The sequence below is a fragment of the Enterocloster sp. 210928-DFI.2.20 genome (assembly GCF_020554465.1).
Classification (GTDB): domain Bacteria; phylum Bacillota; class Clostridia; order Lachnospirales; family Lachnospiraceae; genus Enterocloster; species Enterocloster bolteae.
In genome coordinates this window covers 1-98904 of record NZ_JAJCHK010000020.1, presented here as the reverse complement: position 1 = coordinate 98904, position 98904 = coordinate 1, and the positions used below count along the sequence as shown (strand labels likewise).

The 98904-nt window shown below is 51.6% G+C and carries 89 protein-coding genes and 1 pseudogene; 11 read left to right on the top strand and 79 right to left on the bottom strand.

Annotated elements, in window-relative coordinates:
• Positions 1-123: 123 nt before the first annotated feature.
• From LI015_RS17720 to LI015_RS17630, 19 genes are all read right to left on the bottom strand, one after another.
• Positions 124-378, bottom strand: a complete 255-nt coding sequence (locus LI015_RS17720) for an HPr family phosphocarrier protein (RefSeq protein WP_002568252.1) — start codon at positions 376-378, stop codon at positions 124-126.
• Between the two features lie 241 nt (positions 379-619).
• Positions 620-1819 carry a TolC family protein gene (locus LI015_RS17715; RefSeq protein ID WP_227125867.1) on the bottom strand — a complete coding sequence of 400 codons (1200 nt, stop codon included), beginning with the start codon at positions 1817-1819 and terminating at the stop codon, positions 620-622.
• 32 nt (positions 1820-1851) lie between these two features.
• Positions 1852-3087 (bottom strand): TolC family protein, encoded by a 1236-nt coding sequence (locus tag LI015_RS17710; protein ID WP_227125865.1) that lies wholly within the window; start codon positions 3085-3087, stop codon positions 1852-1854.
• 35 nt (positions 3088-3122) lie between these two features.
• The gene (locus LI015_RS17705) at positions 3123-3755 is read right to left on the bottom strand and encodes a TetR/AcrR family transcriptional regulator (RefSeq protein ID WP_117625655.1); all 633 of its coding nucleotides are present in this window, start codon (positions 3753-3755) and stop codon (positions 3123-3125) included.
• Positions 3756-3979: 224 nt separating this feature from the next.
• Entirely contained in the window at positions 3980-4948 is a 969-nt protein-coding gene (locus LI015_RS17700) for a glycosyltransferase family 2 protein (RefSeq protein WP_227125862.1), read from the bottom strand.
• A gap of 101 nt (positions 4949-5049) precedes the next feature.
• Positions 5050-5892, bottom strand: coding sequence for a LicD family protein (locus LI015_RS17695; RefSeq protein WP_227125861.1), 843 nt, complete (start codon positions 5890-5892; stop codon positions 5050-5052).
• Between the two features lie 69 nt (positions 5893-5961).
• Entirely contained in the window at positions 5962-7320 is a 1359-nt protein-coding gene (gene rfbH / locus LI015_RS17690) for a lipopolysaccharide biosynthesis protein RfbH (RefSeq protein ID WP_117625657.1), read from the bottom strand.
• Between the two features lie 15 nt (positions 7321-7335).
• On the bottom strand, positions 7336-8394 hold the full coding sequence (gene rfbG / locus LI015_RS17685; RefSeq protein ID WP_002568273.1) for a CDP-glucose 4,6-dehydratase: 1059 nt from the start codon (positions 8392-8394) through the stop codon (positions 7336-7338).
• 339 nt (positions 8395-8733) lie between these two features.
• Entirely contained in the window at positions 8734-9504 is a 771-nt protein-coding gene (gene rfbF / locus LI015_RS17680; protein WP_002568274.1) for a glucose-1-phosphate cytidylyltransferase, read from the bottom strand.
• Positions 9505-9662: 158 nt separating this feature from the next.
• Positions 9663-11096, bottom strand: a complete 1434-nt coding sequence (locus LI015_RS17675; protein ID WP_002570269.1) for a hypothetical protein — start codon at positions 11094-11096, stop codon at positions 9663-9665.
• Positions 11097-11146: 50 nt separating this feature from the next.
• Entirely contained in the window at positions 11147-13009 is a 1863-nt protein-coding gene (locus tag LI015_RS17670) for a hypothetical protein (RefSeq protein WP_227125859.1), read from the bottom strand.
• Positions 13010-13031: 22 nt separating this feature from the next.
• Positions 13032-15371: a hypothetical protein gene (locus LI015_RS17665; RefSeq protein ID WP_227125857.1), complete on the bottom strand. Its 2340-nt coding sequence runs from the start codon at positions 15369-15371 to the stop codon at positions 13032-13034.
• Positions 15372-15436: 65 nt separating this feature from the next.
• On the bottom strand, positions 15437-16222 hold the full coding sequence (locus LI015_RS17660; RefSeq protein WP_002589444.1) for a glycosyltransferase: 786 nt from the start codon (positions 16220-16222) through the stop codon (positions 15437-15439).
• On the bottom strand, positions 16212-16853 hold the full coding sequence (locus tag LI015_RS17655; RefSeq protein WP_002570273.1) for a D-sedoheptulose-7-phosphate isomerase: 642 nt from the start codon (positions 16851-16853) through the stop codon (positions 16212-16214). Before LI015_RS17655 ends, LI015_RS17660 begins: the two co-directional genes overlap by 11 nt.
• Positions 16850-17437: a D-glycero-beta-D-manno-heptose 1,7-bisphosphate 7-phosphatase gene (gene gmhB, locus LI015_RS17650; RefSeq protein ID WP_227125855.1), complete on the bottom strand. Its 588-nt coding sequence runs from the start codon at positions 17435-17437 to the stop codon at positions 16850-16852. The genes LI015_RS17655 and gmhB overlap by 4 nt, the downstream gene beginning before the upstream one ends.
• A 57-nt stretch (positions 17438-17494) precedes the next feature.
• Positions 17495-18565 carry a GHMP family kinase ATP-binding protein gene (locus LI015_RS17645; protein WP_002568281.1) on the bottom strand — a complete coding sequence of 357 codons (1071 nt, stop codon included), beginning with the start codon at positions 18563-18565 and terminating at the stop codon, positions 17495-17497.
• Between the two features lie 34 nt (positions 18566-18599).
• A complete protein-coding gene (locus LI015_RS17640) occupies positions 18600-19307 on the bottom strand; it encodes a nucleotidyltransferase family protein (RefSeq protein ID WP_002568282.1) in 708 nt (235 codons plus the stop codon).
• An 86-nt stretch (positions 19308-19393) separates the two neighbouring features.
• Complete coding sequence (locus LI015_RS17635; RefSeq protein WP_227125853.1) at positions 19394-23338, bottom strand: glycosyltransferase; 3945 nt, start codon at positions 23336-23338, stop codon at positions 19394-19396.
• A 6-nt stretch (positions 23339-23344) separates the two neighbouring features.
• Entirely contained in the window at positions 23345-24841 is a 1497-nt protein-coding gene (locus LI015_RS17630) for an ABC transporter ATP-binding protein (RefSeq protein WP_227125851.1), read from the bottom strand.
• Positions 24842-25026: 185 nt separating this feature from the next.
• Between LI015_RS17630 and LI015_RS17625 the strand changes: the two genes are divergently transcribed.
• On the top strand, positions 25027-25485 hold the full coding sequence (locus tag LI015_RS17625; RefSeq protein ID WP_002568285.1) for a rhodanese-like domain-containing protein: 459 nt from the start codon (positions 25027-25029) through the stop codon (positions 25483-25485).
• A gap of 137 nt (positions 25486-25622) precedes the next feature.
• The gene (gene trxA / locus LI015_RS17620; protein WP_227125873.1) at positions 25623-25955 is read left to right on the top strand and encodes a thioredoxin; all 333 of its coding nucleotides are present in this window, start codon (positions 25623-25625) and stop codon (positions 25953-25955) included.
• A 75-nt stretch (positions 25956-26030) separates the two neighbouring features.
• Here trxA and LI015_RS17615 read toward each other — a convergent pair whose 3' ends face one another.
• Positions 26031-26630 (bottom strand): NUDIX hydrolase, encoded by a 600-nt coding sequence (locus LI015_RS17615; RefSeq protein ID WP_118017343.1) that lies wholly within the window; start codon positions 26628-26630, stop codon positions 26031-26033.
• Between the two features lie 116 nt (positions 26631-26746).
• On the opposite strand from LI015_RS17615, the gene LI015_RS17610 reads away from it, so the two are divergent.
• The 3 genes from LI015_RS17610 to LI015_RS17600 all read left to right on the top strand — a co-directional run bounded on the left by LI015_RS17610 (position 26747) and on the right by LI015_RS17600 (position 28522).
• On the top strand, positions 26747-26995 hold the full coding sequence (locus LI015_RS17610) for a 4Fe-4S binding protein (RefSeq protein ID WP_002568288.1): 249 nt from the start codon (positions 26747-26749) through the stop codon (positions 26993-26995).
• Positions 26988-27695 (top strand): 4Fe-4S binding protein, encoded by a 708-nt coding sequence (locus LI015_RS17605; RefSeq protein WP_227125849.1) that lies wholly within the window; start codon positions 26988-26990, stop codon positions 27693-27695. Before LI015_RS17610 ends, LI015_RS17605 begins: the two co-directional genes overlap by 8 nt.
• A gap of 143 nt (positions 27696-27838) precedes the next feature.
• On the top strand, positions 27839-28522 hold the full coding sequence (locus LI015_RS17600; protein ID WP_117625660.1) for a Crp/Fnr family transcriptional regulator: 684 nt from the start codon (positions 27839-27841) through the stop codon (positions 28520-28522).
• A gap of 8 nt (positions 28523-28530) precedes the next feature.
• On the opposite strand, the gene LI015_RS17595 is transcribed toward LI015_RS17600, so the two are convergent.
• Positions 28531-29421 (bottom strand): LysR family transcriptional regulator, encoded by an 891-nt coding sequence (locus tag LI015_RS17595; protein ID WP_002568291.1) that lies wholly within the window; start codon positions 29419-29421, stop codon positions 28531-28533.
• Positions 29422-29623: 202 nt separating this feature from the next.
• Between LI015_RS17595 and LI015_RS17590 the strand changes: the two genes are divergently transcribed.
• From LI015_RS17590 to LI015_RS17580, 3 genes are all read left to right on the top strand, one after another.
• On the top strand, positions 29624-30262 hold the full coding sequence (locus LI015_RS17590; protein WP_118017337.1) for a chromate transporter: 639 nt from the start codon (positions 29624-29626) through the stop codon (positions 30260-30262).
• A complete protein-coding gene (locus tag LI015_RS17585) occupies positions 30259-30831 on the top strand; it encodes a chromate transporter (RefSeq protein WP_002568293.1) in 573 nt (190 codons plus the stop codon). The genes LI015_RS17590 and LI015_RS17585 overlap by 4 nt, the downstream gene beginning before the upstream one ends.
• A gap of 79 nt (positions 30832-30910) precedes the next feature.
• Positions 30911-32245 carry a Na+/H+ antiporter NhaC family protein gene (locus LI015_RS17580; protein WP_227125847.1) on the top strand — a complete coding sequence of 445 codons (1335 nt, stop codon included), beginning with the start codon at positions 30911-30913 and terminating at the stop codon, positions 32243-32245.
• On the opposite strand, the gene gloA2 is transcribed toward LI015_RS17580, so the two are convergent.
• From gloA2 to LI015_RS17565, 3 genes are all read right to left on the bottom strand, one after another.
• A complete protein-coding gene (gene gloA2, locus LI015_RS17575; protein ID WP_002568297.1) occupies positions 32234-32614 on the bottom strand; it encodes an SMU1112c/YaeR family gloxylase I-like metalloprotein in 381 nt (126 codons plus the stop codon). The genes LI015_RS17580 and gloA2 overlap by 12 nt on opposite strands.
• Before the next feature lie 117 nt (positions 32615-32731).
• On the bottom strand, positions 32732-33682 hold the full coding sequence (locus LI015_RS17570; protein ID WP_227125845.1) for a DUF4846 domain-containing protein: 951 nt from the start codon (positions 33680-33682) through the stop codon (positions 32732-32734).
• An 18-nt stretch (positions 33683-33700) separates the two neighbouring features.
• Positions 33701-34087: a cupin domain-containing protein gene (locus LI015_RS17565; RefSeq protein WP_054354366.1), complete on the bottom strand. Its 387-nt coding sequence runs from the start codon at positions 34085-34087 to the stop codon at positions 33701-33703.
• Between the two features lie 160 nt (positions 34088-34247).
• On the opposite strand from LI015_RS17565, the gene LI015_RS17560 reads away from it, so the two are divergent.
• The gene (locus tag LI015_RS17560) at positions 34248-34697 is read left to right on the top strand and encodes a GNAT family N-acetyltransferase (RefSeq protein WP_002568300.1); all 450 of its coding nucleotides are present in this window, start codon (positions 34248-34250) and stop codon (positions 34695-34697) included.
• Positions 34698-34738: 41 nt separating this feature from the next.
• On the opposite strand, the gene LI015_RS17555 is transcribed toward LI015_RS17560, so the two are convergent.
• From LI015_RS17555 to LI015_RS17505, 11 genes are all read right to left on the bottom strand, one after another.
• Positions 34739-35338 carry a M48 family metallopeptidase gene (locus LI015_RS17555; protein ID WP_002568301.1) on the bottom strand — a complete coding sequence of 200 codons (600 nt, stop codon included), beginning with the start codon at positions 35336-35338 and terminating at the stop codon, positions 34739-34741.
• Between the two features lie 18 nt (positions 35339-35356).
• The gene (locus LI015_RS17550) at positions 35357-36169 is read right to left on the bottom strand and encodes an ABC transporter permease (protein WP_002568302.1); all 813 of its coding nucleotides are present in this window, start codon (positions 36167-36169) and stop codon (positions 35357-35359) included.
• 19 nt (positions 36170-36188) lie between these two features.
• On the bottom strand, positions 36189-36743 hold the full coding sequence (gene rfbC, locus LI015_RS17545; protein ID WP_002568303.1) for a dTDP-4-dehydrorhamnose 3,5-epimerase: 555 nt from the start codon (positions 36741-36743) through the stop codon (positions 36189-36191).
• A 153-nt stretch (positions 36744-36896) separates the two neighbouring features.
• Complete coding sequence (locus tag LI015_RS17540; RefSeq protein ID WP_227125843.1) at positions 36897-38579, bottom strand: DUF2142 domain-containing protein; 1683 nt, start codon at positions 38577-38579, stop codon at positions 36897-36899.
• Complete coding sequence (locus tag LI015_RS17535; protein WP_118017331.1) at positions 38569-39018, bottom strand: DUF2304 domain-containing protein; 450 nt, start codon at positions 39016-39018, stop codon at positions 38569-38571. The genes LI015_RS17540 and LI015_RS17535 overlap by 11 nt, the downstream gene beginning before the upstream one ends.
• A gap of 25 nt (positions 39019-39043) precedes the next feature.
• Positions 39044-40027, bottom strand: a complete 984-nt coding sequence (locus LI015_RS17530; protein WP_002568306.1) for a glycosyltransferase — start codon at positions 40025-40027, stop codon at positions 39044-39046.
• Complete coding sequence (locus LI015_RS17525; RefSeq protein ID WP_227125841.1) at positions 40008-41330, bottom strand: lipopolysaccharide biosynthesis protein; 1323 nt, start codon at positions 41328-41330, stop codon at positions 40008-40010. Before LI015_RS17525 ends, LI015_RS17530 begins: the two co-directional genes overlap by 20 nt.
• Positions 41331-41379: 49 nt before the next feature.
• Positions 41380-42066, bottom strand: coding sequence for a glycosyltransferase family 2 protein (locus LI015_RS17520; RefSeq protein ID WP_002568308.1), 687 nt, complete (start codon positions 42064-42066; stop codon positions 41380-41382).
• Positions 42067-42075: 9 nt separating this feature from the next.
• Positions 42076-43191, bottom strand: coding sequence for a DegT/DnrJ/EryC1/StrS family aminotransferase (locus LI015_RS17515; protein ID WP_227125839.1), 1116 nt, complete (start codon positions 43189-43191; stop codon positions 42076-42078).
• Positions 43192-43412: 221 nt separating this feature from the next.
• The gene (locus tag LI015_RS17510; RefSeq protein ID WP_118017821.1) at positions 43413-44309 is read right to left on the bottom strand and encodes a glycosyltransferase family 2 protein; all 897 of its coding nucleotides are present in this window, start codon (positions 44307-44309) and stop codon (positions 43413-43415) included.
• A 1-nt stretch (position 44310) separates the two neighbouring features.
• Positions 44311-45330, bottom strand: a complete 1020-nt coding sequence (locus tag LI015_RS17505; RefSeq protein WP_227125837.1) for a glycosyltransferase family 8 protein — start codon at positions 45328-45330, stop codon at positions 44311-44313.
• 165 nt (positions 45331-45495) lie between these two features.
• Between LI015_RS17505 and LI015_RS17500 the strand changes: the two genes are divergently transcribed.
• Positions 45496-47055: a L,D-transpeptidase gene (locus tag LI015_RS17500; protein ID WP_002568312.1), complete on the top strand. Its 1560-nt coding sequence runs from the start codon at positions 45496-45498 to the stop codon at positions 47053-47055.
• 76 nt (positions 47056-47131) lie between these two features.
• Here the strand turns inward: LI015_RS17500 and LI015_RS17495 are convergent, their stop codons facing one another.
• The 11 genes from LI015_RS17495 to LI015_RS17445 form a co-directional block, all read right to left on the bottom strand.
• Positions 47132-48139: a glycosyltransferase family 2 protein gene (locus LI015_RS17495; protein WP_117625670.1), complete on the bottom strand. Its 1008-nt coding sequence runs from the start codon at positions 48137-48139 to the stop codon at positions 47132-47134.
• 19 nt (positions 48140-48158) lie between these two features.
• A complete protein-coding gene (locus tag LI015_RS17490) occupies positions 48159-49124 on the bottom strand; it encodes an ATP-grasp domain-containing protein (RefSeq protein ID WP_227125835.1) in 966 nt (321 codons plus the stop codon).
• A 76-nt stretch (positions 49125-49200) separates the two neighbouring features.
• The gene (locus LI015_RS17485) at positions 49201-50652 is read right to left on the bottom strand and encodes a lipopolysaccharide biosynthesis protein (protein WP_227125833.1); all 1452 of its coding nucleotides are present in this window, start codon (positions 50650-50652) and stop codon (positions 49201-49203) included.
• Between the two features lie 78 nt (positions 50653-50730).
• Positions 50731-51768 carry a glycosyltransferase family 2 protein gene (locus LI015_RS17480; protein WP_227125871.1) on the bottom strand — a complete coding sequence of 346 codons (1038 nt, stop codon included), beginning with the start codon at positions 51766-51768 and terminating at the stop codon, positions 50731-50733.
• Positions 51765-52862 carry an acyltransferase family protein gene (locus LI015_RS17475; protein WP_002570297.1) on the bottom strand — a complete coding sequence of 366 codons (1098 nt, stop codon included), beginning with the start codon at positions 52860-52862 and terminating at the stop codon, positions 51765-51767. The genes LI015_RS17480 and LI015_RS17475 overlap by 4 nt, the downstream gene beginning before the upstream one ends.
• Positions 52863-52895: 33 nt before the next feature.
• Positions 52896-53996: a UDP-galactopyranose mutase gene (gene glf, locus LI015_RS17470; RefSeq protein ID WP_227125831.1), complete on the bottom strand. Its 1101-nt coding sequence runs from the start codon at positions 53994-53996 to the stop codon at positions 52896-52898.
• A 219-nt stretch (positions 53997-54215) separates the two neighbouring features.
• Positions 54216-57050 (bottom strand): ATP-binding protein, encoded by a 2835-nt coding sequence (locus LI015_RS17465; protein ID WP_227125829.1) that lies wholly within the window; start codon positions 57048-57050, stop codon positions 54216-54218.
• Between the two features lie 99 nt (positions 57051-57149).
• The gene (gene treC, locus LI015_RS17460; RefSeq protein WP_227125821.1) at positions 57150-58796 is read right to left on the bottom strand and encodes an alpha,alpha-phosphotrehalase; all 1647 of its coding nucleotides are present in this window, start codon (positions 58794-58796) and stop codon (positions 57150-57152) included.
• Between the two features lie 65 nt (positions 58797-58861).
• Positions 58862-60805, bottom strand: coding sequence for a PTS system trehalose-specific EIIBC component (treP, locus tag LI015_RS17455; RefSeq protein WP_117625675.1), 1944 nt, complete (start codon positions 60803-60805; stop codon positions 58862-58864).
• A gap of 196 nt (positions 60806-61001) precedes the next feature.
• Positions 61002-61727 (bottom strand): trehalose operon repressor, encoded by a 726-nt coding sequence (gene treR / locus LI015_RS17450; protein ID WP_002568322.1) that lies wholly within the window; start codon positions 61725-61727, stop codon positions 61002-61004.
• 98 nt (positions 61728-61825) lie between these two features.
• On the bottom strand, positions 61826-62614 hold the full coding sequence (locus tag LI015_RS17445) for a TraX family protein (protein WP_002568323.1): 789 nt from the start codon (positions 62612-62614) through the stop codon (positions 61826-61828).
• 185 nt (positions 62615-62799) lie between these two features.
• Between LI015_RS17445 and LI015_RS17440 the strand changes: the two genes are divergently transcribed.
• Positions 62800-64452: a hypothetical protein gene (locus LI015_RS17440; RefSeq protein WP_002568324.1), complete on the top strand. Its 1653-nt coding sequence runs from the start codon at positions 62800-62802 to the stop codon at positions 64450-64452.
• 151 nt (positions 64453-64603) lie between these two features.
• Here LI015_RS17440 and LI015_RS17435 read toward each other — a convergent pair whose 3' ends face one another.
• The 33 genes and pseudogenes from LI015_RS17435 to LI015_RS17275 all read right to left on the bottom strand — a co-directional run.
• Positions 64604-65290, bottom strand: coding sequence for an IclR family transcriptional regulator (locus LI015_RS17435; protein ID WP_002568325.1), 687 nt, complete (start codon positions 65288-65290; stop codon positions 64604-64606).
• 28 nt (positions 65291-65318) lie between these two features.
• Positions 65319-66593, bottom strand: a complete 1275-nt coding sequence (locus tag LI015_RS17430; RefSeq protein WP_002568326.1) for a TRAP transporter large permease — start codon at positions 66591-66593, stop codon at positions 65319-65321.
• A 29-nt stretch (positions 66594-66622) separates the two neighbouring features.
• On the bottom strand, positions 66623-67096 hold the full coding sequence (locus tag LI015_RS17425) for a TRAP transporter small permease (protein ID WP_002568327.1): 474 nt from the start codon (positions 67094-67096) through the stop codon (positions 66623-66625).
• Positions 67097-67112: 16 nt separating this feature from the next.
• The gene (locus LI015_RS17420) at positions 67113-68231 is read right to left on the bottom strand and encodes a TRAP transporter substrate-binding protein (RefSeq protein WP_227125819.1); all 1119 of its coding nucleotides are present in this window, start codon (positions 68229-68231) and stop codon (positions 67113-67115) included.
• Between the two features lie 17 nt (positions 68232-68248).
• Entirely contained in the window at positions 68249-69394 is a 1146-nt protein-coding gene (locus tag LI015_RS17415; protein ID WP_002568329.1) for a M24 family metallopeptidase, read from the bottom strand.
• A gap of 414 nt (positions 69395-69808) precedes the next feature.
• On the bottom strand, positions 69809-71476 hold the full coding sequence (leuA, locus tag LI015_RS17410; protein WP_002568330.1) for a 2-isopropylmalate synthase: 1668 nt from the start codon (positions 71474-71476) through the stop codon (positions 69809-69811).
• Between the two features lie 513 nt (positions 71477-71989).
• Positions 71990-73342 carry a phosphoglucosamine mutase gene (gene glmM, locus LI015_RS17405; RefSeq protein ID WP_002568331.1) on the bottom strand — a complete coding sequence of 451 codons (1353 nt, stop codon included), beginning with the start codon at positions 73340-73342 and terminating at the stop codon, positions 71990-71992.
• 74 nt (positions 73343-73416) lie between these two features.
• Positions 73417-74277, bottom strand: coding sequence for a dTDP-4-dehydrorhamnose reductase (rfbD, locus tag LI015_RS17400; RefSeq protein ID WP_007037641.1), 861 nt, complete (start codon positions 74275-74277; stop codon positions 73417-73419).
• A gap of 115 nt (positions 74278-74392) precedes the next feature.
• Entirely contained in the window at positions 74393-75415 is a 1023-nt protein-coding gene (gene rfbB / locus LI015_RS17395) for a dTDP-glucose 4,6-dehydratase (protein ID WP_002568333.1), read from the bottom strand.
• A 15-nt stretch (positions 75416-75430) separates the two neighbouring features.
• Entirely contained in the window at positions 75431-76330 is a 900-nt protein-coding gene (gene rfbA, locus LI015_RS17390) for a glucose-1-phosphate thymidylyltransferase RfbA (RefSeq protein ID WP_002568334.1), read from the bottom strand.
• A 152-nt stretch (positions 76331-76482) separates the two neighbouring features.
• Positions 76483-78462 (bottom strand): leucine-rich repeat domain-containing protein, encoded by a 1980-nt coding sequence (locus LI015_RS17385; RefSeq protein ID WP_118024101.1) that lies wholly within the window; start codon positions 78460-78462, stop codon positions 76483-76485.
• A 200-nt stretch (positions 78463-78662) separates the two neighbouring features.
• Positions 78663-79367 carry an N-acetylmannosamine-6-phosphate 2-epimerase gene (locus tag LI015_RS17380; RefSeq protein ID WP_002570306.1) on the bottom strand — a complete coding sequence of 235 codons (705 nt, stop codon included), beginning with the start codon at positions 79365-79367 and terminating at the stop codon, positions 78663-78665.
• Between the two features lie 27 nt (positions 79368-79394).
• Positions 79395-79859 carry a YhcH/YjgK/YiaL family protein gene (locus LI015_RS17375; RefSeq protein WP_002570307.1) on the bottom strand — a complete coding sequence of 155 codons (465 nt, stop codon included), beginning with the start codon at positions 79857-79859 and terminating at the stop codon, positions 79395-79397.
• Between the two features lies 1 nt (position 79860).
• Positions 79861-80784, bottom strand: a complete 924-nt coding sequence (locus LI015_RS17370; protein ID WP_002570308.1) for a dihydrodipicolinate synthase family protein — start codon at positions 80782-80784, stop codon at positions 79861-79863.
• A gap of 2 nt (positions 80785-80786) precedes the next feature.
• Positions 80787-81902, bottom strand: a complete 1116-nt coding sequence (locus LI015_RS17365; RefSeq protein WP_002568339.1) for a Gfo/Idh/MocA family protein — start codon at positions 81900-81902, stop codon at positions 80787-80789.
• Positions 81903-81930: 28 nt separating this feature from the next.
• Positions 81931-83052: a Gfo/Idh/MocA family protein gene (locus LI015_RS17360; RefSeq protein ID WP_227125815.1), complete on the bottom strand. Its 1122-nt coding sequence runs from the start codon at positions 83050-83052 to the stop codon at positions 81931-81933.
• 35 nt (positions 83053-83087) lie between these two features.
• Complete coding sequence (locus LI015_RS17355) at positions 83088-83918, bottom strand: carbohydrate ABC transporter permease (protein WP_002568341.1); 831 nt, start codon at positions 83916-83918, stop codon at positions 83088-83090.
• A complete protein-coding gene (locus LI015_RS17350) occupies positions 83915-84796 on the bottom strand; it encodes a carbohydrate ABC transporter permease (protein ID WP_002568342.1) in 882 nt (293 codons plus the stop codon). Before LI015_RS17350 ends, LI015_RS17355 begins: the two co-directional genes overlap by 4 nt.
• Positions 84797-84871: 75 nt before the next feature.
• A complete protein-coding gene (locus LI015_RS17345; RefSeq protein WP_002568343.1) occupies positions 84872-86272 on the bottom strand; it encodes an ABC transporter substrate-binding protein in 1401 nt (466 codons plus the stop codon).
• A gap of 274 nt (positions 86273-86546) precedes the next feature.
• Positions 86547-87137, bottom strand: coding sequence for a DUF3841 domain-containing protein (locus LI015_RS17340; RefSeq protein WP_227125813.1), 591 nt, complete (start codon positions 87135-87137; stop codon positions 86547-86549).
• The gene (locus tag LI015_RS17335; protein WP_002568345.1) at positions 87113-87670 is read right to left on the bottom strand and encodes a DUF3841 domain-containing protein; all 558 of its coding nucleotides are present in this window, start codon (positions 87668-87670) and stop codon (positions 87113-87115) included. Before LI015_RS17335 ends, LI015_RS17340 begins: the two co-directional genes overlap by 25 nt.
• A 36-nt stretch (positions 87671-87706) precedes the next feature.
• Positions 87707-88585: a helix-turn-helix domain-containing protein gene (locus LI015_RS17330; protein WP_002568346.1), complete on the bottom strand. Its 879-nt coding sequence runs from the start codon at positions 88583-88585 to the stop codon at positions 87707-87709.
• Between the two features lie 243 nt (positions 88586-88828).
• Positions 88829-89815, bottom strand: coding sequence for a DUF4825 domain-containing protein (locus tag LI015_RS17325; protein WP_195632143.1), 987 nt, complete (start codon positions 89813-89815; stop codon positions 88829-88831).
• Complete coding sequence (locus LI015_RS17320; RefSeq protein WP_002568348.1) at positions 89812-90291, bottom strand: RNA polymerase sigma factor; 480 nt, start codon at positions 90289-90291, stop codon at positions 89812-89814. The genes LI015_RS17325 and LI015_RS17320 overlap by 4 nt, the downstream gene beginning before the upstream one ends.
• A gap of 429 nt (positions 90292-90720) precedes the next feature.
• Positions 90721-91797 carry a peptide chain release factor 1 gene (prfA, locus tag LI015_RS17315; RefSeq protein WP_002570314.1) on the bottom strand — a complete coding sequence of 359 codons (1077 nt, stop codon included), beginning with the start codon at positions 91795-91797 and terminating at the stop codon, positions 90721-90723.
• A 142-nt stretch (positions 91798-91939) separates the two neighbouring features.
• Positions 91940-92803: a peptide chain release factor N(5)-glutamine methyltransferase gene (gene prmC, locus LI015_RS17310; protein WP_227125811.1), complete on the bottom strand. Its 864-nt coding sequence runs from the start codon at positions 92801-92803 to the stop codon at positions 91940-91942.
• Positions 92757-93926: a DUF1385 domain-containing protein gene (locus LI015_RS17305; protein ID WP_002568351.1), complete on the bottom strand. Its 1170-nt coding sequence runs from the start codon at positions 93924-93926 to the stop codon at positions 92757-92759. Before LI015_RS17305 ends, prmC begins: the two co-directional genes overlap by 47 nt.
• A gap of 24 nt (positions 93927-93950) precedes the next feature.
• Entirely contained in the window at positions 93951-94157 is a 207-nt protein-coding gene (rpmE, locus tag LI015_RS17300; protein ID WP_002568352.1) for a 50S ribosomal protein L31, read from the bottom strand.
• A 288-nt stretch (positions 94158-94445) separates the two neighbouring features.
• Complete coding sequence (locus LI015_RS17295; protein WP_227125809.1) at positions 94446-95018, bottom strand: peptidylprolyl isomerase; 573 nt, start codon at positions 95016-95018, stop codon at positions 94446-94448.
• 22 nt (positions 95019-95040) lie between these two features.
• A complete protein-coding gene (locus tag LI015_RS17290) occupies positions 95041-96132 on the bottom strand; it encodes a M24 family metallopeptidase (RefSeq protein ID WP_002568354.1) in 1092 nt (363 codons plus the stop codon).
• 17 nt (positions 96133-96149) lie between these two features.
• Positions 96150-96986 (bottom strand): ABC transporter permease, encoded by an 837-nt coding sequence (locus tag LI015_RS17285; protein WP_002568355.1) that lies wholly within the window; start codon positions 96984-96986, stop codon positions 96150-96152.
• Positions 96986-98005 (bottom strand): ABC transporter permease, encoded by a 1020-nt coding sequence (locus LI015_RS17280; RefSeq protein WP_002568356.1) that lies wholly within the window; start codon positions 98003-98005, stop codon positions 96986-96988. Before LI015_RS17280 ends, LI015_RS17285 begins: the two co-directional genes overlap by 1 nt.
• A 248-nt stretch (positions 98006-98253) precedes the next feature.
• Positions 98254-98850, bottom strand: a pseudogene (locus LI015_RS17275) (ABC transporter substrate-binding protein); the annotation flags it as partial.
• Positions 98851-98904: the final 54 nt, after the last annotated feature.

Genomic DNA, 98904 nt, shown 5'->3' with positions numbered 1-98904 from the left:
AGAATTGGGGCGGGATTTTAACAAATCCCACCCCAACTATTGACAAAGAGCCTAAAATCAATAAACGAGGACCGGTCTCCCTGTCCTCGTTTAATTTTGTACACACATAGTTATGTACGCTCCTTATCCTTCATTATCCTCCCACAGAATCTTCTGAATCCTGTCCTCGGCCTCCAGCTCGTCACTTCCCTTAAAGTAAAAAGTCAGAAAACCTGTCATTCTAAGATTCTTTACTTCGTCGTATTGCTTGACATTTGCTGTATACTTATCGCTGGTGACAAAAATATCGCAGTCAAATTGATTTGCCGTCTGAATCAAATAAGAAATAGGGATTGGCCTAAAGACTCTTTCCCTGCTGTCAACTTGTTTCGTTAACATAGAATCACCTCAATTCAAAACAAAACCGACTACTGGTTACCACCCTCCTCTGAATAATTATACATGCCCCTATGTACTTAGAATAACATTTTTTTCCACTAAATTCAAGGGATTGACGCATTAAATTTATATAGTTTTTGTAAATTTTAAACTAAAAGTCAGAGAAAAACCCTATTTTCACCTCCGTTTTGTTGCAAATGTAACAAAGCTGGTAAAAATAGGGTTTTACTGTAATTTACATTTAACCGGCGCTAACGCTGACGCCTTTTACAGCCCATTGATAATTGCGCAGTGCCTGCTGGAGATTCAGGTCAGCACACTTAAATCCGGACTGGGCCTGGAGATAGGCCAGCTCCTGCTGCATGAACTGAATCTGGCTCAGCGTTCCATTCTGCCTCTGAATCTGCGCTGCATTCCATGTGAGCTGGGCGCTCTGGTACGCAGTGGAGGCTGAATCATAGGCTGCTTTTTTCTCCAGTATGGTGTCATACAATGTCTGCATATCAGAACGGAGCTGGTCCTCTGAGTAGTCCACGGTACGCATCTTATTGGCCTTCTGCGTCATTTCTTTGGTGGTTCGGACCTGGAAGTCGCTCATCCCTGACCCTGAACCGCTCCGCATGCTGATCAGGCTGTAGTTGTTGTTTACCGCGGTTTCCTTGTCGGATGCCAAATCCAGGGTTCCGATAACCGATGGGTCTGCTGCCGGAACCGGGCCAATGACAGTATCCACGCCTTTCTCCCATCCGGTGTAGTAACAGAGGGTCTTATATATCTGGTCAATTCCCGCATCTATACTCTCCAGCTGGGATTTTGCCGAGGACAGCTGGGCTGCGGCCGAAAGCACGTCTGCATCCACCGCAAGCCCCTGGGCCTGCATGGTCTGCTGTATGGCCTGGGCTGTCTGGGCTATCTCCAATGCCTTGGCTACCACAGTCCTCTGTGCCAGGTAATACTCATACTGGTTCATCAGAGTCTCCGCACCGGACACAATCATGTTCACCTGGCGGTCCACGCTCCGGCTGGACTTGCTGCGCTCAATGGAACGGTCCATGGACCCTGCGCTGGAACGCAGCATCCTGGCACCTCCCACCACCTGCATGACCGCAGGATTACCGCTGCCCAGAACATCTGCCAGCTGGTCTGCCTGGGACATATAATCATCAGCCACCACTCGCATAGCCGTTGCAATGCTTCCCTGGTCCTCTTCCATGGTATCAATCATGGAGTACGCGCTTTTTATAGGGGCATAGCAGTTCTTAATAAGATCTGTCAATTCATCGTACTCCATGTGGCTGTCCTGGAGCCGGGCCATGGCCTCTGTGTACGTATCACCCGGCACCACTCCCGGCTCGTCTGCCAGCGCAGCGCCTGCACCGCCCACCGCCATCACGGCTGCCAGCGACAAAGCCATGAAGCCTTTTCGTCTGTTCATATTCATCTGTCCAACCTCCTTACCTTTCTTCAACCGGCCTAATTGGAGGTTGTGAGACCTTTTACATTCCAATCATAGGCTTCCATGGCCAGCAGAAGCTGAAGCTTATCTGTCTCCACACTGTTCTTGGCGGATATATAGCTGTTAAGCACATTCTTGTATTCCAGCTCTGTAATTTCGCCTACCGCTCTCTTGGCCGTTGCCGTGTTCAGGTTAACGGAGGCAACATCCAGGGCCATCACGGCCGCGTTCAGGGAATCACGTCCCGTAAGCACTGCATTGTACTGGTTTCTAAGGGATTTGGCCGCCTTATCCTTTGCATCCTGGATCTGTGCCTGGTTGGAGTCAATCAGGTACTGGCTGGTCAGGTTGCCGGCCTTCTTCTCAAAATATTTCACATCATAATTATTCGCGATGGCCGTCTCCATATCAGCGTCCGGATTCATAGATGCAATCCGGTTCAAATCAGGCTCGGGCACATCCCTAATCTCAGGCTGTCCGTCCACTGCCCATCCTAACATCAGACAGAGACTCCTGTGGACATTGTCAGCTGATTTCTGTGCAGTAAGGATAGCCGTATCCTGGTCCTGTACACTCTTTAATGCACTCAGCACATCTGCCTGGGTTGCCATGCCGGCTGCCTGGCGGGCTGCGGTTGCTTCATACTGGGCCTGCATCAGATTCCTGGCGCTCTGAAGATTTTCCATATTGTACCGTGACTGCTCATAAGTCACCATCAGCTGCTGGGCCTGATACACAAGTCCTGCCTCTGTCTGGTCATACTGAATCTTCTCCATGTCCGCGTCCTGATAGTTATTGTCGGCCTGCTGCTGGAGTACGCCCACCTGGAACCTGGCTGTGGCCCATGCCACGTCATCGTCGCTGTCTGCATTATTCCAGATGGCATCAATATCATCCATATAATCATCGTAGGCCGCATTCAGGTCCTTGCCCTTCTGATCCTTATAGGTAGACCGGTTGCTGCGGACCGTTGGGTTGTACTCATGCACCAAGTCCTTTAACTCCCCGAATTCCAGCACATTATCCCTGAGGGAGGCCCATTTATCCTCACTGTATGCGAATTCAGGACTTATATCCTTGTTGATATCAGGTGCAGGCGGCTCTGCAATCGTATGGGCGTCATCCGGCTTGCTTACATTGGGCCTTTTCCCGCTGGCCGCAAATGAGGTCAGGGGCATTGTCCCGGCCATGGTAATGGCTGCCAGGACAGCCGCTGCCCTGTATCCGTATTTCCTGTTCCTTAAATTCTTCATCTCTAATCTCCTCTTTTCTGTGTTTCCTTATCACGTCAGTTTCCGGTGTTCCGGCAGACACCGTATTCCAATATAAGCATTTCCTTCTTTGTCACTTCCAGAAGTTTTTCCCGGTCCACCACGTTCTTATAATACAGCGTTACAGCCCTGATGATGATAAGCATGGCCATGTCCACCAGATACGACAGAGTCTCTTCATCAACAGGATAACGTTCCCTGTCAATCCCTTCATAAAGCTTATGAACGAATTCACCATAGGACTCATCCTGAAGCAGAAAGCCCTTGATTCCAAATAAATGGTTCTGGTCCACCACACTTAAATCCGACAGCATATTCCTGTACATCTTATAGCCCAGGCCTCCATGGTCCTCATCCACCACTGCCTCCAGAAGCTTAAGGGCTGTGCCAAAGGGATTTCCCCCCTGTTCCTTCAGGGTTCTAAAGATCCTCTCCTGGCAGTTATCCCTGAAGCCTCTGAGCATATACCGCATCAGGTCGTCCTTATCTTCAAAATATGTATAAAAGCTCCCTCTGGATATGTCTGCCTCCTTGATAATCTGGTTGATGGATGCAGATGAATAAGGAACCCTTGAGAATTCGTGGACCGCCGCTTCCAGTATTGCCTGCTTCTTCTCTTCCTTTAGTTTCAAAAACCGTTGTGTAGGCATGAATCCAGCCTCCTAGCCCTCTTTTGTAAGATACAATCATATTCCTCTTGGTGACATAATGTCATTTGTGACAATATGTCACGAACCCAATTATAAACACATATGCCATGGATTGTCAAGAAAGGAAGAATTAAATTTCCATAAACAGAAACAGGGGCCGATGGTCCGGTCCCTGTTTCCACAGTTATAGTACACAATACCAAATTCAAAAATCAAAACTATCTTTACATATTCTTTGCAGCATATTCCTTGGGGAGTGATGATTCATCAATCATATTCTCCGTCCGATCCACAATATAAACCGGCCTGTCCTTCAGTTCCGTAAACAGAATCGCAATATACTCACCGATGATGCCGATAATCACAAACATCATGGCAAACATAAAGCAAATCAACACCACAATGGTGGCATAGCCGCTGGGAGCACCTTTTCTGGTGCAGAGCGTGTATATCATGACTGCCAAGCCCAGCAGGGCCGAGAATATGCCTGCGTAGATACCAAGCTTCAGGGGCATGTTGGAAAAGCACAGGATTGTATTGATGGAAAACACAAACAGCTTCTTGATGCTGTACTTGCTCTCCCCTGCCACCCGGGCCCTTGCTTCATACTCAATGGCGGTTTTCTTAAAGCCTACGTTCTGCACATAGCCTCTGAGGAAACGCACCTTCTCCCTGTAGCTGTTCTTCAGCACCTGGGCCACATGGCGCGAGACTGCAAAAAAGTCAGAGGCATTTGCCTCAAAGTGTACATCTGAAATCCGGTTGATAAGCCAGTAAAAGCCGGAGGAAGTGATGTTCTTCACCAGCCCTGCCGTTCTGTTTTTGGTGCGGACCATGTTGATAACCTGATATCCTTCCTCAAACTTAGCCAGAATATCCGGTATACATTCCGGGGGATGCTGCAGGTCCGCGTCCATACAGATGATGCCGTCTCCCCTACTGTAGTCCAGTCCCGCTATCATGGCCGCCTCATGTCCAAAATTCCTGGAAAAGCTTATCACCCTGACCCTTGAATCAGATGCGGCCATACGGTCCAGTATGTCCTGGCTTCCATCCCTGCTGCCGTCATTGACAAAAAGCAGCTCATAATCCCAGCTGATTTGTTCCAACACATGTGTGGTTTCCCTGTAAAATTCTTCCAATGCTTTTTCTTCGTTGTAGACCGATACCACAACTGATAACAACCTGTCCATCTCTTTTGTCTGTAATCCTTTCCTGGGGCATGTTTACATATGCTGCCAATCTCTCTGTCCTCATCCCCCCAGTGCGTGTCTGACCCCCGCTCCGGCACGCTCTAATCAAAAATACGGATTTGCTGGCTGGAGTGGGTGGGCACCCGTCTGTCCTCCGGCGGCATTTCCATGTAATTGCCATACACCTCTGTCAGTATCTGATGCCATCCCTTAGGTATCATCAGGCGGGTATCCTCAAAATCCGAGTCCTCCACCTGGTCGCAGCAGGATTTATCCACAGTCACATACAGATAATCCGGCTGATAGTTACTGTAATAGCGCAGACTCCCCTTGCTATGCCTGTCCTTCAGGGCAGCTGCCTTCTGCATGGCAAAGATAAGCTTCATGGGCACCAGGCGGCCTGCAGCAGCCAGCCCTCCCACGAAGATCTTGTGAATCAGGCTGTATTTGCCAAAATCCAGCTTATACCTGTGCCCCATGGCCATGCCATACACTGCCTTGTGCAGGAAACGGGTAAATTCCGCCCCTGCCCTGGAGGCAGGAAGTTTGTCCAGAATGAACAGATCCACCCATATATGATTCAGCTTTCCCTCATAGTACTGCATTTCCGGGCTGTCCTCATGGCATTTACTTTTTTTGTAAATGATTCTGGGAGTAAAATCATAAAATGCCTTTCCGCCCCTGTAACTGTCCGGCTCCAGCAGCTCCATGGTATCCGGCAGCTCCCTTGGAGCCACCTTCATAAATGCCTCATACTGGTTCCTGGTAAACGCCACATCCGCGTCATCATCCCAGGGGATGAACCCCTTATGGCGTACAGCGCCTATAAGGGTGCCCGCGTCCAGCATGTAGCGGATATTATACTTGCGGCAAATCCGGTCTATCTCTTTTAATATGGTCAAGTTAGCCTCATGGACCCGGCTCATATCATAGGTTTTCATCATAATCAGCGCTCCTGCCCTTTATTCCTGCCGTGTTTACGGCACGGTGCCTAATCGGTTCCCGCAGAGTCCCTATGCGCACTCCACTGCTTCCTTAATAGTCCTGGCCATATAGTCGATCATCTCATCTGTCATTCCCGGATACACACCCACCCAGAATGTGTCGGCCATAATGCGGTCCGTGTTGTCCAGGCTGCCCACAATACGGTATCCCTGGCCTGCTGCCCGCATTTCATCAAAACAGGGATGCTTTGTCAGATTGCCTGCAAACAGCATTCTGGTCTGCACGCCCTTTTTCTCCACATACTGGACAACCTTATTCCGCTCAACGCCTTCCCTGCACGTAATCAGGAAACCGAACCAGCTGGGCCTGGAATGCGGGCAGGCTTCCGGAAGAATCAGCTGTTTCTCTGTTCCCTCAAGTCCTGCCTTCAGGCGGTCGAAATTGTGACGGCGCCGCTCCACAAAGGATGGGAATTTATCCAGCTGGGCGCATCCAATGGCGGCCTGCATGTCCGTTGCCTTCAGGTTATACCCGAGATGGGAATACACGTATTTGTGGTCATACCCCAGGGGAAGCTCCCCGAACTGTCTGTCAAACCTGTGTCCGCACATATTGTCGCGGCCTGAGGGGCATACGCAGTCGCGGCCCCAGTCGCGGAAGGATCGGATGATTTTATTGAGAAGGGGATTGTCCGTATAGACAGCACCTCCCTCGCCCATGGTCATGTGGTGGGGCGGATAGAAGCTGGATGTGCCGATGTCACCGATAGTACCTGTAAACCGGGTCACTTCCTTTCCGTCCTCTTCCATGGTATACTGGGTACCCAAAGCGTCGCAGTTGTCCTCCACCAGCCACAGGCCATGCTTCTCGCAGAATGCCTTCACTGCCCTTAAATCGAAAGGATTTCCAAGGGTATGGGCAATCATCACTGCCTTGGTCTTTTCAGACAGGGCCTCTTCCAGCTTTTCCGCATCAATGTTATACTGGGGAATCGTCACATCCACAAACACCGGCACTGCGCCAAACTGGATAGCAGGGGCCACCGTGGTTGGAAACCCGCAGGCAACCGTGATGATTTCATCTCCCCTTTTTACCCTGCGCTCCCCCAGCAAAGGGGATGTCAGCGTCATGAAGGCCACCAGATTGGCGGAGGAACCGGAGTTCACCAAGGAGCAGAAACGCACGCCCAGATAGTCTGCCAGCTTCTTCTCAAATTCATCGGTGTATCTGCCGGAGGTAAGCCAGAATTCCAGTGAGCTGTCTACCAGGTTTACCATCTCCTTATGGTCATAGACCCTGGAAGCGTAGGGAATGCGGTCACCCTCCTGAAAAGGCCCCTTTTTATTGTGATAGGTGTCGCAGTATTCGGCCACCATGTCCAGAATCTGCTGCCTTGCTTCTGTCTCTGTCTTATGTTCAAATGCCATGTTCATTTCTCCTCTTTACGAAAAAAATTCTGTTATCTGCCGGTCCATAACCTCCAGCATATCCTCACCGTCCAGATAAGCCCTGGACCACTCTACTGTCTTTTCAACAGCTTCCTCTACCCCATATCTGGGACGCCAGCCAAATACCGACTTTATTCTGGAACAATCCAGCTTCAGAAAATTGGCCTCATGAGGGCCTCCGTCATACTGATTCACCCATTTTACATCCCCGCCCCAGAGCCGGCAGAACATATCCACCAGGCATCCTGTGGTCACGCAGTCCTTATCATCAGGCCCCACATTATAATACCCCTGGTATCGTCCATCCTCATACTGCCTCATGGCAATGGTAAGATACACGGCCAGCGGCTCCAGCACCAGCTGGTAGGGCCTGGTGGAATGGGGATTCCTTACAATGATATCTTTCCCTGTTGCAGCTGCCCTGATACAGTCAGGAATAATCCTGTCGTTGGCAAAATCGCCGCCCCCAATGACATTGCCTGCCCTTGAGGTGGAGACAGCACACCGCCCGTCACCAAAAAATGATTTCTGATAGCTGTGGGTTACCAGCTCGGAACAGGACTTACTGTTGGAATAGGGATCGTATCCATCCAGAGGATCGCATTCCCTGTACCCATACTCCCACTCCCGGTTCTCATACACCTTGTCCGTGGTCACATTGAGAAAAGAGCGCACACTGTCCGTCAGTCTGACGCACTCCATCACGTTCACGGTCCCCATGACATTTGTCTCATAGGTATACACCGGATCCTTATAAGAATCCCTGACAATGGGCTGGGCCGCCAGATGAAACACCACCTCCGGCCTCACCCGTTCAAACACATCCCTAAGCCCCTGTAGATTCCGGATATCTCCAATCACGCTGTCCATCACATCCTCCAGCCCGGCAATCTCAAACAGGCTGGGATCCGTAGGCGGTTCCAGGGAATACCCCGTCACCTGAGCCCCGGCAAGCGTCAGAATCCTGCAAAGCCAAGCCCCCTTAAACCCGGTATGCCCCGTCACAAGCACCCTTTTATCTCTATAAAAATCCATCAATTCCTTCATCTTCATAAAAAAATCCTCTCATCCAACTTCCAACCATCCACAAAAACCCTTCCGAACCACCTTACCGCACACCATCTGCTGCTCACCACTTACCGCCTGCCGCACACCGCCTGCCGCACACCGTCTGCCCTACACAACTCCCCTCAGCATCTTCTTCCTACGGCATTCGAGGAAGCCCAGCATGGTTCCAGGCGTGCTTCCTGCTGAAACCATTTTACACGCCGGCACTTAGGCGCGGTCTTTCACGCGTCTTAGTACCGCTGCGTGTAAACCGAGCGAGAGCGTGTTTCATCAGGGAGCACGCCTGGAACCATGCGGACCCCCGCGAATCCCCACGTCCCTCCTCTACCAAATCTTCCAGGGCGCCCTGCCCGACTGCCACAATCCCTCCAGCTTATTCATCTCACGCTGTGTATCCATGCACTGCCAGAATCCGCTGTGGTAGAAGGATTTAAGCTGTCCCTCCGCCGCCAGTTTCTGCATAGGTCCCTGCTCGAACACAGTGGAATCCCCTTCCAGATAATTAAATATCTCAGGATTCATCACCATGAATCCGCCGTTAATCAGGGCACCGTCATTATCCTCCTTTTCCCGGAAGGACAGAACCGTATCATTTTCGTCGATATCCAGAACGCCCTTCATCTGTCCGATGTTGACTGTTGTGATAGTAGCTGTCCTGCCATGGGATTTATGGAAACGCACCAGTTCATCCAAATCCACTGTTGACACGCCGTCCCCATAGGTCAGCATAAAAGGCTCATCCCCCACAAAAGGCTGGATACGCTTTACACGCCCGCCTGTCATGGTGTTGAGTCCGGTGTCCACCAACGTTACCTTCCACGGCTCGGAATAGTTATTGTGGACTTCCATCTTATTGTTAGCCAGATCAAATGTTACATCTGAGGTGTGAAGGAAATAGTCTGCGAAAAATTCCTTCACCACATACTGCTTATAACCCAGACAGATAATGAATTCATGGAATCCGAATTCCGAATAATACTTCATGATATGCCACAATATGGGTTTTCCCCCAATTTCTATCATAGGCTTTGGTTTCAGATGGCTCTCCTCGCTGATTCTGGTACCAAGTCCTCCTGCTAATATTACTACCTTCATCTCTGTCCTCCATTGTATTTCCGGCACATTGTATTCCAGCCGCATTCTATACTGCCTGTACTCTTTCCTGCCCGCATTCCATCCTGCCCGCACTCTTTCCTGCCTGCATTTCATCCTGCCTATATTCTTTCCCGCTCACATTCCATCCTGCCCGCATCCTACTCCCGGAACACATTCAGCTTGTTCTCTTCCAGTATCCGGAACGCGTTCTGTATCTTGTCCAGTCCTTTGCGGTATTCAAACTCTGTCTCCAGTTCTTCTCCCCTGTCCTTTAGCTCCTCACGGCTCATTCCGGGGACCTCCAGGGCCAGCCGGGCCTTTCTCTCAAAGCTTTCCTCCCTGCTGGGCGCTTTCTGGATCTCACGATAAGTAGTATAACCATTTCCCATAAGGATTGCAAGGCAGAATAGAGCCATGCCCCACCGGTATCCTCTGTCTGTCCTCTCCTTCATCTGCCACGCCAGGGCAAAGGTAAGTATAATTCCCAATATTCCCACCTGAAACTGCAGGGCATAGCGGGAACTTAACGCATAACTTTCTTTCTCAAATATATACCGGGAAATGAAAATGATTACATGGTTCATCCCTCCTCCCGCCAACAGCATCAGGGGCATAATGGTCCTCTCATACAGTCGGAACCGGAAATTAATCCATAAGGCCATCAGATAGCCGCAGACCACAAACAGGCCCAGAACATAACACATCCGGTTGCTGAGAAGGCCGTTTTCCATGAAACGTTCCAGTTCCTCCCCTCCCACCAGGACTCCCGCAAAGGACTTTAACAGAAAACGGATGGGGAATGTGGGATTTTCAGCCAGTATCGTGCCCAGGGAACGTCCTGTGGCTCCCGCGTGTTCCTCCACCGCCATGGAATTGCTCAGCATATACAGAAGAAGGGGCAGCAGGGCGCAGGCCATATAGGCCAGATACCGCATATCCCAGGAACCCTGCCCCCTTCTGCCCGGGCAGTCCTTACGCTTCCTCCGGTCCATCACCATGCAGAACCCATAGGATAGCAGCAGCGTGGCCGCATAGACCGCACAATACGGGCCGGCAGTACCCAGTATAATAAGCCAAGGCAGTACCAGCAGCTTTAACCGGTCCCGTCCTTTTTCCTCTCCTGCCCACACCCGGTCCAGGACCAGCTCATGGTAGTAGAAGCAGGCAAAGGCAAAGAAATGGGACCATCCGCTTCCATTGGTAAGCATTTCCCATTTATTCAGGCTGAACATCACTGCCATCAGCAGCGCAAACCAGAGGCATCCGATTTTCCTGCTCCTGCAGTAAGCGGCAAATACCCAGCCTGCCAGCCCCAGGCTCACCACGCCCAGAACACGTTCCAGGGTTATGGTAAAGCCAAATAACTCCACATTGACAATCCGGCAGAGATAATTGATCGGGATGCGTGTCAGGACATCCGGCACAAAAAACTTCTCCGGATTCCATACATCCGGCAGATAGCTGTTCACCAGCCGGATGTAGTCTGAGTACACCACATCGCAGGTGGCGCTTTTCACATACCAAAGGCAGAATAAGATGCCTGCAAGCGGAAGAAGCCAATATATGATTTTCCTGTTTCGTTCTGCTTTCATGGTTATCCTGCTCCTTTCTCATTCCCTATGTCTTTCCCGGAAACCGGTTCTTATCTGACCGTCAAATGCACTATCGCTGCCAGCCGGTCCTCTCCCCTCTGTTCCTGGGCATTCTGCATAAAGAAATTATATTCAAAGGTCAGGTGCACCGTCTGCCACGGCTCGGCCTGAATGGTTGTATTTACAACATTGGACCGCACCGGCAGATAACGCGGCTCCTCCTTATCCTTTGTAATCCTAACAGCCTCGCCGCCGCTCATGATTCCGGGATATACCACCTCCAGGTCAATCACGCCTGTCTCACCGGCCATGACCGTCAGGCTGGCATGTTCATCCATCCAGCCGTCGCTGTAGTAGCCGTAATCCACCTGGAGCTTCATTTCCCTTACAATCTCCGTGATATCCTGGAATCCCTCATGGTCCGGGTCTTCCCGCAAAACCAGCATCCTGTCATCCACCAGACCGATATCCCGGATATTTTCTATGAACTCCACCCTGGTTCCTTCTGCTGCCCGTTCCCTGTCAAACACCTTGAAAAAGGTTCTGGCCGTGAAATCGCTCATCTCATAGCTGTCACCTATGATGTAAATGGTTTTGCCGAATATGCCGTCCCCATATCTTCCGTAGGTCTCCTCGGCCAGCGAATTATACCGCAGCTGGTTGGGCCAGAGATACAGCTTGGGATAGTCCGCCCGGTAATACAGCTCCACCGGAAGCATGAATACCACATAGCAGGCAAAGGCCGCCCCCCAGGGCCAAAGCCGTTTCAGATACAGCTCCGGCTTTACTCCCTCTGTCAGTTCCCCGTACATATAAGCCAGGAATAAAAGGGCGGATACCAGGGATACATACACCCAGCGCATCTCCACCCGTATGGTGACGCTGGAGGACGCAATACACAGCCCGGTAAACAGGATGAACAGAGTGCTGTTCTTCAGCATCTGAACACGGTACTCCTTCCGCTTCTCCCTTACAAGCTTCACCAGAAATGCCAGAACAATAACCGCGATGCAGGCATCCGCCAGGAGCACCAGCCCCTTTATGGCCAGGGGACTCTGCCCCCATGGACAGCCATTGAGATGTTCCGGTCCCGCATTGATGCCGAACACATAGGCAATCTGGCTCAGGGCGTATTTGAAGGTGTCCGCCAGGCTGAAGGTATCTGCCACCTGGGTTCCTCCTGTGCCTGCCGGCAGAATACTTCCTATCGTAAAGGCGCGAATGATTTGGACCAGAAGGAAGGATAACAGACCGGCTCCCCATTCCCACAGCTTCCTGCTCCTCTTAAACAGCAGGACCAGAAGAAGCAGAGGAAACAGAGCCATATAGCGTTCATGTACAAAGCATACCCCAAAGTAGAGCACGCAGGAAAGGTAGAAGTATACATGGCTGTCCTTCTCATTGAGATACCGGAACAAATACCAGAGAATCATAACAGCCATCCACAGGGCCATGGTTTCCATAAGCCCCAGCACCTGTCCAATCTGGTAATAGGCCATGCGGCTGATTAAAAACATGGAGCCGCACAGGAAGCCGATTCCCTTTGCCCTGGACAGCCTTCGGCCGATGAAATATATGCTCCAGGACACGGCTGCGTTTAACAGGATGTTAAAGGGCACGAACCAACCCACATGATTCCTGACCACTGCCATCTCCAGCCAGGCGGCCAGATAATACAGAAAGCGGAACCGGGTGCTGCCCACCGGAAACACATACTGAAGGAAACTCTGCTCCCCGTAGCAGGACCAGAAGTACAGGTCATCCATATATAACCCCTTTATTTCGATTCCTCTGTTGACCCACACTGCCATGGCAAGCAGAATACCCATGAATATTACATGGTCCTTCCACTCATATTTCTTTTCCATCCTGGAGAACCCAATCCTGGTTCTCGTACTCTCTTTTGCCTCCAATGTAAGCGCCTCCTTCTGGCTGTCAATCAAGTTCCGTCATGCTGTAGTTTTCCCTGAACTCCTCAAGGGCCTGTTGGGAATCATCCGGCGGTCCGGCGTCAAGCGTAACCCTGGCCGTCATATTTCCCCATTCATAGTGAATATCAGAAAGGCTTCCCTCCGCAATCATATCCTCAATCATCTGCAGGGCCCTGTCCTGTCCTGCCAGGTATCCGGCTTCCACGAAGAAATACTCCGTACCGGCATATCTCAGAAACTCCTCAAAGTATGCCAGCCGCTTTACCAGGTATACATTTCCTCCGCTTCCGGTCACATCGTAGTAGCTCTGGACGCTGCACGGCAGATCCAGGACCCTGGGATGCCTCCCGAATGCAAGGACACGGCTCCTGGGTGTAAACATACAGGAAAGGGTAAGGCTGCCCTCTCCGGCCCTTCTGTCCAGCATTTCCCTGCGGTGGTCGTAATAGCCCATATGACGCAGGCTCACAGGCGTAAAGCCCGGCACTCCGGCCCAGCCAGTGGTACAGGTCACCGCTGTATTCACTGCAAAAAATAAAACCAGCACCAGAGACAGGGACCGCCTGACTGCGGGTCCCCAGTTCTGCCTCCATCCCATTCTCAGCGCGCTGATAACCAGAACAGCATAAAACAGGATGAAATAATTCCCGTCCACCTGATACAGAGTATAGATGCTTGCCAGGGAACCAAGGGCCAGAACCGGAATCAGGATACAGTCAAAGAGATTCAGGGGATGCCGGAGGCCCCGTCTCCCCGCCTTCCAGGAAACAGCAAGCCAGATGACAAGAAAAACCGTCACAATTCCGGTACCCCATGCAATGATTACATGGGCCATATCCTCTGTTACAGGGGCAAACAGGATTCCCCATACCCGCGACCACAGCCGCGAACATTTTTCTCCCGCAGTCAGGGCAGACGGATCTCCAATCACATGGTTAAAGGTGTAAGGATATTTCACCCTGCATCCCGCCTTCTCAAAAAATCCGGCAAATATGGATGTAACAGGCACGCCGGTAAGAAGCCATGTGCGGTACCACAATCCGGCCGCCGCTGCTCCCGGTATCAGAAGGAGGCAAAAGCCTCTCCTGTCTCCAACCCTTAAACGGCGGGTAAGAAACAGACACACAAGGGCCACTCCGCCCAGAGCCGTTGAAAACACCAGGGCCGTTGGCTTATACACCAGGGTCAGCAGGTAGGTGCTGACAGCCATGGAAAGCCAGGGTATATTTTTGGCAGAACTGCTTTTCTTCCCCTGTTCCCCATCCCAAAGTGCGAAGCAGATAAAGTCATAAATGATGAGCTGGTGCAGCAGCGTAATATTATCGCTTTTTGCAGTGGCCGCCATATTCATGATTCCCGGAATAGCGGCAAGGATGGCTACTGCCAGGATTCCTTTTACCTGCCCGCAGTATCTTCCCACTATATCTGCTGCCAGGAGGAGAATCCCCACGGTACACCACAGAGAAAAGGCCAGGACAAATCCATAGGTTGGAGTCCCGCTCAGAGGGAGAACCAGGACTTCCAGGCCTTTGCTGTAGGTATAAACCAGGTTAATCATGCCCAGATTCTCGTAAATTCCCTTTCCGTTATCCAGTACATAGGCGGAGCGCAGGCCGTAGTGGAGTGAATCATAGTCCAGTTCAATGTTCATGCGGCCCGCCTGAATCAGAACCATGGTAATGATGAAGGCAAGTAAGGCGGCCTGGGCCATGCTCTCACTTCTTCCCTTATCTGCACTGTTCTTCACAGCCTTCAGCCATGCCCCGGGTAAAACCTGTTTGTTTCTGCGTCCCCAAAGGATTTCCAGGACCACGGCCGTCAGGGCCATGACTGCGGCCAGTCCCCTCCACAGCATCAGCCCGCCATGTCCCGTAAGGGATACAAGGCATACCAAAACCATCCACAGGGCGCTTCCCAGCACAAGGCACATGGATGTACGCTGCAAAAAGGGAATGGGAGCGGAAAGCTGCCTTTCTTCTAAGAACAGCCGGAGAAGCTGTCTCCCTGCCAGTATGAGAACCGCCATATATATGCCGGATACCGCCAGGGGCAGGAAAATACGGTGGCACCAGGTAAACAGCACGATTCCCGCTGCCAGTCCCAGAGCCCTGACACCCCTGTGTGAACCTGTCCCTGGCTTTTTCCCTCTCCCGCCGGCCAGACAGAACAGGTTCCAGAAAAACACAAGGACCACCTCTGCCATCATAAGAAGGGTCCGAGTATTCCGAAGCACCGGCTCCAATGGGCCCCAGAGCAGCACCCCGAACACCGTCACAGCCAGGACAGCCAGCCCTGCCGCCCCTATGATGATTGCAAGTATCTTATCGTTTTTACCAGTTTCCATGCAACAAATCCTTATCCCTGCATTTTTCTTTCTGATTCGTACCAATTTCCCAGTCCCGGAAACCGCTACTCATACTCTCCGTAAGCCTTCTTATAAAAGCCCATGATAATGTCCGCCACCGGCTCCGGCCAGAAACGGCAGAACATTTCCCGCTCCTCCGCAAACCGGCGGTTATCCCTGATACATGCCTTTGTGGTGGCATCCTCATGGACCCGGTAATAGAGAAGAGGCCGCTCATCGCAGATAAAACGTCCCGGTTCCTCTGCCAGCCTCACAAGATTGTCCCAGTCCAGGGCAAAACTGTACTCTGAGCGTACAAAGGGTTCACCCAGCACCGCCTTGTGATAGGTGGTGGCCGGACAGCATATGGGGTTGCCCAGGACAAAGGCCAGCTTCTTTACCCAGGCCCTGTCGTTCATCTGCGGAAACCGCAGGGGCGTCCTCAGAATCCGCTTAATCCAGAGCATGGCATCACCGGTGATGAGCGCTCCCTGTTTCACAATCACATAGTCCGTTGTAAAAACAGTCATATCCGGATATCTCCTATGGGCTGCCAGAAGTCTCGCGCTGTAATCACGGTGGTACATGTCATCCTGGTGCGCAATGGTAACCAGCTCGCCCTCCGCCATGGAATATGCAAAATTCCAGTCATCCTTTATGCCGCTCTCCCCCTGCCGTACACAGACCTGCAGGCCGTATTTCCAGGCCAGCCGGTCAATATAGCTGCTGGGAGTGGACGTGCAGATAATGATATGGGACGGGACGGTCTGGGCCTTAAGAGAGCGGATGCACTGCTCCAGATAAGGCGAGTCCTTATAGGCGCATACGGCAAATACATGCTTATACCTCATAAAAATGTTCCTCCAGCATCAGGCACAGGGTATGATAGATGGGAAGGTGCAGCTCCTGGATTTTAAATGTCTCATCAGAAGGCACCACGATGGAGCAGTCGCAGGCTCCCGCCATCTTCCCCCCGTTTTTGCCGGTAAGGCCAATGGTTTTAATGCCGGACGCCTTTGCCACGGCAACGGCATACATCACATTCTCAGCATTGCCCGAGGTGGAAATACCCATAAATACATCTCCCTTTTTTCCATAGCCGTACAGCTGCTGCGCATAAATCATTTCACCGTTTACATCATTTAAGAACGCGGTGGCCAGTCCCGCGTGACCGGTAAGGGCAATTGCGGGAAGGCCTCCCTGTAGGCAGGATGCCAGCTCTTCCCCCCGCTTTTCGTCTGCTTCCTGAAGCGCAGCCGCGAATTCATTGGACACCGGGCGGCGTTTTACAAATCCCTTCATCAGCTCACCCACAATGTGCTCGCTGTCTGCGCAGCTTCCGCCATTTCCCGCTATCATCAACTTGCCGCCGCCTGCGTAACAATCCCGCAGGATTTCATATGCGGCCAGCACATCGCCCTTTACTGCCTCCAGAACCGGATACCGGCTGGTCAGTTCCTCCAGATACTCCATCTCTTTCATCTTACGTCCGCCTGTCCTTTCTCAATAATCCACTGAGCTGCCTTTACGAGATCCTCCGCGTAAAAATCATATACCGGAGGTATCCCTTCCTTCTCCTCCTGGCTGCGAATCCCGCTTCCATAACCGGTTCCCACCAAAATGGTGGTCAGGCCGTAGTTATTCCCGGCCTCCACATCCAGCAGTTTATCTCCTATCATAAAGGAATGAGCCTTATCCACTTCAAACCGCTGTGCGGCCTCCTCAAACATGCCGGTACCCGGCTTGCGGCAGCTGCACTCCTTCTTATATGGGCCGATTCCGTGCTCCGGATGATGGGGACAGTAATAAAATGCGTCAATGGACGCCCCCATGCACTCCAGGATATGGTTCATATAAACATGAAGGTTCTTCACGTCCTCCTCCCCATAATATCCCCTGGCCACTCCTGCCTGATTGGTAACCACCACCAGACGGTACCCTGCCTCCTTTAACATCCGCAGCGCTTCCGGCACTCCAGGAAGGAGCTTAAGGTCCGAAGACCTGTGCAGATAGTGCACTTCCTCATTCAGAGTCCCATCCCGGTCCAAAAAAACAACTCGATCCATTGCACATCCATCCTGTATGTTATATTCCTTGTGTGAATCCTGTCCGGTAATTTAACATTAAATGTTAAACCGGTACTCGCCATTAGGCATATGGACCTTCACCTGATCATACTGCCATCTGGACTCGTCTGCCACCCAGCTCTGGGCGCCCCGCAGTTCAAAATTCCAATCCGCCAGCTGTCCGCCTGCCTGCTCCATACGGGCAGCCACCTTGTGGCGCACATTGTATGGACAGTACATGAGTAAGTACCCGCCTCCGCCTGCTCCCAGAAGTTTGCCTCCCAGGGCGCCTGCCTTCAGGGCCTCATCATACAATTGGTCAATCTGGGGATTTGTTATCTTGCTGCTCATGCGCTTCTTGCTCTGCCAGCCATAGTCCAGAAGCTTGCCGAAACTGTGGAGATTTCCCTTTAACAGCTCATCCTTCAGGGCATAGGCCAGGGCCTTTACCTCACACATGGCCTCAAAGGCGTCCTTTTTCTCATAGTTTTGCACCTGGTCCTTGATAATATTGGCAGAGACATGGATTTTTCCGGTATAACAGAGAAGGAGATTATACTGGAGCTCATGTATGATGTCCTTTTTAATGCGCAGAGGGTTAACCACCACATTGTTGCGTCCGTGGAACTCAATAAAATTGAATCCTCCAAAGGTAGCCGCATACTGGTCCTGGTACCCGCCGTCAATCTTTAAATCCAGGCGCTCCACCTGATAAGCCAGGTCAGCCAGGGCATAGGCATCCATCATCACTCCCTTCCAGCGGGCCATGGCAGTGAGCATAGCCACCATAACCGTGGACGAAGTCCCAAGGCCGGATCCGGGAGGCGCATCGCACTGGAGATACACTTCACAGCCCTGGTCAATACCCATGGCATTAAGAGCCGCTGTTACCAAATCCAGTTTTCCGTCATACACATAATTTTCCCTGGTATTATATTTCACTGTCATATCAAAGTCCAGGGAATGAACCACAATCTGGTCGTCCTCCCTGGGCACAATGGAACAGTAGGCATATTTATTGATGGTGCTTCCGATGATGGCCCCTCCCTGCTCCTCGCAGAATGGTGCCACATCCGTACCGCCGCCTCCAAAGCTGACCCTTAAAGGCGCCCTTCCTCTGATTACCATATGTGTCTCCTCTCTCTGTCTTTCGTTTAGGTTGTCAAATGACCACTTTATTCCTCACATCCTCCTGAAACTGGAAATACGCCTCCGGAATGCCAATGTCAATAAAATATCCGTCATTGACAAAGCCTCCCAGGCGCCTTCCCTCTGACAGCCACTTAGGGATCATGTCATTTTCCAGCGACACCTTTCCCTCGGGTATCTCATCCAGCAGCTGCTGTTTCATAAGGTAAATGCCTCCGTTGATTGTCCCTTCCCTTGCATCCTCTGTCTTTTCATTAAACCCGGTCAGGAATCCGTCACGGTCCAAAATTGCCTGTCCGTACCGCGAAACATCAGGCACCCTGCGCAGTACCAGAGCCATATCCAGATTCTGGCTGTCCTGCTGTCTCAGGAGCCGGGTATAATCAATCTGGTAAAATGTATCCGCGTTCAGCACATAAAAACGATCCTCTGTAATAAACCTGCCTGCATTCTTAATGGCCCCGGCCGTTCCCAGAAGCGTCTCCTCATAAGCATACCCGGCATGGAACCCGAAAGCCGCCCCATCGCCGAAATGCTCCTCCACCATAGTTCCCTTATATCCCACGGCAAAGACAATATCCGTAATCCCGTGGCGGACCAGCTCACGGGTCACATATTCCATAAAAGGCTTCCCTTCAATCAACGCCATTGGCTTGGGCCGGTCGCTCACCACACTGCGAAGCCTGGTCCCCAGACCGCCGGCCAACAAAATAGCCTGCATTCAACATTCCCTCCTGTACTGTGGGCCTTAAACGCGGCTGCATTATCCAGACATGCCGGCTGTGCAGCCCACGCAGCCCTGAAGAATCAACGAAAGTCTCCCTCTACCACCTTCCAGGCCCCGTCCAGACTGTAGTGTTTCTTAATATAATCCTGGGTCCTGCGGCAAAGCTGGTTTAAACGTTCATTGTCCTGATATAATTTAACGGTCTTGCCGGCAAACAGCTCTGCCTGGTCCTCTATTTCCAGCACGGTGTCCGCAAAGGGAATCCCCTCTGCCCCTGTGGATGTGGTCACAATGGGCGCTCCGTTGTATATAGCTTCCACTACCTTACCCTTCACGCCGGCTCCGTATCTGAGCGGCACCACCACCACCCTGCAATGGCCATAAAGCTGCGCCAGCTCCTCCTCGCTTACAAAACCTTTGATAATGATTCCATTGCCCGGCTCCTCCAGGGCCTTGATTTCATCTGTCACCCTGGATCCTGCCACATAAAATTTCACATCCGGCAGTTCCCTGCGTATAAGCGGGAATATTTCTCTGGCAAACCACAGCACTGCATCCGCATTGGGCGGATGGGCGAAACCGCCTACAAACAGCAGTCCTTCCCTCTCTGCAAAGTCATCCTGTATGTTATCCAGAAAGGTGTCATAGACATACGCCGTAATGGCCTTTGCGGGAATGCTTCCGTCAATGGCGTGTATGGCATTGATTTCCACATAGGAAGGATAATAGGAAACAGCTGCCTTGTGCATCATGGTCAGCTCCACGGATTTCCAGTAATCCGCCTCCCTCTTGATGTTGATATCCCCGGTCAGCTCATATTCCCTTCCCAGACGCAGAAAGTGCAGGTCGTGTCCATAGTAAATCACCTTCATATTGGTGTAATCTTTTATAAAATCCACATATTTGGTGGCAATATGGGGACGGTTCAGGTACGCAAATGATATCTCGTCTCCATTTGTCTTTAACCAGTCCCATATGCCTGCTGCGTATGTGTCTCCGTAGAGTACCTCAATTCCCATTTGCAGAAGGGTGGTGGTATAGGGCTCCTCATGAAGGAAATTATCTCCCAGGAACTTTACCACATAGCCCTTTTTCAGAAACATCTTCAGGTACTGGTAGGTTGTCTTGGATCCCGCGTCCCTGTCAAAGGTGGGCACATAGTGGTCCACCACCAGGATAATTTTCTTTCCCTGGCTGCGCTCCCTGGCCCTGAACGGATTGGGATTTCCGGTGTTGACGCACTGCTTTTTGAATTCCTCAGCCCATTTCTCCTTCAGCTTTTCACTGTTTTCCACCTGGTAGCGTTTCAGGCCGGTTCCGTTTACATCTGTACCGTTGGAAACGCCCTCAAAGTGGATTACCTTGGAGAGAGGCTGGTATACAACCCTGTATCCGGCCTTTCTCACCTCAAAAGCCAGGTCCGAATCCTCGCAGTAAGCCGGGGCAAACCGCTGGTCAAATCCGCCGATCTGCTTCCACAGGGCCGTGCTCAGAAGGATGGCTGCCCCTGATATATAGTCTACATCCTTTACATAATTATATTCCGCCTTGTCCGGATCATCCAGACGGCCGTAGTTCCAGCCGGAACCATCGCTCCAGATAATGCCTCCTGCTTCCTGCAGGCGTCCGTCCGGGTACACCAGCTTGGAACCCACCATGCCAATGGTGGAATCGGACTCAATCAGGTTCACCAGGGAAGAGAGCCAGCCCTCTGTCACCTTGGTGTCATTGTTGAGGAACATGATGTATTTTCCCCTGGCAGCCTTTGCCGCCTGGTTGCAGTTGCGCAGGAACCCCTGATTTGTCTCATTTCTGCAGATTACAAGACCCTCTGCATACCGGCTCAGCTCTGCTGTTGCATCGGTGGACACATCATCGGCAATGATGACCTCGTAGGTGACATCCTTTGTAAACTCCAGGATGGACTGGAGACATGCATAGGTATAGTGGACCTGATTATAACAGGGAATCACGATGGAAACCATTGGGCCGTCCCACGTTTCGCCGCTGCCAGAGTCCATATATCCTCCCTTGCCCGGTACACTGGGGAATACCAGCCTGCCGTATTTGAGATAATCCTCGCCAATCTTAAAATCGCCTTCTATCTGGTTGCGTCCCTCTTTGGTGGCGTACAGCCTTCCGTAACGCACCGGGTGCTTCACTGTGTTAAAACAGTAGTTGAGTATCTTGCGCTTGCGGGTTCCCCTTGGAAATGCTCTGTTGACCTGGGCTCCCAGCTTGCGCCGGGCCTTGAACACAAGGGCTTCATGCCCGTTGAGATAGGTTGCCAGCTTGCCCAGCTCGTCGATTTCATGGCGCAGGTCCTTAATCATCACTTCCAGATTTGCCACATGGTTATTGGTCAGGCGCTGCACCTCCTGCTCTTTGCGGATCTGCAGGTTCTTTTCCTCCACCTCTGCCTGAAGCTGGCTGATGCGGTCCTTTGCCTGGGAGAGAGCCTGGTCCGTCTCCTTAAGCTCAGACAGGGTCGTCACTTTCTGCTGGTAATTCACCAGGTATCCCTGGACAGCGTCCCCGTGGACATAGGACTGGAATGCGTCCTCCATGGATGCGTACACAGACGCCATCTCGCTTCCTATGCCAAACTCCTGTAAAAATTCTTCCAGGCCGGCATATGACATCAATCCCTGGTATTTATAATAGAAATAAGCCAGATTGCGGTACTGTACAAAGCGGGCAGGAACCGGGAAATCAAAGACCCATTCATAGTCCAGGCAGTATAGTTTCTCATCCCCGTCCTTTTCTGTAATCATCAGATTCTCAAAGAGCCCGTCAATGTTGCTTACTTTATAAGAAACATCATCTATATCCGGAACCGGCCCAAAGGTCCGGGTAAACTCCGGCGTCAGGGCAAAGGGAACAATCTGATCCTCCGCCACATCGTAAAGAAACTGAAGCGCCGCCTTAATTTCCTCCACAGGCGCCCTTCCGTCTCTGATGCACCGGCCCAGACGTTCTGCCAGGGTAATGCCTTCCAGGAAAACAAACTCCACCTTGCTGCCGTCTGCGGATATCTCCGGCTCCAGGATTCTGACCCTGGGGTTGAGCTGCCTTAACTGCCGGCACTTATTTTTCAGGGAAAGGATGTGGTATCTTCCTGCGCTTTCAAGGGCAGCCTTCTCCACCCGGCGCTCTCCGTCCAGTTCCCCCATGGTGGTGCGGATGCGGAATTCCTCTTTTCTGGTACGGTTATACTTGGCGAAAATGGTTTTCTCCTGCCGGCCGTCCTTAGATGCAATAATCAGGAAGGAATTGGCAAACCGGCCAAAGTCATTTTCCTCAATCAGACGGTCATATACCTCCCCTTCATTGAGGCAGGCATACCGCGGACCGTCATAGGACACAGACGGGCTGGTGATGTCTCCCTTTCCCGGCAGATACCGGTCTGAGTAGAGTGATATGGGCATTCTGTGGTCGGGCACCGGATAATAGAAGTCCGCCCGGGCAAGTCCTGCTTCCCGGCAGGCTTCCTCCGCCTGTTTTCTGGTACAGAAGCCTTCCTCATGGTCTGCCCCTGCCAGGTACCTGAGCCCCAATGCATTTTCACACGCAATGACCAGACGGCCTTCCTGTTTCAGAAAGGAGGCGCCAAAGGCAGCTGCGTCCTGTATTTCCTGGCCTTTTCTGAGTCCGGCCATGACCACAAGGTCAAATGACGGCTCCGGCTGTCCTGTCTCAGCCCCTGCCTTATAGCCATATGTGATATTGGTGTAAGTCTTGTTGCGCTCCTGATTTACAGCCAGGTTTTCATCTGCTTCGTCCATCACTGCCACATGGGCGCACCTGGAGGCCAGCAGTCCTGTCAGAACGCCATAGCCTGAACCAATCTGAAGCACTTCCCCGCAGCCAGTATAATCCAGCCACTCCAGAAGATTCTCCCTTATATCAGACAGGGCGTGGAGCACCTCCGGCCCGTACTGGCTGTCCAGGGCCTTCCTGATGCCCTCAGGACTGCTTCCGTATTGTCTGAATAAATCTAATATTTCATAACTGATATCCTTCATGGAAAGTTATAATCCTCCGTTCACAGTTGGGCCCGCATTACCGGCCTCTATCTTCCCGGCCTCTATCTTCGCAGCCTTTACCTGGGACTCCATATCATACACCCCAACCGTATTTTTATTGGAAATAACCGTAATATTGGTCACGTTGTACAGGCGGTGGTACACCACATGCTCTCCCTGCTCAAAACCGGTGCAGCTCATGCTCAGCAGATACTCCCCGCCCTGAAGTGTCATTTTCTGGGTGAATTCCACCACATACTCATCCCCGCTCTTCACAGGCTGGATTTCGGCACCTTCAAACATGGTGTTGGTGCCGGTAAGCTCCGTACCCTTTTTATCCTTTATAGTATAGGTAAAAATAGGGGACTGTATCTCTGTATTAAAATGAATCCGTTCTTTTATGGTAAACATCTCACCTTTTAACAGAAGGTTGGTGATATTTCCCCTCTCGTCAAAAAGACCCAGGTCCACAATCTCGGCCCGGCCATCCCCGTATTCTGTACGGTCATAATTAATGGTCAGCTGGTCTTTCATGAGACGGCTTCCCTCTAATCCCATCCCGCCGGAAAAATCAGACATTTCCACACCGCCGGATTTTGTTCCTGCCCCAGCCCGGCTCCCGGCAGTTTCCGTTTCTTCTGTTCCTGCTCCGGTTAGTACCCCGCTGCCCGCATCTTCCTGCCCGATTTCCCCTGTCAGACTCTCCTTCTGCTGTCTTTCCCGCTCTAATTCCGCCTTTAAGGCGTCCAGCTGTCCGGCCAGGATCTTCTTATACATATCCACCACCCGGCCGGCAGGGCCTTCTGCGATGAATTCCCCCTTGTTCAGCAGCACCACCCGGTCACAGTATTTGATAATGCTTCCCATATCATGGGTCACCATAAGGATGGTTGTCCCCTTCTGGCGGATTTCCTCCATCCTGCGGTAGCATTTTGACTGGAAGAACACATCGCCGACGGAAAGGGCCTCGTCCACAATGAGGATTTCCGGGTCCACATTGATGGCCAACGCAAAAGCCAGCCGTACAAACATACCGCTGGAATAAGTCTTTACCGGCTGGTACACGAAATCCCCGATTTCCGCAAATTCCAGGATATCCTGAAGCTTGGCGTCCATCTCCTTTTTCGTATAGCCCATCATGGTGCCGTTCATATATATATTTTCAATCCCTGTATAATCCATGTTGAATCCGGCACCCAGCTCTAACAGAGCCGATATCTTGCCGTCCACCTTTACCTCCCCGGTGGTAGGGGTAAGGACCCCGGTAATGATTTTTAATATGGTGGATTTGCCGGAACCGTTGGTGCCGATGATTCCCACCGTCTCTCCCTTTCTTACCCTGAAGGACAGCTGGTTCAGCGCGTAAAAATCCCGGTGGTAATTCTTATGGGAAATACTCATGGATTCCTTCAGACGGTCAATGGGTTTCTCATATAATCTATATACCTTGGTCACTTCTGCAACGTCTATGGCATATTTATTGTCCTGTTCTTTCACTGACATAACATTCTCCATCTCTATGCATACTTCTCCACTTTAGGCATAAGTATAGCATAGAATGCAGGATTTTTATACCTCAAACAATATTTTTCAAAAAAAGTTAAGAATCCCCTTGACATATATAACTGTATATATTATAGTTACAGTATGAACTGTACGAGTTTTGATTACAGAATAGGAGGAAACACATGAAAGGTACGATTTTTACAGCTGTCCTTATATGCAGCGCCATCTTAGCTGCCTGCAGCCCCGCCGCCCCCAGGGAAGCCATGGCCTCAACACAGAGTCCGTCCCCGTCTCCTGCAGAAGAACCGGCTGATGAGACATCTGATGAGGCATATCATAAAATCACTGCCGAGGAGGCAAAGCAGATGATGGACGAGGGCAATGCCACGGTAGTGGATGTGCGCACGGCGGAAGAATATGCGGCCGGACATATTCCCGGCTCCATTCTGATACCGGTGGAGTCCATAGGTGATACTAAGCCCGTAGAACTTCCTGACACGGAAGCAGTGCTTTTGGTCCACTGCCGCACCGGTATCCGCAGCAAACGCGCTTCGGACCAGCTGGTGGAATTGGGCTACAAACATGTATATGATTTTGGCGGAATTGTGGACTGGCCCTATGAAACAGTAACAGAAAACTGATTTATATTAGAACAGCTTAATATTGCAAGCTTATATATAAGATTAAAGAATGAATGTTCGGTGACTTTTATCACATAACACAAGTACAAAATGTGGTATCCTATAATCAATAGAGCAAAACACAAAAAAGAGAAAACCTGGAGGTAATAACTATGGAATTGAAACATTTAAATAAGGATGAATTTGAGCAGGCTGTAAACGCCGGCGACGAGCTGGTGGTTGTGGATTTCTTTGCAACATGGTGCGGTCCCTGTAAGATGCTGGGTCCTGTCATAGAACGGGCGGCAGACAAATTTTCAGATGTACATTTTTATAAAGTAGATATTGATGAGGAGATGGACCTGGCGGCCCGTTTCCAGGTAATGAGTGTTCCCACCCTTATCTACTTCAAGCGCGGCGAGGTGTTATCCAAGTCAGTGGGTCTGGTTTCACCAGCTGATATTGATAAGGAAATCAGCAAGTTAAAATAATAAGCCATCACACATTTTTGCATTCCCTTTTTGGCAGGCCGGTTCCCGAGATGGACCCGGCCTGTGTTTTATCCCTTATCCCTGTTTCTTTAACTTCCCATTGAGCTTGGCATAAATCCGCTGGCGTATCCACGGCTCAGAGGATGCCTTAAGCGAGTCCTCCAGGCCGAACCAGGCTGCCCCGCTGTTTTCATCTGTCTTTGAAAACAGGGCATCGTTCTCGTCTGCCTCCAGAAGATAGGTGACATTCAGATGCAGGTGGGAACCCACATAGGCCCCCCGCTTCTCATGTCCGTCCACGGTCAGGACTTCCAGACTGTAGATATCCTCCGATACCGGCCGTACCCTGGCAAGCCCGCTTTCCTCCTTTACCTCCCTCACAGCCACCTGCAGCAGGTCCTGCTCATTGTCCGCGTGTCCCCCCAGCCATGACCAGGATTTATATATATTGTGATATACCATCAGTACCTTTGTCCGGCCGGGATTCACCACCCACGCCGAGGCTGTCATGTGAGCCAGGCAGTTTCCCCTGTCAAATATATCCTCTTCCTCCTTCAGGCATTTCAGAATCATCTGACGGTCTGTTTCCTCCTGTTCATTATATGGGCAGTAGCTCTCTATCTGCTTAATCAAATCCGCGCGGTCCATTTTATATACTTCTCCTTTCCCTGGCATACATGTTCCAGCTCCTTTTGTATTTTTACTACAGTTTCCTGTGTGACCCCGGTCACCGAAACCTTTCCTGTTTTATGATATCTTTGATACATCAAATAATTATGAGGTGTTTTATCATGAGTCATTTATCCAAGAATCTTGCCCGTGTGGATGCCGGTACCTGCGTGGCCTGCGGCTGCTGTCTTAAGGTATGTCCCCGCCAGGCCCTTTCCGTGTTTAAGGGTTCCTACGCAGTGGTCAATCAGGACGCCTGTGTGGGATGCGGCCTCTGCGCAAAGGAATGTCCGGCCAGCGTAATATCCATTCTTCCCCGCAGCCATCAGGAAATAGAATCTGCCCAGACAGGAGGAAACCGCCATGAATAAGCCAGCCCTTAAAGCGAAAAAACACTGGTACGATTATCTCTGGATTGCATCCCTGCTGTACCTGTTTCTGGGGTTTTTCAATATCATGTTTGCATGGCTGGGCCTGATTTGTTTTCTGGTGCCCTTAGCCATCTCCATTGCCACCGGATCCAAGCTCTACTGCAACCGCTACTGCGGCAGGGGACAGCTGTTTTCCATTCTCGGCAAAAAACTGCATCTGTCGCCCAACCGTGAGATACCCGGGTGGATGAAATCCAAAGCATTCCGCTATGGTTTCCTTGTATTCTTTTTAGTCATGTTCTGCCAGATGCTCTTTAACACCTACCTGGTGTTCAGGGGTACATCCGGCTTAAAGCAGGCAGTCACAGTGCTGTGGACCTTCCGCCTGCCCTGGCAGCACGCCTATCACGGCACCGGCCTTCCCCTGTGGACCGCCCAGTTTGCCTTTGGCTTCTACAGCGTCATGCTGACCTCCACCATTTTAGGTTTGGCCACCATGGTCCTGTTCCGCCCCCGCTCCTGGTGCGTCTACTGCCCCATGGGTACTATGACCCAGATGATATGCAAGGCAAAGGCGGGAGCGTGCCCTGGTGCGGCATCCGGATGCGGGACCTCCGGCTGCAGTTCTTTGGGCTGCGGTTCTTCCGGCTGCAGTTCTTCCGATTGCAGCTCCTCCCGCTCAAACGAATCTCTTTCATGACCCTGCAGACAGTCCGTTCCCATGCCGCGGCCCCTTTATACCTCTCATCCTTTGACAAAATACAGGAAATTGTCTACACTATAAGAATATATATAATTACACCCTGTATTTAAACTCCCAACTATAAGGAGGAGCCGTCCGCCATGAACCATAGCCGCCCGAACATCACAGATACTCTGAAAAAATGCTACCCCTTCTGGGAAAAACTCACCGATACCCAGAAGGAGCAGCTTAAAACCAGCTCCTATATCAGGGATTATGAACCAGGAAGCTTTGTCCACAGCCGTTCTGAGGAATGCCTGGGCATTCTGATCGTATTATCCGGCCAGCTGCGCACCTATATACAGTCTGAGGAGGGCCGGGAGGTCACCCTGTTCCGCCTAGGTCCGGGTGAGGTGTGCACCCTATCGGCTGCCTGCATGATGCAGGAAATCACCTTTGATATCTTCATCGAGTCCACCGCTGCTTCCACCCTTCTCATCACCGGCGCCTCCGGCATCCACCGTCTCATGGAGGCAAATATATATGCGGAAAACTACATTTACCGCCAGACTGCGGAACGTTTCTCCGACGTCATGTGGTCCATGGGGCAGCTTCTCTTCTCCAGCTTCGACAAACGTCTGGCCGCTTACCTGGCAGATGAATATGTCAAGCTGGGATCCGATGTGATCTCCACTACCCATGAACAGATAGCCAAGAACCTGGGCACTGCCAGGGAGGTGGTGTCCCGCATGCTCAAATATTTTGAAAAAGAGGGCCTGGTTGCCCTTGGCCGCGGAACCATTACCATAAAAAATGTCTCCGGCCTAAAAAAACTGCTGACTTGAAATAGCTTTCAGGGCCTGTCTGCCCCGTTCCCCTCTTTGCACAGCTCCATCAGTGTCCTGGCGCTGCGGGGCAGAAACTTATTCTTGTGGTAAATCACAGAGTACTTCCGGTTCAGAGCCAGGTCCTTTATCCGGAATTCAGCCAGTTCCCCTTCCCGGATATCCTGGCGCACCAGAAAATAGGGCAGAATGGAAATACCCAGCCCTGCCTTTACCCCCTGCAGGATGACCTGATTGCTGGCGCTCTGCCATATAGGGCGGACATTCAGCTCCTGCGCGGCCAGTATACCGTCAAATATCTCCCTTCCAGCGCTTCCCTTTTCCCGTAAAATAAAATCCTGATTCCGTACCTCCGACAGCTCCTCCAGAGTTTTTCCGGCAAATTCATGGCCAGCCGGACATATGAATACCAGCCGGTCCCCTGCGAAGCTCTCGCTGAGGATAAAGGGACTGTGGGCTACCCCCTCTATGATTCCCACATCTATATCATTGTCAAGTATCTGCTGTTCAATGGTTCCTGAATTGGCAATGGATGCCTCCACCTTCAGGGCCGGATACTGCTGTTTCAGCTTCTTGATATAACCGGGCAGCAGATAGGTCCCTATGGTAATGCTGGTGCCCACCTTAAGCCGCCCCATGGCGTCCACGTCCCGGACCCCCTGCTCCATCTCATCCAGCAGATCTATGATATGCCTGGCATACTGGAGGGCCCTGCGGCCGTTCTCTGTCAGATACAGCTTGCGGGATATGCGGTCAAACAGCTTTACCCCGTAGTAGTCTTCCATTTCTGAGATGGCCAGGCTGATGGACGGCTGGGCGATGAACAGCTGGGAAGCGGCGGCCGTCATGCTCCCTGTCTCACATACGGTAACAAATATCTTCAGATGGCGAAATGTCATGTTCCTCTTTTCCTGAACCGCGCATGGCAGACTGAGGGTACATCCCTGCAATCTGACATAGGGCACATATATAATACATCTATTATAATTATTATTTAATTATAGTATTTTACATATGGATTTGCAAGCTGTATAGTAATAGCAGAAAAAACAAATACATGATGATAGTTACATGTATTACTGTTAAAAGGGGGATACCGTCATGGTAGTTAACATAAAATCAAAAAAGCATGCTTCCTCCAGGGTTCCGGGACACGCGGGCAGCCGCGGCTCCCTTCTGGCAAAACTCTTTCTCTCAACCCTGTATCTGAGCGCTTTTACCTTCGGTGGCGGATATGTCATCGTCACACTGATGAAGAAGAAATTTGTAGACGAATACCACTGGATTGATGAACAGGAGATGTTGGATCTGGTGGCCATTGCCCAGTCCTCGCCGGGCGCCATCGCTGTCAACGGGGCTATCGTGGTAGGCTATAAACTGGCCGGCATGGCAGGGGTACTGACCGCGGTCATTGCCACTGTCCTCCCGCCGTTTACCATCCTGACTCTGATCTCCTTCTGCTACGCCGCCTTCCGCTCCAACCTTTTTGTGGGATGGATGTTAAACGGAATGCAGGCCGGCGTGGGGGCTGTTATTGCCCAGGTGGTCTGGGAGATGGGCAGCGGCATCGTAAAAGACAGACAGTGGATATCCGTCCTGATTATGGCCGCGGCCTTTATTGCCAATTATGTATACAATGTCAACGTAGTCCTGATCATCCTTTTGTGCGCCGCCATAGGCGTTGTGCGGACCCTCTCCTCCGGGCATAATAAAAAAGGGACGGAAGGAGGCGCGCTATGATTTACTTCCAGCTATTTTTAAGCTTTCTTCAGATTGGCGCATTCAGTTTCGGAGGCGGATATGCCGCCATGCCTCTGATCCAGAACCAGGTGGTCACCCTTCACGGCTGGCTGAACCTGGCTGAGTTTACAGACCTTGTGACCATTTCCCAGATGACCCCTGGTCCCATTGCCATCAATGCCGCCACCTTCGTGGGCACCCGCATTGCAGGTACGCCCGGGGCCCTGGCGGCGACCATTGGGTGCGTGCTGCCGTCCTGCATCCTGGTTACCCTTCTTGCAAAGATCTATCTCAAATACAGGAATTTAAGCCTGATCCAGGGTGTCCTCAAATCCCTGCGGCCTGCCGTGGTAGCCATGATTGGTGCAGCGGGCGTCAGCATACTGGTCACTGCCTTCTGGGGACTGGCGGGCTTTACCCCTGACCTGGGAGCCATAAACCTGCGTTCCGTATGTATTTTCACCGGCGCCATGATACTGCTCATACGTTTTAAGATGAATCCCATCCTGGTCATGGTGCTGTCAGGACTGGCTGAGACAGCCTGCCAGCTGGCCATGCGCGTGATATAGCATCTGCTTATCATTGACTTTAAAGAGGTTCCGATATAGAATCGAATGGGTACATCAAACAAAACACCCGGAGGATTCTATGTTAGCGGAATGTATTGCACTTGGATTATTTCTGGCAGGTCTCGGACTCTGCATTGTTACGGGCATACAGATTCTGTATGCCCTGTTGTTCGGCCTGCTCTGTTTTTCCATCTACTGTCTGGCCAAAGGATATTCGGCAAGGGAAACCGGCTCCATGCTGTGGGAGGGTATTTCCCAGGTACGGAATATCCTTATTATTTTTGTATTTATCGGAGGCCTGACCGCTGTGTGGCGAATCAGCGGCACCATCCCCTATATCCTATATTATGCGGTAGGATTCATACATCCCAGGTATTTCGTGCTCTGCACCTTCCTCCTGTGTTCTTCCATGTCCTTCCTCACCGGTACCTCCTTTGGCACGGCAAGTACCATGGGGGTCATATGCATGCTCATATCGAATGCAGCAGGCTTAAGCTCCTTTCTTACAGGCGGCGCCATCCTCTCCGGAAGCTTTTTCGGGGACCGCTGCTCCCCCATGTCCTCCAGCGCCCAGCTGATATGCAGCCTGACCCGGACAGACATCTATCAGAACATAAAGCTTATGTGCCGCAGCAGCGCAATCCCCTTAGCCGTAACATGCATCCTCTATGTGGTCCTGGCTTCCGGTTCCAGCGCTCCGGCGGACAGGGAGCTCCTGGACCTGTTCAGGACAAATTTCTCCCTCCACTGGGCCGCCATGCTTCCGGCTGTCCTGATTCTGGTTCTGTCCCTGTTGCGCGTGGATGTAAAATATGCCATGGCCGCCAGCATTGCAGCCGGTGCCGCAGTGGCCCTGTTTGTCCAGGGAACCTCCCCCCTGGCCCTGCTGCGCTGCTTCCTAAGCGGTTACGAGGCCCAGGACGGGACGCGACTGGCCCAGCTGTTGAACGGAGGCGGCATACGCTCCATGGTAAAGGTGGGCATCATCGTGCTCATCTCTGCCTCCTACTCAGGAATCTTTTCACACACCTGCCTGCTGTCCGGGGTAAAGCATGCCCTTTTAAGGTCTGCCCGGCGCCTTACTCCCTTTGGCACTGTTCTGGTGACCTCGGTCCTCTCCTGTGCGGTCAGCTGCAACCAGAGCCTGGCCACCATCCTTACCTGCCAGATGTGCGACGGGCTTTACCCCAAAAAGGAAAAGCTGGCCCTCGCGCTGGAGGACACAGCTATTCTCATTGCAGCCCTGATTCCCTGGGGTATTGCCGGCACTGTGCCGGTGGCCGCCATCGGCGCTCCCATGGGATGCATGTTTTATGCTTTTTACCTGTATCTGGTTCCCCTGTGGAACCTGATTACGGCCCTGTACCATGACCGGATCCGGGCCGGACGCACTGCCTTCACCTCATTCATGTAATTCCAGCGGCAGGCCGTCGGGATCATGAAAGAACGTCATTCTCCTGCCTGTAAACTGGTCCATGCGGACAGGTTCTGTGTCCACTCCCTTTTCATTGAGCTCCCTCACGGCAGCATCCATATCCTCCACCCGGAAAGCCAGGTGTCTCAGTCCCAGGGCTTCAGGGTAACTTGGCCTGGGAGGATTATGCTTCCCTGAAAACAGCTCCAGTTCGCACCCGTCCAGCTCCAGGTCCAGCTTATAGTCATCTTTTTCCGGCCTGTAATTTTCCCGGATCACTTTAAATCCCAGAAGCTCCACATAGAATCTTCTGGACACCTCATAATCTGAAACAATAATAGCCACATGGTGTATTTTCTTTAAATCCATTTCATACTTCCTCCTGCTTGCGCCTGGTTATTCCCCGGCTGTCCCTGCTGCGGGCCGCATGTACTCTGTTTCGTCCCTTTTCCACAGACTGTTCTCTTTCCACAGTCAGCCAAATCCCTACAAAAAGTCACTGAGATACCAGCGTTTTAAGCTCCCCTCCTGAAACACATACTCCGGCGTCTTAAGGGGATAGGAAAGTTCCGAGGCATAATACCACGGATCGTCCATATGAAGGGGATTGTTAAGAATGTGGAAATCCTGGGCGGGCATATATCCCTGGGCCAGAAGAAAACAGATGTCTCCATCCCCGTTCACAGCCACATCCGCCACCATGACGCAGTGCCCCGGACTTCCCCCTTTTATGAACATGTCACCGGCCTTTATCCGGCTTATATCAATGACCGTACACTCATTGTCCAGGGAAAGGGTGCCTGCGTACATCATCACATACTTCATGTAGAGCAGGAATGTCTCATAGGAATCATCATAAGAAGCCTTCTTAACCCACGACACCTGGTTTCCGTCCACTGACAGGCGGTTCCCTTCTCTCCAGGAGGCATAATCCATCAAAAATCCGTTGGTAAGGTGAAATGCAATCTCATCACCGGCCCCATGGGCCCACAAGTACTCTCCGTACATACGCATGAGGCTGTCCGCGCACTGCTGCAAATCACTGTCAAATACAGGCAGAGCAAATACCGCTGCATGGGCTGTCTGGTTTCCCTTTTCACTGCCGTCGTACAGCATCACCGGGCTCCGGTCCGGCTTAAGGGGATAGGACCTGATATAATCCTGGAAGCTTCCCTCCCCGGCATCTGTTCTCTGAAATCCTGACGGTACGGGAATACGCTCTGAAAGAACGGCTCCTGAGGGATTCACGGCAATTCCCGTTCCCTCCGGCTCCGGCGAAGCTGTCTGCGTCACCCTCTGTACATCCCTTCCCTCCAGTCCGGCCACAGCCTGCTTCTGTTCCTCCGCCGTCTGTTCATCTGCCTGCCCCGGACTGCATCCCCACAGGAAAGCGGCCAGAAATACCATACCCGCAGCCCCCCTAATCCATTTAACCATATATTTTTCTCCTCCCTGTCACCTGTCCACAACCACCTTGTCGCTCTTTATGGTCTCCCTTTTATCCCTGCCGTCAGGAACAAACCGGAACACCACAAATTCCACATCCTCCTCCGTCTCATTGGCAAAGGTGTGAACCGAGCTTCCCACACGGACAATCTCCTGCTCACGGACCTTCCTCGTCCTCTCCGCCCCATCCTCCAGCCAGCGGCAGGTCAGCACCCCCTTTGTTATGAGAAGGCACTCATCTATACGGGTATGATAATGCCATTCCTGAACACTCCCCGGTGTAATCCGGTTCAGGTGAATTTCGGATTCCTCAAAGATATGGTAGCTCACATGGGTTCCATTGGGCTTCTGTACGGTTATGGCATCCTCCATGCCAGAAAAACTGATTGGTCTCATATGCCGGCGCCCTCCTTTTACTCAACAGTTTACAGCCTTCCGGCACATGCGTCAATCCTTTGTGCGCTCCCTGTTTAAGAGCGCGCTGTACTCATGCTCCCAACAATGGTATAATGAGCTTACCGCAACACAAAAAAATGAAAGAACAGGGGAATTAATCATGGAAATCATTCAGGTAAAAAAGGACAAAAAGAAGTATCTGGACCTGCTCCTGCTGGCAGACGAACAGGAGGATATGGTGGACCGCTACCTGGAGCGGGGCGATATGTTTGTGCTGACAGACGGCACAGTCCGGGCGGAATGCGTGGTGACAAAAGAAGGTCCCGGCATATATGAGCTTAAAAATATAGCGACAGCCCCCCAGTTCCATAGACAGGGATACGGCCGCCGCCTGATTGAATATGTTTTTACCTATTATCCGGATTTAAGGACCCTTTATGTGGGAACCGGGGACAGCCCTCTCTCCCTGGGCTTTTACCATGCCTGCGGTTTTATAGATTCCCACCGGGTGGAGCGCTTTTTTACCGACAATTACGACCATCCCATCATTGAGGACGGAATCCAGCTGGTGGACATGGTCTATCTGAAACGGGAACGGGACATGGCATAACTGCCGCAAAAGGACCGGGACCAGGCCGTTTTGCCTCCCGGCTAAACCTGGCTTCCAAACTCCTTCAGCCACTTTCTCCGGGCCTTGTAATCCGGCAGGATCCGCTCCACCTCAGCCCAGAACCGTTGGGAATGGTTCATCTCTTTTCTGTGGGCCAGCTCATGAACCACCACATAATCCAGTATTTCCGGCGGCATGAGCACCAGCTTCCAGTGGAAGTTCAGATTCCCCTGGGCGCTGCAGCTGCCCCAACGGGTCTTGGCGGCCCGCACGGCAATGCGGTTGTAATCCACTGCCATGCGCTTTGCGAAATAGGCGCACCGGTTCTCCAGCTGCATCTTAGCCTTCTTTCGGTAAAGCTTCTCCAGCTCAGGGTCCTTCTCATAGTCTTTGACCGGCCTGGACTGCTCCTGCCTGCGCCGCTCCATAATCATGAACCATTTCTGCACAATCCATTCCTGGCGCTCCTTTATAAAGTCCATCACGTACTGGTTTGGAATGCGCTCCGGCACTCTGGCATACACATGGCCGTCTGCCTTGATTTCCAGTCCTATGGTACGCCGTCTGGAGTAGACCACCTCTACGGGAATGACACCCTCCTGTTCCCTATGGCGCCAGCTAATCTCCACCTTCTGTATCATGTAACGCTCCTTGTTATCCTACAGAACATCGGAAAAATGGGGACGGAGACGCTTGAACATCTTAAGTCCCAGCAAAAGCACCACCGCGGTAAAGCCCCAGTAATAAAGGGTCAGTGTGGGCCGTTCCCAGAACCAGTTTCCTGTTAGCATGGTATCCCTGTACCCGGCCACCACATAATAAAAAGGATTCAGCTTGAACAGCACTTCCACCCATTTTCCCGCTCCGGTAAACATGGATTCGTGGTACATGATGGGAGTCATCCAGATACCGAACTGGAGGCAGATACTCACGATCTGCGCCATATCCTTAAAGAACACATTAACCGCGCTGGTAAAAAATCCGATTCCCAGGGCCAGCAGTGAGGCAGCCAGGGAATAATACACCAGCTGGAACCATATGACAGAGGGCATCCTGCCTATAATCAGATACATCCCAAACATGATGACCACAAAAAAGGCATGGACCAGCAGACAGGATATAAGCTTGATAATGGGCAGTATTTCCACCTTGAACACCACCTTCTTCACCAGATAATTATACTCCTGGAGACAGTTGGTAATGCTGTTGACGGATTCACTGAAAAAGAACCATGGCACAATGCCCGGCACCAGCCACTCCACATAAGTGAACCCTTCAATGGGAGGCGGGGATTTAAAGCCCATTCCGAATACGACCGCATAGATGCTGACTGTCACGATAGGCTGTATGAACATCCACACCACCCCAAAGTAAGAGCCCACAAAGCGTTTCCGGAAATCAGCCTTGCCCAAATCCCATATAAGCTTCCGTTTTCCTATAATCTCTTTCATCAGAGAAAGCACATAATTCATATAAGTAAATTCCTTTTCATCAGAACTTGAAGGTATCCCTGAGGCCGCTCCACTTTCTGTCCTTATCCGATATAATCAGCTGCATGTCCGGTTCTATGGGCCAGTCCACCCCGATTTCAGGGTCGCTCCACAGCAGGCCGCCCTCGTCTCCCGGATGGTAGAAGTCCGTGCACTTATAAGCGAATTCCGCTTCATCGGACAGCACCAGGAATCCATGGGCAAATCCTTCGGGTATATAAAACTGCTTCTTATTCTCTGCGGAAAGAATGACGCCAAACCATTTTCCGTAGGTTTCGGAATCAGAACGCAGATCCACCGCCACATCGTAGACAGTACCTCTCACCACCCTTACCAGCTTGCCCTGGGGATACTGCTTCTGGAAATGCAGCCCTCTCAGTACGCCCTTGACGGACATGGACTGGTTGTCCTGTACGAACACCATGCCGAGACCTGCTTCCTTAAAATCATTCTGATTGTAGGTCTCCATAAAATAGCCTCTCTCATCCTTAAAAACTGCAGGTTCAATCACATACAGCCCCTTGATGTCGCAGGGGGTCACTTTAATCTTTCCCATAAATCCATTCGCTCCTTTTTTATTGTCAAACACGCCTGACCGGCCCGCAGCCGTTTGACAGACGTTATCCACATCCATCTGGCAATTCTATCACTTTATCCACTGACTGGCAAGTCCTTATGCACTTGCGGACCGCAATTTGGGACAGCTTTGTCACACCCTCAGGCATACCAGGCTGAACAGGCGCAGCACCACGTAGATATCCATGGCGGACATGGCAAACAGCAGTCCCCTGTCATCCCAGTCCGTCCGCACCACCTTGTCATTTTTAAGGCTGAGAAGGAACATGGGGAGCAGCGGAAGCAGATATCTTCCCTGTACACCGTTTATGACATTGGAGCTCACCGGCGTCCAGGCCAGCAGCATGGAGAACATCAGCGCTCCCAGGCATACCAGGCAGAGAAACCATATCCACAGACGGCCCTTCCATTGGATAAAAATGCTCTCTCCTGGTTTTCTGAGCGCCAGCATCACCAATATGGCTGTCAGACCCAGTATGACCGCATAAGGGGTGTTGAGCACTGCATCCATATTCCCCAGTGCTCCTCCAATCATACCGGAGTAGAGCTGTTCCCCCTGCCAGGCCAGGGTATTGTAACACATCTTAAGCACCAGCAATGGACTGTGAAGCAGCTGTCCGAAGGTGTAGCCTGTTTCCCCGGCCCAGGCTACATATCCCTGGTCAGCCTGGGTGTACAGCGACACCGTCCTGTGGTTTACCACTGCCATGGCCGCGGCAAATGCTCCCAGTACGGAAGCAGCCGACAGGCTCCATTTTCCCCAGCCTCCGAACTTCCTCACCGGTATCAGGAGACAGAAACCGGCTATGACGCCGTACACCATTTTGCAGGGCCCCATGACAGCCATCACAAGGGCCAGTACAGCCACATCCCTAACCTCCACGTGTTCAGCTTTATAGGCCAAATCAAGGCATACCGCTGAAAAGTATCCGCTGAGGGCTATAATCATCACATCATAAGAAAAGGAGGCCGCCAGATGGAGGGTCATGGGAAGCAGGGCTGCTCCTGCTGCCACCTCCTTGCCAAAGGGCATCCTTCGTATGGTGAGACATCCCATGGCAGTAAAAAACATAAGGTTGAACAGGCGTCCCATAAATAACAGGCCCAGACCGCCCAGTCCCAGCATCCTTGCCAGGGCAATGCCCATGGCCTGGGGAACATAGGCCAGGGGCGTGGTCCGTACCGGCATCTGGTATGACATGACTGTGCCCTCCTCACCAGTGCCGCCAAGGCCCCTCTCCTTTATGGTCCTGTATGTGCCCTCCTCCAGCTTCTGTCCCAGTACAACCGCTGTTTTTCCGCCGTTTTCCACAGCTTCATAATCCATAACTCCCGTCAGGTCCTCGATGAATACATCCTGGGTCCTTATGAATACCCGCTCGTCCTCCGCCCGGGCCGTCCTGCCCATCAGGCGGCTTGAAAGCTGGTAGGCGCTGATATAATGGCTCACCTCGTCCGGTGCTGACAGGGGAGGAAGGACCACCATATACATCAGGCCGATTCCCATGGCTGCTGCGGGAAATATCCGCGCCAGGCCATAGTCCCGCCTTACCAGGAACAAATATCCCACTGCCGCCAGTACCAGAACCGCAAAGACCATCAGCCCGCCGTACCATCCGTAGAGGAAGCGGTCCCCTGTTTCAAGGACACCGGCCCTGACATCCGTCATATGCCACAGTCCAAGGGCAAGAACGCTGAAAGAGCCGCCCAGCCAGATACCAGAAGAATGACCGCCCAGTATCCTCCCCGGCGCGGCATCATGCCTGCTTCCCGGTCTGCCGCTCTCCTGTTTCCTCCCCGCTTTCTTACCTGCCATCTGTTTCCTCCCCGGCCGCTTTCTTTGTACCTGTGACCTCCCTGCCGTCCTCTCCGGCTGATTCCGCTTTTTCCAGGAACCGCTGTATCTTAAGCTCCAGTTCCTCCCTGTCCTTCTGGTCCAGTGCAATGCGCTGCACCAGCTCCTTTTGCCTGCTTTCCATCTGGGACATCTGGAGTGTCATTCCAAATACCTTTACAATCAGCAGAAAAATCATGAACAGGAAGAGAAAATTAGGCGTGGAATAAATTCCCAGCAAGTGGGCGCAGGCATCCGCCACAGCCGGAAACAGTGAGAACACCACCAGAATCAGGGCCATGATAACCCAGAACAGCGCCGCCTCAATCTGTACCTTAGCCTGCCGAATCTTCCGCATCATAAAAGCCATAGTCAATATAGAGACTATAACCAGAATCACTCTGAATATCACTGTCATCATAGGATGAATCCCCTGCCTTCTTTTGTTATTTCCAATACTCCTTATTCATACTGCACGCTGCCGCCAGCTTCACAGGAAGGAAACGGTAACACCTGCCCAGACGGTAGCCAGCGTATTTGAATCCGCTCTTTACAATCAGTCCGGGCACCAGCCATGGGCGGCGGTGGGTCACAAGGTAACGGGCTGTCTGTCTGACCAGACGTATTCCCTCGCCCTCCGAGTGAATGCCTGCGAACACCTCCGGATGGTCTGCCTGGGATACGGCCAGGTCGAAATTGCGATGGAACTGGGCCGCGCACCCATAATTGTGGGAATGAATGACTCTGGCCTCCGCCACATACGCGATGGCATAATCGTCCTGGAGCACTGCCTTCCCCGCAAATATCATATCCTCGTTGAATATGGTCTTTTGAATAAAACCACCCTGGAACCAGAACTTCTCCCTGTCATAGGCACAGCATACATTGGAGGCAAAAAAGGTCTTGATGCCCATTCTTCCCAGGTCCTCCTTGGTCTTTATACAGCTGTCCTCCGGATAATTAAAGGAACGGGTAAATCGCTCTGCCATGGCGCAGTCCTTATCCGGCAGCTGCCTGGCATAGGCCATGATGACCGACTCACCGCCGGGCCCCCTCTTGTCAAAGGCAGCCGCCAGATGCTCAATCAGTCTTTCATCGGCCGGAACCGCGTCGTCTGTCATGAATACCATGATATCCGCCCTGCTGCAGCGGGCCCCCCTGTTTCTGGTGGCTCCATGGTCAAATTCCTCCTTGGACAGATGATGCACTTCCAGATTGCCGATACCCTCAAAGCCCTTATCATTCCAGTAGGCCTTCTCTGTATTCATGACAATGATTTTGCCTATGGGATAGGTCTGCATGGAAAGCATCTTTAAAAGCCTGGAGAACTTTTTTCCGGGCTTGTAGGTGGGTATGATTACATCCACCCGCAGCACGCGCTTTCTCTCCCGGCCATCCGCTATCTCAGTATTACGTGTTACTTCCTCCATTACCGGCATTCTCCTTTTTCTCACTCTGATAGGCGCCCGCCGTATACAGGCCGAAACCTATCACTAATCCTATCATAAGCAGCAGATAGCAGCCTGCCGCCCCATTGATTCCAAATTTTGATACCAGAAAGCCGGATGATACCGCTGCCGCTGCCGCGGCTGCCAGATACACGGTAAATATGGCCTTCTGCCTGCGCATGATCACAAGGGCATAGTACATCAGGTTGGCCAGGGCATAGAACCCTCCTCCCAGAACTATGATGATGAAAGCCCCGTAATAGCTGACCAGCCTTCCTTCATAACCGCTCCCAAGAATCATCTCCATCACGGACAGCACCCATTTTCCCAAAACAGCAGTGGCCCCCACTGCCAGTACCGTTAGTCCCAGGATAATGGCGCCGATGCGCATGAGCTCCTTCTTAAAGCAGTCATAGTCCCTTCCGGTCCACAAGTCTGTAAGCCTGGTCAGAAAGGGCCTGATTACAAAATTAGCTACCATATAAATAACAGAGGTAGGCATAAAAATCAAGTTAAAGTATCCCGACGCAGCGTCATTCATCCTGGCGTCAATGGCATACTTGGCAGCTGAGAACACATAAAAGTCCAGAAAAGCCGATATAAACAGGAATAAGGTACTTTTAAACAGCCTTCCCGTCTTTCTTTCCCCCTTGTTCCAGTCCACCGACGGAAGGGCATGGATAACCTCCAGGTTAAACAAAGCGATTCCGGCTGCCTGGGCAGCCACCGCGGCCAGACAGGAGAACAAAAGGTGTTCAAACGCCGCCAGCGTCACCAGAAATACGCTGACTGAAAAAAGAGTACGGAAAAAGTTGGATTTTCCCGTAAGATACAGGCTTCCCTGGCGTTGGAACTCCGACTCATATACATCAGCATACCCATCTATTACCTTGTATATGACAAGCAGAATGAGAATCATGCATTTGTCCGCCGGGTAACGCCCCACACCGTGCATAAAGGTGAGGAACACAGCCCCTGCCGCCAGGGCCATAATACATGTTATGTTCCTGTGCTCCAGATAATCCCCGAAGGAATACTCACCTGTTCCGTCCGTAATCTGGAAGGGACGGATACCAAAATAAGCTACAATGAACATCTGCTGTCCCAGAGTGGAAAATCCGAAGGAAAAGATGCCTCCCTGTCCGTCTCCCACCACCCGTATGACCAGAAAAGACAGAACCATGCTGGCCAATGCATAGACAAAACTCCCTGCAATATTCCAGACCACGTTCTGCCGCCCGATATCCGTTCCTTTATATAATAAATGTTTCGTCAGATTCTTCATATATTCTCCAAGCTCCGGAAGATAGCCGGAAAGCAATTTTCAAACGCCCCTAGCGTTTCCTGAAATTCTGAATCATAAGAATGGAAATCAGCATCCTGGCCATATAGTGGACGGCTGTCAGCGGTTTCAAATAGCTCTCCCCCTCCGTCCTTTCGTCAATGGTCACCTGCAGCTCCGCTACCCTGGCACCCTGTTTGATCAGAAAAGAAACTGTATCCGGCTCCGGTCCGTAATTCAGGTTAAGGGCAAATTCCTCTATCATCTTCCGGTTGAACATGCGCATGCCCGAGGTTGGATCCGTCACCCTGGTGCCGGTGGTAAGCCGGATGGCGCTGCCTATGACTCTGCTCCCAATCATCCTGGCCGACCATCCCTTTTTCTCCGTCACGAACCGGGAGCCGATGACAATGTCATACCCTTCCTCCATCTTCTGTCTCATGGCCTCAATGTACTCCGGCCTGTGCTGTCCGTCTCCGTCAAACTGGATGGCGTAGCGGTACCCCTTCCTGTAGGCGTATTTCATACCGGCCTGGAAGCATCCGGCCAATCCCAGATTCACCGGCAGGTCCAGAAGGTTATATCCCTTTTCCCTGCAGATTTTGGCGGTGCAGTCCCTGGAACCGTCGTTCACCACCACATAATCCAGCTGGGGAAAACCCCTGACCAGGTCCTCCACCACCCTCTCTATGTTCTTTTCCTCATTAAAAGCCGGTATCACCAGCAGTACCTTATCCATGTTCGTCTCCTACATCCCCCTGATGATGCCGCAGATACGGTCCACATCCTCCAGCTCCAGATCTGCATAGCACGGAAGCGTCAGCACACGGTCAGCCACATAGGCTGCTACCGGCGTATCCTTGGAGGAAAATCTGCCCTTGTAACACTGGAAATCATTAATCAGGGGATAAAAATATTTTCTCGGGTATATTCTGTGCCCTGCCAGGCAGTCGTATACCTGATCCCGGTCAGCTTTAAAGTCCTCAAACAGCACAGGGAAGTAGGCATAATTGGGCGTAAGCCCTTCCCTGAAGGAAGGCAGCCTGATACCCGGCACGCCTGCCAGGCCGGACAGATAACGTTCCACCACCAGCCTGCGCCTGTCTATCTCCTGGTCCAGATGATGCAGGTTGCACAATCCCATGGCTGCCTGGAATTCATTCATCTTGGCATTCCCGCCTACCCATACCACATGCTCCTGGTCCACAATCCCGAAATTCTTAAGACAATTCAGACGGTGCTCCATCCAGTCCTCCCGGAAGGTAACCGCCCCCCCTTCAATGGAGTTAAACACCTTGGTGGCATGAAAACTGAAAATACTGGCGTCTCCGAACTCGGCCACGCTTTTTCCCTTATACCGCTCCCCAAAGGTATGGGCCGCATCGTATATCACCCGCAGCCCGTGTTTCCTGGCTATGGCCTCAATCCGCTCCACATCACACAGGTTCCCATACACATGGACCGGCATAATGGCCGAGGTCTTATCCGTAATCAGGGCCTCGATCTTTTCCGGGTCCATGGTGTAATCCCCGGGACGGATGTCGCAGAATACCGGAGTCAGGTTATTGCGCACAATCGCATGGGTGGTGGACGCAAAGCTGAAGGGGGTGGTAATCACCTCGCCCGTCAGCTCCAGGGCCTGGATGGCCATTTCCAGGGCCATGTGCCCGTTTACAAACAACACCATGTTCCGGATTTCCATGTACTCCTTAAGCTCCTTTTCCAGCTGTTTATGGAAATCCCCCATATTCGTCAGCCAGGCGCTGTCCCATATGGGTTTTATCATCTCTATATATTCTTCGTAAGAAGGAAGGGAGGACCGGGTGACCAGTATCTCCTTCTCTTTATCTTCCTGTCCGTTCATACGTCATTTTGTCCTTTCTGCAGGCCTCCCTGTATCTCAAAGCCTGCCTCCGCACTCCGCTGCGCCTCTCACTGCCTGCCTTCACGCACTGCTGCGCCTCTCACTGCCTGCCTTCACGCACCGCTGCGCCTCTCACTGCCTGCCTTCACGCTCCGCTGCGCCTCTCACTGCCTGCCTTCACGCGCCGCCGCACATCTCTATGCCCGATGCCCCGCGCCGTCCTACCACCGCATCCTGCACACCACGGTCAGAAACCACACCTCTGCCAGGACGAGTCCCAATACAGCCCTTGCTGCTGCCATGCCTGCGGGGCCGGTTCCCAGATATTCCTTATAGTAGTACAGCTTGCTCCTGTGAAGCAGCCTCTGCTTATCCACGATCCGTTTAAAGCTTTTGTCAATGCTGACAGAATGGGCATGGACATAGGACTCATCCGTAACCAGCACGGTCTTAAGCCCCATTTTCCTGAACTTCTGTCCCAGCACCTTTTCTTCATAATACAAAAAGATGTGTTTGTCAAATACTTCTTTTATTTCCCCCGGCGTGAGAATGCCTGTCTTTAACATAAAAAAGGACCCGGGAACCGCATCCACCAGGCGACAATCCTCATCCCCCGCATATGCGAGCCTGTAGGAAGGCGTATTCAGCATGGCCTTAAACAGCCGCCTGGTAACCAGTCCTGTATCCAGCAGATCCTTCCACAGAGGAAGGAGGGTCCAGTAAGAAAACAGCTCTCCCCCCATCGGGTCCTTCACCCTGGCCGAGGCAGCCACCGCGCCCTGTGTCTTGTCCAGTGCATCCTTTACCCGCCGGATACAGCGGGGGGTCACATGAATGTCCGGGTTGGCAATGATTACATAGTCTGCCTCCAGACAGCTTACGGCATAATTGATTCCCTCCTGGTTTCCCATACCGTAGCCGCCGTTTTGCTCCAGCCTGAGCGCGTGGACCTTGCCGCCGCCATTCAGTGTCTGCAGACGCTTCCATGAATCATCGGATGAGTGATTGTCCACCACCACCACGGAGTCCAGACATTCATAATCCTTAACCTCATCCACCAATGACAGGGTGGTATAAGAGTCATTATAGTTCAATATAATCATGCTTATCTTATCCATATCATTTCCCGCTTCCAAAAGCCTTCTGCTTCCTGCGGCTGTCCACCAGCCTCATTCCCAGCCTGCGGCTGATCCACAGCCGGAAGGCAGGGCAGATAAGGCTTACGTGGTTAAACACCCACCACATGTGCATGTACAGCCTCTTTCCCTCCTGCTTTGGGGTTCCCTTCCAGGGAGTTTTATCCAGATAATACTCATAGAGCCTTCTGAAATGGTTGTGGTTCCCGGCTATCCAGGGCCTCTCGTCTCCCAGATAATGGATGATGACAGGGGCCTTTCCCGCCTGCCGGTATCCGTCCTCCCCCACTGCCCGGTATGCCCCGCACATGGACACCAGGGTCCTGTATCTGAAATACCGGTAGTTGGTAAAATAATTATACCGGACCGGCAGCGTCATGATTCTGCCCCTCAGCGCCCCGTTTATGGTATCCTGGTCACAGGCAAAAAGGCTGCCCTGATGAACCCTGTAAAATTCCAGCAGCTGCCCCAGCACATCCTGGTTTCTCCATGCCTCCAGGTCCATAAGCAGGACTCCGGAATTATAGTAAGGCTCATCCTTTTCCATGCCGATGGATTCCTTCATCTCCCTGTAAACCGTTGGCTCCATCACCATGCCGGCCAGATGGTTTCCAAGCTCCGTCTCATACAGAGGACGGATACTTCCGTTCACAATGGTATCGCAGTCCAGATACAGGGCCTTTCTTACGCTGTCCGGCAGCACCTTGGGGGCAAAGAGGCGCCCCATGGCGCTTATATCAAATCCCCTGGTATCCACAGCATAGTCGAACCGCTCCCTCAGGTTTCCCAGCTCAGCCACATGAAGGCTGCGGCAGAATTTCCCCGCAATACCGGCCAGCCGTTCAAGGTAAGCCTCACTCATTCCCACGGACAGGATATATATGTCCATCCGGGGGATATTCCTGTTGTGGTCTAACAGGGAATAAAGGGAGGCTGCCAGATGTCCGGCATACCCGTCATTGGAGGCGTAAATAATATTAACAGTTTCTGTATTCCAATCCATATTATGGCACCTGTTTCTTACATTCTCTAGTCTTTCTAAGGTCATTTTGTTTACAATTTTACATTATAGCAGGTAAAAAGTAAATCACATCTGGAATTTTCCTGCCAAATATGATAGATTAAGACATGTATGGTAATCTATATAAAATTCAGGAGGATGTTACGAATGAATAAGTTAATGAAGCGTGCTGCCGCAGCCCTTCTGTCCGGACTTCTGGTCTTAGGTCAGGCCGGACCCGCATTGGCCGCGCAGGATGATTCTAATTATGGTCCGGCTTTTTCCACAAAAGTCGAACAAACCTCCCCTGGTTCTTTAGACGGCCAGAGTGGAGATGGACAGGGCTCCGGCCCTCAGGCGGTGGCTCCGGCCAACGCAGCCCCGGCAGAACAGGCTGATGGCGCCGGCGCAGCAGCCGGCAGCACCGAGGCAGCCGCTGGTACAGCCGGCACGGACGGCGTGACCTCCGCTGCCACGGACCAGAACGCGGCACAGGCAGCAGACGATTCTGCCCAGGCCGATGCCGAGGCAGCCGCCGCAGCCCAGTTTGCAGCAGAAGAAGCAGCCAGACAGGCATCAGCCAATACACCTTTTCTTCAGATTCAGGTGCTCCGTCCGGATACCACATGGACTGACCCTGTAATAGGCGATACACCGGTGGTGTCTGAACAGGGATTCCGTTCCATGTCCGTCTATCTGAACAACATCGTGGGCGATATCCTTTACAGGACGTATACCAGCGCACATGGATGGAGCGACTGGGCCATGAACGGCGGCCACACAACTGTCTGGGAGGACGGTGCCCTGGTGGAAGCCATCCAGATGCGTTTCAACGGCTTTGTGGGCAACACATTTGATATTTACTACTGCACTACCCTGAACGACGGGACAGAGTTAAACTGGGCGCGCAACAGCGCAACAGCAGGAACCATGGGCACAGGAAAGGTGCTGAGCAGCTTCAGGGTCTCTCTCTGGGGCAAAGGTGTGGAAGGCGCTTCCTACAACATGGAGAAACCATTGGAAGCAGCGTTCCCGGATGGAATCCAGGTTGTGGACGGGGCAGTGGCGTACAGCAGCGGCAACGGCGTTCCATTTACCGGATGGGCCTGGAATGACAGGGACCGCTACTACTTTGTAAACAATGCGCCTGTAACAGGCTGGCAGTACATAGACGGTTTCAAGTATTACTTTGACGAAACCGGCAAGCTGCTGACCGACTTAGAGCCCATTGTGGGCAACAGCGGCCCGTTCCTCATCAGCATCAACAAGCAGATGAACTGTATGACCATTTTTGCACAGGACGGCGCCAACGGCTTCATCATCCCGGTAAAGACCTATCTTACCTCTACCGGACCGGATACACCCATTGGAACCTTCCAAACCCCGGCCAAGTACCGTTGGCGTGACATGAACCACGGAATCTTCACCCAGTACGCGACGCGTATTTACAAGGGTTTCCTGATTCACTCCATCCTGTACAGCCGTCCGGACCCCATGACATTAGATCCGCTGACCTATAATTATCTGGGTATCGCAGAGTCAGCCGGCTGTGTCCGCCTCCTTTCCGGAGACGCCAAGTGGGTATATGACAACTGTGCCCTGGGCACAACGGTGACCATCTACAACTCACCAAAGCCAGGCCCTTATGACCGGCCGGCTATTGAGTGGGTCATTCCGGGAGACCAGCACTGGGATCCCACGGATCCTCTCTTTGCCCAGCAGCAGTAATCTTTAAACCATGGGTAATCATTAAAACCAGGCTGTAACGCATACAGCAAAAATGGCGGGGAACCGTTCACTGGAATCACTTTCCAGTGAACGTCTTCCTCGCCATTTCGTATACTGCCGGCATGGTGTGCTCAAATCTCAGGAAAAACCGCATCCTGGGCGTAAGCTCTTCATAGTACCTGCGGTACTGTGGATTGAATATCTCCTCAAACTGCTTGGTGTTTACCATTGTCTGGTAATAAGTCCTGCGGGCAGCGCTCTCTGCCGCTTCCTTAAACCTGCCCCCTGTGGCCCTGTCAAACTGCTCATAGGTGCGCTTCATACGATCACAATAAGCCCTCTGCTTTCCCTGGTAATCCCCGTTCTTTCCCTCCACGGTCCAGGAGCCTGCCACGCCCACCCGGTAGGCGCTCATGGCCTCGTCAAAATAATACCCGTATCCATTTGCCGCCGCAATCAGCTGGATGGGCGTATCCCCCACAGGACAGTCCACATAGTAATCCGGCAGCTCCCTCACCAGACGGGCCGGAAATGCCATAGACGACATGGCGTATCCCGAAGGCTTGTCGATGATTTCCTCCGGCGGCAGTACGCGGCTCTCCCGGTACGGCCTCATCTGTCCCTCTGTCAGCGCCCTTCCCACCAAATCTATTTTGGCACTGTGGATGCACAAGGTACAGTCAGGGTGGGCTTCCATGTAATCCACCTGCTTCTGAAGCTTATCCGGTGACAGGAAATAGTCGTCCCCGTCACACATAAAAATGTACTTTCCCCTGGCCCTGGGGAAGTTAAAGGCTCCGCTGATGTTGTCAATTCCCTGTGAATACTGGTTTTCTGTCTGAATTAACGGCTTCACCTGGTCCGGATACCTGGCCGCATATTCCCGGATAATGCTGCTGGTCCCGTCCGTGGATGCATCATCGTGAACCAGTATCTCAAATGCAAAATCTGTCTTCTGCATCAGAAAGCTGTCCAGGGCTGTTCTGATATAATTTGCATGGTTGAATGTAACACAGTTGATGCTGGCCATAATAGCTGTATCTGCGGTCTGAGGCCCGGTTCCGCCTTCCACTCTGTCTCCCATATCCTGTCACACCTCCCTGTCACTCTACCTTGGTGATATATTCTTCGTATTTCCTGGCAATATACATGCTCTTGATACGGTCGTCCCGCTCTATTTCCCTGCCCTCAAAGCAGCGCAGATGGTTTGTCACACAGTCATATCCCGCCAGGCAGGAAAACTCCACCCCGCCGGAAAACCTGGGGTTGCACTCCAGCATGTGGTAAACGCCGTCCCGGTCCTCTATAAATTCCATGTTTACGCATCCCCTGACTCCCAACAGCCCGGCAATGGCACGGCACCGTTCTTCCAGCTGCCGGTTCCTGAACACCAGCACTGAGGTTCCCGCGCCGTTTAAGGTCCGCAAAAGCTCCCTGCGGCAGACGGCTGCGCACGTGCCCTGCTCAGGACTTCGTACCACGTCCACCGTGACCACGTTTCCCTTTATCATGGGCTGGACAATATAACCTGCCGGATCGGTTTCCCCCAGGAACCCCTCCATCTCACGGCGGGAGCCCACAAACCTAAGGCCCTGGCTGCTCCTTCCGTTGCAGGGCTTGCACACAGCCGGGTAGCTGATTTCATCCAAATCCGCATCCTCCAGGCGCACAGTGGGAATCACGGTTCCCTCCATGTGCTCCTCCAGATAACGGTACAGCTCCATCTTGTCGCGGCACAGGCCGATACATGCCTTGTCCGACATACATAAGGCGACATTTATTTCACCGAATTCGAGGCGGTGCAGGTTGAACACATCGATCTCCGCATCCGTCAGAGGGATGACAGCCTTTGCCCCTTCCTTCCGGCAAATGGACAACATAGTCTCAATATAATGGTCTGTATCCGATGCATAGGGAACCTGATAAAACGCATCCACATTCCCGGCGTCCGCAATCCACTCACCGGGATACACGTCGCAGCCTATGACCCGCATACCATTTTCCCTGCATTTCTTGATGACGATATCAGCCGAAAACGACCCTATGGCTGTCACAACCACTGTCCTCATTTTTCGCTCCTCCTGCTTACTCTCCACTTGTTATCCCTCATTCTGATTGATTGATTCCTGACAGCTTCCATCCTGTTTACTTTCTTCTGGGCAGCCTGTCCACTGCCAGGCCCCTGATATACCGGAACACTTCCAGGCCCAGAACCCAGGATGCCAGCATGTACACAACCGCGCCAAAGAGAATCTGCATTCCCAGGCCCAGCCATCCCCCAGGAACATATCTTCCCGCAGCCATGACAGCCGCAGCCATAAGGATTGAGACTGCCACCGACGGAATGATATCCTTCCACTGTTCTATTATGCTGTAATTAAGAAGTCGCTTATTGGGCCACGCGTTGATGAAGGTGCACAGGAAATCCGCCGCAGCCTTAAGCGCCACCAGCACCAGTGGATTATAGCGTATGCCCACTGCCAGAACTGCCAGGCCCACCATCTTTTTTACAATCTCCAATTTAAGGAATATATCGCTGCGTCCCATGGCATTCAGCGCCTGAAGGTTGGCAATGTGAATGGGCCAGAAGGAATAGGCCACACACATGATTTGAAGAAAGGGAACACAGGCCAGCCATTTTTCCCCCAACAGCAGCAGTACCATGGGGCGGGCTACTGCTATAAGGCCCGCCATCATGGGAAGCACCAGATAGGAGCTGACGGTGATGGCCCTTCGCAGCATGGACTTTACACGCTCCGGCTCGTCCTGGCTGGCTGACAGCACAGGCAGCATAACGGACTGGATGGCGGCTCCCAGGTTGCTGACAATCAGCTTGGGAAACTGTTCTCCCCGGTTATAGTTGCCCAGCATGGATTCATTGTAAATCCTGCCAATCACCAGTCCGTATATATTGTTATATACCGTATCCAGAAGGGAGGCGCACAGCAGCTTCCATCCAAAGGCGAACATGGTCTTAATCCGCAGAATACTGAACAAAAGGCGGGGTTTCCAGCTGATGCTCATAAACAGAATCAGCATGTAGAAAAAGTAATATGCAATCTGCTGCCACACCAGGGCCCATACCCCCAGCCCACGGCAGGCCAGGAAAATGCTGATTGCCCCTGATATCATGGATGCCACAAAGGAGGATATGAACAAGCCCTTAAACTCCATATTCCTGGACACATAGGCATTCTGTATGGAGATTACCCCTCCCGGAAACAGGACCACGGCCAGCACCCGCACCAGAGCCGTCATCTCCTGGTTGCGGTAAAAGTATGCGATGCCGGGCGCTGCCAGGAACAGGACCAGGTAAATGACCGCGGATACAGCCATGTTAAAGAAGAAAACCGAAGAAAAATCCGTGTCATCCACCTTCCGCTTCTGAATCAGCGCAGTGCTGAAGCCGTTCTGAACCAATACATTGGCAATGGTGACAAATATAAGTATGACGCCCACCACACCGTACTCTTCCGGCGAGAGCAGGCGCGCCAGTATGATGGAAACCAGGAACTGGACACCCTGGGCGCCTCCATTTTCCATTAACTTCCAAAACAGGCCGTTTAAGACCTTTGTCGTTGTCTGTTTTTCATTCAATGCCTGTTTTCCTTCCTTTCTTCATGGAACCGCGGACAGACCGGCACCTCAGGGCACACCTTTGAAACAGGCTCCCGGTCAGTCCCCAATGAACAGCATCTGCCCCAGTGTACGCACCAGCGTGTTCTTGGTAAAGCCGTACTTCACAATCAGTCCCATTTTTCCCAGCCGGCCGCAGCGGGGCAGTCTTATGAAAGCCTCCAGTGTTTCCTGCTGTTCCCGGTTCAGACGGCTGTAAAACATATGGTAAAAGCTGTCCGCCTGACCAAACATCCTCCTGTAATTCTCTCTGGCGCTGCTTCCGTCCTTTACCCGTGTCCTGACAGAATCCAGGCTGTCTCCCTTCTCAGCTCCCAGGGTATTGCCGCCATGCTGCCTGTAATAGTACAGGGGCCTGTCCACCCATCCTATCTCTCCAAAGCAGGACGCGATAAGGGCCAGCCATGCATCGTGCATAAGGCAGACCCCGGGAATCTCCTTTAGATAAGGCAGCATACTGCGGCTGACCATCACGGCGCCTCCGGTCACATTGTTCTGTACCAGAAGCTGGGGCAGGCTGGTGCGTTCCGGGGAAATTTTCTGATACCGGAAAAAGCTGTCCGCTATGGGCCGCAAAGCCTCATTCGCCACGGTCAGGTCTGAATGCACCAAAAGAGGAACATTGCCACGGCCCGGTTTCCGTTCCATTTCTTTCATCTTATCAGACAGCATCCGCGCCTTTTGGGGCATCCAGACATCGTCCTGGTCGCTCAGCATAAAATAATCCGCCCCGGCCAGAAGCCCCAGATGGGCCAGCTGGCTTTTTGTCATCTCATACTCTGGCAGCAGGCTCCCATGCTGAGGCTGCTCCTCCGGACCATGGGCTGCATCCGCCATCAGCTTAAGGAGCTTCAGGAAATGGACAGCTGCTCCTCCGGACGGCTCCTTCCGTAAAAGCACCAGCACCCGGTCCCCCCGGCTTGCCTCATATTCCTTCAGCAGTTCCCTGGAGCCGTCCGAGGAACAGTCATCCGACACCAGGATACGGACGTCCTCCTCATCCTGTGCCAGTATGGAATCCAGCTGCTGCCTTATATATCTGCTTCCATTATAAGAAGCCATCAGTACCGTAATCATTTTGAGCGTTTCTTCCTTCCATTCATCCATGGCAGCCGTGTCTCAATCAGACGCACCACCCCAGGCTCCACTGCCAGCACCAGGGCAAAAAGCAGGATATCCCAGGGCGTACTGCCTAATACTCCCGGATACATCATTCTGCCTGCCGCCACCTTAAAAAATGCAATGACCGGAACCAGATGGGTACACATGACAGTCAGGGAATGTGTTCCGTAATATGTAAAGAACGGCACAAGAACCCGGCTGAAAATCCGCCATTCCTTCCAGCTGCCTCCGCAGGCAGACACCCGCTCCCCAAACATCAGGATGGTGACAGAGGAAAACCAGGCGGTCAGAATCCAGGATACCGGATTTTCCATGGTCAGAAAATTAAAATCACACCCCGGAATCAAAACCGTCAGGACAATGCCCAAGCACATGAGCAGAAAGGCAGCCGCCAAACCAGCCCGGCCCTTTAAGTACATGGATGCCTTCTGCCACGCGTCACAGGCAAATGTACCCCCCAGGGCCAGCAGGAAGCCCACCAGGCCCTTGATATACACCATAATCGGCAGATGTATGACGCGCCACAGAGTGGTATCCTGTCTGGAACCATTGATATAGAGGATGAGGCACACACTGGCCGCCCCGGCCAGACAGGCTGCAATCCCCATTTTCCTGCGGCTGCCGTATATCATGTTAAACAGCAGCTCCGCTATGAACATACTGGGAAGGAACCACAGTGTCTCTAACCCCACCAATGTGCCCGTATAATAGATGTCGGACATAAGTACCAGGAAGGTATACTGCTGGGGCCACACCAGGAATATCCGAGAGAAAATAAACAGCACGCTGTAGCACACATACGGAATTCCCAGGGATATAAGCCTTTTTCCTGCCATCTCCCGGCTGGATATACCTGTCCTTTCCTTCCCGTAACGCAGCGCATACCGCCATCCTGTATAGACATAAAAAACAGCCAGCATAAAGAAGCCGTACCAGTCAGAGAGTATGCCTAGGCTGGTCTCCACCAGACAATGGCTGGCTACCACTCCCAGCATTCCCATGCCCTTTGCCACATCCAGATAGACCTGGCGGTCCTGTGTCTTAGTCATCTGCCGTATATCCTTCCTGTCCTTTGTCCTGTCTTATCCGAAAATCTCCTCTGCCCTGTTCATGGCAGACTCGATTACCTTGTCCATGTCGTAGTACTTATATTCTCCCAGGCGGCCGCCAAACAATACATGGGATTCCGCCCTGGCCAGTTCCTCATACCTCCGGTACAGCTCCTGGTTTTTCTGGTCATTCACCGGATAGTAGGGTTCCATGCCCTCCTGCCAGCTCACCGGATACTCCCTGGTAATCACTGTCTTTGGCTGTGTGCCGAACTCAAAATGCTTGTGCTCGATTACCCTGGTATAGGGCGTGTCGCGGTCCGTGTAATTCACCACCGCCACTCCCTGGTGGTTTTCCCGGTCCAGAACCTGGGACTCAAAACGCAGGCTGCGGTACTCCAGCTTGCCGAACCGGTAGCCGTAAAATGCGTCAATGGTGCCTGTGTATACCACGGTCTCTCCCAGGCTGTCATAGTGTTCCCTGTTTTCCAGGTAATCCGCCGAAGTCTCTATATCACAGCCCTCAAACAGCTTCTCCACTATGACATTATATCCCCCTATGGGAATTCCCTGATAGGGATCATTGAAATAATTGTTGTCATAGATATACCGCACAGGTATACGTTTGATGATAAAGGCCGGAAGCTCCTTGCAGTCCCTGCCCCACTGCTTTTCCGTATACCCCTTAATTAATTTCTCGTACAATTCCCTTCCCACCAGACGGATGGCCTGTTCCTCCAGGTTCTTCGGCTCGCCAGTAATCTCCGCCCTCTGCTTCTCGATGATGGCCTTCGCCTCATCCGGTGTGGATATGCCCCACATGCGGCTGAAGGTATTCATATTAAACGGCATGTTGTACATCTGGCCTTTATAATTGGCCACCGGGCTGTTGGTATAGCGGTTAAACTCCGCCAGGGAATTCACAAATTCCCACACCTTACGGTTGCCCGTATGAAAGATATGGGCGCCGTACTTGTGCACATGGATGCCCTCAACGTCCTCACAGTACACGTTTCCGCCTATGTGGTTCCTCTTCTCCACCACCAGACAGCGCTTTTTGTTCTTTCTGGCGTACCAGGCAAACACGCCTGCATACAGACCGCTTCCCACTAATATATAATCATATTTTTTCATATCCGGATATGCTCCTTTGCTTCTCGCTCTCTTTGCTTTCACAATTGTACTATGTTTCACGGGAAATGTAAATGGATTATGTCCCCTGCCGCCCCCGCAAGGTCCCGGACCCGCAGGAAACCATGAAACATAAACGGACGTACACAAAAACACGGAACAAAGACAATGGCATCCCTCATTTATAAAGACTGGATGCCATGTCTTTGTTCCGCGTCCCGGTTAGCTGGTGGTCATGAATTGTTTCAGCGCATGAAACAGCTGGTGAAAATCAATGGGTTTTGCTATGTGGTAATTCATTCCGCTGGTCAGTGCCTTTGCCACATCCTCGGCAAAGGCATTGGCAGTCAGGGCAATAATGGGGATGGTTCGGGCCTGGGGGTGGCTGCTTGCCCGGATCATGCGGGCTGCGGTGCAGCCGTCCATCACCGGCATCTGCAGGTCCATGAGCACTGCCTCATATGTACCTGGTGCTGAGGAGGTGAAGCGCTCATATGCTTCCTGTCCGTTTTCTGCCCCATCCACTTCCAGGCCGTGTTCACAGAGTATGGCCCTGGCAATTTCCATGTTAAGGGCATTGTCCTCCACCAGGAGAATCCGCCTTCCCGCCAGGGAAGCACAGTCCATGTCATCATCCCGGATGCAGTCTCTCATATCTCCTGCCCTTTCCTGTTCCTTTCCCTGGATTCTGAAATTCAGGGTGACTGTAAAACTGCTTCCCTCCCCCTCCCTGCTCTCGACATGTATGTCCCCCTGCATGGTGGACACTATGCCATGGGCAATGGACATGCCCAGGCCGGTTCCCTGCTGCTCCTGCACCACAGGCACGACGGCCCTGGAAAATGGTTCAAACACCTGCTTCATATATTCCTCTGACATGCCGATGCCGTTGTCCTCCACCACAAACCGGTAGCAGGCCCACCCCGCTTTCCCCATGGGGACTTCCTCGGTCGTCACTCGGATGATTCCGTTGTCCGGCGTGTATTTCACCGCGTTGGTAATCAGGTTTAAAAGCACCTGCTTCACCCGGTTGGCGTCCCCTATAAGCGACTCATGGATCACACCCTTCCGGCTGAAGGTTATGTCATGGTTTTTCTCCATGGCAGTGGGCTTGATGATGGAATATATGTTATCCAGCATGGTTTCCAGATGAAAGGGTTCCTCCAAAAGTTCCAGCTTCCCCTTCTCGATTCTGGACATATCCAGTATCTCATTAATCAGGGACAGCAGATGGCTGCTGGAGATGCTGATTTTTTCCAGGCAGTCCCTTACCCGCTCCGGCTGGTCTGTGTGGGATGCTGCAAGCGCCGTCATCCCTATGATTGCGTTCATGGGCGTGCGTATGTCATGGGACATCCGGGCCAGGAAATTACTTTTGGCCTCGTTGGCCATGGTGGCTGATTCGTATGCTGCAAACAGGCTTTTCTTATTCTCAGCTTCCTCCTCCAGCTCCTTGCGCTTCTGCTCATCAATGCCCATATTGGCGAAAATGACCTTGGTGACAACGCCGTCTGCGGTCTCCGCAATGCTGAACCTGGACCTCACCCATCTTATACCGTCCGGATATACCCGGCGGAAATCCACATCGTACACCGGCTGCTCCGGTGTAAGGTTCGTCCTCAGAAACTCCGGGCTTCCAACCCGCCGCATCTTTTCCTGGTCCTCCTCATAGACATGACAGCGGACGAATTTCTCATAATACACAGCCATGGAACCCTTGGGAAATTCCTGGCGCCTGCGAATGATTTCCTCCTGCCAGATTGCCTCCTCTATATCGTGCTCCAAATCAAACAGATAGATGGAATAGTAGCACTGGCACAGGTTGGTCAGCACGCTCTCCCGCAGCTCCACCTCCTGCCTGGCATCAATATTCCGCCCTGTTATGAGAATCCGGTCGCCCAGTTCCATATGGATGGGAACCCCATAGTAACGGTAATAATGAAGCTTCCGGTCCCGGTCCCGGATTCTCAGAATGCCCTCCAGGGATTCTGTGTCCCTGTAGCTGTCAGGAGAACAGATCTGTTCAAGCTTTTCTTTGTCCTCCCGGGGAAGGGACGGCATCACCTGGCTGAGTAATTCGCTGAGCATTCCCTTAGGCGCTATCTTCAGCCGGTCTCCCATGTAATGGAGGCAGCTGTACTCCTGACTTGTTGGGTCCAGGCTCAGGACAAGAGTATAAATCGTGGATACAGCCACTCTGGCCGTTACCTCGTCCATCCGTTTCTCCACCTCGCCGTCCTGTATGTCAAATGCCAGGATAGCTCTGGCTTTTAAGTCGGATTCAGGCGCAAACGGTATGGCCATAACCCGCTGCCAGCTTCCGCTTCGGATACGGTACAATTCCTCTATCTGCTTTTCCCCTGACAGGAACTGTTCCTGTATATATTCATATTCCGCAAACCGTTCAATCCTGTTTCTGAATTCCGGTCTGATGCAGGACCGTGAATATCCGCGGAGAAATTCCCTGAAATCCGTATATTTCGTCAGATTATCCTTGAAATCCTCCGCAGCCTTGATTATCTTATAGGAGCCGTCCCTTAAATCGCACAGCAGGATTCCCCTGTAGCGTCCGCTCAGGGTCTGGATGACCGCATCATATTCCTTCTGGAACATGATGGTATCCGTGATGTTCTGGTGGTATCCCCGCAGGCGGATTCCATCCTCCCATTCCTGATCCTTCATGCCGCCGCACCGCACGGATATAGGCCCCCACAGGGGATGGTTCCATTTATACTGGACTTCCTGCACCTCTGCCCGGGTACTGGCAATCGCCTTGGACACGGTCTCCTGCACAGCTCCTTTGTATTCATCCTGGATTCTGTTATACCATACCTGGTAGCACTCCTCCGGTGCCGGCGCAGCGTCCAGCCCCAGAAGTTCCAGCATGACACTGTCCGCGTGCATGACAGGCTCCCTGCCCTGACAGAGTATGATTTCCCACAGTCCTGTGCGGGTGCTGCGCAGAATGTCTGTCTTCCCTTTATCCGTAAAGTAATCCTGCATAGAGGCCATTCCTTTCTCAGGCCGGAATTTTCTTCCGCCCTCTGTGCGTCCCATTTCGCCGCCTTTCCTCTATTATACACAGAACCACCCTGACATGACAAGCAAATAACAAAACACAGTCCCTGCAATACCGCACCCGCGCCTCTTCTTATATCACAATGTCCTTATATATACCCTGCATTCATAAGGCTTCAGTTGTTCCAATGTCTGTCCGCAATCCGCTTCCCCGTAGTTGCCTATCAGCTGCCGGCAGCCTTCAAGCTCCGGTTTTTCTCCCAAATCCGCAGCAGAAGCCTTCATATTGGCCAGCACTACAAGTTCCTGACCCTGATAGGTGCGCCTGTACGCCAGCACCTGAGGATGTTCCCTGTATATGAATTCAATCTCCCCTTCTGATATGACTTTATATTCTTTCCTCAGGGCAATCAGCCTCTTGTAATAATTCAATATGGAGACGGAATCCGCTGCCTCTGCCTGGGCATTGATATAAGAATGGTTCTCCGGTATGCCTATCCACGGCTCCCCCTGTGAAAATCCGGCATATCGGCTGCCGTCCCACTGCATGGGCGTCCGGCCGTTATCTCTGGAACGGGCAGCCAGCACCTTCAGCGCTTCCTCCCCGGTGATTCCCTGCTCTGTCAGGATACGGTAATAGTTAATGCTTTCAACATCCCGGTACTGGGAAATATCCCCGTAATGCGGGTTGGTCATCCCCAGCTCTTCCCCCTGGTATACATACGGCGTCCCGCGGAACATGTGGATGACCGTTGCCAGCATTTTGGCAGATTCCTTCCAGTATCGGCCGTCATCCCCGAACCGTGATATGGCTCTGGGCTGGTCGTGGTTGCACCAGAACACGGCATTCCAGCCGTTTTCCCGCTCCATGCCTTCCTGCCACTCCATGAACAGCTGTTTAAGCCGGACCAGGTCAGGCTCCGTCAGTTTCCACTTATCCCCGTCCCTGTAGTCCACCTTCAGGTGATGGAAGTTAAAGCACATGGATAACTCCCGGTCCTCCGGCCTGCTGTAGCGGATACAGTTATCCAGGGTGGTGGAGGACATCTCTCCCACTGTCACCATGTCCTCTATGCCCGTATCCCGCACCAGCTCCTGGAGATACTCATGTACCCTGGGCCCGTCGGTATAGAAGCGGCGGCCATCCCCTTTGTGATCATCCTCAAAAATATCCGGTTTGGATATCAGATTCACCACGTCGAACCGGAATCCCTTCACTCCCTTGGCCTTCCAGAACAGGATTACCTCCTTAAGCTCCTGACGCACCCTGGGATTATCCCAGTTTAAGTCGGCCTGGGTTACATCGAACAGGTGGAGATACCATTTTTTCAGGCGGGGTACATACTCCCAGGCATTTCCCCCGAATTTGGACTGCCAGTTGGTGGGCGGCGCGTCCGGGCTCCCTTCCCTGAAGATATAATAATCCATGTACTCCGGATTGCCCTCAAGTGCCTTCTTAAACCATGGGTGTTCCGTGGATGTGTGGTTAAATACCATATCAAACATGCATCCCATGCCCCTTATGTCCGCTTCCCAGATCAGTTCCTCCACATCCTCCATGGTGCCGAATACAGGGTCAACTGCCCGGTAGTCAGCCACATCGTAACCGTTATCATTGAGTGGGGAGCTAAAAAACGGTGTCAGCCAGATATAATCAATTCCCAGCTCTTTTAAATAGTCCAGCCTGCTTATGACTCCGCGTATGTCGCCCAGGCCGTTTCCTGTTGTATCCTGAAAGGACTTGGTATAAATCTGGTAAACCGTACTGTCCTTAAAATGTCCCATAAATGGTTCCTCCTTCATATCTGCTCCGTCATATCTGCTCCGACAAATCTGCCCCGTTATATGACTCAATCTATCCTGGCCACCGCATCCGCCAAAGCCCTTACCCTTCGTCCGGTCTGCCAGCTTATAGCTCCTGAATTTCCGGGATTGGTAAGGACCATGATGACCATGTCGCTGTGCCCTGCCCCGGCAATCTTCTCACGGTCAAATGCAATCAGTTCCTCTCCGGCTCTGACCCTGTCCCCGGGCTTTACAAAGGCCCTGAAACCATCTCCCTTCATATCCACTGTATCCAGCCCTATGTGTAACAGCAGTTCCATGCCGTTATCCAGAACCAGTCCGCAGGCATGCAGGCTTTCTTCCATGACAACAGCCACCATGGCGTCAGCCGGCGCCCTCAAAACGCCGTCTTCCGGTTTAATGGCCACCCCGTCCCCCAGTGCCCTGGATGCAAACACCTGGTCAGGAACATCTTCCATGGGGATAACTTCACCGGATACATATGCTTTTAATTCCCTGATTGGCTGGCTTGCAGAGTCTTTCCTTTCCTCCCGGCTGGCTTCATGGCCGGACTCATTTTGGTTCTCCCGGCCGCCGCCTATCCCCTTCTTCCTTCCTATGGCATAGGTCAGGCAGAACGGAATCAGGATTACCAGTCCCATGGCAGCCGCGAAGAGTCCCATGTACTGGGGCTGGATGGACAGGATGCCCGGTATGCCTCCCACACCAATGGCATTGGCCTTGATTCCGCTGACAACAGACAGCACCGCGCCCACTGCCGATCCGGCCATTGCGCAGATAAATGGAAAACCGTATTTCAGATTCACACCAAACATGGCTGGTTCTGTTACACCCAGGTAACAGGAAATGCAGGCGGGTACGGATACTTCCTTTGCCTTGGCGTCATTCTTCTGGAGAAGTATCATGGCCAGTACAGCGGAGCCCTGGGCGATATTGGACAGGGCAATCATGGGCCACAGGGTGGTGCCTCCAAAGTCAGCTATCAGCTGGAGGTCAATGGCATTGCTCATATGATGCAGTCCTGTGATTACAAGAGGTGCATAGAAAAAACCAAAAATACCGGCAAACACGCCCTTAAAGGGGGATGTCAGGCCCGCGTTCACACAGTCTGAAATCACGGCGCCAATCTTCCAGCCAATGGGTCCAAGGATGCCGTGGGCCACTGCCACGGATATCAGCAGGGAGCAGAAGGGGACCACAATCATGGAAATCATGGCAGGACATATTTTTCTGAAGAACCGCTCCAGGTACACCAGGGTAAAGCCGGCCAGCACAGCCGGAAGCACCTGGGCCTGATATCCAATCATATCCACCTGGAAGAGTCCGAAATTCCACTTTGGTATCTCTGCCGCCGCCGTGGTGGCAACACTGTACGCATTTAACAGCTGGGGCGACACCAGTGTGATTCCCAGAACGATTCCCAGTGCCTGGGTCGTTCCCATCTTCTTGGTGATGGACCAGACAATGCACACAGGCAGGAAATGGAATACGGCCTCGCCGATAAGCCACAGGAAGCTGTTGATACCAGCCCAGAATACAGATATCTGGGTCAGTGTCTTAGTGCCGCCGTCAAACAGGGCAATCTCCCCGATGATATTACGGAATCCCAGAATCAGACCGCCTACAATGATAGCCGGAATCAAGGGCGCAAATATCTCTGCCAGACTGCTCATGATTCTCTGGATAAGGGTCTGGTTCTGCATGGCAGCCTTCTTCACCGCCTCCTTGGAGACTCCCTCTATGCCTGCCACCTCCGCAAAATCATTGTAAAAGGTACTCACCTCATTGCCGATTATGACCTGGAACTGCCCTGCCTGGGTGAATGTACCCTTGGCAGAGGACAGGCTTTCGATGGCCTCTGTATCCGCCTTGGACGGATCGTTTAACACAAAGCGCATCCTGGTAACACAGTGTGATACGGCTGCAATATTCTCCCTGCCGCCCACATACTCCAACAGTTTCTTTGAATCCCCGGTAAACTTTCCCACGTTCAATACCTCCTATGAATCTGACCACGAAACAGCATCTTGTTTAAACAAGTTCCTTATATTCGGATTATATCTTGTTTAAACAAGTTTGTCAATGATGATTTTGATTTTTTCCGGTGTTTTTCACATTCTGTACCTAAAAAGCACCGGACGAACATTTGCCTGAAGCTCCCTGTTCTCCGATGCCTTGATTTACCTACTTAGTCCGATGGGCCAGATCGTAAAATACGAACCGGTCCGGTCTGTGCCTGGACTGGGTGAACTCAAACATGACTCCCTCCTTGTTATAGGTCATGCTGCTCACCACTGCCATACAATTATAATCCTTTAAATCCAGATACGTTTCATCAATCTGGTTGACGCGCTCCACGGTCATTTTCCTCTTGGTGGTCACAATGCTTTCACCCAGGTCCTTTTCCATATATTCATAGATGGAACGCTCCGCGATCTCCGGTGTCAGGTCCCGTACCACATCCTTTAAGAAATAGTTGTGGTCAATGATTAAGGCTTCCCCCTCAATGCAGCGCACACGCTGGATATAATAAATCTGGGCTCCCACAGGAAAGGTGGTCCTCCTTTGTATGGTCTCATCCACGGTCAGCTCCGCGAAACAGACCACCCTGGTGGTATAGTTCTTCCTGTTCCTGGCCACTGCTTCCTTCAGGCTCTCTATGCCGCCCAGTATGAACTCCGACTGCTGCTGTCCGGGCTGGTAAATGATTCTCACTCCCTTGCCGTGGATACTCTGCACGTATCCTTCCGACGCCAGCTGCCCGATGGCCCGGCGGATGGTATTCCTTGAACAGTCAAACTCTTTTACCAGGGTATTTTCCGAGGGCAGCAGTTCCTGGAACCCGTAGGTCCCATCCTCCATCTTTTCCCGGAGCGCCATATAAATCTCATTATATTTTGTCTTTGCCATATAAACCTCATACATCTCTTTTTATAATGGGTCTGCCGGATAAATCCCCTGCGCAAACCAAAACAGTTTTGTCCGTTTTAAACCGGCATGCCCCGGAATTATCCGAGAGGAATTCCTACCACATACAGCCGTATGAAAAACAGTACCATTAAATGCAGCGGGTAAAACCAATAGAAGGCGTATTTCCATGGTGCCTGTCCCTTTTTTCCGTTGTAAAAATACAGGGGAACAGCAGACAGAATCCCTGCCCCATAACATATATTCCAGGATTCCAGTAAAGACAGGATACCGCCGGACATCACCTGGACAATGCGCTTCTCCCGCAGGAGATAAAACAATGAGATAATCAGTATCCCATCCATGTCGTAATCCGCCTTCAAAAACACAGCGGCCAGACATCCGCCTCCGATTACGGCCGCCATCCCGGCGGCGCGGCGCGGCTGTGTTAAGCCCTCGCTCTGTTTCAGGCCCCGGAGCACCAGCAGCCCGATTGCCAACTCAACGTACACGTTGCTGCTTCCCCCGGCCCACGTATTCCACACAGCCAGGCGGAAAGGAATTTCCGAGATAAGCGCAAACGCAGCCATCCTGAGCCAGTATCTGCGCCAGTCCCTTGTATGAAGGAATCCCTCCACCAGCAAAAAGCAGTAAATGGGAAATGCAATCCTCCCAACTGTTCTGAGCATCCGCCACAGCCAATAAAGGGTATCCCCCCATTGGGATGTCATGAGCATGGCGACCTGTTCCAGGTTCCCCCGGTAGTATACAATCCGTTCCAGCAGCACAGCTCCAATATGGTCCGCAAGCATGGTGGCCATGGCAATATATTTCAGGGCGGTACCGCTTAATCCTACCTGTATTTCCGGTTTCTTTCTGCTGAACGGCATGCCTTCATTCCTTCCTTATATCTAATCTATCTATTTATCTTATCACCGGGTGATTGGTTTGCAAAGTATTTTCTTCACACATTCTTTATGAAGCCACCAGCTTTTCCCCCTTGTATTTATTTCCACATGATATATAATGCTCTATAAGACTTCTGCTAAAAAGATGTTAAGAAATGGAGGATTTTATGAAGAAAAAGACACAATTCTTGTTAAACCTGGCGCTTACCGCCATCTTTTTTATTTTGATCATTTTCCAGGGGCCCAATCTGAATCCCCTGTATCCGGATGGGGCATTTTCATGGTGTTTCATCATCAGCTGCTATGTGGTGCTGAACTTTTTCGTAGCCCTGGGCAGTGTCCGGGTAGGTGCCAATGAATACGGCCGCCCGCAGATCAGCATTGACAAAAGTGTAAGGGGTTATAAAAGGGGCTTCGTCCTTCTCGCCATCCTTTGGGTACTGTATTTTGGCGTTTCCATCCTGTCCATGCCCCTTTTTAATTACAAGGCCTACAGGGACCAGTTAGGCGTCCCGGCCGTATCAGAATTCACGGATACGGTACAGCCCCTTGCTTTGGACCAGCTTCCAATCGTGGACAAGAGTCTGGCAAGAGAGCTGGCCGATAAGAAGGTGGGCGAAAATCCCGGCCTGGGAAGCCAGGTCATCCTGGGTACCCCTGTCATCCAGAAGGTAGACGGAAAACTGGTATGGGTCGTTCCCCTGGAGCATTCCGGCTTCTTCAAATGGCTTAAAAACATGGACGGCTCCGCGGGTTATATCGTGGTGTCGGCCAGTGATGTCAGCGACGTAACCCTGGTAACAGACTATAAAATCAAATACCAGGCCAACGCCTACCTGTTAGACGACTTAAACCGCCATGTGCGCTTCTTTGGCGGCGGACTCTTTAAAGGTCTTACAGACTATTCCTTTGAGCTGGATGATGACGGCGTTCCTTACTGGGTCATTACCTCCTATCAAAACCGCTGGCTCTTTAACCTGCCGGAGGCCGACGGAGTACTGACGGTCAATGCCACCACAGGAGAGACCACCCATTATACCATCGCCACACTGCCGGATTGGGTGGACCGCGTACAGCCTGAGAATTTTGTAATGCAGCAGATACAGAACCAGGGTGTCTATGTGCACGGCATTTTCAACTTCTCCAACCAGGACAAATTCCGCCCCAGCCAGGGTGATATCATCATCTATAACGGCGCCCGCTGTTACCTGTTCACAGGCCTAACCAGCGTGGGATCCGATGAATCAGCCATTGGCTTCATACTGGTGGACATGGTGACCAAGGAATCCAACATCTACCAGATGAGCGGCGCAACTGAAATGGCAGCCCAGAGCTCTGCGGAAGGAAAAGTCCAGCAGTTTGGCTACCGGGCCTCCTTCCCAATGATTATCAATCTGGACGGACAGCCCACCTACTTCATGACCTTAAAGGATAATGCGGGCCTGATTAAACAGTACGCCTTTGTGTCTGTCTCCAACTATACCAATGTGGGAACCGGAGAGACCATTGACAGCGCCCTGCGCAATTTCCGCCAGGTGCGCGGAAACGCCGGAGTGAACATTACCACCGGCCAGACCATTTCCAAGGAGGAGGGCACTGTCCTGCGCATTGCCAGTGAAACCATAGACAATACTGTCACCTATAAACTGATACTGGAGGAAAAACAGGACTATATCTTCACCGTGTCCTATGACCTGAGTAACGAGCTGGCCCTGACCCAGCCAGGAGACAAAGTGGCCCTGGAGTACATGGATGATCCGTCCGGAATCTGCTCCGCGTCGTCCTTTGACAATCTGGAATTTGACCAGTCCGGGCAGTAACGGGCAGTCATATGACGATCCTCCCAGAGACTGGCGCAGACCTGCCGCAGACAGGTTAAGCACAAATAAATCAAAAAGACGGTACTGAACATAAGGTAATCGAAATGATTCCTTGTTCAGTCCCGTCTTTTTTGTATCTGGAGTTCCTGCTTTAGATAAATCCTAATCGCTCAGAAATCTTCCCGGCGCACTCCCGAACCTTCTTCAGCTCCTCTGAATAGTCCACTCCTACCTCCTTCACACCAAACACGCCGACCACCCCTGACAGCCTTGTCTCGAAATTGTAAATCGGACTGGCAATGTTATAAAAGGGACCGGGGCCGTCTAATCCGTAGGAAGCAAGTTTCTCCGTCCTGATGCGGTTCTTCTCCTCCTTCGACAGCTGGCATATTTTCTTTTCATGATGTGTGAACACTTCGGCTATTTTGGCAAATGCCGTGTTCTTGATCGGTTCCTCGTCTCCGATGGACGGCGTCATGACAACCGGATGCTTAGGCTCACATTTTGCAATATAGAGAATCTTTTCACCGTCTATCTTGCCTAATAGTACCGCCTTTCCAATATCCTCTGCCAGAGCCTTCATACACTGGTAAGAATTGCTCAGCAGATCCGAATTCTTCGAGTAGGAACGCCCGATGGCATATGCACGGAACCCAATGCCGTAACAGACCTTATCTGTGCACCTGTATATCATGGCGCGCTCTTCCAGGGCGTGCAGGATATCATACACGCTGGTCTTTGGATATCCTGTTATCTTCACTAAATCTGCCAGTGATATTTCGCCATGCTTGGAAATTATCTCCAATATCTCCACCGTTCTTAACACAGTCCTGTTCATGTTTCACCCTTATCCTTCGTATATTGACTTAATTATACAATAAATCAGGCAAAAACAAAACAATCTGTGGAAAAATCACAAGAAGCCCAATTACCGACATAATCATCGCCACGAATATCCATACCTCTTTACCTGCCTTTGAGACCGTAGTTTTGGCGATAGAGGAGCCCAAATACAATAAACTCCCCACAGGCGGGGTGATGGAACCCACCAACACGGTGAGCACCAGCACAATACCGAAATACAGCGTGTCAATCCCATAGGCTTCCATGGCCGGTACCAGGATGGGCGCAAATACAATCAACACAGGGATTCCCTCCACAAAAAGTCCCAGTACGAACAGAAACAAAATCACCATACACAGGGCCACTGTCCCATTAGAAGTCAGGGCCTGCATCACATTTACCACGGTCTCCGGAAAACTCTCCCATGCCAGGAACCAGCTGAATATGGACGCCATGGCGATTATAAAGAGGGATACAGCAGTTGTGGCAGCCCCCTTTACCAGTATCCTCGGGATATCCTTTAATTTAATGGTTTTATACACAAATATCCCGATAATAAACGCATATACCACTGCCACCACACCGGCCTCTGTGGCCGTGAAAATTCCTGACAGGATTCCACCCATAATAATGATCGGCATCAGCATCGGGATGACTGCCTGCTTTGCAGCTTTACCTATATTTTTAAGAGAAAATGTCCCAGCTGTACCATATCCGCGTTTGAGGCTGATAAAGTATACGGCAACACTCATGGCCAAGGCCATCAGAATCCCGGGTACAATTCCGGCAATCAGTATCTTAGTAATATTTACGCTGGCAATCACCGCATACATCACAAGCATGACACTGGGTGGTATAATGGGGCCAATAGTAGAGGATGCCACTGTTACCGCCACGCTGAATTCCTTTGAATAGCCATCCTTGACCATCATCGGAATCTCCAGAGAACCCAGGGCAGCTGTATCTGCCGTGGCTGAACCGGACAACCCTGCAAACAAAACGCTGGCCAGGATGTTGACAATAGCCAGGCCTCCCCTTAAAAAACCTACCAGCGCACGGGCCAGATTCAATATCCTATCCGTCAGATCCGCCTCGTTCATAAGCTCTCCTGCAAGGATAAAAAACGGAACCGCCATCAGCGAAAATGAATCCGTGGCACTGAACATCCTGGTTATAAGCATATTGAGGGGCATTTGGGAGTATACAACCGTCCCCAGACAGGCGATGCCCATGGTAAATGCAATTGGCATTCCCAAAACAAGCAGTATGATAAATATAGACGCAAGTATAACGAGCACGTTTACCCTCCTCCTCCCGGAGACAGCCTTTACAGCTGTCTCCGCATTCCTAAGTCTTCCATCAGATGATCCAGATAGTATATAAACAGCAGCAAAAATCCCATCGGTATTGCCGCGTACACTGCTCCCATAGGAACATTGAGCGCAGGGGAAAACTGTTTGAAATTAATCGGTATTACCTGCGCCCCCACAATGACAATCACAGCGGAAAATACCAAAACAAGCAGATCTATGATTACCGCCAGCCGCCTCACCGCCTGTTCCGGTAGTTTGGAAGTAAAATAATCAACTCCCAGGTGCATTCCCTGTTTCCCGGCCCACGCTGCGCCTATGAATACAATATAGATAAAGGAATAGCGGGACAGCTCTTCCGTCCAATACAGAGGCGAATTGAATACAAACCGGAATACCACCTGCAAAAACATGGATATGATCATAGAGGAGGCTGCTATTGTGAGAAGAAATGCAACGACAAAATCTGCTGCCTTTATAAGAATTTTCATTTTCCTCCCCCTCACGTTAATTGAATGATTTTCCCAATTCCTCTTCTGCCAGCACTTTCACAGTATCGCTGATTCCGCCTGCGTATTCCGTATAAACAGAAGCCGTAGCGTCAATAAAACTCTGTTTATCCACCTCGTTAATCTGAACACCTTTTTCCTCCAGCTTCTCCTTCATCTCCTCCTGAAGCTTCTCGTCCATCTCACGTTCCATTTTGCCAAAGCGTATTGCGGATTCAGTCAGGTATTCTTTAAGATCATCAGGAAGGGAATCATATGACTTCTGGCTGATAGCCACTACTCCGGGAGGCGCGAAATGTTCCGTTAAAGACACATTTTTGCATATCTCATAGTATCCGTCTGAATAAATATTTCCCAGAGCATTTTCCGCTCCGTCCATTACACCCTGTTGAATAGCTGAATACAGCTCACTGTACGCCATCGGTGTTCCTGAAGCACCCATTGCATTCAGGGTTGCTATCATTACATCGCTCTCCATGACACGTATCTTCAATCCCTTCATATCTGCCGGAGTGGTCACCGGAGTATTCTTGGTATACACGTTTCTAAAACCATTCGAAAACCATGTAAGGCCTTTTATACCGATTCCTTCGAGTTCAGCAAACAATTCGTCTCCCATCGGTCCGTTAAACACCTTCTCCATCTCCGCGTAATCCTTGAAAAAATACGGAAATGACAGCAGCGAGAAATCATTGAGAAAACCGTTGACGGCTGCGCTTGAAACCTGGGCCATCTCTATATTGCCAAGCTGCATTCCCTCCACATAGTCTCTCTCTCCTCCCAGCTGGCTGCTTCCCATTACTTTAAGAATCAGCCGCCCGTTGGTCTTTTCCTTTGCCTCCTGTGCCCATTCATTCAGCACAGTATTATGCAGATGACTGTCGCTGGATACAATGGCAATTCTGATGGTATATGTCTTGCCGTCATCTTTTGCACTCTGAGACGCAGATGTCTCTGTCACTGCCTCTCCTCCTGCATTTTTCTCTCCCCCCGTCTTTTCCGCTCCTGCTGGCTGCCCGGATACAGTTGCTGGTGCAGGTGTTTCTTTTGCCCCGCATCCGGCTGTTCCAAATGCCATGACAACTGCCAATAATCCCCATAAAAATCTTCTCGTCATATTCCCTTCCTCCCTCGTTATAAATCGTACAAATAACGGTTCAACGAAACACACGCATTCTCTTCAACCAACATAACGGTCTCGATCCTAAGTCCACCCCACTCCATTCCGTGAAGGTCAAACTTAGTGGCAAGCGTCATACCTGGAACCATGATGAATGAAGCGTCATCATCCAGATTAGGCCTTTCCACACAGTCCAGCCCGATGCTGTGTCCCACTGCTCTAAGCCCCTTCGCATATGGTTCGAAATACTCTTCCACATGGTTTTTTCTGGCATAATGCAGAAACATCTCATAGATCCGGGAAGCTGGTTCCCCTGGCCTTAAACATTCAATGGACTGAACGACCGCATCTCTGGATGCCTTTAAAATGGCTTTCTGACCGTCCGTGGCTTTTCCATTGATTACCGTTACAGCTACATCCGTTGCATAGCCCTTGTATGCAGGAGCCACATCAATGATTACCGCCTCTCCATCTTCTATCCGCTTATGAGTGGGCCTCCATGTAGGTACCTCAGTATTCATGCCTGAGGACAGCACCGTGGCGCAGCTTAAATCACAGCCATTAGATTTCATCACATATTCAGCCGTAGCGCACAGGTCAATCTCCGTTACCTCTGACTCCCTCATCTTCTCTACGCAGGCTTTCAGAGACATATCACCTATGTGCGCTGCGTATCTGGCCAGCTCAATTTCCTCCGGTTCCTTCACAGCCCTCATCTCAGTGAGCTTGTCATCCATGTCCACATAATCATTTCCTACCAGCCAGCCATTAAGACGCTTAAAATACTTTACGGGAAGCAGGTCCTGTCCGCTCAGTCCGATGAGCAGAGGTCCTCCCTTCTTATCCCTGAGTCCTTTAAAATAATCGGACAGTGTCTCAATATTCCGGATATCCGCAATCCAGGACACTCTTCTGGCCGATTGGGAATTGATGGCCCCCAGAAATAATGTCACTTTCCCTTCCGGAGTCACAAATACTCCCTGAGGAGATTCCTCAATTACATTGATTGGTTTATAGTCAGAAAAATAAGTCGTAAATCCCGCCCTGTACTCATCTGAAAAAATAAATGCCCCATCCAGATGATTACCGCGAACATATTGCGCAATTATCTGAATACGTTTCTCAAAAATAGGCACAGGTATACCTGTATACCCTCCCATACAACACCTCCTGATATATTTGTATTTACGAACGCCGTTCTAAATATTGTACTTATATTATATCATTGCCATAAGCTGATTTCAATTTATTTGATGCCGCAATCGTTCGTATATACGTTTTTTCCAGCTTTTCATTTACTAAATCTCTTTATTTATCAAGGAATTCTCCCCCTTCCACCAAAAATCAGAGCAAATAAAAAGCAGATTCCGAAGAACCTGCCGTCTATCATATAATGATACTTAATAATCAGATTTTAAAACCAGTTTTAGTACACTCCCCGCTGTCTTTTGCATTGGAACATGTAGTCCCCGGTGCTCCTCAAAAAAGGACCGGCCCCAAAAGGCCGGTCCTGCAATCCTTAATTAATGTAACACCTTCACATCCAATATAACATACCCAATATCAGCTGCCAATTAATAGAACAGTCTGTTCACCGCACTGAATATGCCGCGGAGGGAAGCCCTTGTGATGTTGGAGCTGATACCCACGCCGTAGGTGGCCTTGCCTGTCACCTGGTCTACCAGATGGATGTAGGAAGCAGCCTCTGCACCGGAACCGGATGCCAATGCGTGCTCACTGTAGTCCAGAACCTTAATCTGGATGCCGAGGGCATCCTCCATGCCTCTCTGAACAGCATCAATAGGTCCGTTTCCAACGCCCTCAAATGTCTTCTCAATACCGTGATCTGAGTAAGTCACCTTAGCCAGTGTTGCAAACTCGCCGTCTCCTGTCTCCGTATCGGTTATGCGGCATTTTCTGAAGTGCATGGGTTCCTTGCGCTCCAGGTAGTTCTTCTTGAATTCCTCCATGATCTGCTCAGGTGCAACCTCACCCTGCTGCTCGGAAATCTTCTGGATGACATCTGCGAATTCCTTGTGCATACCCTTTGGCAGCTTGAAACCATAGAAGGTATCCATGACAAAGGCCACGCCGCCCTTTCCGGACTGGCTGTTGATACGCACGATTGGCTCGTACTCCCTGCCGATATCGCTGGGATCGATAGGAAGATATGGAACCTCCCAGTACTGTCCGTTTCTCTCATGAAGGGCCTGCATACCCTTGTTGATGGCATCCTGATGGGAACCGGAAAATGCAGTGAACACCAGCTTGCCTGCATAGGGATGTCTGGGCGGAATATCCATCTTGGTGCAGCGCTCACATACATCTGCAATCTCACGGATATTCTCAATGTTAAGTTCAGGGTTGATTCCCTGTGAAAACATATTATATGCAACTGTCAGTATGTCCACATTACCGGTACGTTCCCCGTTGCCGAAAAGAGTACCCTCCACCCTGTCGGCTCCTGCAAGGAGGGCCAGTTCTGTGGAAGCCACACCCTCTCCCCTGTCATTGTGGGGATGGATGCTTAATATAATGCTTTCCCTGTTCTTAAAATGTGTATTCATCCATTCGATCTGGTCCGCATACACATTAGGGGTGGTCATCTCCACTGTGGACGGGAGATTAATGATAATGGGATTTTCCCTGGTGGCGCCCCAGGTCTCCTGCACCGCTGTACAGATATCAAGGGCAAAATCCAGCTCTGTGCCGGTAAAGCTCTCAGGGGAATACTCCAGACGAATCTGGGTATCGCAGTCAGCCATATACCGCTGGACCATCTTGGTTCCTATGACGGCTATGTCCTTTATATCTTCCCTGTCCTTATGGAATACCACATCCCTCTGTAAGGTGGATGTGGAATTGTAGATATGTACAATGGCCTTCTTAACACCTTCAAGGGCCTCAAAGGTCCTCTTAATCAGATGCTCGCGGCACTGCACCAGCACCTGGACCTCCACGTCATCCGGGATGAGCTTGCGCTCCACCAGGGTGCGTAAGAAATCATACTCAATCTGTGATGCGGCAGGAAAGCCAACCTCGATCTCCTTAAAGCCCAGCTTCACAAGAAGGTTGAACATCTCCACCTTCTCCTCCACCACCATAGGCTCCACAAGGGCCTGGTTGCCGTCCCTTAAGTCCACGCTGCACCATATGGGAGCCTTCATAATCTCCTTATTCGGCCATGTGCGCTCCGGGAAATCCACCACAGGGACCCTCTTATATCTTTGATAATTTAACATAATTCATTCCTCCATTCTGTTCATCTGATTTCAGGCGCCTGAAAACGCCTGGTTCCGTCCATATTCCAATCTCACTTCATACGGTGTCCTGTTCCACTTTAAGGTGATATTTGTATCTTCACTCCTGTTTTGAAACTTCACTTGTGTCCTCAGCCCATTCCGGGCAGTCGCTCAATAACACCGTAATGACGGATGATGAACAGCACGACTCTTACTGGTTCAGCCCCATTTCACATCATTCCTTTGCTCTGAAAATCGCTGGCCGTAAGGACCCACGCCCCTGTCAGGGCCATACGGTAAATGCAGAAATCCCGGAGCACGGCGCTCCGGGATTTCTGTTGTCCTCTTAGCAACGTTATCTAATTATAGCACATTTCAAAATAACTGACAATAAGGAGTCGCCGGTTGACTATTCTCAATAGTTATGGCTTTTATTCCTCTGTTTCATAAAATGTACTCCAAGACTCCCTCTTTCATTTTCAGGGAATGGTTCACAGCACCTTGCATACGGCCCTAAATGCAATGCCCCCGGTCCTTCATAACCTGGATTACCTGGTCCACATATGTCTCGCAGGTCTGGATATCAGGCGCCTCCACCATGACGCGTACCACCGGCTCGGTTCCTGACTGGCGCAGCAGGATTCTTCCGTCGCTGCCCAGGCTCCTGGTCACCCTGGCCACCTCAGCCTGCACTGCCTCGTCATCCTGGGCTGTCTTTTTATCCTTTACCCGCACATTCTTAAGTACCTGAGGGTAAATCTCCACCTCAGAAGCCAGCTTATCAAGGGGCTGCTTTTTCTCCAGCACCACCTCCATCACCTTTAGGGAGGTAAGGATTCCGTCTCCTGTGGTGGCATGTTTGCTGAATATAATATGACCGGACTGCTCTCCGCCCAGACAGTGCCCGGTGGCGGCCATGTTCTCATACACATATTTGTCCCCCACCGCCGTCTTCACATAGGCAATGCCTTCCCGGTCAAATGCCTTATATAATCCGAAATTGGACATGATGGTGGTGACTACCGTATTATTGAACAGGCTTCCCTGCTCCTTCATGTATTTGCCGCAGATGTACATGATGCTGTCCCCGTCCACCACGCGGCCGTTCTTATCAACCGCAATGCACCGGTCCGCATCGCCGTCATAGGCAAATCCTATATCGCATTTCTCATCTGCCACAAACTTCTGGAGATGTTCGATATGGGTGGAGCCGCAGTCCGTATTGATGTTCAGTCCGTTGGGCTCATTGTTCATCACATGTGTCTCCGCACCCAGGGCGTCAAACACGTTTTTGGCAATGGCGGACGCGCTTCCGTTGGAACAGTCCAGGGCCACCTTCATGTTCTTGAAGGAACGGGTGGCAATGGATATAAGGTATCCGATATAGCGGTTGCGGCCAGCTGCAAAGTCCACGGTCCGGCCAATATGTTCCCTTTTTGCCAGCGGGATCTCTCCCATCTCCCCATCGAGATATTTCTCAACCTCCAGGATAACGGACTCTTCTAGCTTCTCGCCCTTCTCGTTGATGACCTTGATGCCGTTGTCGTAAAATGGGTTGTGGCTGGCAGAAATCATAATTCCGCAGTTAAATCCCTCGGTGCGCACCACATAGGACACGCTGGGGGTGGTGGTGACATGCAGCAGATATACATCCGCGCCTGAGGCTGTCAGCCCCGCCACCAGGGAATATTCAAACATGTAGCTGCTGCGTCTGGTATCCTTTCCGATAACCACCCTGCAGCGCTCATCCGGCGTCTTCTGTCCATAGTACCAGCCCAGGAAACGGCCTACCTTGTAGGCGTGCTCCACGGTCAGGTCCACATTGGCCTCACCGCGGAAGCCGTCTGTCCCAAAATATTTTCCCATTGTTATTCATTCCTCCCTGTCTTGTTATTAAAGCCCCCGTTACATGCCTTTGCCGCAGCCGTTCCGCCCCCGGTTTATGCCATCCCGTTGTCCTTAAGAGCCTTCAGGTAACGCTCCAGCGCATTCTGCCATGAGGGCAGACGTTCAAAGCCGTTCTCCGTCAGCTTTTCCTTACTCATACGGCTGTTGGAGGGCCGCTTTGCCTTGGCAGGGAAACCGTCTGAATCCACAGGGGTCACCTTCACCTCATCCATGCCGGCCTGGCGGAATATCTCACACGCAAACTCATACCAGCTGCACAGCCCCTCGTTGGTGGCATGGTAGCGCCCGTACTTGTCTGTCTGAATCATATCCACCAGAAGGCGGGCCAGGTCGTAGGTATATGTGGGGGAACCAATCTGGTCATTTACAACGGATACAGCCCCCTTCTCCTTCCCCAGACGGAGCATGGTCTTAATGAAGTTCTTGCCGTTGACGCCAAATACCCACGCGATGCGCACAATGAAATACTTCTGTACATTCTGCTCCACCGCAATCTCGCCCTCATACTTTGTCAGTCCGTACACATTAAGGGGTTCTCTGTGATCATCGGGCTCCCATGGCCGTTCACCGCCGCCATTAAACACATAGTCCGTGCTGATGTACATCATCTTGATATCCATGGCCTTGCAGACCCTGGCTATATTGCGTGTCCCCTCAGCATTGATTTTACGGCACAGTTCCAGGTTATCTTCTGCAGCATCTACTGCAGTATATGCTGCACAGTGGATAACTGCGTCTGGTTTTTCCTGAGAAATCACAGTTTCACACGCTGTGCGGTCCGTGATATCCATTTCCTCCACGTCCACACCGAATCCCTCAATGCCGCGAAGGGCCAGTTCATCCATCACGTCATGGCCCAGCTGGCCTTTTACACCTGTTACCAGAACTTTCATAATCCATTTACCTCCGTTCTTAATAATGGCCGGCGAAGGACAGGAATTCCCGAAACGGACACGTCTCACAAACGTGCTCCAGGGCATTTCCCTCCTCCGTCAGCCACATGTTTACCTACAGGCGGCTGCCGTACATCTTATCGAAATAATTGCTGTACTCGCCGCTCAGTATATTCTTCCACCAGTCCTGGTTGTCCAGGTACCACCGGATGGTCTGCTCAATTCCTGTATCAAAATTATACGTTGGCTTCCATCCCAGCTCTGTTTCTATCTTGGTCGGGTCAATGGCATAGCGCATGTCATGGCCGGGACGGTCTGTCACGAACTTAATCAGGCTCTCAGGCTTATCAAGTGCCTTCAGAATGGTCTTTACCACTTCCAGGTTGGTGCGCTCATTATGCCCGCCGATGTTATAGACTTCCCCCTCGCGTCCCTTGTGGATAACCAGGTCAATGGCCTGGCAGTGATCCGCCACATGGAGCCAGTCGCGCACGTTCTCCCCTGTGCCGTATACAGGAAGCTCCTCATCTGCCAGGGCGCGGCTGATAATAAGGGGAATCAGCTTCTCCGGGAAATGATAAGGGCCGTAGTTGTTGGAACACCTGGACACGGTCACCGGCAGGCCGTAGGTCCTGTGGTACGCCAGCACGAACAAATCAGCGCTTGCCTTGGATGAGGAATAAGGGCTGGAGGTGTGCAGAGGCGTTTCCTCTGTAAAGAAAAGGTCCGGTCTGTCAAGAGGCAGGTCGCCGTACACCTCATCAGTGGAAACCTGATGGTAGCGCTTGATGCCGTAGGTGCGGCAGGCGTCCAGAAGGGTTGTGGTTCCCATGACGTTGGTCCTGACAAAGGCCTCCGGGTCTGTAATGGAGCGGTCCACATGGCTCTCGGCCGCAAAGTTTACCACCACGTCCGGCTTTTCCTTCTCAAACAGTTCAAATATAAATTTCCGGTCGGCAATGTCGCCCTTTACAAATTTGTAGTTAGGCTTGTCCTCTACCGGCTTTAAGTTTTCCAGGTTGCCCGCATAGGTCAGCAGGTCCAGGTTGATAATTTCATAATCCGGGTATTTATTTACCATGTGGTGTACAAAGTTGCTGCCGATAAAGCCGGCTCCGCCGGTTACAATAATTTTCATGTATATTTTCCTCCGTTAAAAATCCTGTGGGTGTATCTTATCCACATACTTTCCGTCCAGAACGTCCTTTAAATACTTGCCGTACTGGTTCTTTTTAAGAATCTCATAGGTCTCCATAACCTGTTCCCTGGTAATCCAGCCCCTGAGGTAGGCAATCTCCTCCAGGCAGGCAATCTTGCGGTGCTGATGTGTCTCCACAGTCTTCACGAAGTTGGTGGCCTCCACCAGAGACTCATGGGTCCCTGTATCCAGCCATGTAAAGCCCTGTCCAAGAAGAATCACATCCAGCTCGCCCTTCTCCAGGTATATGCGGTTTAAGTCCGTGATCTCCAGCTCGCCCCTGGCTGATGGCTTTAAGTTCTTCGCATACTCCACCACCCGGTTGTCGTAGAAATAAAGACCGGTGACACAGTAGTTGGACTTGGGCTTCTCCGGCTTTTCCTCAATGGAAATAGCCTTGCCGTCCCCGTCAAACTCCACAATACCGAAGCGTTCCGGATCGTCCACATAGTAGCCGAACACCGTGGCTCCCTTTTCCTTGTTCGCTGCGGCGCGCAGGCGCTTGGCAAGCCCCTGTCCGTGGAAAATATTATCACCCAGGACCATTGCCACGGAATCGCTTCCAATAAATTCCTCACCGATGATAAAAGCCTGGGCCAGTCCGTCCGGGCTTGGCTGTACCGCATAGCTCAGCTCAATGCCGAACTGGTGGCCGTCGCCCAAAAGAGCTTCAAACCTTGGCGTGTCGTCCGGAGTGGAGATAATCAGGATATCCCTGATTCCCGCATTCATAAGGACAGACAGCGGATAGTATATCATTGGTTTGTCATAAATCGGAAGCAGCTGTTTGGAAGTCACCTTGGTGAGCGGATAGAGCCGCGTCCCGCTCCCTCCGGCCAGTATAATCCCTTTCATATTTCCTCCTTGGTTCGCTGTAAGCGCGAAAAGACCGCTTAGCGCACGTCTTTACTTGAATTTTTCTTTGTCCAATATATCACACTATCTCTATTTTTTCAAATAAACTGATAAATATTTCGTTATTATTAAGAAGATATCAATATACATAACTACTGAAGGATTTCCACACCGTTACCTACGTCCCCCACTTCACCCACAGGGTTGTCGCGGATGTCCAGATACTCCAGAAATTCCGCCTGTTTCAGAGGGGCCAGGTCCGTTATATAATTGTCCTTAAGGCTGAGTCTTTTAAGGTTCTTAAGACCTGCGGCAAAATTCAGATCCGCCAGCTCGTTGCTGTCCAGGTACAGCTCCTCCAGATTAGGGAAGCGGGACAGGATATCCATATGTTCCCCCAACTTCACATCATCATACCACACACTGGTCATTCCGCCGTAGGATTCTACATAATAATTCTTGTGAAGCTCCATATTTCTGAGGCCCAGCACCCGCAGGCTGGGATTTTCCTTTATCTTGTCAAAGTTTATCTCAAATTTACCGTTATCCAGATACAATTCCTCCAGGCCCTGGTGGTTAAAAATGGAACTCACATCCCCATACACCTCCACCAGGTAGTTATAGCCACTCCAGCCCGTTCCGTCCAGATTACCGGTGAAGTCAGCATATTTAAGTCCTGTCATGCCTTTGAGGAAGTCCAGGTTTCTCAAATTCCCCTGGGAATTCCATACAGAGTAAAATGTAAGCCGTTCCACCCCGGTCAGGGATGAGAGGGCGTCCGCCTGGTCCACATTGCAGTTGTGTATGGAAAGCTCCTTCAGACTGCTAAGCCCCCTGATAGAGGAAATGGACATAAAGCCCTTGATTTCCAGCCTTTCCAGGCCGGAGAGGGATGACAGGTCCGGGTCCGGCTGGGACGTCATCTTATCAATGCTTAAGGACGTCAGCCCTGGGGCTGTTCCCACCGGTCCGAAATCCTGCACCTTGTTATTTCCCAATAGCGTCAGGGAGCGCAGAGCTGGCACCTCTGACAGGGAAGCCAGGCTGATGACAGCAGTATCCTCTAACGTAAGGTCCTCCAATGCAGGAAGCCCCTTGATAAAGCCGATGTCCTTAATGATATCCGAATTCAGGTACAGGGATTTAAGGCCGCCCATCACCGAGATGGCAGAGTAATCCTTCACCCTTATCTTATCCTTGTCCGTACTGATAATGGAATCAGAGTCCACCGTGTCTTCCAGCGACAGGTAATTAAGACTCTTTAACGGCACCAGCTGCTTTAAGTTGGTGTCGGGATAATCCCGGACAGTCAGGCGTTCCAGATTCTCAAAGGATGCGATTCCCTCCATAGAGGTAATTCCCTTAAGCTGCAGCTCTGTAATCTGTGCCGGGTCGTCCAGCATATCCTTTATGCCGGAAATTTCCACATTTCCCGCTGTGATGCCCTTAAGTTCCTTAAGCCCCTTTAAAGTGCGGACCCTGGACAGCCCTGACCCCAAATCCAGTTTCACCAGTCCTGTAAAAGCCGCCGCGTCCTGGGGCTCCCAGTCCATGGCCCCAAAGGAGGCCGTCTGCACCACCGGCTCCTTTTCGCTGTAAGGGTCGTCGAAGCTGTACCATACCCGGTCTGTTTCCAGGGATGTCTCCACTTTAAGATACCTGACTCCGGCCAGGTCCTCCGGGCTGATTTCCGACGGTTCCTTTTGGAACATCTCCCATGTCATGGCATGAAACAGGGGCGAATCTGCCTTTGGAGCCGTTTCCCCCTCCCGGACTTCCTCCCCTGCTTCCCCTTCCTTCCCCAAGTATCCGGCCGGGCGGGTGTAGGCGGGAATTGACGGCGGAGCGGTCCGCGGCCCGGAGGAAGAACCGGAACCAGAGGACAGGATAAAAGCAGCCAGCAGAACGCCCGCGCAGGCCAAGCCAGCACCAAGGGCTATTTTGGCCCCGTTTCCCTGGTCTTTGCCGGAAGGGGTTGTCTGGTATATATTGTAATTTGTAATATGCTGGACTTTCTCATCGTCCAGCAGGAACTGGCTCCCGCAGTATTCGCATGTTATAAGCTTTGTCTGTGAATCCTCCACCTTAAGCTTACCCCCGCAGGAAGGGCATTTTATCTCTACCATTTTCATAAACACTTTTCCTCTTTGCCTTTGCTGGTAATCGCGGTTTCAAACCGGACCGCTTCGCGGCCTCATATGACACCATTATAATTCATTTCAGGCAGGTATGGCAAGCAGCTTTGCAGTCTTACCGCAGCAGCAAGAGAGGGACAACCCGTGCAGCAGGTGATGTCCCTCTCTCGTTTACCATTTTTTTGTTTTTTATGCCGTTATGCCGTTCTGCCGTTGACCGCCTTCATGAACCGCCCTGCAATCTCCAGCGGCCGGGTAATGGCCCCGCCCACAATGACTGCCCATGCTCCCATATCCAGCATTTTCACAGCCTCCTCCGGCGTGTGGACACGGCCTTCCCCGATGACAGGAATGGGAAGTTCTTCCGAAAGCCGCCTGACCAGCTCAAAATCCGGTCCTTCCAGCCTGGGGGTGTAATCCGTATATCCGCTCATGGTGGTGCTCACCAGGTCAATTCCGCTTTTCCACGCCTGAATCCCCTCCTGATAATCGGAGATATCGGCCATCAGAATCTGATCCGGATATTTTTCTTTGATGGTCCCAATGTATTCCCATGGGCTCAGCCCATCCCCACGCTTCCTGTCTGTGCAGTCAACGGCAATGATGTCGGCTCCTGCCTCCGCCAGGGCGTCCACCTCCCGCATAGTGGGAGTGATATATCCGTCATATCCCTCATACACCTGCTTGATCAGACCGATGACAGGAAGCCCTGTCTCCCTCTTGATTCCCACCACATCCCGCACCGTGTTGGCGCGTATCATGGGGCTTCCGGCCTCTCTGGCCGCCCTGGCCATATAAGGCATCAGGGTACGCTCCGGGTCATAGAGAGGTTCCCCGGGCAGGGCCTGGCAGGAGATGATGAGCTTTCCTTTGATACGGTTAAATAGTTCTGTTTTGTCCATTTCGTTCCAATCCTTTCCCTCCGGCTTTCACGGCCTCTCATCAGCCACAGCCACCTTAACCACACATTTTTTGATATCTTCAGGCTGTTCCAGGCATCCGCCCGGCCCATGAGCCTCCCCTGCCATGCACAGAATAAACCTGCCGGGCCCCATAACGCAGCGTCCCCCTGCTCCTGCACAGGCTGCCGCCTTCTGAAAATCCGGCCGGTATTCCCCAATGGGAGTCACACCGTTAAGGGCCGTCTCTATGACCTCGCAACCGTCTATATCTATCTGGATATCCATATAATCTCTGTGCACTTCATAACTCTCATCCGTCAGCTCATGGGTCCTGGCCTCCATCACCTGCAGAAATACCCTGTCCCCGTCAATCTCCGTCTTTCCCAAAGGAAGGGTGTTTATATCCACAGACATCAGATAATCAATGGCCTTATCCAGATTCCTGTTCATGCCCCTGTAATTTCCTATATTAGCCAGCAAATCGTATATCATATCAGCAGTATTTCTCCTTTGCGGCTTCTATCATGGCGGCTGCCTCCCCGGCAATGGCCCGGTCGCCATCGCATAAGTCTGTCAGCGGTTTTCGCACGCCTCCTATATCAATTCCTCTGCTGACCCGCAGCACTTCCTTTATCATGGCATACATATTACAGGTTCCTGAGCAGAGCTTATATATAATTTCATCCGCATCATACTGGATAGCCCTGGCCTCTGCCATCCTGTTTTCTGATACCAGATCATATATCTTTAAAAACAGTTCGGGCATGGCTCCGTAGGTGCCGCCGATTCCTCCATCCGCCCCCATGGCCAGACCGGACACCAGCTGTTCGTCGGGTCCGTTGAACACGATAAAATCCTCCCGTGTCTTCATGGCCTCGGCCTTAAACATCTGGATGTCCTGGACCGGCATGGATGAGTTCTTCACGCCTGCCACACGTCCGTTTAAGAGCATTGTCCTTAAAAGACTCATGGTCAGGGCCGTACCGGCCAGCTGGGGTATGTTATAGATAATAAAATCCGTATCAGGCGCTGCCTCTGATATGTCATTCCAGTACCCGGCAGCCGAATATTCCGGAAGCTTAAAATAAATGGGCGGTATGGCTGCAATCCCGTCCACACCCAGGGACTGGGCATGGGCTGCCAGAATACGGCTGTCCCTTGTGTTATTGCAGGCAACATGGGCTATGACCGTGAGACGGCCCGCGGCCTCGTCCATCACAGCCTCCAGCGTCTTTTTCCTGTCCTCCACAGACTGGTAGATGCATTCTCCCGAAGACCCGCCCACATAGACGCCCTTCACTCCCTGGTCCACAAAGTACCTGGTCAAGGCCCGCACTCCGTCCCCGCTTACCTCTCCCGCCCTGTCGTAGCAGGCGTAAAATGCCGGGATGATTCCCCTGTATTTGTCAAGCTTCATTCTTATTTCACCCCCGTTATCTCAGAAAGTTTTACCTTCCTGTTCTCAAACCTGGACCTGGTGCAGGCGTCTGCCGTGGCAATGGCGTTCCTGGCAGCCTCCCCTGTAAGCAGGGCCTTAAACTCCTCATCCGGCTGGGCGCCATGCATGATATTGTTGAAATACTCCATCTCATCATACATGATGCTGTGAAGCCACATAGGAGGCTTTTTCCCGGGTTTGCCGTACATGATGGCGCCGTCCATCTCCGTGCCGTGATAGATTCTGGTGCGGTCATCATCCTCCTCCTGGGTTTTGTGCATAAGGAAAGGTTCTTCCTTATCCCCCTTCTTAAGGGTTCCTCCGCAGTTGAACATATCCAGGCGGATGGCGCCCTCTGTTCCCTGAATCAGCACATAATGTTCCGGCCAGTGGAAGGCGGATCCGTACTCCAGCACAGCGTATCTGTTATCCCCGTATTCCATGGTGATGAACAGCATATCGTCCTCATCCCCAAACTGCTCTCCGCAGTGGGCCACATTGCCGCCCGCCATGGTCACTTCCTCGGGGCAGCCGCCCATAAGGAACTGGATACAGTCCAGCTCATGGATGTGATGGTAGAGGTGGCCTCCTGATTTTGCCCTTATTTTCTTCCAGCTGACCGAGGGCTGTATATCCTCCCAGCCGTTCCTGGCCGAGTGGCAGTACAGCACCTTTCCTATGACTCCGTCATTAATCATCTTCTTGGCTGTGCGCACGCCCTTAAAAAAGTTCATTACATGGCCTGCCATGAAGGTGACATTGTGGGCAACGCATGCCTCCACCATCTCCACGCAGTCCTGATAGGACAGGGCAATGGGTTTCTCACAGAATACGTGTACCCCGTGCTCCGCCGCCTTGATGACCGGTTCCTTGTGAAGGTAATTGGGGGATGCCACGATTACCGCGTCCACGTCTTCACGGCTGTATAGCCGGTCCAGGTCCGTCTCCGTGTCACAGCCCAGCTCCGCCGCCACTGTACCTGCATTCTCCGGGTCATAGACAGCCACTACCCTGGCCCCCTCCTGCTCCTTCATGATGCGGGCCAGCTCCGCCCCAAAATATCCCGTTCCAACCACTGCATATCCGATTGTCTTCATGACTGTTCTCCTTTACCGTCCATATTTTTCACTTCATGATTTCGCTGAGTTTTACCTTCCTGTCTTCCTTAAGGGACAGGGTGCAGGCGTCTGCCGTAGCAATGGAATTCCTGGCAGCCTCACCGGTGAGAAGGGGAAGGAACTCGTCTGTAACCGGGGCGCCGTGAAGCACATTGTTCAGAAACTCCATCTCTTCGTCCATGATGCCCTGAAGCCACAGAAAGGGCTTTCTTCCCGGCCTTCCGAACTGGTTGCCGTTGTCCCGCTCCGTCTCCCTGTAAATCCGGGTCCTGTCATCGTCCTCCTCTTTTGTGCGGTGCACCAGGAAATGTTCTTCCTTTTCCCCTGTCTTAAGGGTCATGCCGCAGCTGCACATATCAATCTTTATGGCTCCTCTGGTTCCCTGTATCAGCAGATAGTGCTCCTGCCACCGGAAAGCGGAACCATATTCCAGGACCGCATAGCGCCTGTCCGGATATTCCATGGTGATAAACAGCATATCGTCCTCATCCCCGAACCGGTCGTCCCTGTGGGCAACATTGCCTCCTGCCATGGTCACTGTTTCAGGACAGCCCCCCATAAGGAACTGGACGCAGTCCAGCTCATGGATATGGTGGTACAGGTGCCCTCCTGATTTGGATCGTGTCTTTTTCCAGGTTTCTGATGCACCGGTTCCCTCCCATGCGTTGCGTGCCCCGTGGCAGTAGAGAATGTCCCCGATAACGCCCTGTCCGATGAGTTCCTTTGCCTTTCTCACGCCACGGAAGAAATTCATCACATGACCTGCCATGAATACCACATGGTTTTCCCGGCATGCATCCACCATCTCCCTGCAGTCCTCAAAGCTTAAGGCGATGGGCTTTTCGCAGAACACATGAAGTCCATGCTCCGCCGCGGCCAGCACCGGCTCCTTGTGCAGATAATTGGGTGTGGCCACAATCACCGCCTGTATATCCTTTCTGGATACCAATGATTCCAGGCTGTCCTCTGCATCGCATCCCAGCTCTGCCGCCACCGGACCTCCGTTTTCAGGGTCATAGACAGCCCGTATCTGGGCCCCTTGTTTTGTATTCATGATGCGTGCCAGCTCCGCCCCGAAATAGCCGGAGCCCACCACGCCGTATCCAATAGTTCCCGTTATAACTTCCATAAAATATAACTCCTTTTCCCTTTCTGTTAAATTCATCAGGACTTCACAGCGCCCTCCGACATGCCGCCTGCAATCTTGTTCTGTATGAGGCAGAAGAAAATGACAGAGGGAAGCACCACCAGAGCAGATGCTGCCATCATGTCTCCCCAGTCCAGTATCTCAGCTCCGTCCAGGGAGCGCAGGGCCACCGCAACAGTCATCTTGCTGGTATTATTCATCAAAATCAACGCATACAGAAACTCATTCCAGGTGTTGATGAAGGTATAGATGGCCGTGGCCACCACACCGGGCGCCACCAGGGGAAGCACCACCTGGACAAAGGTCTGCATTTTGTTGGCCCCGTCGATTCTGGCCGCCTCCTCGATTTCCAGGGGTACGGTCCTGAAGAATCCGGTCAGAAGCCACACCGCATAGGGCACGGAGAAGGACAGGTACACGATAACCAGGCCAATCCTTGTGTTAATCAGTCCCAGCTTTCCCATGACCACAGAGTAGGGAATGGCCAGAAGGATGGGCGGGAATATGTAAGTGGTCACCAGCACCTTGGACATGGCTGATCCCAGCCGCTTAAAGAACCTGACGATTCCATAGGCTGCCAGCGCAGCCACCGTAATGGCAATCAGGGTTGTCACCAGGGAGATGATAACGCTGTTTCTTATATTGACAAAAAACTTAAGGTCGTTGATAACATGGGCGTAATAGTCAAAGGTCCATGTCTCAGGCCAGAAGGCCGTGGGATTTCCCGTCAGTTCACCCTTACCCTTCAGGGAGGATATGATAATCCATACCAGCGGGAAAATGGAGATAAGGGTCAGAATAATCAGGTATATATGGCTGATAACGTTTCCTGCTTTAAACTTTTTCATTTACTGTCCTCCTTTTCCCACTTATTGATGACCGCGAAGTAGATGCCGCATATAATCATCAGGAATATAAACAGCAGCACGGTCACTGCCGATGAACGTCCGATCAGCTTGGTGCTCCATCCCATATTGTAGGCGTAGAGCGGTATGGTCTGGGTGGTGCCCGCCGGTCCGCCGCCCGTAATCAGGTAAATCAGGTCAAAGTTGTTAAAAATCCACACGGTCCTTAGAACCACCAGCAGTCCCACCACCATCTTGATATGGGGCACTGTGACATAGTAGAAGGACTGCCACGGCCTGGCCCCGTCTATCTGGGCGGCCTCGTACTGGTCCTTGGGAACTGTTTCCAGAGCCGAGAGCACATTTACCATAATCATGGGCGCTCCGAACCATATATTAATCAGCACCAGGCTTACAAAAGCCAGCGTACCGCTGGTCAGAAACTGGGGTGCGGCCTCACAGATTCCCAGCTTCACCAGGATATTCGGCAGGAAGCCGTACACTCCGTTGAGAATCCATTTCCAGGAAAATGCAATGACGATGGAGGGAAATGCCCAGGGAATGATGAGAAGGGTCTTGTAAACGCCCTTACACACCTTAATCCGCTTCAGGGCCAGGGCAGCGGTAAAACCCACTGCTATCTGTCCCACCAAGGACAGGACCGTCCATTTCAGGGAATTGAAAAATGAAAGCCAGAAGCCGCTGTCCCTTAACACCTCTGCATAATTCTTAAAGCCAATGAATTTATAGGCCGGCTTAATCAGGTTTTTGTTTGTAAAGCTGTATACGATGCTGGAACAGATGGGATATATGAATAATGCAATTACAATGACGATTGCAGGAAGTACAAACAACCACCTTGTATAACTTTTCTTCCCCAAGATTTCCTCCTCCTTCTCAGTATTAGAGCGTGTCTCAAAAATGCATGCGCTTTTTCAGACACGCTCCGCGACAACTTATTCAGCTGTCTCAAACAGTGCGTTCAGTTTATCTTCTGCTGTTTTGGCAGCAGTCTTTACATCTGTCCCGTTGGTAATGATATCCTGGAACATATCCTCGATCACATGGTTGTTCTGCATAATACCGGCCTGGACATTAGGACCGTGCTCATAACCAAATGCAGTACCGATATCGGCTGCCGCTGTCAGCACTTCCTCTGCATGTGTAAACTGCCTGATGGTGTCATCATCCTTGTATGCATCTGTGTCAGCGATTCCCTTGATGGCAGGAAGCATGCCCACCGGGGTTGCGTGCAGGAATTCGACGTATGTATCCTCATCATAAAGAGTTTTCATAAATGCCTTACAGATTTCGGGATGCTTGGAAGCCTTCCACACAACCATAGGCGTGTTTGTGGTCATGATTCCCTCGTCCGGGTCATCCGCGTTGATTTTTGGAATCGGATAGCAGTCCACATACTGGAGCAGGTCCGGCGAGTTGGCTGCAACACCTGAAATCTGGAAGCCGGAGTTAAAATCAAATGCGGTTTTGCCCTGGTAATACAGGGTAGCCTGGTCCAGCACATCAAAGTTAATGGAATCCTTAGGCGAGCAGTCATTGTATACCTTCAGCCAGTAGTTGATGCCGTCAATGGCCAGGTCGCTGGTCAGGTTGGCTTTCAGGTCATCGGTCAGCAGGCTGCCTCCGCCGCTTCTCACATAGAAATCCAGGAAAAAGGTTGCCTGGAAGTCATTTGTCCCGCATGGGAAGGACAGTCCGTAGACGCCGTCCTTTGTAAGGGCCTTGGCTGTGTCGTAAAGCTCGTCCCAGGTCTTTGGAACCTCCAGACCGTTTTTCTCCAGCAGGTCCTTCCTGATCCACATCACATGGGCGTGTCTGTAAAGGGGAACAGAATAGTTATTGCCGTCCATGGTGCCCTCGGATATGGCTGCCTCTGCGAATTTGTCACGGCCGATGTCGTCAATCAGGTCATTGATGGGCGTCAGGGCATCTGCGTTAATCATCTCCGCAACCTGTGCCGGAAGGGCGGTGCTCATATCAGGTACATTGCCGGATGCAAGCCCGGTGGTCCACTTGGTATAAAAGTCATTCCATGAGAATGTCTCAATATTGATTTTCACATCCGGGTTTTCTTCCATAAATTTGTCTGCCGCCTTCTGGATGGTCTCCAGTCTTGGCCCCTGGGTAAATGAATGCCAGAACGTAATCTCACCTGAAAGCGCTCCCTCTGTTCCGCTGCCGCTTCCGTCCTGGCTCCCCGTATCCTGTGCCTGGGACTGGCTTCCTGCTTCTTTGGAACCGGAAGCCTCTGTGGATGAACCGGAACTGCCGCATCCGGCCAACAGTGCTGCTGCAAGTGCTGCCGCAAGAATAAAGCTTACATGACTCTTTTTCATATCATTTCTCCTTTTTCTGAATTATTTCCGTCCGTCATTCTGCTGTTTCTATAGGTATTATATTGATTTTCTTTATGCATTTCAACATTCTGGACAACTTATAATAGCACAAAACAACCACTATACTATTTTTTTATCCAGTTTTGGTTTTGAGCAGGCAGGGACCTGTCCCCGTATCTTTAGGAGACAGGAAAAGGACAGGGCCGGAACCTGATTCCGGATACCTGTCCTTTTGTATCTGATGTTTCTTATCTCTGCTCCCTGCTTCCTATTTTCACTCTCCTGCTGTTTCCGTCACAATCCATTCCTTCTTAATCTGCCACAGGGCCGCCTGGACACTTTTGGCCCCGGATTCCTCCCCTGCCCGAATCTGCTCATGATGGCGAAACAGCCTGGGCCAGCTGCCCATGATTTTCTGTTTCAGCTCCGGATAAAAACCAGTGAGAACCGCGTCCATCTCCCTGACCCCCCGCTGCTTTAAATACGCCTGGAAAGCCAGCTCATCCGCCTCATCTTCGCCCAGGTATTTAAGGCACAGAATCTTATTCCAGTCATACATGTCAAAAAACACAGCCTCATTCCTGGGAACACAGAGCGTCAGTGTCCTGGTTCCGGCCGACTGGTCCAGGCTGTACAGGTTCATAAAGGACCAATAGGGAAATTCCGCCCCCTCAGGTTTGGGAACCAGCTTCGCTGCCTCCTTCACGAACCATCTGTAGACAGTCAGGAAAATAGGGCCGCTTTCCCCATATTTTCTGCGCACATACTCCTCACGGGAAAAACAGTGGCCGTCCCTCTCTATGGCCTTTAATACAGCATCTGCCTGTGCCGCGTATAAAATCACCTTATCACCTGTGTCACCCATTCTTTTCTTATCTCCCATATATTTCCATATTTTGAATCATTCCCTAAAATCACACTGTCATCAAAAAGCCGGTCCCAGCTGGCAATAATTTCCCTCTTAAGGTGGGGATAGAACTGGGACATGTATGCCTTGGCATCGCTTACCCCGTACTGCTCCATCATATCCTGATGGCGTCTGGCATCCGCCTTATCCTTTGGTATGTAGGAGTAATTGAGGATGCTTCCCCATTTTTCTATATTGACAGAGGTAATACGGTCCGGTTCCAGGGTCAGCTCCAGTATAACGGCGCCCGGACTGGGAAGCATGACCGCCTCACTGGTAAATGAAACCCATACCGGATACTCCACATCCCCGGGCTTCCTGGCCGCGTCCGGACTGTGCCTTACCAGCCAGTCATATACCTCCAGCACCAGTCCCGCATGCTCCTGCAGGTCACTGCGGATATATTCCCGCCTGGCAATGTACCTGCCATTTTCATTCAGCTCCTTCAGCACATTTTCATGCTGCTTTGTCCATACCTTGATTTGTTCCATCCCGCCATCCATCCTCTCTCTATTGTTTTGTCACCCCTACTCCTGCGACATCTTCCTGTACCGTCCCGGCGTCATCCCAAACGCCTGCCTGAATACCCGTGTAAAATGGTTGGCATCCTCGAACCCCACATCGTGGGCAATACAGTTCACAGGATCATTGGAAACCAGCAGAAGTCTGGCTGCCGTGGTCAGACGCACCTGGCGTATAAACTCTGTGGCGGTCTTCCCTGTGGCCTCCTTAAACAGACGCCGGAAAGTAGTCTCAGCCACTTCCGCCATACCGCTTAATTTATCTGAGGTATATTCCTCCGTGGGATTTAACATGATATAGTCAATAACGGTCTGTATCCTGGGGTCTGTCTGCACCGTGGATTTCTTCACCCTTTTTCGTATCTGCTCCAGGTTGTACTCCAGGCCGTTGATCTCCGCCTTCACATCATCCGGCTCATCGGAGTTCAGAATGTCAATCAGGCTGGCGATCAGAGTGTCAAGGGCTCCTCTTACGTGGAAGGATTTTGACTTTTTGTCCGTGCGCACCCACTTATAGATATCGCTGAAATAAGGTTCGATTCCCTCCCCCACATCCATCACCAGGGGAAAGTTATAGTACTCCCTGAGGAAATTGGCCCCCTCGTAGAACACGGATGTGGTAAAACGGATGCTGTAAAACGCAAACGTATCCTCCAGCGCCTTACATGACAGCCAGCAGCCCTCCGGTATATAGGACACCTGTCCCTTCCTCACAATGACCGTCTCCCCGTCTACCACAAACTCAGCGCTTCCGTCAATGATATAGCGCAGCATATTGTACGGTATGGCGCTCTCCGGGTACGTCCAGGTACGTCCGAAGGAGTATTTATCTATATACAGAAAATTAAACCGGATGGTATTCATGAATGAGGAAAGCGACTGCATGATGTGCACCCCCCTTTTAACAGTATTGCCTTATTACTTCCGGCCCACCGGCACTTCCGGTTTCGTAATCTTAATCTGCCCGCCGTCCGGACCTTTATATTTTGATTGTATCAAATCACGCCCCCAATAGCCAGACCCTTGACAGAAAATTTTATCCGATGGGATTTTATACGCATATTTGTCCACACAGGCCGCCGCATTCCCTTCCTGCCTCTTCCCGGCCTCTTTCCGGCTGTTTGCCTCTCACCGCCCGATTCCCAGCTGTTTAATCAGCTGTTCAATCCCCTCAGGACTGTCCGCAAATGTTTTCACCGGCGCCCCAACCATTTCCCCGCACTCCTCCTCCGTAATGGTGCCATGGCGCAGGACAGGCCCCTGTTCCAGCTCCACGGTGTAGTTCCAGCTGACCTGTCCCAGGTTATCGGTCAGGGCAATGAGCACACAGGCATATGCTTTCATCCGCTCCTCAAACACAGCTGAATTGGACGTGCTCTCCTCAAAGTTAAGCGTCCAGCCATAGGGCTCACCGGAGGTCTGGAGCTCATTCTTAAAGCTTCCCAACTCTCTTGATATTCCCAATGTGCCTGAGAGCCTTCCGTCTGCCGAGGCATCGCCTATATACGGATTCCTGGCCCTGTACAGTTCATTGGCCAGGCTGCTGATCAGGTCTCCGTTACTCTTAATCGTAATACCCTGGATATTCAAATCCATTCCACCGCCGGGAAGCGCCAGTTCCAGGTTAAATGTGCCGCTTCTGTTCCAGAATGACGGCAGACAGGAATAGATGACCAGCCTCTTTGCCCCGTCCTCCTGCACCAGCTTATATCCCCTGTAAACAGCGGCTGAATCTGCCATGACTCCTCCCACATTCACCTGTTCCCCATTGACATCGGTGTAGGTGAGCACATATGACTCCGTGGGATATCCTATTACAAACAGCTTCATAAAAAGTGCTGCCGCCATAAACAGGAACACCCCTGCCGCCGCCAGAACCACGTTCCTTACATTCTTTCTTCTTACCTTTTTCAGATAATCAATTTCCGGCGGTTCTCCTGCTGTTTGGGAAGCATCCCCTTCCATCTCTGCCTTCATCCGCTCATACATTTCCCTGCAGGTCTCACATTCCTCCAGATGGCTGCGGATTTCCCGGTCCGTTGTTTCAGACGTCAGGCCGTCCGCATACATAGGCATTAAATCCTGAATAATCTCACATGGTATTCTGTGGTTCATAGTTTTCCTGCCTCCTTCACGACTCTCTCTTTCCCGCGGTAATAGGTCACCCTTGCCCAGTTCTCGCTGCGCCCCATGATTTCCCCAATCTGCCCGAAAGTAAGGTTTCCCACCAGCCTGAGGTACATAACCTCCCTCATAGGGTCCTCCAGGCCGTGAACCAGCTTCAGTATCTGCACATTGTCCCATAAACAAAGAGCCCGGGACTCTGCGGATTCCACAGATACCTGTTCAGCCTCATCCAGGGGCACATGGTCTTTCTGCCTTCGCAGATAATCACGCCACAGATTTTTAGCAATTGCGCAGAGCCAGGTGGATATGCTGCTTTCTCCCTTATACCCGCCGATGTGTTTCACAGCCTGGTAAAAGGTCTCCTGGGTCAGTTCCTCTGCCAGGCCGGGGTCCCGGGTCCTGGTTAAGAGAAAACCATATATCATTTTTCCGTGTTTCATATAAATTTCTTCCATGGAATCCATATACGCATTTCCTCCTTCTGTTAATTAGTGTCCCGTACCCAGGATTCGTTACAGAAAAATAATAATAAAACAGACCCGGCCAGAACCAGGAATATAATATCCCGGATATCTGGCTGGGTCCTGATTGCTTTGAGCCCATTGCCCCGTTTTTATGTTCTGAAGCCCTATTGAGGATTTTTCTCTCAGGCCTTGGGTATATCCAGAGTCTGTCCCTCATATATCAGGTTCGGATTCTTCACTGAGCCGGAACTAAGCTGGTAAATAAGCTCCCATTTCAGAGGATCTCCCAGGGCTGCTGTGGATTTTGCAAAACTGGAATGCCTCGCTGGGGGAAGATGGTTTCTCCACGTCAATCTGATAGTAGAGCGGCTCAAATATTGCTCCGTCCACCCGCACTTCCTCTTGGCCGTCATCCACCAGAAACAGACACTAAACAGCCTCGTTCATCCTTGCCAGCTTTGCAGCCTGGTCTGCCGCAATCAGATTATCCAATAGCTCCTGAATATCCCCGTTCATAATAGAATCAATCTTATACAGTGTCAGCTTGATTCTGTGGTCCGTCACGCGGCCCTGAGGGAAGTTGTAGGTACGTATCTTCTCAGAGCGGTCGCCGGTACCGATCTGGCTGCGGCGCTCCTCTGCCTCTGAGCTCTGGCGTTTTTCCAGCTCAATGTCGTACAGCTTGGAACGCAGCAGGCGGAATGCCTTTTCCTTGTTCTGAAGCTGGGATTTCTCTGTCTGGCTGTAAATAACGATTCCCGTAGGCATATGGGTCAGACGAACCGCGGAGTCTGTTGTGTTGACGCACTGTCCGCCGTTGCCCGATGCGCGCATAACGTCGATACGGCAGTCGTTCATGTCAATCTGCACGTCCACTTCCTCGGCCTCAGGCATAACGGCCACAGTGGCAGTGGATGTATGGATGCGGCCGCCGGATTCTGTCTCAGGCACACGCTGGACGCGGTGCACGCCGCTCTCATATTTAAGCTTGGAGTACGCGCCCTTGCCCGTAACCATGGCAACCACTTCCTTGAAACCGCCGATGCCGTTTTCATTAAGGCTGACAATCTCCACCTTCCATCTCTGGCTGTCCGCATAGTTTGAATACATGCGGTAAAGTTCGGCCGCAAACAGAGCTGCCTCGTCTCCGCCTGCGCCTGCCCGGATTTCCAGAATGATGTTCTTGTCATCGTTAGGGTCCTTTGGAAGCAGGAGAATCTTAAGTTCATGCTCCAGGTCCTCAATCCGCTTTCTGGCATCGGACAGCTCTTCCTTGGCCATCTCCCGCATCTCCTCGTCGTTCTCTTCCTCCAGAAGGGCCAGGCTGTCCTCCACATCCTGCTTTGCCTGCTTGTACTGCTTATAGGCCTCCACAATAGGAGCCAGGTCAGCCTGCTCCTTCATGAGCCTGGTAAAACGCTTGGTATCCTGGGTCACATCCGGGTCACCCAGCATAAGCATCAGTTCTTCATAATGAATCAACATATCATCCAGCTTATCAAACATATCTATCTCCTGCTCCTGCGATTATTCCAATTCCAACCACTACATTAACCTGTTACCTGTGTTTCTCCCGGTCCGGCATCCCGGTCCGCACCAGCCGGGCGTTTATGTCTAAGCGTTTATGTCCGCCCTCTCACCCCCGGCCTCACAGCCTGGCCCTCACCACCCGGTCCTGTCCTGCCAGATCCTGAAATGTCCTCACATCCCTGTATCCCCCGGACCGGAACAATCCTTCCACTGCCTCTGACTGGTCATATCCAATCTCCATATAGATACTTCCGCCCTCCGCCAGATGATTCCGGGCCTCTTCTGCCAGGATTCGGTAAAAGGTCAGCCCGTCATCACTTCCGTCCAGGGCAATCCTGGGCTCATGGTCCCTTACCTCCGGAGCAAGGCCCTCTATGACCCGGCTGGGGATATAAGGCGGGTTTGAGACAATGACATCAAAGGTCCTGTCCGTCTCCAGAGCGCTGAACATATTGCTCTCAAACAATTCAAATCCGCCCTCGTATCCGCCCAAAAGCCTGTCACGGTTTCCGGCTGCCACCTTAAGGGCCTCGGCCGACACATCCAGGGCAGCCACATGACGGTATCTGCCCATGAGCGCCAGGCTGATGGCAATGCACCCGGAACCGGTGCACATGTCCAGTACGCGTTTTTCCCTGTCATTCTGTTCCTCCAGGACCAGCTCCACCAGTGTCTCCGTGTCCTGCCTTGGTATCAGCACATGTTCATTTACAAGGAACTCAAATCCCATGAACTCCTGCGTTCCGGTCAGGTGCTGGAGAGGGGTCCGGCCTGCCCTGGCTTCTATGAGCCTCATAAATTCCCGGCATTTTCCCTCTGTCTCCTCATCCTTCCCCAGCTCCCTGGCCTTCAGGGCCAGAAAAGACGCCAGATTCAGATGAAATACCTCCAGAAGCAGATACCTGGCATCCAGCTGCGGATCCGGCACCCCGGCCTTATTCAGTTCCTGAACACCCTGCCACAACAGCTGCTGCATGGTCATGTTTTACTGCTCCTTCACTGTCATTGCCTTTACCATTTCTGCTGACTTTATCATTTTCACTGCTTTCATCATTTCCATTTCCGCCATCATAGTGCCTGCTTTTCTGCCATCCCGGAAAATTCTCATCCAGATAAGCCCGCCAGTCAAACACTGTCTCCACTGCCGCGATAGCCACCTCTATCATGCTGTCATCCGGCTCCGTGGTTGTCAGTCCCTGCATCCACATGCCGGGACGGCTGAGCACATTCACCAGCCGTGAGTCATGGCGTCCCGCAAAACGCAGGAACTCATAGGACACGCCCGCGATCACAGGTATCAGCACAATCCGGCTCACCACACGCAGCCAGACCGTATCCACCCGTATCACCATAAAAAACAGGATGCTGATAACCATGACAATCATAATAAAGCTGGTACCGCACCGTTTATGCTCCTTGGAACTTGCCCTTACATTGTCCACTGTAAGCTCCAGCCCGTGCTCGATACAGTTGATGCACTTATGCTCTGAACCGTGGTACATAAAGGTCCTCCTGATATCCTCCATACGGGATACCAGCTTGATATAGGCTATGAAAATGACGATTCGTATTACGCCCTCCAGTATGGCCATCACTGTGTCGGAATGGATGAATCCTCTGCATATATTGGCGATAAACAGGGGAAGCACCATGAAAATGCCAATTGCCATAACAAAGGAAAATACCATAACCACTGTCATGAGCGCGCTCTCCAGCTTCTCGCCGAAAACCTTATCCAGCCACGCCTCAAATTTACCGGGCTCTGCCTCCTCGTCGTCCTCAAAAAAACTGCAGGACCAGGTGAGGGCCCTCATGCCCACTACCATGGAATCTATAAAACTGAAAATACCTCTTACAAAGGGAAGACCTAATACTTTATGCTTCTTGGTCATACTCAAATAGGTATCCTTTTTCACCTCAATATCCCCGTCCGGCTTGCGGACCGCAATGGCGTAGTCATTGCCGTTCTGCATCATGATGCCCTCGATTACGGCCTGACCACCAATTCCTGAATATTTCATTCCTTTAACCTTTCTGCTGTACGAAAAAGAAACCCTCTTTCCATGATTTCCCATGAATTCAGAAAGGGCTGAGCCTGCTCCCAAGCTCAACCCTCATCTCTTTGCTTATTAGTTAGCATTCATGCCATATTTACGATTGAACTTATCAATACGTCCACGAGCCTGAGCAGCCTTCTGCTGTCCGGTGTAGAATGAATGGCACTTGGAACAAACCTCAACGTGGATGTCCTGCTTTGTTGAACCTGTTACGAACTCATTACCACAGTTGCAGACAACCTTTGCCTGGTAATAGCTTGGATGGATTCCTTCTTTCATGATTTTCACCTCTCTGATATTATTTGCGGTTTCCGACCGCGGCCTGTGTATGCCAATCTGTCTCTGTACATTACAGGCAGCCGGCCGTATGCCGTCACCAGAACGCACAGATATCAGCAATAACTAAGTTAAACGCGTCCTCACCGTAAGGTTCTGACTCACGCGAACGCTAAAACTGCCGTCAATTCAGACAGCTTACATAGTATATCATAGAACCCCGGGACTTGCAAGATATTTTTTTGAAAATGTGGACAAATATCTAGCTGGATATGGGGTCAGGATATAGGGTTACTTCCAGCACTCCGGAAGCTCAGGTTCCCGTACCCTCACCGGCTCAGGATAAATCTCACCATGCAGTTCCAGCTCCACCCGCTCAATAATTTCCGGCTTCACCGGACGGTTGACCTCCACACCTTCTATGGGGAAATCCGTTACAGGCACTGTCTCTACCTTTTCCAGCCTGTATAACTCATCCAGGCCCTCCAGAACACGGCCGAACACAGGATAAATGCCCTTGTGGTCCGGACAGTCCCTGAGGGGGAAGAAAAACTCGCAGCCTGCCAGTCCTGCCTCACCGTAGCCGCCCATACACACGGCTCCGGGATGGGAGTCCAGGGGTACCACGTCCGGGTTCAGTTCAAACTCATTGGGAATCAGATACCGGCATTCCCTCTTTCCAAAGGCCGTGTAGCTGACATCCACCCAGTTTCCCGGCACAATCCGCTCAATGGCATGGTGGTCCAGGTATCCCCTGGAGGCTGTATAGATAAAGCTGTTCACTGTATTGGGCGCTGACTCCGGCAAAAGCTCTATGACAATGTTCCTGCCGTTGGCCATATGTAATGTTGCGATTGGATTCATATATCCTCCTATATAACCTCTGTTAGCCGGTTACGGATGAACCGATTATCTCAAATTCCTTGGAATAGTGGTTGAGCACCTCGCATCCATCCTCTGTCACCAGCACCAGATCCTCCACACGGACGCCGGTATCCCCGGGCAGATAGATTCCCGGTTCAATGGAAAATATCATTCCCGGCTCCGCTTTCTGGGTATTCACAGAGGACACGTCTCCGAATTCATGCTCTCCCAGACCGATGAAATGCCCCAGCCTGTGGGTAAAGAAAGGTCCGTATCCCTGTTCAGCGATCAGGTCCCTGGCCGCCCCGTCCAGCTCGCACAGAGGTACGCCCGGACGTATCTTTGAGATAGCTGTCTCATTGGCGCTGCGGACAATCTCATAAATACGGCGGTGCTCGTCACTGGCTTTGCGGAAGTAAAAGGTACGGGTCATATCGGAACAGTACCCGTCCTTGATGCAGCCCACGTCAAAAAGCACTGAATCACCCGGCTTTATGACGGTGCCGTCCGGTCCATGATGAGGGTCCGCCGCGTTGGCTCCAAAGGCCACCAGCGGTTCAAAGGAAAAACCGTCCGCCCCCAGGTCCATATATATCTTAAGCATCTGGTCTGCAACCTGACGCTCCGTGACGCCTTCATGAATCAGCGTTTTGAACACTGCCATGGCCTTATCATTGATGTCAGAGGCAGTGCGCATCTTATCCTGCTCCTCCTCATCCTTAACACCCCTTGTCCTGTCCACGGCAATGGAGGAATTTACAAAACCGGCAGCAGCCTCCATCTCCATAAGGGGCAGCAGAAACCGGGCCTTTAAATCCTTATCAACGCCCAGCGGGCTCTCCTTATCCAGATAGCCTGCCACGATTTCCGCCGCCGGGTCTGTATCCGAATACCACACCTTCTCCACACCCACATCCTCAGGCACGGTAAACAGTTTATTCAGAAAATACACATGTTTCCCGTCCTCCCTCAGGTAAAGGGCATAAAACCGTTCAAATGGCTCCACATACACGCCTGTGAGATAGTAAATGGACATGGGGTCCACAATCAGCATCTGTCTCAGCCCCATTTCCTTCAGGGCTTCCATGATACGCTCCGCTCTCTTCTGCTTCATGATAATATCCTCCTCTTCTAAAACTGCTTTCTCAGCTTGGGGTCCAGCAAATCCCGAAGACCGTCGCCGATAAAATTAGCGCCTACAGCCATTGTAAAGATCGCCAGTCCCGGAAAGCCGGCCACCCAGAACTTATTGAAATAGTCAGCTCCATCCGAGACCATCATACCCCACTCCGGCGTTGGCGGCGCAGAGCCCAGTCCCAGAAAGCTTAAGGTGGAGAACATCAGAATCTGGTTTCCGATGTCCGTGGTAGCCATAATCAGAACCGAACTGATGCTGTTGGGAATGACCTCCTTCATCAGGATCCGGATTCTGGAGGCGCCCAGAACCTCGGAAGCCGCCACATATTCATTTTCCTTTACACTCAGCACCACGCTGCGCATCATACGGGCATAGGTGGGCCATGCCACCACAATCAGGGCAAACATGGTGTTAAACAGGTTGGAACCCATAACCGCATTGATAATCATTGCCAGGATCAGGGAGGGGAAGGACAAAATCATCTCTGAAAAACGCATCATCACATTGTCCACCCAGCCGCCCACATAGCCTGCTACGGCTCCGTAAAATGTACCGATAAAACCTGCTATGACTACGGTAAGGCAGCCTGCCAGCAGGGAATACCTTCCTCCGTAGAGCACACGGCTGAAAATGTCCCTTCCAAAATTGTCCGTGCCAAACCAGTGCTCTGAGGACGGAGCCTTTAACCGCTGTCCCAGGTCCTGGACAATCGGGTCATAGGGAGCCAGCGCCGGCGCCAGAATAGCTGCCGCAATCCATGCCAGACAGATAATTACGCCCAGCGTAAACAGGTAATTGGATTTAAATAACCGCTTTATAGACTGTACCATCAGCTGCACCTCACTCTCGGGTCAATGATTCCGTATAATATATCCACCACTGTATTGATGACCATATAATTCAGTGCAATCAGCAGAGCCACCCCGATGATGGACGGGAAATCCACAGAAAGCACGGACTCATAGGCAAACTGCCCCACACCCGGCCAGTTGAAAATGGTTTCCACCAGCACCATGCCGCCTAACAGGTTGCCCAGGCCCAGACCGATGACAGTGAGCACAGGAATCAGGGCGTTTCCCAGGGCGTGGCGGATAATCAGTCCCGGCCTTGACAGGCCCTTGGCCTTTGCCGTACGGATATAGTCTGTGGACATAACGTCCAGAAGATTGGAGCGGGCTGTCCTGGTAATCAGTCCCATGGTAAAGGCCGCAAGCACGGTTCCCGGAAGAATCAGATGGCTGGCAGCGTCCAGTGCCTTGGGGATATTTCCCTCCAGCAGACTGTCAATGACATACATGCCCGTAACCGTGGCCGGCGCCGTAAAGGCGTTGCTCAGGCGGCCCGGACCCGGAAACAGTTTCAGCTTGTAATAGAAGAAATATAATACCAGCAGGGCAAACCAGAAGCTGGGAATGCTTACGCCTGTAACGGATATGGCCCGGACCGTCTGGTCCAGGATGCTGTTGCGCCGGATGGCGGATATAATGCCGAACAACACCCCTAAAATGGCGGCAATCACAATGGCAAACAAAGCCAGTTCAATGGTGGCCGGGTAACACCTGGCCAGCTCCGACAGCACCGGTTTGTTTGTGCGCATGGAAGTTCCCAGGTCAAACTGTAAAAGATTCTTCATGTACAGGATATACTGCACGGGCAGGGGCTGGTCCAGGCCGTATTTTGCCCGGTAGGCAGCCACGATCTCAGGATCATTTAAGGCTCTCTGGCTCAAGTTAGCCACGGTGGGGTCTCCCGGTATCATTTTCGTCAGTATGAAAACCAGGGTGGCGACACCAAACAGCATGACTACCAGATACACCAGTCTTTTTCCTATAAATTTCAGCTGTTCCATACGATACCTCTCTTTTCTTATGTTTCAATCCATACTTATATAAAATTCAATTTTATGTTGTATTCCAGTCTCATACAGATATTCCCGTCAACGGTATCCCCTCCGGGATGGGCGTTCACGGCAATACCTGCTGCCGCTTAAACTTCTGACCTGACCGGGCCGGGGCCGGCGCCAGACAGCACTGTTTACGGAGCCTGCGGGCAGGAAGATATCTGCCTGCCCGCAAAACAGTTCCGTATATAACATTATTACTTCACGTTAATCAGAGTCAGATCCAGGGCATAGGGGTCTGATATGGCCACTCCCTCCAGCCTGGTGTTATAGCCGATATGGGACGGAGCCTGCGCCACCATAATGAAGGGCCCATGCTCGTACATTGCATCCTGGATTTCCTCCAGAACAGCGATACGCGCGTCATTGTCCGTTGCAGACATGGTTTTTTCATACATGGCTGCCAGCTCCGGATCCATGTCGGCGCTCCATCCGGCCCTCTTTCCAACCACTCCGCCCGGAAGGAATTCCAGCTGCACGTTGGGGTCGTTATAATCGGTTCCCCAGTACATAACCGTAAAGCCCAGGGTTCCGTCGCGGTAAGCATCGCCGTATCCTGCTGCCCATGGCTGTGAAACAATATTTACATTGATTCCCACCTGTGACAGATCATCCTTAATCTTCTGGGCCAGGTCTGTCAGGAGAATTCCCTCCATATCCAGGTCTGTCACAGTCAGGTCCACATCAAATCCGTCCGGGTATCCTGCCTCTGCCAGCAACGCCTTTGCTTCCTCCAGATTTGTATAGTCAGCAGGCCTCTCGCCCTTGCTTCCCATGAATCCCACCTGGATGATATGATCTCTCGGAATCTTGAGTGATCATGCCAGCAAAACTCTGGCATTGAACTT

Excerpts from the sequence above, each read along its gene's own strand:
- LI015_RS17720 (WP_002568252.1), bottom strand. The coding sequence starts at position 378 with ATGTTAACGAAACAAGTTGACAGCAGGGAAAGAGTCTTTAGGCCAATC.
- LI015_RS17715 (WP_227125867.1), bottom strand. The coding sequence starts at position 1,819 with ATGAATATGAACAGACGAAAAGGCTTCATGGCTTTGTCGCTGGCAGCC.
- LI015_RS17710 (WP_227125865.1), bottom strand. The coding sequence starts at position 3,087 with ATGAAGAATTTAAGGAACAGGAAATACGGATACAGGGCAGCGGCTGTC.
- LI015_RS17705 (WP_117625655.1), bottom strand. The coding sequence starts at position 3,755 with ATGCCTACACAACGGTTTTTGAAACTAAAGGAAGAGAAGAAGCAGGCA.
- LI015_RS17700 (WP_227125862.1), bottom strand. The coding sequence starts at position 4,948 with ATGGACAGGTTGTTATCAGTTGTGGTATCGGTCTACAACGAAGAAAAA.
- LI015_RS17695 (WP_227125861.1), bottom strand. The coding sequence starts at position 5,892 with ATGATGAAAACCTATGATATGAGCCGGGTCCATGAGGCTAACTTGACC.
- rfbH (WP_117625657.1), bottom strand. The coding sequence starts at position 7,320 with ATGGCATTTGAACATAAGACAGAGACAGAAGCAAGGCAGCAGATTCTG.
- rfbG (WP_002568273.1), bottom strand. The coding sequence starts at position 8,394 with ATGAAGATGAAGGAATTGATGGATTTTTATAGAGATAAAAGGGTGCTT.
- rfbF (WP_002568274.1), bottom strand. The coding sequence starts at position 9,504 with ATGAAGGTAGTAATATTAGCAGGAGGACTTGGTACCAGAATCAGCGAG.
- LI015_RS17675 (WP_002570269.1), bottom strand. The coding sequence starts at position 11,096 with ATGAAAGCAGAACGAAACAGGAAAATCATATATTGGCTTCTTCCGCTT.
- LI015_RS17665 (WP_227125857.1), bottom strand. The coding sequence starts at position 15,371 with ATGGAAACTGGTAAAAACGATAAGATACTTGCAATCATCATAGGGGCG.
- LI015_RS17660 (WP_002589444.1), bottom strand. The coding sequence starts at position 16,222 with ATGAGGTATAAGCATGTATTTGCCGTATGCGCCTATAAGGACTCGCCT.
- LI015_RS17655 (WP_002570273.1), bottom strand. The coding sequence starts at position 16,853 with ATGAAAGAGATGGAGTATCTGGAGGAACTGACCAGCCGGTATCCGGTT.
- gmhB (WP_227125855.1), bottom strand. The coding sequence starts at position 17,437 with ATGGATCGAGTTGTTTTTTTGGACCGGGATGGGACTCTGAATGAGGAA.
- LI015_RS17645 (WP_002568281.1), bottom strand. The coding sequence starts at position 18,565 with ATGGTAATCAGAGGAAGGGCGCCTTTAAGGGTCAGCTTTGGAGGCGGC.
- LI015_RS17640 (WP_002568282.1), bottom strand. The coding sequence starts at position 19,307 with ATGCAGGCTATTTTGTTGGCCGGCGGTCTGGGGACCAGGCTTCGCAGT.
- LI015_RS17635 (WP_227125853.1), bottom strand. The coding sequence starts at position 23,338 with ATGAAGGATATCAGTTATGAAATATTAGATTTATTCAGACAATACGGA.
- LI015_RS17630 (WP_227125851.1), bottom strand. The coding sequence starts at position 24,841 with ATGTCAGTGAAAGAACAGGACAATAAATATGCCATAGACGTTGCAGAA.
- LI015_RS17625 (WP_002568285.1), top strand. The coding sequence starts at position 25,027 with ATGAAAGGTACGATTTTTACAGCTGTCCTTATATGCAGCGCCATCTTA.
- LI015_RS17615 (WP_118017343.1), bottom strand. The coding sequence starts at position 26,630 with ATGCCAGGGAAAGGAGAAGTATATAAAATGGACCGCGCGGATTTGATT.
- LI015_RS17610 (WP_002568288.1), top strand. The coding sequence starts at position 26,747 with ATGAGTCATTTATCCAAGAATCTTGCCCGTGTGGATGCCGGTACCTGC.
- LI015_RS17605 (WP_227125849.1), top strand. The coding sequence starts at position 26,988 with ATGAATAAGCCAGCCCTTAAAGCGAAAAAACACTGGTACGATTATCTC.
- LI015_RS17600 (WP_117625660.1), top strand. The coding sequence starts at position 27,839 with ATGAACCATAGCCGCCCGAACATCACAGATACTCTGAAAAAATGCTAC.
- LI015_RS17595 (WP_002568291.1), bottom strand. The coding sequence starts at position 29,421 with ATGACATTTCGCCATCTGAAGATATTTGTTACCGTATGTGAGACAGGG.
- LI015_RS17590 (WP_118017337.1), top strand. The coding sequence starts at position 29,624 with ATGGTAGTTAACATAAAATCAAAAAAGCATGCTTCCTCCAGGGTTCCG.
- LI015_RS17585 (WP_002568293.1), top strand. The coding sequence starts at position 30,259 with ATGATTTACTTCCAGCTATTTTTAAGCTTTCTTCAGATTGGCGCATTC.
- LI015_RS17580 (WP_227125847.1), top strand. The coding sequence starts at position 30,911 with ATGTTAGCGGAATGTATTGCACTTGGATTATTTCTGGCAGGTCTCGGA.
- gloA2 (WP_002568297.1), bottom strand. The coding sequence starts at position 32,614 with ATGGATTTAAAGAAAATACACCATGTGGCTATTATTGTTTCAGATTAT.
- LI015_RS17570 (WP_227125845.1), bottom strand. The coding sequence starts at position 33,682 with ATGGTTAAATGGATTAGGGGGGCTGCGGGTATGGTATTTCTGGCCGCT.
- LI015_RS17565 (WP_054354366.1), bottom strand. The coding sequence starts at position 34,087 with ATGAGACCAATCAGTTTTTCTGGCATGGAGGATGCCATAACCGTACAG.
- LI015_RS17560 (WP_002568300.1), top strand. The coding sequence starts at position 34,248 with ATGGAAATCATTCAGGTAAAAAAGGACAAAAAGAAGTATCTGGACCTG.
- LI015_RS17555 (WP_002568301.1), bottom strand. The coding sequence starts at position 35,338 with ATGATACAGAAGGTGGAGATTAGCTGGCGCCATAGGGAACAGGAGGGT.
- LI015_RS17550 (WP_002568302.1), bottom strand. The coding sequence starts at position 36,169 with ATGAATTATGTGCTTTCTCTGATGAAAGAGATTATAGGAAAACGGAAG.
- rfbC (WP_002568303.1), bottom strand. The coding sequence starts at position 36,743 with ATGGGAAAGATTAAAGTGACCCCCTGCGACATCAAGGGGCTGTATGTG.
- LI015_RS17540 (WP_227125843.1), bottom strand. The coding sequence starts at position 38,579 with ATGGCAGGTAAGAAAGCGGGGAGGAAACAGGAGAGCGGCAGACCGGGA.
- LI015_RS17535 (WP_118017331.1), bottom strand. The coding sequence starts at position 39,018 with ATGATGACAGTGATATTCAGAGTGATTCTGGTTATAGTCTCTATATTG.
- LI015_RS17530 (WP_002568306.1), bottom strand. The coding sequence starts at position 40,027 with ATGGAGGAAGTAACACGTAATACTGAGATAGCGGATGGCCGGGAGAGA.
- LI015_RS17525 (WP_227125841.1), bottom strand. The coding sequence starts at position 41,330 with ATGAAGAATCTGACGAAACATTTATTATATAAAGGAACGGATATCGGG.
- LI015_RS17520 (WP_002568308.1), bottom strand. The coding sequence starts at position 42,066 with ATGGATAAGGTACTGCTGGTGATACCGGCTTTTAATGAGGAAAAGAAC.
- LI015_RS17515 (WP_227125839.1), bottom strand. The coding sequence starts at position 43,191 with ATGAACGGACAGGAAGATAAAGAGAAGGAGATACTGGTCACCCGGTCC.
- LI015_RS17510 (WP_118017821.1), bottom strand. The coding sequence starts at position 44,309 with ATGGATAAGATAAGCATGATTATATTGAACTATAATGACTCTTATACC.
- LI015_RS17505 (WP_227125837.1), bottom strand. The coding sequence starts at position 45,330 with ATGGATTGGAATACAGAAACTGTTAATATTATTTACGCCTCCAATGAC.
- LI015_RS17500 (WP_002568312.1), top strand. The coding sequence starts at position 45,496 with ATGAATAAGTTAATGAAGCGTGCTGCCGCAGCCCTTCTGTCCGGACTT.
- LI015_RS17495 (WP_117625670.1), bottom strand. The coding sequence starts at position 48,139 with ATGGGAGACAGAGTGGAAGGCGGAACCGGGCCTCAGACCGCAGATACA.
- LI015_RS17490 (WP_227125835.1), bottom strand. The coding sequence starts at position 49,124 with ATGAGGACAGTGGTTGTGACAGCCATAGGGTCGTTTTCGGCTGATATC.
- LI015_RS17480 (WP_227125871.1), bottom strand. The coding sequence starts at position 51,768 with ATGATTACGGTACTGATGGCTTCTTATAATGGAAGCAGATATATAAGG.
- LI015_RS17475 (WP_002570297.1), bottom strand. The coding sequence starts at position 52,862 with ATGACTAAGACACAGGACCGCCAGGTCTATCTGGATGTGGCAAAGGGC.
- glf (WP_227125831.1), bottom strand. The coding sequence starts at position 53,996 with ATGAAAAAATATGATTATATATTAGTGGGAAGCGGTCTGTATGCAGGC.
- LI015_RS17465 (WP_227125829.1), bottom strand. The coding sequence starts at position 57,050 with ATGGGACGCACAGAGGGCGGAAGAAAATTCCGGCCTGAGAAAGGAATG.
- treC (WP_227125821.1), bottom strand. The coding sequence starts at position 58,796 with ATGGGACATTTTAAGGACAGTACGGTTTACCAGATTTATACCAAGTCC.
- treR (WP_002568322.1), bottom strand. The coding sequence starts at position 61,727 with ATGGCAAAGACAAAATATAATGAGATTTATATGGCGCTCCGGGAAAAG.
- LI015_RS17445 (WP_002568323.1), bottom strand. The coding sequence starts at position 62,614 with ATGCCGTTCAGCAGAAAGAAACCGGAAATACAGGTAGGATTAAGCGGT.
- LI015_RS17440 (WP_002568324.1), top strand. The coding sequence starts at position 62,800 with ATGAAGAAAAAGACACAATTCTTGTTAAACCTGGCGCTTACCGCCATC.
- LI015_RS17435 (WP_002568325.1), bottom strand. The coding sequence starts at position 65,290 with ATGAACAGGACTGTGTTAAGAACGGTGGAGATATTGGAGATAATTTCC.
- LI015_RS17425 (WP_002568327.1), bottom strand. The coding sequence starts at position 67,096 with ATGAAAATTCTTATAAAGGCAGCAGATTTTGTCGTTGCATTTCTTCTC.
- LI015_RS17420 (WP_227125819.1), bottom strand. The coding sequence starts at position 68,231 with ATGACGAGAAGATTTTTATGGGGATTATTGGCAGTTGTCATGGCATTT.
- LI015_RS17415 (WP_002568329.1), bottom strand. The coding sequence starts at position 69,394 with ATGGGAGGGTATACAGGTATACCTGTGCCTATTTTTGAGAAACGTATT.
- leuA (WP_002568330.1), bottom strand. The coding sequence starts at position 71,476 with ATGTTAAATTATCAAAGATATAAGAGGGTCCCTGTGGTGGATTTCCCG.
- glmM (WP_002568331.1), bottom strand. The coding sequence starts at position 73,342 with ATGGGAAAATATTTTGGGACAGACGGCTTCCGCGGTGAGGCCAATGTG.
- rfbD (WP_007037641.1), bottom strand. The coding sequence starts at position 74,277 with ATGAAAGTTCTGGTAACAGGTGTAAAAGGCCAGCTGGGCCATGACGTG.
- rfbB (WP_002568333.1), bottom strand. The coding sequence starts at position 75,415 with ATGAAAATTATTGTAACCGGCGGAGCCGGCTTTATCGGCAGCAACTTT.
- rfbA (WP_002568334.1), bottom strand. The coding sequence starts at position 76,330 with ATGAAAGGGATTATACTGGCCGGAGGGAGCGGGACGCGGCTCTATCCG.
- LI015_RS17385 (WP_118024101.1), bottom strand. The coding sequence starts at position 78,462 with ATGAAAATGGTAGAGATAAAATGCCCTTCCTGCGGGGGTAAGCTTAAG.
- LI015_RS17380 (WP_002570306.1), bottom strand. The coding sequence starts at position 79,367 with ATGGACAAAACAGAACTATTTAACCGTATCAAAGGAAAGCTCATCATC.
- LI015_RS17375 (WP_002570307.1), bottom strand. The coding sequence starts at position 79,859 with ATGATATACGATTTGCTGGCTAATATAGGAAATTACAGGGGCATGAAC.
- LI015_RS17370 (WP_002570308.1), bottom strand. The coding sequence starts at position 80,784 with ATGAAGCTTGACAAATACAGGGGAATCATCCCGGCATTTTACGCCTGC.
- LI015_RS17365 (WP_002568339.1), bottom strand. The coding sequence starts at position 81,902 with ATGAAGACAATCGGATATGCAGTGGTTGGAACGGGATATTTTGGGGCG.
- LI015_RS17360 (WP_227125815.1), bottom strand. The coding sequence starts at position 83,052 with ATGGAAGTTATAACGGGAACTATTGGATACGGCGTGGTGGGCTCCGGC.
- LI015_RS17355 (WP_002568341.1), bottom strand. The coding sequence starts at position 83,918 with ATGAAAAAGTTTAAAGCAGGAAACGTTATCAGCCATATATACCTGATT.
- LI015_RS17345 (WP_002568343.1), bottom strand. The coding sequence starts at position 86,272 with ATGAAAAAGAGTCATGTAAGCTTTATTCTTGCGGCAGCACTTGCAGCA.
- LI015_RS17340 (WP_227125813.1), bottom strand. The coding sequence starts at position 87,137 with ATGGGTGACACAGGTGATAAGGTGATTTTATACGCGGCACAGGCAGAT.
- LI015_RS17335 (WP_002568345.1), bottom strand. The coding sequence starts at position 87,670 with ATGGAACAAATCAAGGTATGGACAAAGCAGCATGAAAATGTGCTGAAG.
- LI015_RS17330 (WP_002568346.1), bottom strand. The coding sequence starts at position 88,585 with ATGCAGTCGCTTTCCTCATTCATGAATACCATCCGGTTTAATTTTCTG.
- LI015_RS17325 (WP_195632143.1), bottom strand. The coding sequence starts at position 89,815 with ATGAACCACAGAATACCATGTGAGATTATTCAGGATTTAATGCCTATG.
- LI015_RS17320 (WP_002568348.1), bottom strand. The coding sequence starts at position 90,291 with ATGGATTCCATGGAAGAAATTTATATGAAACACGGAAAAATGATATAT.
- prfA (WP_002570314.1), bottom strand. The coding sequence starts at position 91,797 with ATGTTTGATAAGCTGGATGATATGTTGATTCATTATGAAGAACTGATG.
- prmC (WP_227125811.1), bottom strand. The coding sequence starts at position 92,803 with ATGACCATGCAGCAGCTGTTGTGGCAGGGTGTTCAGGAACTGAATAAG.
- rpmE (WP_002568352.1), bottom strand. The coding sequence starts at position 94,157 with ATGAAAGAAGGAATCCATCCAAGCTATTACCAGGCAAAGGTTGTCTGC.
- LI015_RS17295 (WP_227125809.1), bottom strand. The coding sequence starts at position 95,018 with ATGAATCCAATCGCAACATTACATATGGCCAACGGCAGGAACATTGTC.
- LI015_RS17290 (WP_002568354.1), bottom strand. The coding sequence starts at position 96,132 with ATGAAGCAGAAGAGAGCGGAGCGTATCATGGAAGCCCTGAAGGAAATG.
- LI015_RS17285 (WP_002568355.1), bottom strand. The coding sequence starts at position 96,986 with ATGGTACAGTCTATAAAGCGGTTATTTAAATCCAATTACCTGTTTACG.
- LI015_RS17280 (WP_002568356.1), bottom strand. The coding sequence starts at position 98,005 with ATGGAACAGCTGAAATTTATAGGAAAAAGACTGGTGTATCTGGTAGTC.